The organism is Rhodococcus sp. DMF-1 (assembly GCF_021441945.1).
Lineage (GTDB): Bacteria > Actinomycetota > Actinomycetes > Mycobacteriales > Mycobacteriaceae > Rhodococcus > Rhodococcus ruber.
Genome location: NZ_CP090442.1, coordinates 5,142,787 through 5,258,129, shown reverse-complemented (window position 1 = coordinate 5,258,129; position 115,343 = coordinate 5,142,787). Strand labels below are relative to the sequence as shown.

Sequence of the window (115,343 nt, the reverse complement as noted above, 5' to 3'; positions counted from 1 at the left end):
CTCGGCGCGGCACGTGGAAGTACCGATCAGCCGCGCGGCAGACCCAGCAGGCGCTCCGCCGCGAGGGTGAGCAGGATCTGCTCGGTGCCGCCGGCGATCGTCAGGCAACGCGTGTTGAGGAACTCGCGCGTCAGCGGCCCCTCGACCCAGCCGGCCTCGCCGGCGAGATCCATCGCGAGCTCCGCGGTGTCCTGACGCTGCCGCACGCCGATCAGCTTGCGCACGCTCGATGCCGGACCGGGATCCTGACCGTCGAGCTGCGCCAGGGTGGTCCGCAGCTCGAGCAGCGAGCCGGCCGTGGCCTCGGCGACGAGCCCGCCGATCCGGTCCTCGGCCACCGGGTCGCCGGGCGCCACCAGGTCCAGCAGTTGCTCGACCGCCTTCCCGAGCGAGGACCCGCCGCTCATCGCGACCCGTTCGTTGGCGAGCGTGGTGCGGGCGAGCCGCCACCCGCCGCCGAGCGGACCGACGACGCACTCGTCGGGGACGAACACGCCGTCGAGGAACACCTCGTTGAAGAGCGCGTCGCCGGTGATCTCCCGGAGCGGCGAGACGGTGATGCCCGCGGACTTCATGTCGACGAGGAAGTAGGTGATGCCCTTGTGCTTCGGGGCGTCACGATCGGTGCGGGCCAGGCAGATCGCCCAGTCCGCCTCCTGCGCGAGCGACGTCCACACCTTCTGCCCCTGCAGGCGCCAGCCGCCGTCGACCCGTTCCGCGGTGGTGCGCAGCGACGCCAGATCGGATCCTGCGCCCGGTTCGGAGAACAGCTGGCACCAGACGATCTCCCCGCGCAGTGTCGGTGCGGCGAAACGTTCGATCTGCCCGGCGGTGCCGTGCTCGAGGATGGTCGGCACGGCCCACCACCCGATGACCAGATCGGGCCGCTCCACCCCGGCGGACGCGAGTTCCTCCTCGATGAGGATCTGCTGCGCGGCGTGTGCGCCCCGTCCGTACGGCGGCGGCCAGTGCGGGGCCAGGAACCCGGCCTCGGCGAGCGCGGCCCGCTGCTGCGGTCCGGGCCGGTCGAGGTGCTGTGCGATCTCGGCGCGGATACGCGCGCGTTCGTCGTCGAATGCGCTCAGATCGACGGTGAGGTGCCGACGCGCGCCGGAGCGGGCGAGGCCGGCGACCCGGGCCCGCCAGGCCGCGGAGCCGCCGAGCAGCTGGCGGGTGGCGACGGCGCGGCGCAGGTACAGGTGCGCGTCGTGCTCCCACGTGAAGCCGATGCCGCCGAGCACCTGGATGACATCCTTGGCGTTCTGCACGGCGGCGTCGAGAGCCACGGCAGCGGCGACGGCCGCGGCCAGTGGCAGTTCGTGCGGCGCCGCATCGGCCGCCACGGCGGCGTCCCAGGCCGTCGCCCGGATCTTCTCGGTGCGGCACAGCATCTCGGCACACAGGTGTTTGACCGCCTGGAAGGAGCCGATGGGCCTACCGAACTGTTCGCGGATCTTGGCGTACTCCACGGCCGTGGTCAGTGCCCAGCCGGCGACACCGGCCAGTTCGACCGCGGCGAGGGTGGCGGCGAGGTCGCGGACCAGACCTGCCGGAACGGAGACGACGCGGTCGGTCGGGACTGCGACGCGGGTGAGCCGCACTCGCGTGAGGGCCCGGGACTTGTCGAGGGTGTCGAGCGGTTCGAGGCTCAGCCCGGGGGTGTCCGCCTCGAGCAGCGCCCAGCATTCGGCTCCGTCGCCGGCGCCGATACGGGCGAGGACCGCGACCCCGGGCTCGCCGCCGATCGCCGTTCCCGCATCGCCGTCGAGGTCGTACCCGCCCTCCCGCGCGGTCGCGGTGAGTGCGCCGTCCAGCGCGACCGCGGTGGGCAGGGCGCCCTCGGCGAGCAGCTCCGCCCACTTGGCGCCGTCCGAACCGGCGGCACGCCCGAAGACGAGGGCGGCCAGCGCGGTGGGCAGCACCGGCCCGGTCGCGAGGTGGTACGCAGCCTGTTCGAGCATCGTCGCCAGGTCGACGACGGTGGCGTCGGCGCCGCCCGCGGCCTCGGGCACGGCGACGGCGAAGATCCCGAGTTCGGCGAGGGACGCCCACCCCGGCTGCCACATTCCGGCCGGGTGGTCACGTAGGTTCTGGATCGGCGGCGTGGCGCGCGCCCAGGCCTGCACAGAGGCCTGGGCGGCCACCTGTTCGTCGGTGGTGGCGATGCTCACAGCGGGTTTCCGCCTTTCGGGAATGACACAATGCCTAGAACGTGTTCTAATATGACAGCCGGTTCAGAGTCAAGGCAGAGGAAGACATCTCGATGACGACATCGTCCCGCTCGCGTTCCACCGGCAGCGGAACTCTCACCGCCCTCACCGAGGACGACCTCAGTTCCAACGCCCAGAAGGAACGCCGCAAGCGGATACTCGACGCCACCCTGGCGCTCGCGTCCAAGGGCGGGTACGAGGCCGTGCAGATGCGCTCCGTCGCCGAGAAGGCCGACGTGGCAGTCGGCACCCTGTACCGGTACTTCCCGTCGAAGGTGCATCTGCTCGTCTCCGCCCTCGGTCGCGAGTTCGCACGCATCGAAGGCAAGGGCAAGATCCCGCCCGGTCACACCCCGCTCGAGCGGATGCAGCTGATCCTGAGCCTGATCACCAAGGCCATGCAGCGCGACCCGCTGCTCACCGAAGCCATGACCCGGGCGTTCATGTTCGCCGACGCCTCCGCCGCCGCCGAGGTCGATCAGGTCGGCCTGCTCATGGACCGGCTGTTCGCCCGCGCGATGAACGAGGGCGAGCCCACCGAAGAGGAGCTCGCGATCGCCCGGGTGATCAGCGACGTGTGGTTGTCGAACCTCGTGGCGTGGCTGACGCGGCGTTCGTCCGCGACGGACGTCGCGCGGCGGCTGGAGCTGACCGTCGAGCTGCTGCTCGGCGACGGCTCGCACCGGCCGGCCTCGATTCCGGTCCAGGAAGGCTGACCTGCGCCGCGAGTCGCGCAACTGTAACGGGAAACACGTCCCGAACCGGACATGGGAGACGACGCCGGCGGCCCGATCACCTACCTTTGAGTGAGTGAGCGCCCAAGACCTCCCGATCGACCTGCGCCGCGCCCTCGTCGCGCTGGCGCGGACCCCGCGACTCCTCGTGGCCTCCGACTACGACGGAACCGTCGCGCCGATCGTCTCGGATCCGGACAAGGCGTTCCCGAACGCCGAGTCGGTCCGCGCTCTGCGCGCGCTCGCCGGTCTGCCGTCCACGGCCGCCGCCGTGATCTCCGGCCGGGCCCTGAAGGATCTCGCCGCCCTGTCCCGCCTGCCCGCCGAGGTGCAGCTCGTCGGTAGCCACGGCTCCGAGTTCGACATCGGCTTCGTGCACGCCATCGACAGCGATGCCCGGCAGCTGCTGCGCGACATCGTCGCCGAGCTCGAAGTGATCGCCGCCCGCTACGAGGGTGTGCACGTCGAGTCGAAGCCGGCGAGTGCTGCGCTGCACGTGCGCAACGCCGACCCGGGGGATGCCGAGCAGGCACTGTCGCTGGTCCGCGGCGATCTCGCCCGGCACCCGGGGGTGCAGGTCACCGAGGGCAAGGCCGTGATCGAGCTGGCGGTCGTGCCCACCGACAAGGGCCACGCGCTGGACATCATCCGCCATCAGGAGTCGGCGAGCGCCGCGGTCTTCTTCGGCGACGACGTGACGGACGAGAAGGCCTTCGCGTCCCTCCACGGCCCGGACGTGGGGGTCAAGGTCGGCGACGGCGAGACCGCCGCGCAATACCGGATCGGCACGGTCGAGGATGTCGCGGCCGCGCTGGCGTTCCTGCTCGAGCAGCGCCGCACATGGCTCTCGGGGGCGGCGGCCTGCCCGATCGAGCGGCTGACGATGCTCGCGAGCCCGCGTGCGAAGGCCCTGCTGACCCCGGACGGCACGGTGACGTGGCTGTGCCATCCCGAGCCGGACTCCGCCGCCGTGTTCGCGCACCTGCTCGGCGGCGAACCCGCCGGGCACTTCACCATCGGGCCGAGCCGTGAGGCCCTGCCCCTGAGCCAGCGCTACATCGACGGCACCATGACCGTGGTGACCCGCTGGGCGAGCCTCGCGGTGATCGACTACCTTCCGCACGACGTCGAGCCGGGCCGCACCGACCTGACCCGCGTCATCACCGGCAAGGCCCGGGCGGTGGTGACGTTCGCCCCGCGCCCCGAGTTCGGCCAGGGCCAGGTCGGGCTCGAGCCCGTGGCGGACGGCCTGCGGGTACTGGGCTTCAACGAGCCGTACGTGCTGCGCTCCCCCGGCGTCGAGTGGAACATCACCACCGACGGCGCCCATCAGACCGCGCACGCCGTCGTCGACCCGTCGGACGGCGACATCATCCTCGAATTCCGTTGCGGCACAGACGACATCGGCCCACACCCCGTCGCGGAGGTGCAGCGGCGCGCATCCGCGGAGGAGTACTGGTGGAAGTGGGCGGCGGGCCTGGACCTGCCGCCGCTCAAGCGGGACCTGATGAAGCGGTCGGCACTGACCCTGCGCGGCCTCGTGCACGCGCCGACGGGCTCCATCATGGCGGCCGCGACCACGTCGCTGCCCGAGGAGATCGGCGGCGTCCGCAACTGGGACTACCGCTACTGCTGGCTGCGCGATGCCGCGCTGACCGCGCATGCCCTGGTGAGCGTGGGGTCGCTCGCCGAGGCGGACGCCTACCTGGACTGGGTGCACCGTGTGCTCGACACCGTTCCGGGCCCCGAGCGCCTGCACCCGCTGTACACGCTGGCGGGTGGTGCCCTGCCGCCCGAGGCAGTCATCGACACGCTGCCCGGCTACGCGGGCTCCCGGCCCGTGCGGGTCGGCAACGCCGCGAGCCAGCAGGTCCAGCTCGACGTGTTCGGTCCGATCGTGGACCTGATCTCGGCGCTGGCACACCGCCGGGAGGAACGCGGCGTCCCGCACGACCGGGCCCTCACCGACCGGGACTGGGAACTGGTGTGCGCCATGGTCACCGCCGTGGAGTGCCGCTGGTTCGAGCCCGACCACGGCATCTGGGAGATCCGCGACAACCCGCGCCACCACGTCTACTCGAAGGTCATGGGCTGGCTGACCGTGGACCGCGCGCTGACACTGGCCGAGAATTTCGGGCGCACCGCCGGCGACGGCTGGGCCGGCCTGCGCGCGGAGATCGCGGAGGAGGTGCTGGAGAAGGGCTGGAACGAGGACGTCTGCTCCTACACCGCGGCCTACGACGGCACCGACCTCGACGCGGCGACGCTGTTCATCGGCCTGTCCGGGCTCATCGACCCCGAGGACCCGCGATTCCACGCGACGGTCGTCGCCACGGAGGCGGAACTGCGCAGCGGGTCGACGGTGTACCGCTACCTGCACGACGACGGCCTTCCCGGCACCGAGGGCGGCTTCCACCTGTGCGCGGCGTGGCTGGTGGAGGCATACCTCCTCGTGGGTGCCCGTCCGCAGGCGGAGGCGCTGTTCGCGCAGCTCGTCGACGCGGCAGGCCCCACGGGCCTGCTCAGCGAGGAGTACGACCCCGTGGCCGAGCGGTCACTCGGCAACCACCCCCAGGCGTACAGCCACCTCGGGCTGCTGCGGTGCGCGCAGCTGCTGGCGGCACCGGCGGAGGCGGACCGGACGCTGTCGGCCGTCGATCACTCGGCGTAGATCGACGTCTCGTCGTGCACGCCGGTGGTCTGGCCGATGAGCAGTTCCGTCGGGAGCGTCTCCACCGTCGCGACCCCGGAGTGTGACGGTGCGGCCATGAGCAGGGCGCCGGTGCGCCTGCCCTTCTCCTCCTGAGGCTGGCGCACGGTGGTCACGCCCTCGCGCAGGGCTTCGCCGATCCCGTCGAAGCCGGTGATCGACAACTGTCCGGGCACCTCGAGACCGGCGCTGCGCGCCCACGCCAGCGCGCCGAGCGCGAGAACGTCGGTGGTGCACATCAGGGCGGTGATCGTCGGGTCCGCCGCCAGCGCCTGCGCGGCACCGGAGGCGCCGTCCTCCGCGGTGTGCGCATAGCGTTCGACGACGGTGAGGCTCGCGGGGTCGAGCCCGGCCGCCCGCAGGGCTTCCTGCACGCCGATGATCCGCTCGTGCTGGACGTGGAAGCGGTCGGACTCGAAGCGGGCGGGATCGACGACGCCGTCGCGGCGGTCACGGCCGAGACGCATGCACAGCACCCCGATCCGGTGGTGGCCGAGACCGATGAGGTGCTCGGCGAGCCCACGCATCGCGCCGCGGTCGTCGATGCCGACCAGCGGCGCGCTCGCGATGCCGCGGGGTTGGTCACACACCACCAGGGGCAGGTTCCGCTCGAGGACGGCCGCGAGATACGGGTCGTCGGACGGCACCGAGTAGACGACGAAGCCGTCGACCGCGGCGCCGTGCACGACCTGGGCCGCCTCCTCCTCGTCGCGGCCCGGCCCGGCGGGGATGAGCAGCAGTCCCTCGCCGGCAGCCTCGCAGGACTCGGACAGGCCGGACAGGAAACTCATCGCGGCCGGATCCCGGAACGAGTAGCTCAGCGCTTCGGTGAGCAGCACGCCCACCGCCCCGGCCCGGCGGGTACGCAGCGAACGGGCCATCGGGTCCGGGCCGGCGTAGCCCCGGCGCTTGGCGACCTCGAGGATCTGCTCGCGAAGCTCGGCGGACAGCTGGTCCGGCCGGTTGTAGGCGTTGGAGACGGTGGTGCGGGAGATCTTCAGCTCGGCAGCGATCGACGCCAGGGTGGCCTGGGGACGCGGCTGACGAGACCTGGGCATGAACGGACGGTATCGGGTCGGCGCCGCGGCGACGAATCGGGCCGGATGGGCGCGGACCCGGACATCCGCTAAAGTGGAACGGTAACGGTTTCCAATAAGGTGGAACCGCGCCCCTCCCGGCCGTCCGGCCGAACGTGATCACAGGAGATGGAACAGTGCGACTGCCCCGCCGAATGCGCGCCGCCACCGCGACCGTGGGCTTGACCTGCGCCGCCGCGCTCACCCTCGCCGCGTGCGGCAGCGACTCGGGCGGCAGCGGCTCGGGCGGCAGCGACTCCGGCGAGATCCGCATCGTCGCCTCCACCAACGTGTGGGGCTCGGTCGCGCAGGCCGTCGCCGGGGACCGCGCCCAGGTGCAGTCGCTGATCACCGAGCCGTCCGCCGACCCGCACTCGTACGAGGCCAGCCCCGCCGACGCGGCCGCGATCAGCGACGCGTCCCTCGTCGTCTACAACGGCGGCGGCTACGACCAGTTCGTCGACGACATCCTCGACTCGACCGGAGCCGGCGCCGCCACGGTCGACGCCATGGCCCTGTTCGAGTCCGGCACCGGCAGCGACCTCGACGACGGTCACGACCACTCGGCGGGCAGCCACTCGGCGGGCAGCGCACCGGAAGACGGGACCCACGAGGGCGAGACCCATGCGACCGAGGAACGCGAGGCCGAGTCCCATGCCGCCGAGGAAGGCGACGCCCACGCCGGTCACGACCACAGCGGCATCAACGAGCACGTCTGGTACGACCTGGCCGCCGCCGACGCCGTCGCCCATGCCGTCGCCGACCGCCTCGCCGAGCTCGATCCGGCCGGGGCCGACACCTACCGCGCCAACGCCGACGCGTTCCACTCGCAGCTGCACGAGGTCACCGACGTGACCGCCGCGATCGCCGCCGCACACGCGAACACCCCCGTCGCGCAGACCGAATCCATCGGCTACTACCTCGTCACGTCCGCGAAGCTCGAGGACCGCACCCCCGCCGACTTCACGAACGCGATCGAGAACGGCACCGACCCGTCGCCCGCCGCGATCGCCGCGACCCGCCAGCTGCTCCTCGACAAGCAGGTCGACGTCCTGGTCCACAACCCCCAGACCGAGGACAAGGTCAGCCGCGACATGCGGGCGACCGCGGAGTCCGCGGGCATCCCCGTCGTCGAAGTCACGGAGACCCTGCCCGAGGGTGTGGACTACATTCAGTGGCAGAAGCAGACGGCCGAGGCGCTCGCCGCCGCCCTCGACGCCGCCCGCTGACCCTTCGAGCAGGGCAAGGACATCACTTCCGTGACCACACCGGCCGACGTCACCCCGGGCGGCACCGCCGCGGCACCAGGCGCGCCTGCGACGACCCCCGGACACAGCGCCGCCGTCGAACTCCGCGGCGCGCGCATGGCCTTCGGCGACCGCGTCCTGTGGCGGGATCTCGACCTCACCGTCGAGCCCGGCGAGTTCGTCGCAGTGCTCGGCCCCAACGGCGCGGGCAAGTCCACGCTGCTGAAGGTCCTGCTCGGTCAGCTCCCCCTCAGCGGCGGCACCGCCACGATCGCCGGCGTGCCCGCGCGCACGGGCAACTCGCACGTCGGCTACGTGCCGCAACAGAAGTCGCTCGACGAAGGTGTGCCGCTGCGCGGACGCGACCTCGTCGGACTCGGCGTCGACGGCCACCGTTGGGGCACCGGCCTGCGCTACTGGAAGACCCGCCGGGGCGCCGTCGACGCCGCGATCCGGCAGGTCGGCGCCGAGGCCTACGCGAACGCCCCGATCGGCTCCCTCTCCGGTGGCGAACAGCAGCGGCTGCGCATCGCGCAGGCACTCGTCGGCGACCCCCGGGTCATGCTCTGCGACGAACCGCTGCTCAGCCTGGACCTGGCCAACCAGCACCTCGTGTCGTCCCTCATCGACCGTCGCCGCCGCGAACACGGCACCGCCGTACTGTTCGTCACCCACGAGATCAACCCGATTCTGCCGCTGGTCGACCGCGTGCTGTATCTCGTCGACGGGCAGTTCCGCATCGGCACCCCGGCCGAGGTCATGACCTCCGAGGTGCTCTCCGAGCTGTACCGGACCGACGTCGAAGTCCTCGAGATCCGCGGCCGTCTCGTCGTCGTCGGCACCGGCGACGCCATCGACGCGCTCGGCAGCGCCGGCGGACTGCGCCCCGGGGAGGGCGTCCACCACGACCATCACGAGGATCAGCATTGAGCAGCAAGTTCACCGACGCGATGGGCCGGATGTTCGACGTGCAGGCCACCGTCGACCTGCTCCAGTACGACTTCGTGCAGCAGGCGCTGCTCGCCGGCGCGATCCTCGGCCTGCTCGCCGGCGTGATCGGACCCCTGGTGATCAGCCGGCAGATGGCGTTCTCCGTGCACGGCACCTCCGAACTCTCCCTCACCGGTGCCGCCGCGGCCCTGATCGTCGGCGTCTCCGTCGGGCTCGGTGCCGTGGCCGGTGCTGTGGTGGCGGCCGTCCTCTTCGGCGTCCTCGGCACCCGAGCCCGCGAACGCGACTCGGTCATCGGTGTCGTCATGGCGTTCGGGCTCGGGCTGGCCGTGCTGCTGCTGTGGGCCTACGACGGCCGCACCGGCGCCGCGTTCTCCCTCCTCACCGGCCAGATCGTCGCGCCGGGCGGCACCGGCATCGCGTTGCTCGCCGCGTGCGCCGTCGGCGTCATCGGCACCATGCTGGTCATCTACCGGCCGCTGCTGTTCGCCAGCACCGACCCCGAGGTCGCCGCGGCACGTGGAGTGCCGGTGCGGGCGCTGTCCATCGTCTTCGCCGTCCTGGTCGGAATCACCGCCGCCCTGGGCGTGCAGATCGTCGGGGCGCTGCTGGTGATGGCGCTGCTCATCACCCCGGCCGCCGCAGCCGCCCGCGTGGCGAGCGGCCCGCTGGCCGCGACGGTGCTGTCCGTGCTCTTCGCGGAGGTCTCCGCGGTCGGTGGCATCCTGCTCGCCCTCGCCCCCGGGGTTCCGGTCTCGGCGTTCATCACCGCCATCGCATTCGTCATCTACCTGGCGTGCCGCGGGATCGGCGCGGCCCGCACCCGACGCGGCATCGGACGCGGGGAGGTCGCGCCGGCCCCGGAGACGGCCGGCGCCGTCACCGCCTGAGTCCCGCGGTCCCGTCCGTCCCGTCCGCGGTGACTAACCTGCTGGCATGGCGACAGCGGAGCAGACGAGCGGACGAGACCGGGCACCCGGGCGCTGGGAGTTCTGGGTGGACCGCGGCGGCACCTTCACCGATGTGGTCGCCCGCCGGCCCGACGGCACCCTGGTGACCCACAAGCTGCTGTCGGAGAACCCGTCCCGATACCGGGACGCGGCCGTGGCCGGGATCCGGGAACTGCTCGGGGTACCGGCCGGCGACCCCGTCACCCCCGGCCTCGTCGAGCAGGTGCGCATGGGCACCACCGTCGCGACGAACGCGCTGCTCGAGCGCACGGGCGACCGGACCGTGCTGGTGATCACCTCAGGTTTCCGAGACGCGCTGCGCATCGGCTACCAGAACCGGCCGCGGATCTTCGACCGCAACATCGTGCTGCCCGAGCTGCTCTACGAGCGGGTGATCGAGGTCGACGAACGCATCCGAGCCGACGGCACGGTGCTGCGGGCCCCGGACCTGGACCGGCTCGAGCGCGATCTGAGGCAGGTGCGCGACGACGGGATCGACTCCGTCGCCGTGGTGTGCATGCACAGCCACCTGTACCCGCAGCACGAGCACGCCGTCGGCGACCTCGCCGAGCGCCTCGGCTTCGGCCAGATCTCCCTGTCCGCGGACGCGAGCCCGCTGATGAAGCTCGTGCCACGCGGCGACACCACCGTCGTCGACGCGTACCTGTCCCCCGTGCTCCGCCACTACGTCGATCGCGTGGCCGACCAGCTGCCGGGTGTCCGGCTGATGTTCATGCAGTCCAACGGCGGGCTCACCGAGGCGATGCACTTCCGCGGCAAGGACGCGATCCTCTCCGGGCCGGCGGGAGGCATCGTCGGCATGAGCCGGATGTCGGCCCTGGCCGGGTTCGACAAGGTGATCGGGTTCGACATGGGTGGCACGTCGACGGACGTGTCGCACTTCGCCGGCGAATACGAGCGCGTCTTCCACACCGTCGTCGCCGGGGTGCGGTTGCGGGCCCCCATGATGGACATCCACACCGTGGCCGCCGGCGGAGGATCGATTCTGCACTTCGACGGCAGCCGGTACCGGGTGGGGCCCGACTCCGCCGGCGCCGACCCCGGTCCGGCCTGCTACCGGGGCGGCGGCCCCCTCACCGTCACCGACGCCAACGTCATGCTCGGGCGCGTGCAGCCCGCCCACTTCCCGCACGTGTTCGGTCCCGGCGGCGACGAACCGCTGGACGAGCAGACGGTGCGGGCCCGGTTCACCGCGCTGGCGGCCGAGATCCGGGAGGCGACCGGCGACGACCGCAGCCCCGAGGAGGTCGCCGCGGGCTTCCTGCAGATCGCGGTCGCGAACATGGCCAACGCCGTCAAGCGCATCTCGGTGCAGAAGGGCCACGACGTCACCGAGTACGCCTTGACGACCTTCGGCGGGGCCGGCGGACAGCACGCCTGCGCAGTCGCCGACGCGCTCGGCATCCGGACCGTCCTCGTGCCGCCGCTGGCCGGTGTCCTGTCCGCGCTGGGTATGGGTCTCGCGGACACCACCGCGATGCGCGAGCAGTCCGTCGTCGTCGAACTGGACGACGAGGCGATGCCCCGGCTGCGCGACGTCGCCGCCGAACTCGAGGCCGCGGCGCGCACGGAACTGCTCGACGAGGACGTGCCCACCGAGCGCATCGACGTGACCGTCCGGGCACACCTGCGCTACGACGGCACCGACACCTCCGTGCCCGTCGCGCTCGCCGACCCGGCGACGATGACCGCGGAGTTCGAGGCCGTGCACCGGCGCACCTACTCGTTCCTCATGGACCGGCCGCTGATCGTCGATGCCGTCGCGGTCGAGGCCGTCGGGGCCACACGCCGGCCCGATCTGTCCGGGCTCGGTCGCGCCGACAGCGACGCGACCGGGTCCACCCGCCCGTCCCCCGACACCGTCCGGATGTTCGTCGACGGGTCGTGGCGCGAGGCACCGCTGTACCGTCGCGAGCACCTGGCCCCCGGCGACTCCGTGGCCGGCCCGGCCATCGTCGCGGAGGACAACTCGACCACCGTCGTCGAGGCCGGCTGGGAGGCGGCGATGTCGGAACAGGGCCATCTCGTGCTGGCCCGGGTGCGCGCCCACGACGACGCGGAGGTAGGCACCCATGCCGATCCGGTCATGCTCGAGATCTTCAACAACCTGTTCATGTCGATCGCCGAGCAGATGGGCACGACTCTCGAGTCCACCGCGCAGTCCGTGAACATCAAGGAGCGTCTGGACTTCTCGTGCGCGCTGTTCGATCCGGACGGAAACCTGATCGCGAACGCGCCGCACATCCCCGTCCATCTCGGCTCGATGGGCACGAGCGTGCAGGAAGTGGTGCGCCGCCGGCACGGGTCGATGAAACCCGGTGACGTGTACGCGGTCAACGACCCGTACCACGGCGGTACCCACCTGCCGGACGTCACGGTGATCACGCCCGTGTTCGACGGGTCCGGCGAGCACATCCTCTTCTTCGTCGCCTCCCGCGGTCACCACGCCGAAATAGGCGGAACCACACCGGGTTCCATGCCCGCCGCCAGCCGCGACATCCGCGAGGAGGGCATCCTGTTCGACAACTGGCTGCTCGTCGAGAACGGAGCCTTCCGGGAGGCCGAGACCCGTGCGCTGCTCAGCGGCGGCCCGTACCCGTCCCGGAACCCCGACACCAACCTCGCGGACCTGCGCGCCCAGGTCGCGGCCAACGCGCGCGGCGTGGTCGAGGTGGGCCGGATGATCGACCACTTCGGTCTCGACGTCGTCGAGGCCTACATGCGGCACGTGCAGGACAACGCCGAGGAGGAAGTGCGCCGTGTCGTCGACCGTCTCCACGACGGCGAGTACCGCTACGAGATGGACTCCGGTGCGGTGATCGCGGTCCGGATCACCGTCGACCGGCAGGCACGCTCGGCGACGATCGACTTCACCGGCACGTCACCGCAACTCGCATCGAACTTCAACGCGCCCTCCTCGGTCGCGCGGGCCGCGACGCTGTACGTCTTCCGCACGCTCGTCGCCGACGACATCCCCCTCAACGACGGTTGTCTGCGTCCGCTGCACATCGTCGTCCCCGACGGGTCGATGCTCGCCCCCGAATTCCCCGCCGCGGTCGTCGCCGGCAACGTCGAGACGTCGCAGGCCGTCACCGGCGCGCTCTACGCGGCGCTGCGGGTGCAGGCCGAGGGTGCCGGGACCATGAACAACGTCACCTTCGGCAACGAGCGGTACCAGTACTACGAGACGCTCGGCTCCGGGTCGGGTGCGGGCGAGGGCTTCGACGGGACGTCGGTGGTGCAGACACACATGACCAACTCGCGTCTGACCGATCCCGAGGTACTGGAGTGGCGCCTGCCGGTGTTGCTGGAGGCGTTCACGATTCGTCACGGCAGCGGTGGCGGCGGCCGGTGGCGCGGCGGCGACGGCGCCGTGCGACGGCTCCGGTTCCTCGAGCCGATGACCGTCAGCACGCTGTCCGGACACCGGCGCGTGCCGCCGTACGGGATGGCCGGTGGCGAGCCGGGCGCCCTGGGCGGCAACCGCATCGAACGCGCCGAAGGCACCGTCACCCGCATGGCCGGCTGCGACTCCGTCGAGGTCGGGGCCGGTGACGTGCTCGTGGTCGAGACCCCGGGCGGTGGCGGCTACGGACGATAGGACGAACGGGACTCCGGGACGGGATCGAGTTCCCGCAGGACGGGCAGCGCGAAGCACACCGCCGCGACACCGACCATCGGCAGGGCCAGCGCGAAGAACGTCGTGCGCACACCCGTCGCGTCGATCAGGGGCCCGGCGATCAGGATCCCGGCCGGGCCCGCCGCGTACGCGGTCGAGGTCATCACACCGACGACGCGGCCCCGCATGTGCTCCGGGCTGCGGGTCTGCATGGCCCAGTTCGCGATCGGCCCCACCGGACCGTACGCCAGGCCGATGAGGATGCCCAGCAGCACGAGGACCCCCAGCGGCGGCAGGAACGCCATGCCGATCGTCGCCGCACCCAGCACCGTGACCGCGACGAGCATCAGGGTGCGGCGCCGCAGACGCGACGCGAAGGCGCCGTAAGCCAGGGCACCCACCAGACCACCGACACTCAGCGACATCATCACCCAGCCGAGCCGGGCCGGCGCGTCCATCCCGGTGAAGTAGGTCGGAAGCAGCACCGACTCGATCGGCAGGAACAACGCCACGACGATCATGTCGACCAGTGCGAGCGTGCGCAGCAACCGGTCTCGCCACACGAACCGCAGCCCCTCGAGGGTGCCGGCCCACAGCGAAGCCGGGCGGGTGGACCGGTCGGGCCGGCCGGCGTGCTCGAGCCGGAGGAAGGCGACGGTGACGAGGGAGAGCACGAAGCACGCCGACGTCACCCACAGGGTGTTCTCGGGGCCGACGGCGGCGATGAGGACGCCGCCGACACCCGGGCCGATCAGGTAGGCGAGGTTGTAGTTCGCCTCGTAGAGGCTGTTGGCGCGGTCCAGTGACCACCCTGCGGCGCGGGTCGCCGCCGGCAGCATCGATTCGCGCGCCGAGATGCCCGCCGGGTCGAAGACGGCGCCGAGGGCCGCGAGCGCGGCCAGCAGGGGCACCGAGAGTCCGACGGTCGCGGCGAGGACCGGGATGGCCGCGACCGACAGCGCCGAGAGCGCATCGGAGACCAGGGCGGTGCGCCGGCGCCCGAACCGGTCGACGACGGTCCCGGTGAGCAGGCTCGCCAGCAGCAGCGGCACGGTGGCTGCACCCGCGACGATCGCCGCGTCGGTGGCCCGGCCGGTCTGTTCGAGCACCAGCCACGGCAGTGCGACGACCACGATGCCGTTGCCGGTGGCGGACAGCAGGGTGGCGACGCCGAGCAGGGTCAGGGGCGCGAAGCGGCGGGTGGTCAGGTCGAGGGCGGTCACGTCGATCGGCATTCACTCGGAGGCGGGGGTGCCGCGACGCTAGCAGGAGCCCGGGGATCGGCACGAGCGATTTTCGGGCGGGGGCGCCGTCCCGAACCGAGCCGCGACGGGAGCCGCGGCATCGAGGATCCGATGCCGCGGCGCACGACGCGACCGGCGGGTCCGCCGCCGGGCTGCCGCTACCGGAGCGCCTCGGCGGACGCTCGGCGCGACCTCATCCCCATCGCGGTGGCGGCACTCGCGAGCGCGACCACTGCGATCGCCCACCATGCGTACGTGAACACCGCCAGCGTCTCGGCGTCGGCGGAACCGAACTCGCCGAGAATGGCGACCAGCATGGACACGCCCAGCACGTACCCCATCTGACGGCTGGTGTTGACCACCGCACTGCCCGTGGACACTCGTGCGGGCGGCAGATCGACCGTGGCCTTGGCCAGGAGGTTGGGCAGCGAGAACCCGACGCCCACACCGACGAGGAGCCAGCCCGGCAGCACCTGCGTGGCGTAGTTCACCTCCTCGGTGGCGCTGACGGCCAGCATGATCACGCCCACGCCGACGAGCACGTTGCCGATCGCAACGAGGGTGGACGGCGCGAGACGATTCGACAGGCGCTGGCTCACCGCCGCGAAGATCGGCACCATCAGCGGGCTGGGTGCCACCGCCAGACCCGTGACCAGGGCGCTGTAGTGCGCACCCGTCTGCAGGCGGAGGATCACGCTCAGCAGTACCGCGCCGAAGGCCGTGCAGAACAGCAGGGCGGTGACGTTCGACCAGAAGAAGGACCGCACCCGCAGCAGCGCGGGATCCACGACCGGCGCCGGGTGCCGTCGCATCCGGACGGCCACTGCGGCGAGCCCGACGACGGCGACCGCGAAGGCAGTCAGGGTGCCGGTTCCCGACCAGCCCCACTCCTGCCCCTTCACCAGCGCGAGGGCGAGCGAGCCCAGGGCCACCGCGAGCACCGCCGCGCCGAGGACGTCGGGAATCCGCGTCACGGTGGCGTCCTTCGTCTCGGGCAGCAGCACGACGGCCCCCACCACCGCCGCGATGCCGACCGGCACGTTGATCAGGAACACCCACTGCCAGGACACCTTCACGAGCGCCCCGCCGATCACCGGCCCGACCGCCGCGGCCAGGGAGGTCGACGTGGCCCAGATCTTCACCGCAGTGGCGCGCCGCTCGGGCGGCAGTGCCGTCAGCAGCAGACCCAGGCTCGTGGGAGTCAGGGCCGCCGCCCCGACCGCCTGCAGGACCCGGAATCCGACGAGCCACCAGAGCGTCGGACCGAGCGCGCACGCCAGACTCGCGACCGTGAACACCACGAGCCCGACGACGAACCCCGCTCTGCGACCGTAGCGGTCGGCCAGCCGGCCGGCCGGAATGAGCAGGGCCGCATACACAATGGTGTACGCATTCAGGACCCAGCTCAGGTCCGCCAGGGACGATCCGGGATACCCCTCCCCGATCGCGGCGAAGGCGACGCTGACGACGAACACGTCGAGCATCGCCATGAACGCCGCCGAGCACAGTACGAGCAACATGAGATTGGACCGGTCCCGAACCGGGGCGTCACCCGTCTGCTCGCCGACCATCGTCCGACTTGATTCGACCATGGCCCGACTCTAAACGGCTGACTATGGTCTACACAAGTCTGGTCCGGCCGGACGACGAAACATTCTGTCCCAGACCGTCTTCGCGTCGACGAGATGCTCCCGTGGACCCGAACGGCACGAGTGACCCCCGCAGCGACGTGCGCCGAAGGGTGAGAGCGTCGCGCACATAGTTCCTGGCCCGCCAGGGATCTCGATCTCCGTGACGCGGAAACCGATCGACCGACCGGCAGATGTACCCCGACGACAGGTCCAGGAAGGGACGCGCCGCCAGCGTCTCCTCCCGGCGCGGCACCACCGGCACCTGCCCGTTGCGGTCGATATGGCTCAGCACCCTGCACATCACGCGTGCGTTGAGATCCGCGCGCAACGTCCACGACGCATTCGCATATCCGATCCCCGCCGCGAAATTCGGCACCCCGGTCACCATCGTGCCCTGCCAGAGGAACTCGTCGGACATCGTCACCGGCCGGCCGTCCACGACGAAGTCGATGCCGCCGAACACCTGCATCTGCAATCCGGTTGCGGTGACGACGATATCGGCTTCGAGGACACGCCCCGACCGCAGACGAATCCCCGCGGGGACGAACCGGTCGACGTGGTCGGTCACCATCGTGACCGTGCCGTGCCGGATCGCGGTGAACAAATCCTCGTCCACGACGGCACACAGCCGCTGATCCCACGGCGCATAGGTGGGGGTGAAGTGCTCGGCGACGGTGTCCCGATCCCGCAGGGAGCGGGTGACCAGACGGGTCAGCAGCGACCGTGCGGCCCGCGGATACCGTCGACAGAACCAGTACAGCGAGCCGGTGAAGGCGATGTTCTTCGCACGCACCAACCGATGGGCTGCGAGCGGCGGCAGCACCGCCCGCGCCCAGTCCGCAGCGATGTCCCGGCGCGGCAGCGGGAACACCCACGTCGGTGAGCGCTGCAGCATCGTCACGTGCTCGGCGCGCTCCGCCATCGACGGCGCCAAGGTGATGGCCGTGGCTCCGCTCCCGATGATCACGACGCGTCGGCCCGTGTAGTCCAGTTCCCCGGGCCAGAACTGCGGATGGACCACCGTTCCGGTGAACGACTCGATGCCCTCGAAATCGGGGGTGTACGCGCGTTCGTAGTCGTAGTACCCGGCACAGGCGTAGAGGAACGCACACGTCACGGTGCGGCGGGCCGTCTCGTCCGGGCCGACCCGCTGTTCGACGGTGAGACTCCACCGCGAGCGGGCCGAATCCCACGACGCCTCGACGACACGGCTGTTGTACCGGATCCTGCCGGCGATGCCGCCCTCCGCCGCGGCCTCCTCGAGATAGTCCAGAATCGCCTGCCGGCCGGCGATCGCGTCCGCGCCGCGCCACGGCTTGAACGGGTAACTCAGGGTGAACATGTCGGAGTCGGATCGGACCCCCGGATAGGTGAACAGACTCCAGGTGCCACCGAGGCACGCGCGTGCCTCGAAGATCGCGAACGTCTTGTCCGGAAGTTCCCGCCCGAGACGACAGGCGGCGCCGATACCGGACAGCCCGGCCCCCACGATGACGACATCGAAGTGCTCGGTCATTTCCGGTTCCGATCCGCTGCGACGGTGAACGGATTGGTCACGGCCAGTACCCGCTGATACCCCGCTCCGGTCACCCGCTGAAACATGTCGAGCCCCTTCGCCTCCCAGCCGATCACCACGCGCGCCCTGCGACGTCGCACCCCGGCGACGATGGCCCGGGCCGCCATCTCCGGTGAATGGAACGCCAGCCGCCGATCGAAGATCTCCGCGACCGACGCCGCGTCGATCCCCCGAGCCGTCGTCGCGTTGCGTGCCACCGCAGTCCTGATCCCACCCGGATGCACGCACGTGACCCGGACCGGAAGCCGTTCGGCGATCATCTCCTGGCGCAGCGCTTCGGTGAACCCTCGGACGGCGAACTTCGCCGAGTTGTACGCGCTCTGCCCGCCCAGCGAGAGCAAGCCGAAAAGGCTCGAGATGTTGACGACGTGACCGTCGCCCGACGCGACGAGGTGCGGCAGGAACGCCTTCGTCCCGTGTACGACGCCCCAGTAGTCCACCGCCAGGACGCGTTCCATGTCGGCGAAGTCCGACTCCAGGACACTGCCGAAGTAGGCGATGCCCGCGTTGTTGTACACCTGGTGCACGATGCCGAACTCCGCCACCACCTCCTCGGCGTACCGCGAGACGGCGTCTCGATCGGACACGTCGAGAAGTGCCGTCGACACGTAGGCACCGTGGGATTCGCATCGGCGCGCAGTCTCGGCCAGAGTGCTGCCGTCGATGTCGGAGAGAGCGAGTCGCGCACCCCGACCGGCCAGGTTCTCCGCGAGTGCGCGGCCGATTCCGGACCCGGCACCGGTGACCACACAGGTCTTTCCCGTGAACACGGTCGGGCTCACGGCGTCACCGCCTTCGTGGTGCGTCGCCGGGCCACTACGCGAGCTCCCCGCGACGGAACGGTCGTGATGTTGCGTGCCTTCTGCTTCTCCGGACGCCGGCCGGGCGGGCTGAGATCGTAGGCGCGCAACACCTCCCGCAGGACGACCGTCATCTCCATGGCCGCGAACGCGGCACCCGGACACCGGCGTGCACCGCCGCCGAACGGAATCCAGGTGTTCGCCGCGGGCTGGACGCCCAGGAACCGCTCCGGCCGGAACTCGCCCGGTGATTCGTGATGCTCGGGGTCGGCGTGAACGATGCCGATCGCGGGGAGCACGGTGATGCCCGCGGGCAACCGGTATCCGCCCAGTTCCACGGGTGCGGTGAGCTGGCGGGCCACATCCTGGATCACCGGCTTGAGGCGCAGCGCCTCCTTGGCCACCGCGCCGAGATACTCGTCGTCCCCCGCGTCCGCCGCCTTCTGCGCGTCTGCCAGTACGCCGGGGTTGCGGACCAGTTCGTGGAAGGCCCATGCCAGCCCCGTGGCCGTGGTGTCGTGACCGGCCAGGAGAATGGAGATGAGCTGATCCCGCAGTTCTGCATCGCCGAGCCCACCGTCTGCGTCGTCCACCGCGGCCTGCACCAGCCGGGAGAGCACGTCGGTTCGGTCGTGCAGGTCGCCCGCGAACCGACGTTCGGAGATCTCGGCGTAGACGATCTCGTCGAATCTGCGCTGATGCTTCCAGTGCGTGCTCCAGGGCCGGATCCGCGCAAGCTTCGGGCTGTGCAGTCCCATCAACGTGATCGGGTCGATCTCCGTGATGTGCCGGATCGCGGGTCGCAACTCGGCGAGGCGGTCGGGCGCGGTGACACCCAGCACGACGGTGAGGATGACCTCCAGCATGAGGTCCTGCAGCCGCTCCAATGTGGCGAAGGGGCGGCCCACGGGCCAGTGCGCGACCTCGTGCCGGACCAGCGTGGTCACGTCGTCGCGGTAGCCCTGCAGCGCCCGAGCACTGAACGCGGGCGTGAGCAGCCGCCGGACCCGCTTGTGCCGGTCCTCGTCGGTGACCAGCACGGCGTGCTCGCCCATGACCGGGCGCATGATGGCGTTGCCCTCGCCGGCATGGTAGATCTCGGGGCTGCCGGCGAAGACCGTCCGGATGTCCTCCTGCCGTCCGAGCACCACCATGGGCCGGTACGGCGCGGTGGGCTTGATCAGGAAGGTGTCGCCGTAGCGCCGCGTGAGCACGGGATAGATGCGATGCCGCGCCAGCGTGAACAGCAGGGTCTGGACCACGGCGGGCAACCTCGGGCCGGGCGGCAGCGATGTCGGGGGATGCGAGGTTTCGGATCGGGACAGGGTCATCGTGGTTCCTCGAGTGAGACGGTGCCGGCCCCGGACCGGGACTCGGCGGGTCGCGCGCCGGGTTCCTCCGCGGCAGCGCGGTCGGAGCGGCCGACGGCGCGGCGCAGGATGGGCGGGGCCATGACGGACGTGACGACGGCGACCAGGACCAGGGCCGTGTATGCCTCGGTGCCGAGCACCCCCAGGCTCAGGCCGACGGTGGCGATGATCACCTCCACCACACCGCGTGCGTTCATCCCGGCCCCCAGGGCGATACATTCCGCGCGGTCGAGACCGCTGAGTCTGCCGCCGACGAACGCACCGGCAAACTTCCCGGCGACGGCCACGACGAGGAGCCCGGTCGTCGCCAGCAGGACACCGGGCCGGAGCAGACCGGACAGGTCCATCCGGAGCCCCGCGGTGGCGAAGAACAGCGGGGCGAGGACCGACATGACAACCGCATGCAGGGGTGCGAGGACCGGCGCGCGCACGCCGCCGGAGCCGATGAGGACGCCGGCGACGAACGCGCCCAGGATCGGCTCCAGTCCCATGGCGTGCGTGGCCGCCGCACCGCCGAGGACGAGGATCACCGTCGTACTCACCATCGCAGTCGAATCGCGTGACGCCTCGGCGTGGCGCACCGCGCGGCGCACGAGCATCCTGCCGATCGTCGCGGCGAAGAGCACGACACCGGCGAGACATCCGACCGGCTCCAGCACGTCCGATACCCCCAGTGCCCCGGCCGTCACCAACGCGGACACCAGCGAGAGCAGGAACCAGGCGATGACGTCGTCGATCACCGCTGCGGACAGGACGAGCTGCCCGATCCTGCGGTCGGTCAGCCCGAGTTCCATGAGCACCTTGGCGATGACCGGGACTGCGGTCACGCAGATTGCCACCCCGACGAACATCGCGAAGATGGCCGGGCTCGTGCCCTCCGGGCGCATGGGGGGCGGCGCGATCGCACCGATGCCGACACCGAGTGCGAGGGGGATCAGCAGGCCGGCAAGGCTGATCTTGGCTGCCGGGCCGGCCAGTCGTCGCAGACGCCCGACGTCCACGTGCATTCCCGCCAGACCGACGAGCAGCAGTACGCCGAACTGGCCGACGGCGTCGAGAAGGTGGACCTGCCCGCCCTCCGCAGGGAACAGCCACCCCCACACGCCGGGAGCAACGTGCGCCAGGACGGACGGACCGAGCAGCACTCCGGCCAGCAATTCCCCGGCAAGCGCGGGCAGGCCGAGCCTGACCGCCAGGCCGCCGAGGACCCGCGCACCCAGCAACAGCACGGTGACCTGCACCAGGAACACCAGCAACCAGTGCGCCGGCAGCGGCGCGGTGAGGTCGAGTGCCAATGTCATCGGAGTCGCCTAGTCGAGTCCGCCGACCCGACGCCAGTCCCGGTTGCGATACGACACCATGTCGCGGGCCACCTGCATGCTCAGCCCGCTGCCGTGGCGCAGCTCCGACAGATACAACTTGCCCGCTTCCTTCGCCACTCCGGCGAATCCGTTGGTGAAGTAGGTTCCGCGGATGTGGGGCGGACTGGCGTACTTGCCCCACAACAGAAGCCGGGTCATGTCCCACAGCGTGAACTCACCCGTGGGCAGACGATTGTCCGGGTCGAGCGCTCGCCAACCGGTCCAGCGCGCGGACGGAACCAGCTCGCTCTCCTTCAGCGCGACGTGGATGCGATGGCCGGCCTCGGTCGCGTCGATCTCCTTGTCGCGGTATGCCTGCATCGCCGCGCACGCCGCATCGAACATCGCAGCGAACCGCGGATTGTCGACGGCCTGCAGCCCGCGGTAGGGCGGTTGCTCCAACCGGTCGAACACCGCCTTGTCCCTGGTCTTCTCGTACTCCATGACGGTCTGCATCTGCGCGTTGGCGCCGTACATGGTGGCCAGGCACCACACCCGGTGCCATGCATTCCACAGGTCGAAGTGGTCCCAGGAGGTGTACGAGAAGCTGACGAGATCGTCGTAGTACCGGAACGACCGCTTCGTCCAGGTCTGGACGTACTCGAACCGCTCCACCGAGAAGTCGTCCTCCCGGACGGCGGAGATCAGACGGTGACCGAGTGCGTTCAGGATCATCATGGTGACCGCGAGACCGCTGGAGAACAGCGGATCGATGAAGTCGGAGGCATGCGGGAGCAGGACCCAGCGATCGCCGACGATCTGCTTCGATGCGAACTGGCTCCGGTTCGAGGACGTGTACGGCCGCACCGCCCTGGCCGCCCGCATCTGCCGCTGGATCGTGGGAAAGCGATCGACGTGCGCCCAGAACTCCTCCTCCGGCGTCTCGCCGTCTCGTTTCGGGTACACGTCGATATCGAGATTGATTCCGACACTGCACAGTTGACTGGTGGTGCCCACGTGGTTGTCGAAGGGGATCACCCACGCCCAGCCGCCCTCGAACAGGTGGTGCAGCGTTCCCTGGGAGAACGGGCTCGGCATCAGGTGCTGCTTGCGCGGCGGGGCCACGCGGTCGAACGGTTCGACACCCACGAAGTGGTTGAAGATCGTGCGGGACCGGGTCCGGTACGGCGGGTCGATGCGCAGATCGAGCTGCTCGCCCAGCAGACTGCGCATGCCTCCCGCGTCCACCACGAAGCCGGCCCGGAAGTCACCGCTCGACGCGGTCCGGATGGTCGCCCCGTCGGAGTCGAAGTCGACCGCGGTGACCGGTGTGTAGGTCAGACCCGTCGCACCGTACGACAGCGCGACCTGGAACATGTAGGCGTCGACGTCCTGCCGGAAGAAGTGCGAATCCGGGCCGATGGGCGGGCTCCACGTCGGATGCTGTGTGCATTCCTCGGCCGCGAACGGCTCTCCTTCGCGGTGGTACGCGAATCCGAAATTGCGTTTCACACCGGATGCGGCACTGACCTTCCGGCGAAGTGTGTTGTGCCCGGCCAGGTATCCCAGCTCCGGGACGTCGTAGCGACGCGCCAGCACCCGCAGCCCGACGATCGTCTCCGGCACGGTCGATTCCCCGATCGCGAAGCGTGGGTGTCCGCCGGCTTCGATCATCACGACCCGGACGCCGTTGCGGGCGAGGATCGCCGCGAGCGCGGTTCCGCCGATGCCGCCACCGATGATGGCGACGTCGAAGGTGCGGGTGTCGTCGGCCACCTCGGGTCTACTGATTTCCAGCATCGTCTCAGCTCTCCTGGTTCGTCGAGATTGCGGCAGCCGGCACCGAGCTGGTGCGCTGCACGAAGTCCGCGAGCAGCTGTGCCACTTCGAACGGTTTGTCCTCGGGAAGCAGCGAACACGAGTCGGCGATCCACTCGAGTCCGGCATCCGCGAAATCCCCGGCGAGACGCTCGGCGTGTTCGGGTGGGAACACGCGATCCTCCCGGGACCACACGACCAGCACCGGCCCCGGGAAGTCGCCGAACGACTCTGCGGCCGCGAGGACAGCGCTCGGTTCCAGGCTGCGGAGCATACGGCGGAGGTCTGCGTAGACGGCGTCGCTCTCGAGGGCCGGGAGGACCCACGAGTCGGAGGTGGCCGGTTCGACCGGTCGACGCGCGAGCCAGCCGTAGGACATCGGGAGCCGCCGCAGGGCCCGGATGCGCAACGGGCCGAGGATCAGTTCACGCGCCGCCGGCGCGTAGGCGATGGCCTTCATGATCGCCCGGTACCGCCGCGGTGGGCAGTTGTCGTACGCACCGCCGGCCGTCAGGACCAGCCGTCGGACGAGGTCCGGCCGCGTCGTGGCAACCAGTTGAGCGACGGGGGTGCCGCCGTCGTTGCCGACCAGCGTCACCTCACGCAGATCGAGTGCTTCGAGCGCCTCCGTCACGATCGCCGCCAATCCGGCGAAGGACAGATCCGCGTCGGGCATCGGGACGGAATGGGCGCCGAAGGGAAGGTCCAGCGCGATGCAGCGGAAGCGCCCGGACAGAGCGGCAACCACCTTGCGCCAGACGTTCGCATTCGTGAGTGGACCGTGGAGGAGAACGATCGGTTCACCGGCACCGGCCTCGAAGTAGGCGAGCCGGCCGGTGGACAGTGTGAGCTCGCGCCGTGTGCCGAGACTGCGATGGCGCCACCATGCGCGACGATCATCGGTCATGTGGGACTCTCGTTTCGGTCGTGGTGATGAAGTGGGAGACGAGTGCGGCCACCCGCTCGGGTCGGTCCTCGGGTGCGAGGGTGTAGGCGTCCTGGATCCACTCCAGCCGTGCATCCGGAAAGTCCCTCGTGAGCCGGTGCGCATTGGCAGGCGGACAGAATCGGTCCTCCCGGGACCACGCGACGAGGACGGGACCGTCGAACCTGTCGAAGTGCCGCGCTGCTTCCAGTGTGTGCCGCGACTGCAGACCGGTCACCACTCGCGCCAGGTCCCGACGCACTCCGCGATTCCGGATCGCCGGCAGCACATACGAATCCGAGATGTGGGGCGGAAGTGCTCGTCGGGTGAGCCAGCCCTGGGCGATCGGCAGACGCCGCAAGGACCGCACCGTCATCGGCGCCAGAATCGGGAGCAGGCCTCCCGGCACCGACGCCGCGAGCTTGAAGAAGCCGAATGCCGCGGGCGGACAGTCACCGTACGCATCACTGGAGGTGAGGACCAGGCGTCCGACGAGATCGGGACGTTGTGCGACGACGAGCTGCGCGACCGCGCCGCCCGTGTCGTTCGCCAGCACGGTTGCGCCACTGAGCCCGAGCGTCTCGATCGAGTCGACGACCAGTCGCGCCAGCCCGGGGAGTGACAGGTCGACGTGGGGCACGCCGACGTCGTGCGATCCGAACGGCAGGTCGAGCGTCACGCACCGGAACTGCGTCGACAGCGGGGGCACGACCCGGCGCCACAGGTTCGCGTTGACCATCGCGCCGTGGACGAGGACGATCGGTTCGCCGTCTCCGCGTTCGAAGTAGCGTACCGCCCCCGACCCGATACGCACGTCGCCGCGTTCGCCGAGATCGGGATGCCGCCAGCCGGGCTGGAATCGATTGTGCACCGTCACGTCACCTCGCCTGCTTCCGGCCGAACTGCCGGTACAGCGATGCCCGCGCATCGTCGACGACGGAGACCACCGAGTTGTGCGGCCGACTCGCGGCACGGACCATGGACACCGCCGCGGGCAGACCCATCAGCCTGCGTGGGTTGTACTCGTGCCTCAGCATGAGCGTGAGATTGTCCCTGCGCCGCCGGGACGCACTGATGTATCGGAACAGTTCGATGTCCACCGAATTGGTCGGAAGACCCAGTCCGATCGACCGGGAGAAGTAGTACATCGGACGCGCTTCGGCGTCGCGTTCCTTCCACCACCGTCGGGTAGCGCGGTCGATGGTGCGCGGGCTCCCCCATTCCGGCAGCACCGTGCGGGTGAACATCCGCACCTGCCGCAGGGCATCGGAGATCCCCTGGCCGGTGATGACGTCCTTGAAGTGCCCGGAGTCGCCGATCAGCACCCAGCCCGGTCCCGCCGCCTCCCGGAAGTAGCCGTCCATCCGACGTACCTGGCGGACGTCACCGACCTGTTCCGCGGCGGCCATGAGACCGCGCAACGTGGGGATGATGCGCTGCGCGTTCTCCTCGAACACCTCCCTGTTCCGGTAGTCGCGGGGGTCGTCGCGGGGCGGCTGGGCGACCACCAGGGTCAGGCCGTCGTCGCACGGGACCATGAAGTAGATGTCGCGGCCGTCACGAACCAGCTGGAACTCGGGCGGCACCGGCAGATTCCGGTAGTACCGCCAGACGGCATCACGATCGTTGGTGGTGACCGCGTACTTGGCGGAACCCACGAGCTTGGCAACCGTCGAGTTCCTGCCGTCCGCACCCACGACCAGCGGTGCCAGGATCCGGATCTCGCTGCCGTCGGCTCTCGTCGCCAGCACCCCCCGCACCCGTCCGTTGTTCTCCTTCAGCAGCCGTCGCACCGTCACGCCGGTGCGCACCGGCACCCCGACGGCTTCGACCCTGCGGCGCAGGAGCTCGTCGAGGCCCGACCGTCGCACACACATCCGCGGCCACTGCGGGTGATGCACGGACATGTCCACTCCGTCCATGACCGTTCGAGTGGAATGCAGTGGTGGAGCACCGAACTCGTGCAACTCACGCAGCACACCCAGCTCGTCCCACAGCCGCAGGTCCTGCAGGTAGTGGGTGGAGAGCACATCCGTTTCCCGCTCACCACGATCGAGCAGCGCCACGCGCTTTCCCGCCTCCGCGAAGCGGACGGCGAGTGCACACCCCGCGATCCGGGCGCCGACGATCACGATGTCGGCGGTCTCGATGCACGGTTCACCGGTCGAGCTCGAGCTGCTCGCCCCCTCGCAGGATCCCGCACCGCTCGGCGGCACGGGATCCTGCGTCCCGGCACCGGGCGGGATGTCGTCCGTCGGCGGCGCCAGGACGGCCGAATCGATCTTCGCGCTCATGAGAAGACTCCTTCCTCGGCCGGAGCGACGCGTCCCGGCACGTCCTCCCGGGACTTCGGCGATCCGGTCCGCAGGTCGTGCCGATCGGCGAGGTCGAGCATCCGCAGGTATGCCCTCGTGCCGGCCTCGAGCGCGGGCTTCGGCAGTGTCAGGCCCCGCAGGCGGGTCCACGGCAGGGTGCTGTCGGCCGCGCTGCCGCCCACCGTCCGCCCGAAGCGCCAGGCGGAATCCACGGCGAGCGACAGACCGTGACCACACCAGGCGCCCGCGTAGAGGACACCGGGCCGTCCGGGCACCGGAGCGACGACCGGCAGCCGGTCCTCGGTGCTCCCGGCCAGCGCAGTCCATCTCGCCACCACCGGCACATCCTTCAGAATCGGGAATCTCTCACCGATCTCGCGACGAAGTCTCTGCTGTACCGCATCCGCGGTGCGGGCGTCGGGGACGGGATCGCCGGTCGGTACGACGACCGGTCCCCCGCCGAACACCAGCCGGTGGTCGGCGGTCATTCGGTAGTAGTTGAAATAGTTTCGCTGGTCGATGATTCCGCCACGACCGTTCCAGCCGAGGGCGGCGCGCTGTTCGAAGCTCAGCGGGTCGGTGGCCAGTACGTGAGCTCGGATCGTCACCACCGAGTTCGGGAAGGGATTGAGCTTCTGCGCGTACCCGTCCACGGCCAACAGGACACGGTCCGCGGTGATGTCGGCCGACGCGGTGTAGAGCTTGGTCGCACCCCCTCGTGCCGGCTGCATGTCGACGACACGACTGTGCTCGTGGATCTCGACACCGCGGCGGCGTAGTGCGTCGGCCAGACCGAGCAGCAGGCGGTACGGATCCACGAGCAGCACGTTCTCGTACGAGAATCCGGCCACGTATCCCGGTCCCGCCCGTTCGACGAGGTCCTGCGGCCCGAGCCACTCGACGCCGTAGCCGAGTTGTTCGAGGTGCATCAGGTGGGCCGCCATCCGCTCGCGCTGACGAGGCGTGAGCGCCGCGAGCGTGTGCGGTTCCTCTCGCGCATCACAGTCGATCTGCTCGGTCCGGATGAGCTCGCGCAGCAGGTTCACCCCGTGCTGGGAGGCGCCGAAGGCGGCGCGCGCCGTGGTGTCGCCGTACTTCCTCCTCAGCGACGCGAGCGGAATCTTCAGACCGGGACCGACGATGCCGGTGCTGGCGCCCGTCGCCCCCGATCCGATCCGGCCGGCCTCCAGGACGGTGATGTTCAGTTCGGGCCGTTCCCTGGCCGCGTAGTAGGCCGCGGTGAGTCCGGCGAGTCCGGCGCCGACGACCACGAGGTCGGCCCCGGCCGACCCGCGAAGTCGTGGTGCATCGGGGACGTAATCCGCCAGTTGCTTCCAGATCGGTGCCGTGTCCAGGCACCGGGTCGCATCGACCATTGTTCCTCCTTTCAGAGCGAATTCGTCGCCCGGGCGAGACTCCAGAGGTCTCGCAGGCGAACACGACCGGGAAATGCGATGTACTCCGGCGTCACCAGGGTGGGACGCCATTTGAGCTTGAAGGCCAGCTGACTCGCGGCCGGATAGACGGCCGAACCGTGCTTCGCGATCAGTCCTGTTGCGGTGCTCAGCATGCGGGACGCACCCGGAAGAGCAGCGTCCGGGTCGATGCCGACGAACGGTGTGAGCCCCAGGTGCAGCCAGGGCGCATCGTCCTCGCGCAGCACCTGTGCCGCCTCGGCGAAGATGTGCTCGACAACGCCGGGTGGCGCGTCCGGGGATCGCCGCGTCAAGTCGTAGAGCCAGCCGGCCTTCTCGCCGAAGACGGGCGAGTAGGAGATGTACGCGACGATCCGGCCGGCGGCTTCGGCGACGAAGAGCCGGCGTTGCTCCTGGACCTCGCCGCCGCGCTCCCCGACCATCAGCTTGAGTCCCTTGACGTGACGCCCCTTGTTCCGCAACCACGCGGCATCGAGCCGGTCCAGTCGGGTGGCGAACGCGGGGTCGGTCAGCTGCTCCGGCGTCGCCTCGCGCACGGTCACCCCCTCACGACGCGAACGGGTGATCATGTTGCGGGTCTTGACGAACTTCCGGCCGCGCAGGCTGAATGCGGAGAGGTCGATGCTGTACGAGGATCCGAACTGATTGACCACCCATCCGTTCGCGGCTGCGCGCTCGGCATCGGACCGCTCCAGTTGCACGGCCACGACCCGTTTCCCGGCGCGCTTCGCCGCTTCGGTGAAGGCATGGTCGACGGCGGATCGATCGTGCTCGGGGGTGACGGCACCGGTGAACTGGATCCAGTAACGTCGGCCGACCGGCCGGTAGGCGACGAACCCGGTGCGACCCGGCACCGTGAAGTACCGGTTGCCCTCGTTGAGTGCGAGGAACGCGGACGAACTCCGGGCGTAGTCCCGCAGCACGGCGAGCGCATCTCGCCGCGCGAGGTGCTGCGCGGCGTCCTGGGTGGTGGTCACGCGTCGACCGCCAGCGCCGGCTGTCGTATCTCGCCGAACAACCCGGACAGGATGAGGGCGATGTTCTCGCGCAGCGCACCCTCGGCGACCGGGTCGAGAATGTCGGCCAGTGACGGAATGCCCAGGTCGAACCGGGCGTCGAAGACCACCGACGCGCCGTCTTCCGTCCGGCCGATGCGCCAGGTTCCGTCGAACACCTCGAAGTCCCCTTCGAGTTGCGTGAACGCGATCGTTCCGGCGTCGCGGTCGAGCACATCGTGCTCGGTCCAGCGCAGCAGCCCCTTGCGGAACTTGACGGTCCAGCTGGACCGGACTTCGCCGGCGTCCCCGGGGGCCACCTCGACCGCGACCACAGCCTCGGTCAATCGGGGGTAGCTCTCGAAGTCGCCGATCCGGTCGAAGGCGGCGCTCGGGTCGATTCCGGGGAGGACGAACGACATGGTGACACTGCGCATGGGGGTTCTCCTTGCTGTAGGGCTCAGGCGAAAAAGGCAGCGGACAGCGCGTCGGTGAACGCGGTCAGGAAGAAGTCCAGTTCACCGTCGGAAAGGACGGCCGGCGGGGTGAGACGTAGCACTGTCGGCGAATTCAGGGAGTGGTTGACCAGAACCCCGCGATCGACGAGGTTCAGGTACAGGTCTCCGACCGATCGAGGATCGTCGAACTCGATGCCGATCAGCAGTCCGCGGCCGCGGACCTCGATGCGGTGCGCCGAGGAGTGAGCCGCCACGGCGTTCCCGACGGCGTGGACGAGGCGCCGGCCCAGATCCGCCGCCTTGCCGACGATGTCGTCGTCGCGCATGACCCGGATCGTCGCCGCGGCTGCCGCACACGCGATCGGCGAGGCCGCGAAGGTCGAGGAATGCAGGTACGGGTCCTTGGCGAACGGTTGATACGTCTCTGCTGTGGCGACCATCGCGGAGATCGGGACGACACCGCCCGAGAGTCCCTTACCGACGAGCATGATGTCCGGAACGATCCGAGCGTCGTCGATACCCCACCACGTGCCCAAGCGCCCCAGACCGGTCTGGATCTCGTCGACGATCAACAGCGCGTCGTGCTGTCGGCACAGATCGGCCGCGGCGGCGAGATAGCCGGGAGGGGGCACGATCACCCCTCCCTCACCCTGTACCGGCTCGACGATGAGGACGCCCCGGCCCGCGACCCGGGCGAGCACGGCGTCGAGTTCGGCGGCGTCCCCGTACCGCACGGCGGTCACCCCCGGCAGCAGCGGCTCGAACGGCCTCTGGAAGACCGGGCGGGCGGTGACACTCAGTGCCCCCAGGGTCTTGCCGTGGAAGCCGTTGACGGTCGTGACGATCTCGGTCTTGCCATGTGCCCGCGCCAGCTTCAACGCCGCCTCGGTGGCCTCGGCGCCCGAGTTGACGAAGTGCACGAGGTCCAGGCCCGCAGGCGTGACGGCGGACAGTGCCGCCGCCGCGTGCACGCCCGCGGGTTCGAAGAAGACGCGCGTCGACATCGGGTGCGTGTCGATCTGCCGGTGCACCGCTGCCGTCACCTCCGGATGCCGGTGCCCGAGCAGATACACCCCGTGGCCGCCGAAGTTCAGGAAGCGCCGACCGTCCGCGACGACGACCCAGGCGCCCTCCGACGCGATCTCCTCCATGCCCCCGAGCAGACGGCCCAGAGCGGCCCGCCCGCTGCCCTGGTGAGCACGGCAGAGGTCCTCGATCCCGGTCCGGACGCCCGAGGCGGTCACGCCGCCCGCCCGTCGTCGTCGCCGGCCACGAGCCCCTTCACCTGCGCCCAGTAGCGCATCGACAGGTAGGCCGTCTTCCGGAGCTCCTCCGTGGTGACCTGCGCGGCGAAGCCCAGTTCCGGCAGCGAGTTCGGCAACGGGTCGGCGCTCTGGAAGAGCCAGGCGAACTCGAGCAGATCGCGGAACTTCGCCTGGAGCGGGGCCGGAAGCGAATCCTCCAGCAGCGGAAGGATCAGGCGGTCCACGGCTTCGGTCGGGATGAGACGCGGTTCCCGCGTCGACAGACCCAGGTCACCCGCCAGGCCCATGCACAGGTCCATGATCTGCCGTGCACACAATGCCTGGTCGCCGGCTGTGAGCCAGTACTCGCCGGAGGTGACCTCCTGACGTACGAGCCGGCCGATGACGGCCGCAACCAGGTCCTGCGGTACGAAGTCGATGAGAGCGTTCGCCGGCATCGGGATCATCGGTGCGGCGCCCCGCACGATCGCTCCCAGCACGGCGTGCAGACCCTGGAACGCCGCCATCCGCCCGTCCGCCGAATCACCGATGACGATCGACGGCCGCACGATCACACTCGGCACGGCATGCGACCGGACGAGCGCCTCGGCTTCGATCTTGGACTGCACATAGGCCGCGGCTCCCGGCGAATGTCCCTGTGCCGAAGGTGGATCCGCGACGAAGGCGGTACTGAAGAAGTACAGCGGCGCCGATGCCTGCGTCGCCAGCTCCAGCAATGCCGTCGGGCCACCGAGATTGACCTCACGAATCCGTCGCGGGTCCTCCCGCCAACTGGTTGCCGCCGCCGCGTGCACGATCACATCCACCCGGCGGGACAGCACGGCGTAGTCGCCGGCGGACAGGCCGAGCCGCGGTTCGGCGAAGGACCCGGCGAACTCGCTGACCCGGACGTCGTCGACCGGGTTGCGGTTGCGCATGCAGACCACGTCGAAGTCGTGCGACAGTTCGTCGATCAGTGCCCGTCCGACGACACCGGAGCCGCCGGTCAACAACAGTGTCTTTCTACGCCACGTCATTCTTCGCTCCTCATGCGATCTCGAGGGGGCTGCCCGCGAAATAGCGCGTCAGCGGTCCCGCCATTCGCGTGCGCGACGGCGGGTGGAAGCCGAGGCCGTTGACGGCCGCGGCGAGGTATCCGACGTCGTCCGACGTCATGAAATTCATGCCACCGAGCAGTTCGACCGCTCGGGGTACCACCGACGCGATCGTGTCCTGTACCGCGTACCGCACCAACAGGGTGTCGGCCAGGAGCCCCGCGTCCGTCTGCGCGTGCGGGACCTGCCGGGCGATGTTCTCGATCGCCGCGTGCGCGCTCTCGGTGCGCGAGACGAGCTGCATCCGCTCGACGTCGGCGGATCGTTCCACCGACAGCACACGCTCGACCAGTGCGCTGGCCGCACCCAGGTACGAGGCGGCCATGAGCAGCTCGAACCACACGAAACCCGCGGTCTGGACGGCGTCGAGCCGCCCGTCCTCGGTCACCTCCGTGAGTACCACCAGATCCGCAGGCACCAGGACGTCGTCGATCGTCACCTGATCGCTCTCGGCGCCGGCGAGAGCGAAGCTGGACCAGAACGGAGCGACCGTCACACCCGGGTCGTCGGCGGGAATGAGGGCGACGGCCAGCCGGTCCCCGCGACCGTCCGGGGAGGGCAGCCGGAGACTGGCCGTGAGCAGGTCCATGGACCGCGCCAGACTGCACGGTCGTTTCGTCCCGCTGACCCGGACCCCGTCGGCCGTCACGGTGGCGTCCATGGTCGGGGTGAGGATGTGGCCGTCGGGGCGGCCCTCCGCGAATCCGGACGCGACGAGCATGTTCTTCGCGGAGATCGCTTCGAGGACGAGCCACTCCTTCCCCCCGGTCTCGGCGAGCAGCACGAGGCTGGACACGGAGAAGTGGTGCATGGTGCTCGCCACGGCCAGGGACGGCGACCGCGAGCCCAGTGCCCGCTGGATCCTGACGGCATCGAGAGCATTCGCGCCCTTGCCCTTGTATTCGACCGGAATCACGAGTCCGGCTCCGCCGGCATCACGCAGCAGCGGGATACCGAGGGCCGCACTGCCCTCGAGGTCCGCGAGCGGGACATCGGCCAGCGCGTCGTCGAGTCCCGGCAGGAACTGCTCGAGTACGGCACGTTCACGCGCGAGGAAGCGCACGTCGAAACCCCCTGTGGTTCGTGGAATCGTCGGAGCGGACACCGACGCGGTGGTAGGCACGGTCGAAGGCATCGAACTCCGGATGCTTCACCGGTTCGAACGAGATTCCGAACGGCTTCATGGTGTTTCCGAACAGAGCTCGGTCTCCGCACAGATGGATCGGCAGTGCGAGAAGCGCCCATTCCGGACCGAAGATCAGCGACCATGCCGCCGCAATCGCGGCTGCCGTGAGGAAGCTGTGCATCACGTTGTAGGCGACATAGTAGCCCTTCGCAACCGCGTGATCCGCGCTGCGCCGGTACGCGATCGCGCCCGGAATGTAGCCGATGATGTCGATGATCAGAAAGAGCGCGACGAACGCCACCCAGTCGATCTCGTCGAGATGGGCGACGGCCAGCACCACGACGACCACCAGTGCGAGAAACCACTCGGCCCGCGCGACCGCATGCGTGGCCTCGGTTTCGAATCTGTTCAGGTTGTCCACAGCGACTGCTCTTTTCGTAGTTCTGGGATCGGGACCGCTTCCCCTTCGCGGAATCCGCGTCTGGCGTGCCATCGGGCCAGCGGCGCGGGCGCCCACCAGTTGTACCGGCCCGTCAGTGCCATGACGGCCGGGACGAGGAACGTGCGCACCACGAACGCGTCCACCAGCACGCAGATGGTCAGTCCGAGGCCGAGTCCGCGCATGAACGAAACCTCCCCGGCGGTGATCGCCAGGAAGACCACCGTCATGACGACCGCGGCGGCCGTGACGATGCGACCTGTCCGCGCCAGGCCGGCACACACCGACCTCTGGTTGTTCCCGGTCGCCAGCCATTCCTCGCGGATGCGCGACAACACGAAGACCTCGTAGTCCATCGAGAGCGCATAGGCAATGGCAGCGAGCAGGGGTGGAACGAACGCCGTGACGTGTCCGGTCGCGGTGGTACCCAGACCCCCGAGGTTGCCGTCCTGGAAGATCCACACCATGGCGCCGAATCCGGCTGTGAGCGAGAGGGCGTTGGTGACCAGCGCTTTGACCGGAAGCACCACGCTGCCGGTCATCAGGAACATGAGCACGAACGTCGCGAGAGCGATCAGCGCGACTGCGACGGGCACGCGGTCGGTGATGCCGTGCACGTTGTCGAGGTCACGCTGCGCGAGGCCGCCGAAGAGTGTGGGTGCCGGCGACCGGACCTCGCGCAACCGTTCGAGCTGCTCTTTGCCCTCCTGCGAGTACGGGTCCTTCGTGGTCGAGACCGTGACGTATGCGCTGTCACCGGAGATTGCCGAATCGACTCGGAGTGGGCTGATCTGCATGCCCTTCGCATACACCCCGCCGGGGCTGCTGACCGACAGGACACCGTCGATTGTCGAGAGTTCCCTCGCGTAGTCCGCGACCTGCGGCACGGTCGTCACTGCACCGGTCAGAACGATCGGGGTCGAGCCGGCGAAGTCCTGGGCGAAATCGGCTCGCAGAATGTCGCCCGTCTGCCGCGAAGTCGTCGACTCCGGCAGCGCCCGGTCGTCGGGATACGCCAACTGCACACCCTGGAACGGCCACGCGAGGGTCAGCAGCGCGATCGTGAGCGTCACCAGGACGACGACCGGTCGTCGCATCACCGCCGCCGACGTGCGGTACCAGAACGAATCCTCGACGGCGCGGATCGGCACGGCTTCGCGACGGAACCAGCGTCGCAGCGGCTTTCGCACATCGAGTGCGTCGATGCGATCTCCTGCGAGAACGATCAGCGCCGGCGCGACGCACAGCGCACCCGCCATCGCGAATCCGACACTCGCAAGTCCGGCATATGCCAGGGAGCGAAGCAGATACGGTTCGAAGATCAGCAACGTCGCCAGGGTCACCGCCATGGTCAGCGCCGAATAGAACACGGTCCGGCCGGCCGTCAGCATGGTGCGTACCAGCGCCGCGTGTGCGTCGGTCCCCGCATCCCGTTCCTCACGGAATCGGTTGACGATGAACAGCGTGTAGTCGACCGCGAGAGCCAAGCACAGGCCCGTCGCCAGGTTCACCGCGAACACCGAGACGTCGGTGACGGCGTACAGCGCCCAGAGGCAGGCACCGGTGCCGACGACAGCGATAGCCGCGACGAGCAGCGGGAGCAGCGCCGCGACGAGACTGCCGAACACCCAGACCAGCGCGATGAAGGTCAGCGGTACCGCAATGATCTCGAGCCGGATCAGATCACTTCGGGACTGTTGTGTGCCTTCGTAGTACGTGATGGCCTGACCACCGGCGGTGACGGTCACACCGTCGCGGGTTCCGACGAGGGACGCCGCGATCTCGTGCGCCCGGATCGGTGCCTCCCGATCGTCGCCGGCGATTCGTGCGACGACCAGCCCGGTGTTCCGGTCCGCACTCAGCAGGATCTGGTCGAGCGGGGAGGGTGCGGTCCAGTACGACGCAATCTGGACCGCGTGTGGCGAATCTTGCAGTGCCGCAACAATCCTGGAGGATTCGTCACGCGCTCGCACGCTGCCGGCTCCCGCAGGGTCGGTAACCGTGAACACCACCGGCAGTCCACCCGTTCGGAACCTTTCGTCCAGAATCTGTTCTGCCCGAGCTGATTCCGATGACGGAACATCGTATCCACCGGACGGCAGCCGGGTTGCGGCCGGCGCTGCATAGACACCTGCGACGACGAGGAACAGCATCGCCGCCCCGACCACGGTGCGAGGTAGACGCCATGCCACTTCGGCGAGTCTGCCAAGGATCATGCGCTGTGCCCATTCTGATCAATCACCGGCACGGCAACCTGGACGTCGGCGACCTCGTTGTACACCGACATCCAGATGTGTTGCCGTAACGGTGAATCCCCCCAATGACCTGCCACCGGGGTCCCCTACCCGGTGTGGCCGCTGTCTCGACAGCCATGCGCCGACGTCCCCATCGGCCGGTCGGACCGACGGCGGCGCCGTTGCCGATGATCATGCCCGAGGGCACCCCCGGCGTCAACCTGTCGGCGAACAACCTCGACGACGCTCGGACCGGTCACCCGGATTCCGACGAGTTGGACGTTCCTGTGCATATTGTTGCCCCACAACGAAGTCGGAGGTCCCCGACTCACGGGGCCCGTCATCGAATCGCGCCGGATCACACGCGTGAGACCGTGCCCTATCGGACGGTTCGCCCCGGCGGACGCAGCAGTCCTTCCACGATGCGTCGGACCTTGTCCCCCGCCGCTCCGTCTCCGAGGCGCATGGCGGTGTTCGCGGACCGCAGCACCGCGTCGATCTGGAATGCCGCGAGATCCGCATCGAGATCGGCGATTTCACCGTTCTCGACGGCGACGGCGAGCTCGCCGGAGAGCGCGTCGACCCACTCCTGCTGGTTGCGCGCGAGCGCGTCCCGAACCGGGCCGGGCCGGCTGTCGAACTCCGTCAGATTGGCGGCCTGGAAACAGCCGCCGGCGAACAGTGGCCGTTCCGCGTAGACGATCCAGCGTCCGATGAGCTCCCGGATCCGCGCCACCCCTCGGGGTTCGGACAGAGCAGGACGAACGACGAAATCGACGAACATCGACCGGGCATGATCGACGGTGGCGAGTTGCAGCGCCTCCTTGGTACGGAACAGACTCTGGATACCGGCCTTGCTGAGACCGGTGTCGGTGGCGAGGCGTCCGAAGCTCAGCCCCTCGAGACCGTCCAGCGACGCGAGGTCGACGGCCCGGTCCAGGACCGCGCGACGAGTGCGGGCACCCCGAAGAAGCCGCTTGTCGGTGATGTCACCGACAAGCGGACTTGCCGTTCCCGACGACGGGGGTGTCGCGCTCGACATGCGGTGAATTTTACGTCACCCGATTCTCCAGCGATTTCGTGGCGGATCCAGTCCTGCCCCTAGGCCCGGTCGGCGCCCACCCGGGCCGCGAGCTGTTCGAGGACCAACGTCGCGAGGACGGCCTGCCCGGTGGTGGCGAAGTGAATCTTGTCCTCACTCAGCAGGTTCTCGCGGTCGTTGAGCGGGTGGTCCCACGAATCGGCGAGGACGGCGTCGAACTCGCGGGCGAGTTTCCGGGTGATGTCGTTGAGGCGGGCGACACGCTCGGTCCAGTCCGGGAAGGCCGGGATGACGAATGCGCGACCCAACGTCAGGACGCTGAGCTGGGCGCCGGTCCCCGCCGCCCAGGTGTACATCGTGCGCAGTCCGTCTTCGATCCGATCCCAGTCGGGATTGCGGCGCAGGAGATCGTTCGCCCCGCTGTTGACGTGCAGCAGGTCGGGTTCGAAGGCGGCGATCCGCTCGGCCTGCTCCTCCAGCGCCTGCGCCGTGGTGGCACCGATGCGCGCCGTGTTGAGGTATCGGAGGTCCGGTTCGACCATTCGAAGAACCCGTTCGACCCGAGCGGGCCATCCGAGGTTGTCGTAGCCGGGCGTGGGATCGCCTGCGCCCACCGACAGGCTGTCGCCGAACACGGCGTACCGCTTCCACGGTGCACCCTCGAGCATCGCGGCGGCCGTGGCCGGAGGCAGGACGTGCGGATCGGTGTCCTCGGTGAGCGGCTTCGATACTGTCGTCATGCGGATGAGCATACGATCGACCGTATTACTTCGGCAAGATGTGGCGCGCCTCGCCGTCGCTCGGAGGGGCTGCGTGTCGCTCGCCGGCCGATCGCCGACCGCCGGTCCGGGACGGATATGTTCGGGGGCAGCGAGATCCCCCGGACGCGCCCGCCGCAGGCGGCGGGGCGAGGACAATTTCCCCCATGCAAGGGCTCGAAGTCGTCCACAGCGGAATGTTCACCACCGTCCAGGACCGCGGCCGGCCGGGACGCGAGGACCAGGGGCTGGGCGTGTCGGGTGCCGCCGACCGAACGGCGCACGACGCTGCGAACCGCCTGGTCGGCAACGACCCGTCTGCGGCGACGCTCGAGATCACCGCCGGCGGTCTGACGGTGCGCAGCATCGGCGCGAACGTCGTTGCGGTGACGGGCGCCCGCGTGCCGGTCACCGTCGACGGCCACCCCGAGGCCGACTACTCGGTGCTCAGGCTGGACGACGGCGCCGTGCTGGCCCTCGGTAATCCGACGAGCGGAGTGCGCTCGTATCTGGCGGTACGCGGCGGAATCGACGTGCCCGAGACCCACGGCAGCCGATCCACCGACACCCTGACCGGGACCGGGCCCGACCGGCTCAGGGACGGCGACCGGATACCGGTCGGCACCCTGACGGGCGAGCTACCCGGCGAGGAACAGATCCCGCCACCGGCCCCGCCCGAGGACCCGGCACTGCTCCGCGTGCATCTGGGCCCGCACCCCGGAGAGTTCAGCGCCGGTTCGGTGCATGCGCTGCTGCACGAGACATGGGCCGTGACCCCGCAGCTGGACCGCATCGGCATCCGCTTGCAGGGACCCGGCAAGCTGCATCTCGCGCGTGGCGGAACCGATCGTCCGGAGCCGACCGCCCCGGGCTCGGTGCAGGTCCCCCCGGACGGCAACCCCATCCTGTTCCTGGCCGACCATCCTGTCGTCGGCGACCACCCGGTGATCGCCGTCGTCCTGCTCGCCGATCTTCCCGTCGCCGCGCAGCTCGGGCCGGGACATCGGGTGCGGTTCGTCGCCACCCTCACGCGATGACTGCGAAACAGCTCAGGACACCGCCACATCTCCCGGAGGCCGGACCACGGGACTCGGCCCGGCGACGACGCACTCCTGGACATGGTTGTCCCGCACGGTGATTCGTCGCAGCGTGCCGGCCGGTGTGCGGACGTCGACCGTGCCGGTGAGAACGTGATCGAACGTGAAGTTCCCGGACGGGACCGCCGCACGCGAGGCACGCCGCAGCCGCGCCCGGCGCGAGAGGAAGGTGTCGATCAGGTAGGCCAGCCACTCCGTGTAGAAGTAGAAGCACTCGCCGCCGTTCCACACCAGCGCGGCGCCGTCGGCGGTGGGTACCCACTGGCACCACGACAGCGGTCGCCCCCGGGTGGGCAGCCCGTCGGCCGGGGACCGGTGGGGGCCACTGGCCGATCCGGCGAACGCGACGAGAAAGTCGATCTCGTGTCGGTTCAGCGGCGGATCGATTCCGATCCGTCCCGTGAATTCGGTTCGTTGTGCCATGTGTCCCCCGTCCGCTGTCGATCAGCTCTACCCGATTCGACGCGGCCGGAAGCGGAACGGTTCCCCGACCCCCGCCGCACGGCCGACGGAACGACACCGGCCGCACGGCCGACGGAACGACACCGGCCGCACGGCCGACGGAACTACAGCATGCGGCGTTGACGCGCGATGTCCGCGAGCACGACACCGGCAGCGACGGACGCATTGAGCGACTCCACGTCACCGGCCATCGGGATCGACAGGATCGAGTCGCACGTCTCGCGGACCAGTCGGGACAGCCCCTTGCCTTCGGAGCCGACGACGATCACCACCGGGTCCGTGCCGTCGAAATCGTCGAGGGTGGTATCGCCCCCCGCATCCAGACCGACGACCCGGACCCCACGGGACTGCCAGTCCTTGAGGGTGCGCGTCAGATTGGTCGCCCGGGCGACGGGGAGGCGGGCCGCAGCACCCGCGCTGGTTCGCCATGCCACCGCCGAGACGGCAGCGCTGCGACGCTGCGGGATCAGCACGCCGTGGCCGCCGAACGCTGCGACCGACCGGATCACCGCACCGAGGTTCCGCGGGTCGGTGATGTTGTCGAGAGCCACCAACAGCGGCCGCTCGTGGTTGTCGTGGGCGACGGCCAGCAGGTCGTCCGGATGGGCGTAGCGATACGGCGGAACCTGCAATCCGATGCCCTGGTGCATGCCGTTGGCGGTGAGCCGGTCGAGCTCGCCGCGCGGGACCTCCAGGATCGAGATGCCGGCGTCCCCGGCCCGCTGCACGGCCTCCTTGAGTCGCTCGTCCGCCTCGGCGCCCACGGCGACGTACAGCGCCGTCGCGGGAACGTCCGCGCGGAGGCACTCCACCACCGGGTTGCGGCCCAGCACCATCTCCGGGCCGTCCTCGCCCTTGCGGCCGGCCGTGCTGCGGCCGCGCTTGTCGGCGGTCTTCGCCGCAGCACGGGCGCGCCGCGCGGCGGGATGGTAGGGACGGTCCTCGGCCTTGGGGGTGGCACCGCGGCCCTCGAGGCCGCGGCGGCGCTGCCCACCGGACCCGACGACCTGTCCCTTCTTGGTGCCGCCCTTGCGGACCGCACCTCGTCGCTGAGAATTACCAGCCATCACTGCCCTGCTTTCAGGGACCACTCGGGTCCGTTGGGCGTATCGGTCACCTCGATGCCCGCCGCCGTCAATCGATCGCGCACCTCGTCGGCGAGCGCCCAGTTCTTCGCAGCCCGCGCCGCCTGCCGGCGTTCGAGCTCTGCGGACACCAGCACCTCGAGGGCCTCGAGGGCCGCCGAATCGCTGCCAGCCACCTCGGCCCAGTGCGGGTCGAGCGGGTCCACCCCGAGGATCCCGAGCATGGCGCGTACCTGTCCGGCGATGTGCACCGCGGTGTCCAGGTCGCCGGCGTCGAGCGCCTTGTTGCCCTCGCTGCGCCGACCGTGGATCTCGGCGAGCGCCTTCGGCACGCCGAGATCGTCGTCGAGGGCGGCGGCGAACTCCTCGGTCCACGTTCCCACCGGGATCTCGCCGGCCCGGTCCCGGGTCTTGAGGACGAACGACTCCAGTCCGCGGTACCCCGCCGCCGCCTCGTGCAGAGCCGCGTCGGAGTATTCGAGCATGGACCGGTAATGGGCACTGCCCAGGTAGTAGCGCAGCTCCTGCGGGCGCACCCGGGCGAGGACGTTCGGGATGGACAGCACGTTGCCGAGCGACTTGGACATCTTCTCGCCGCCCATCGTCACCCAGCCGTTGTGCAGCCAGTACCGCGCGAACCCGTCGCCGGCAGCCTTGGCCTGGGCGATCTCGTTCTCGTGGTGCGGGAAGACCAGGTCCATGCCGCCGCAGTGGATGTCGAAGGACTCCCCGAGGTAGTACTCGGCCATCGCGGAGCACTCGAGGTGCCAGCCCGGGCGGCCGCGACCCCAGGGTGTCGGCCACGACGGCTCGTCCGGCTTGGCCGCCTTCCACAGGGTGAAGTCACGTGGGTCCCGCTTGCCGCTCCCCGCGCTCTCCCCCTGGTGGACATCGTCGATCCGGTGCCCCGACAACCGGCCGTACTCGGGGTAGCTGAGCACGTCGAAATACACGTTGCCGTCGGCCGCGTAGGCGTGGCCGGCGTCGATCAGGCGCTGCATCAGCTCGACCATCTGGGTGACGTGGCCCGTCGCGCGCGGCTCCACGGACGGCGGCAGCACTCCGAGCCGATCGTAGGCGTGCGCGAAGGCCCGCTCGTACGTCGTCTTCCACTCCCACCAGGGGCGGCCTGCCTCGGCGGCCTTGCGCAGAATCTTGTCGTCGATGTCTGTGACGTTTCTCACAAAGGCGACATCCAGGCCCTTCGCCATCAGCCAGCGCCGCAGCACGTCGAACGCGACGCCGCTGCGCACGTGGCCGATGTGGGGCTCGCCCTGGACCGTCGCGCCACAGAGGTACACCGAAGCCCGGCCGGGGATCAGCGGAACGAAATCCCGCACGGCCCGCGATTCGGTGTCGAACAAGCGCAAGGTCACGACCGGCAATCCTACCGGTCGTCGTCGCGCGGAAGGACGAGTGCCGTCGCGACGGCGGCGACGCCCTCGCCGCGCCCGGTCAGCCCGAGCCCGTCCGTCGTCGTCGCGGACACCGACACCGGCGCCCCGAGGACCTCGGACAGCACCTGCTGCGCCTCGTCGCGGCGGGGACCGATCTTCGGCCTGTTCCCGATCACCTGGACGGCCGCGTTCCCGATCGTGAAGCCCTGCAGGTCGAGCAGGCGCCGCACCTCGGCGAGCATCGACACCCCGCTCGCGCCGTGCATCTCCGGGCGGCCGGTACCGAAGACCGAACCGAGGTCGCCGAGACCGGCCGCGGAGAGCAGTGCGTCGCACAGCGCGTGCGCCGCGACGTCACCGTCCGAATGGCCTGCGCACCCGTCGGCATCCTCGAACAGCAACCCGGCCAGCCGGCACGGCCGTCCGGGCTCGATCGGATGGACATCGGTACCGATCCCGACGCGCACTCAGCTCTCCTGTCCGACGGGGGCCCCGGCCGCGAGCACGGCGCGGGCCAGGACCAGATCGAGCGGTGTGGTGATCTTGAAGGCGAGCGGTTCGCCCGGAACGGTGTACACGCTCTCGCCGAGACGCTCGACGAGGCCCGCGTCGTCCGTGGCGTCGCCGGCGCCGGCGTTGGCTCGGCGCAACAGGTCGGCGGCGAATCCCTGCGGCGTCTGCACCGCGCGGAGAGCGGACCGGTCGGGGGTGCCGGTGACCCGGCCCGCGCCGTCGACGCTCTTGACGGTGTCTGCGACCGGCAGCACCGGGATCACCGCGCGACGACCGCCGCGCAGTTCCGCCACGATCCGGGCGAACAGCTCCGGTGGGGTCAGGGCGCGTGCGGCGTCGTGCACCAGGACGTGGGCGGCGTCCTCCGCGGCCGCCAGTCCGGCGCGCACCGAATCGGTGCGTTCCGCGCCGCCCACCACCACTTGCACCTGCGGCGGCGCCGTGGCTGCGACGGACGTCACCAGGTCCGGCGGCACCACCACGACGACCCGGTCGACCACCGCCGAGGTCAGCATGGCCTCGACGGCCCGGTCCAGCATCGTGCGCCCGTCGAGTTCGACGAACGCCTTGGGCAGGGATTCGCCCAGGCGGACACCACGGCCGGCCGCCGGAATGATTCCGACGACCGGCCCGTTGCGATCGTTCATCTGCAGTTCTGCGGTGCGCGTGGCCGCTCAGGAGGCGGCGGCGAGCACCTCGTCGAGCAGGCTGTCGGCCTTGACGTCGTCCGTGCCTTCCGCGAGCGCGAGCTCGCCGACGAGGATCTGCCGGGCCTTGGCCAGCATTCGCTTCTCACCTGCGGACAAGCCGCGGTCCTGCTCCCGCCGCCACAGGTCGCGCACGACCTCGGCGACCTTGTTCACGTCTCCGGAGGCCAACTTCTCGAGGTTGGCCTTGTACCGCCGCGACCAGTTGGTCGGCTCTTCGGTGTGCGGTGCGCGCAGCACCTGGAAAACCTTGTCGAGGCCTTCTTGCCCGACCACGTCGCGAACACCGACGTATTCCGCATTATCCGCAGGTACCCGAACCGTCAGGTCGCCCTGGGCGACTTTCAGAACGAGATATTCCTTCTGCTCACCCTTGATGGTGCGAGTTTCGATAGCTTCGATCAGCGCCGCACCGTGATGGGGGTATACGACGGTATCTCCGACCTTGAAAATCATGTGTCCCGTGCCCCTTTCGATTCTTCGAGTTTAACACGTGCTCACATCCGGCTCCCATCAACGGCGCAGGTCAGGGGCACAGAGGCGCGCGCGTAGGACTTGACAGCCAACCGGTTCCGTGTATCCCGTGATATTCGACACGTCGCCCGGGGCGGCCCCCGGCGGCCCCGCCGAGTCGGTCCGGGCAGGACGAAAGCCACGACTTCCGCCCCCGGCGCAGACTCGGCGCTCTTCGACTACTACTCTGCCTAGTGGATTGCGAGCCTTACTCGAGTGGAGGACAACCCGTGACTGCTCTCAAAGCGCCGACTCGCCGAGTCGCGACCGCTCTCGCCCTGGCCGCGGGTGCGGCGCTCACGCTGTCCGCCTGCGGCGCCGGCCAGATCAGCCAGACCGCCACCCAGGTGGCAGCGGTCAACGGCAACAGCGCCGAACTCGGGGACATCGCGCTGCGCAACGTGCACGTGATCTACCCGGACTCCGAGGAGTACAGCCTCGAACCCGGAGGCAAGGCCGCACTCGGCTTCACCGTGGTGAACCTGAGCGAGACCACTCCCGACGAGCTGACGCGTATCACCACCGACTTCGCGTCGTCGACCACCGGCGTGTCCGGTCTGCGCATCGAGCCGCAGGCGTCGATCTCGGCCGGCCTGACCGGCGAGACCCTCGCCGAGGACGCGACCGCCGAGGCCGCAACCGACGAGTCCCCGCGTCCCGCCGAGGCCGCGGAGTCCTCCGATACCCCGTCCGTCGCCCAGGTCGAGCTCACCGGCCTGAAGGAGGGCGTGCGCCCGGGCCTGACCATTCCGGTCACGTTCACCTTCGCCGAGGCCGGCGACGTCACCATGCAGGTCCCGGTCGACGCAGGCACGGACGTCGAGCGCAACGTTTCCGAGAAGTCGCCGGTCGAGGGCGACGGCCACTGACCGGCACCCCGACGCATCCCGGGGCCCGGCCCGAGCACTCCGCTCGGTCCGGGCCCCGTTCTCGTGTCGGCCCCCGGTCCTAGGCTGACGCGGTGGCAAAGACGAAGTCGATCTACCGGTGCACCGACTGCGGGCACACCGTCGCGAAGTGGGTGGGCCGCTGCCCCGACTGCGGGACGTGGGGTTCGATGGACGAGGCACCGGCGTTGCCCGCCGCGGTGGCGGCGCGGCCCGGCACCTCGCTCGCCCGCGCCGGGGCCGCCGCACTGCTCCCGACCACCCCCGCCACACCGCTGACCCTCGTCGACAGCAGGACCACCCACGCGAAGCCCACCGGCATCGAGGAACTCGACCGAGTGCTCGGCGGGGGCGTCGTTCCCGGCTCGGTGGTACTGCTCGCCGGGGAACCCGGCGTCGGTAAGTCCACACTTCTGCTCGAGGTGGTCCATCGCTGGGCGCAGCGCGGCAGCGACGACCGGGCCCTCTACGTCACCGGGGAGGAATCCGCGGGCCAGGTGCGCCTGCGCGCCGACCGCACCGGTTCGGTGCACGAACGCGTCTTCCTCGCCGCCGAGTCGGACCTGGCGACCGTCTTCGGTCACATCGAGCAGGTGAAACCGACCCTCCTCGTCGTCGACTCCGTGCAGACGATGCTCGCCGCCGACGTCGACGGCGTGTCCGGCGGCGTCACCCAGGTCCGGGCGGTGACCAGCGCGCTGACCTCGCTCGCGAAAGCCAGCGGTGTCCCGGTGCTGCTCATCGGGCACGTCACCAAGGACGGTGCGGTGGCGGGGCCGCGCTCGCTCGAGCACCTGGTCGACGTGGTTCTGCACTTCGAGGGCGACAAGCACTCCACCCTGCGCATGGTGCGGGGTGTGAAGAACCGCTTCGGCGCCGCCGACGAGGTGGGCTGTTTCGAACTGACCGAGGGCGGCATCGTGGGCGTCAGCGATCCGTCGGGACTGTTCCTGCACCACCGGACCGAGGAGGTGGCGGGGACCGCCGTGACCGTCACCATGGACGGTAAACGGCCCCTGCTCGGCGAACTGCAGGCCCTGGTCGTGCCGACGCAGAACCCTGCACCCCGGCGTGCCGTCAGCGGTCTGGATGCGGCACGGGTCGCGATGGTGCTGGCCGTCCTCGAGCGGCGATGCCGGCTGCCGCTGGGCAAGTGCGACGTCTACGCCTCGACCGTCGGCGGCATGCGCATCACCGATCCGGCGGCGGACCTGGCGCTGGCCTTGGCGGTCGCGTCGGCTGCGCGCGAGCGCCCCCTGCCGCCGGGCACGGTGCTGCTCGGCGAGGTCGGCCTCGCCGGCGAGGTCCGCCGGGTCACCGGAGCCGGCCGCCGCATCGCAGAGGCGAGCCGGCTCGGTTTCGGCCGCGCGATCGTGCCGCACGAACTCGCGCAGCCGGGGCGGCGGACGTCGCGGCCCCCGGGCTCCGACGGCGGTCCGATCGAGGTCGGCAACGTCGGTCAGGCCCTGGCCGCGCTGGGACTGTAGTCCTGTCGGAGCCGGATGCGAACATGTGTTCGTGTCCGGTCTCGCGACCATCCTGCATGCCGACCTCGACTCGTTCTACGCCTCGGTCGAACAACGCGACGACCCGCGCCTGCGCGGCCGTCCCGTGATCGTGGGCGGGGGCGGCGTCGTTCTCGCCGCCAGCTACGAGGCGAAAGCCTTCGGCGTCGCGACGGCGATGTCCGGGCGCGGCGCCCGCGCCCTGTGCCCGGCGGCGATCGTCGTTCCTCCCCGCATGCACGCGTACACGCGGGCCAGCCGCGCCGTGTTCGCGGTGTTCGAGCAGACCACGCCACTCGTCGAGGCGCTCTCCATCGACGAAGCCTTCCTCGACGTCGCCGGCCTGTGGCGGATCGACGGCACCCCGGGGGACATCGCCGCCCGGCTGCGGCGCGACGTCGCCGAACAGGTCGGGTTGCCGATCACGGTGGGGGTGGCCCGGACCAAGTTCCTCGCCAAGGTCGCGAGCGGCGTCGCGAAGCCGGACGGGCTGCTGGTGGTGCCACCCGACCGGGAACTCGAGTTCCTGCGTCCGTTACCGGTCGAACGGCTGTGGGGCGTCGGCAGGGTGACCGCCGCGACGCTGCACGCGCACGGCCTCCACCGCGTGGCCGACCTCGCGCGGGAGAGCGAGGTCGAACTCGTCGCGCTGCTCGGCAGGTCGGTGGGACGCCATCTGCATGCGCTGGCGCACGGACACGATCCGCGGCCCGTCCGGCCCCACCGTCGGCGCCGGTCCGTGGGGGCGCAGCACGCCCTCGGCCGGCCCCGCAGCGCCGCCGGACACGATCCCGGGTTGGTCGACGCGACCCTGCGGATGCTGGTGGAACGGGTCACCGGCCGCATGCGTGCGGCCGGGCGTGCCGGCCGCACCGTGGTGCTGCGCCTGCGCTTCGCCGACTACTCCCGGGCGACGCGATCGCACACGCTGCGCGCACCCACGGCCCGCACGGACGTCGTCCTCGGCGCCGCGCGGGAACTGCTCGGCCTCGCGCAGCCACTGGTCTCGGACCGGGGGCTGACCCTGATCGGGGTGGCCGTGTCGAATCTCGACTCCGCGGGCACCGAACAGCTCGAGCTGCCGTTCGACGAACCGGCCCGCGACGGCGCGGCAGCCGGTCACCCGGCCCTCGACCGTCACGCACTGGACGCCGTGCTCGACGATGTGCACGGCCGGTTCGGCACGCGCGCGCTCACCTCGGCCTCGGTGCTCGGCCGGCGGCCGCACCCGGCCGTGCCCCTCCTCCCGGAGTGACCCGGTGTCAGACGGACCGGTGTCAGACGGACTCGGTGTCGGACGGACCCGGTGTCAGACGGACGAGGTGCCGTGCGGCGACACGGGGACCCCGTCGACGAAGTCCTTCGCCCTGTCGAAGTGCTGCGCACCGACGGTGAGGAACAACCCGCGCGACGTCGCGACGACGACATCCGGATCGGCGAACGGTCCCTCGACGATGCGGGCCTCCGCGCTGGTGTAGACCTTGCGGCGCACGGTGCCGTCGATCCGCGCGCGCAGTTCCAGCACCGACCCGAGCGGGATGGGCGCGGCGAAGTCGATCTGCAGGTGGCCGGTGACGACGGGCCGGCGCAGCACCATGCACGCCATGCCCTGCGCCTCGTCGAACGCCGTCGTCAGGATCCCGCCGTGGATGAAACCGGGACCGCCCTGGTAGCGGTTCGCGACGTCGAGCATGCCGGTGACCTCGAGGCCCTCCCCGAAGGTGAACTGCATCGCCATTCCCGCGGGCTGGTCGTCCCCGCAGCCGAAGCACTTGCTCCAATGAGACGGAATCGGTGCGCCCGCCCCGGGATGGTCGTCGGGAAGCTCGGGAAGGGCGAGGTCGTCGGGCAGGGTCCAGGTACCGCTCATGGGGAAGTAATCTAGTCGGCGGTTCGGTCGGCTCCACCGGGCGGACCGACACGAAGTGACGTTCGCCGCACCGGCCGGACACGGGAAGGAACCATCGATGACCGATGTGGCACCGTCCGTGACGCTGCGCGAGACCATCGCCCGGCTGGCACCCGGCACCGCCCTGCGCGACGGTCTCGAGCGCATCCTGCGCGGCCGCACCGGAGGCCTCATCGTTCTCGGTTTCGACGACGAGGTGGCGGCGCTGTGCGACGGCGGCTTCGAGCTGGACGTGGAGTTCGCTCCCACCCGGCTGCGTGAGCTGTCGAAGATGGACGGCGCGGTCGTGGTGTCCACCGACGGCAGCCGGATCGTGCGGGCCAACGTGCAGCTGGTACCCGATCACCGGATCCCGACCGTCGAATCGGGAACGCGGCACCGCGCCGCGGAGCGCACCGCGATCCAGACCGGCTACCCGGTGGTGTCGGTGAGCCAGTCGATGAGCATCGTGACCGTCTACGTCGACAGTCAGCGGCACGTGATCAACGATTCGGCGACCATTCTCTCGCGCGCCAACCAGGCCGTCGCGACGCTCGAGCGCTACAAGTCGCGGCTGGACGAGGTCACCCGGCAGCTGTCGGTGGTGGAGATCGAGGACTTCGTGACGCTGCGCGATGCGCTCACCGTCGCGCAGCGGCTCGAGATGGTGCGGCGCGTCTCGGTGGAGATCGAACAGGAGGTGCTCCAACTGGGCACCGACGGCCGCCAGCTGGCGCTGCAGCTCGAGGAGCTGGTGGGCGACAACGACCTGGCCCGCCAGCTGATCGTGCGGGACTATCTGGCCGGTTCGGAGGCCCCGCAACTCGTCGCGGTCGAGCAGACCCTGGCCGCGCTGGATCGGCTCACCGACGTCGACCTGCTGGATCTGACGACGTTGGCGCGCGTGTTCGGGTATCCGGGCACGATCGAGGCCCTGGACACCGCGACGAGTCCGCGTGGCTATCGCGTGCTGCATCGCGTGCCGCGGCTGCAGTCCTCGCAGATCCATCGGCTGGTGAGCTCGTTCGGGAGCTTGCAGGGCCTGCTCGCGGCAACGGCGGCGGACCTGCAGTCCGTGGAGGGGATCGGCGGGCTGTGGGCGCGCTCCATCCGCGAAGGCCTGTCGCGTCTGGCGGAGTCGTCGATCAACGGCCCGTACGACTGATCCGCGGCTCGCAGCGGCGCCGGTCGGGCGACGGATCAGGCGATGTTGAACGGCTCGGGGGTGCTGCGCAGGCCGCCGAGCTGGCCGACCACCGTGTACGCGCCGGCCGGAACCCGCTCCCGTGGCGCCTGGCATCCGGGCTCGGAGGTCGTTCCGGACCACTTCACCGCGAAGGCGGCCTGGTCGCCCGGAGCCAGCTTGCGCACATCGGCGGTCGACTCGGGGAAGCAGTCGGTATTCGACCACAAGCGCCGGCTGCCGTCGAGCGAGTACACCAGCACCTGCTGCAGACCCGCGCCGAGATCACGCTCGCACGCGGTCGTGCCGATGTTCGTGATGACGATCGTGAACTCGGGTTCCTCACCCACCTGGTAGTTGGGCCGGTCCGCGGTCACCCGCACGGCGAGCGCCTGGTCCGGGCACTGCCCGGCGGCGACGGCGGATGCGCTCGCCGCCGCGGAACTCGAGGACGCGGCGGATCCCGACGGCGTGCTCGACTGGGACGACCCCGACTGGGACGACCCCGACTGGGTGCCGCCGGAGGACCCGCCGGGCCCGGCCGCGGCGACACCGTCGGCCGTATCCTCGTCCGTCTCCTCCCCCGTGCTGCTGGTCGGGGTGCGGGTGGTGCTGGTCTCGGACGTCAGGACGCCGGCGGCCGCCGGATCCGGCTCCGGGTCGTCGCCCCCGCCGGTCAGGGACAGGACGAGCCACACGACGAGCGCGAGCACGACCACGCCGACACCCACGGCGAGCGCGCGTCGACGCCAGTAGATCTCGGGGGGCAGCGGCCCGTTCGGTTCAAGCACGTCTCCCACGGTATGTGCCACCGGCGAGGGGCCGCCGCACCGAAGTCGGCGTGTCGCGTCAGTCGACCGTCACACCGATGTCGCCGACGTGTCCCTGCAGCTGGACGTGTCCGTCGGAGAGCTTGTAGGTCACGCCCGCGATGGCGCACTGCCCGTTGGCGATGCGCTCGGCGATGATCTGGGACCGCTGACCGATCAGCTTCGCGGTCTCCACCACATGCCGGCCCTCGAGCTCGTCGACGGTGGACAGCCCGTCGTTGCGACCCATGAGGATCGACGGTGCGACCCGCTCGACGATGTCCCGGATGAACCCCGGAGGAATCCGACCCTCGTCGAGGGCGTCCAGGGTCGCCTTGACCGCGCCGCAGCTGTCGTGTCCGAGCACGATGATCAGCGGCACGTTCAGCACACCCACGGCGTACTCGATCGAACCGAGGACGGCGCTGTCGATCACGTGCCCCGCGGTGCGCACGACGAACATGTCACCGAGGCCCTGGTCGAAGATGATCTCGGCGGCCACCCGGGAGTCACCGCATCCGAAGAGCACGGCGATGGGGTGCTGCCCGTTGACCAGTTCGGCGCGACGGTCGATGCCCTGGCTGGGATGCAGCGGGGTACCACTGACGAAGCGCTGGTTACCCTCGGTCAGGGCCTTCCAGGCGGAGATGGGGTTGGAGTTCGGCATACGGACATTATCCACCCTGGCCTGTGACGCGCCCCGCACGGCCGGGTTACCGCGAGGTCACATCGGTCCGAGATTCCGACAGGAGGACGTGAGAGATGCCGGTCGACGCGACCGCCCTGCTGCGGTGGTACGCCGCCGAGGCGAGGGATCTGCCGTGGCGCGAGGACGGGGTGACCGGCTGGCAGATCCTGATGAGTGAGGTGATGCTGCAGCAGACCCCGGTGGTCCGGGTGGCCCCGATCTGGCTGGAGTGGGTGCAGCGCTGGCCGGTGCCGTCGGCGATGGCCGCGTCGAGCCGGGCCGACGTGCTGCGCGCGTGGGGCAAGCTCGGATATCCGCGACGGGCCCTGCGGCTGCACGAGTGCGCCGCCGTCCTGGCCGCCGAGCACGGCGACGAGGTGCCGGCGGACGTGGACGTGCTGCTGACCCTGCCCGGCATCGGCGCCTACACGGCGCGTGCCGTCGCCTGTTTCGCGTACGGCCGGCGGGTCCCGGTGGTGGACACGAACGTCCGCCGGGTCGTCGCACGCGCGGTGCACGGCGCGGCCGAGCCCGGCAATCCCTCGACGACGCGGGACCTGGCCGACGTCGAGGCGCTGCTGCCGCGCACCCGCGAGCGGGCGGCGACGTTCTCCGCAGCCCTGATGGAACTCGGCGCGACGATCTGCACGGCCCGCTCACCCGACTGCGCCCGGTGTCCGCTCCCGCGGTGCGAGTGGGTGGAGGCCGGCCGGCCCGCCCACGACGGCCCGCAGCGACGGGTGCAGAAGTTCACGGGCACCGACCGTCAGGTGCGGGGCAAGCTCATGGCGGTGTTGCGCGAGAGCGACGTCCCCGTCGAGCGGCCGGTGCTGGACCGGGTGTGGCTCGCGGATCCGGGGCAGCGCGACCGGGCGCTGCACTCGCTGCTAGTGGACGGCCTGGTCGAGCAGACCGACGACGGGCGTTTCGCGCTCGCCGGCGAAGGCTGAGCCGCGCTCACTCGTCGAGCGTGTCGAGGAATCGCTCGACCTCGGCGCGGTACTCGCCGGGGCGCTCGTCGTGCACCAGGTGCCCCGCGCCCGGGACCCGGACGTACCGGGACCGGGGGTGCTCGGCGGCCATCCGCCGCATCTGCCCTTCGGGCGTGATGGTGAACTCGCCCTCGACGAGCAGGGCCGGCACCGAGATCGACCGCCACTGGTCCCAGAAGTGCCGGGAGCCCCACTCCTCGGAGATGTCCCTGAAGGTGCCCACCTCCCCGTGCAGGTACCAGCCGTCGGCGCGATGCTCGAAGGAATCGAGGAAGTACCGCCCGGCGACGTCGCCGAAGTAGCCGACGACCGCGTCCTCGTCCGGAAACGGCTGCGGCCACTGCGCGATCATCGCGGCCCAGTCCGCGGCGGTGCGGCCACGGAAGTCGGGGGCCATGTCCTCGACGACGAGGCCGGCCACCCGGTCGGGGTGCGCGGCGGCGAAGCACCACCCGTGCAGCGCGCCCATCGAGTGCCCGATCACCACCAGGGGTTCACCGATGTCGTCCACGTGCGCGGCGAGGTCGGCGACGAACGCCTCGGTGGTGAGCCGGTCCGGGGCGGGACGCCCGTGGCCGGCGGCATCGAAGGTGTGGACGCGACCGTGGCTGCGCAGCCACGGCACGTGCCGTCGCCAGGTGCGGGAGCTGCCCATCAGGCCGTGCAGCAGCAGGATCGGCCGCCCGGAACCACCTTCGTCGTGCAACACAACCGCCAAGGTAGCGGAGTACGCTCGCCGCCATGGCAGTGGTGAAGATCAACGCAATCGAGGTCCCCGAGGGCGCCGGCCCGGAACTGGAGACGCGCTTCGCGCATCGGGCGCACACCGTGGAGAACTCCCCCGGATTCCTCGGATTCCAGCTCCTGCGTCCGGTGCAGGGCGAGTCGCGCTACTTCGTGGTGACCCAGTGGGAGTCGGAGGAGGCGTTCGCGGCCTGGCGGGACGGCCCGGCCCGGCAGGCGCACGCCGGTGAGGCGAAGCGACCGGTCGCATCGGGTGCGTCGTTGCTCGAGTTCGAGGTCGTACTCGACGTCAAAGCCACCGGCGAGGACGCCGCCCGGGACTGAGCGTGCCGACGTGAACGCACAGCGCTCGTTCAACTACCCGCACGTCGGCGCGACCCGCGGCGAGACGCCGGCGGGGTTCCGGCACGCGCACCTGACCTCCCGCCTCGGCTCGGGCGACGTCGCGTTCCGCACCGCCATCCGGGCGCTCGAAAGCTGGAACATGCAGCGGCATGCGGGTTTTCGCGTCGATTCACACACCCCCGCCCCGCGGACGGGACTGGAGGTACGGCTGGATCCCCCTTTCGGTCCGGTGCGCTGGGGGGCGTGGTGCCGGGTGGTCTACGTCGTCGACGAGCCGAACCGTCGCGGCTTCGCCTACGGCACGCTCGAGGGACACCCCATCAGCGGGGAAGAGGCGTTCGTGGTCGAGCGACGACCCGACGGCGTGGTGTTCGGGCACATCACTGCCGTCTCCCGGCCCGGTCGCTGGTTCACCCGCCTCGGTGCACCGGTCCTGCCGCTCGCTCAGCGGTGGATGATGGGCCGTTACCTCGACGCGCTCACCGGCGGCTGAAACAGCGCGAGTGCGCACCTCCCGGCGGTCGTCGCCGCGGGACGTGCGCACTCGCCGGGTCGTTCAGGATTCGAGCGCTGCGTCGAGCGTGATGTCCACCCCGGTCAGGGCCTTGCTGACCGGGCACCCCTCCTTGGCTCCCTGCGCCGCCTTCGCGAACCCGTCGGCGTCGAGACCGTCGACCTCGCCGCGGACCGTCAGCTTGATGCCGGTGAGCCGGAATCCGCCGTTCGGGTCCGGGCCGAGCGAGACGTCGGCCGTGACGTCGAGGCTCTGCGGTGTGCCGCCGGCCTCGGCGATGAGCGCCGAGAGCTGCATCGCGTAGCACGACGAGTGCGCCGCGGCGATGAGTTCCTCCGGGCTGGTGGTGCCGTCGGCGTCGTCCGCCGCCCGCTTGGGGAACGAGACATCGAACGTGGCGCGGCCGGAGCTGGTGAGTTCGACCTGGCCTGCGCCGTCCTGCAGGCCACCGTTCCAGGCTGTGCGAGAGGTACGTGTGGGCATCGATCGGTCCCTTTCGTCGTAGCGTGTCCTCTCCGCCGAACCTACGCCACGTGGCGCGGCGCGGCGCTGCTTCCGCACGGCGGCGAGCCGCCCGGGCAACGGCGGCGAGCCGCCCCTGCAACGGCGGCGAGCGCCCCGACAACAGCGGCGAGGCGCCCCGGCACGCGCCGCACGAACCACAATCTGCACGACGCCGGGCCGCGCCCACTAGGTTCGCGGGTGTGTTCACCCGGCCGACGCTGCGCCGCGAATCGCGACTGTTCGTCGTCGGTTCCGCCCTGTTCGGGGCCGGTGCCGGCGGCGTGCTCGTCCTCCCCGCCGCCACCTCCAATCTGCTCTACTTCGTGGGTTCGTGGTTCTTCACCGCGGCGGCGACGGTGCAACTGCTGCTGACGCACCGCCCGCCGACGGTGACCCGCGTGGACCGGTACGACTGGTGGTCGGCCGCGGTGCAGTGGGTCGGCACCCTCGCATTCAACGTGAGCACGGGATTCGCGCTCGTCGCCGGTCTGACGGCGACCGAGGAGCGGAATCTCGTGTGGCGCCCCGACGCTGTCGGCTCGGTGTGCTTCCTCGTCAGCAGTGCCCTGGGGTGGTGGCCACCACCGACACCGATGCGCTGTGGGATCCGCACGCCCGCAACTGGCGCAGCACCTGGCTGAACATGCTCGGTTCGCTCGCCTTCGGTGCCGCGGCCGTCGGCGCCCACGTCGACCCGGCGGGCGCAACGTTCGCGCCGAGGCTCGCCGACGTCGGCACGTTCGTCGGGGCGCTGTGCTTCCTCGTCGCGGCGCTGTCGATGCGTCCGGCCGACCCGCCGGGCCCGCATCGAACCTGACGTCCCGGGTCTCGGCAGGAGACCGGCGCGGGTGGTCCAATGGAAACGTGGCCACGGGTGGCGACCGGGTGCGGGTCGAGGTGCTCGGCCCGATCCGCGTGCTGGACGGGGATCGTCGGGACATCACTCCCGACGGGCTGCTGCAGCGGCGCCTGCTGGCCCTGCTGGTGCTTCGGCGGGGCCGGGTGGTGCCCGCGCACTCCGCCGTCGACGCCCTGTGGCCGTCCAGGCTGCCGGCGGATCCGGCCGCCGCCCTGCAGAACCACATGTTCCGGCTGCGTCGTGGCCTGCCCCACGGCCTGATCGAGTCCGTCGGTGAGGGCTATCGGCTCGATCCGGCCCGCGTGGAGGTCGACGCCGACCGCCTCGTCGCGGTCTCGACGGGGGGAACGACCGATGCAGCCGAGATCGAGGCCGTGCTCGCGCGCTGGCAGGGTCCCGCCTACCCGGAGCTCGACGACGTGGACGAGGCCCGCGTGGAGGCGACGCGGCTGGAGGAACTGCGGTTCCGGGCCCGCGAGGTGCGGGCCGAGGCGCGGCTCGCGCGGGGCGACACCGACGGCCTCGTTGCCGAACTGGCCGCACTGGCCGACGCGCAGCCGTCGAGGGAACGACCGCGTGGGCTTCTGATGACGGCGCTCGCGGCAACGGGACGCCGGGCCGAGGCGCTGCGCGTCTACGACGATTTCCGGCGGCTGATCGGCGACGAGCTGGGCATCGAGCCGTCGCCGGCACTGGCGGCCCACCACACGGAACTGCTCGCCGGTGCCACCGATCGGGTGTGGGCTCCGGTGGGCAGGCTGCCGGTTCCGGCGACGTCACTCGTCGGCCGGGACGCCCTCGCTGCGGAGGTGACCGGGCTGACGGAGTCGGGGCGACTGGTGACCCTGGTCGGCCCGGGTGGGGTGGGCAAGACCCGGCTGCTCCTCGAGACCGGGCACCGGCTCCGCGCCGCCCGCCCGGACCGTCCGGTGGTGCTGTGCGAGCTGGCCACCGCCGAGCCGGACTCCGCGGTCGATGTGGTCGCCGCCGCCCTGCGGATCGACGCCCGGCCCGGCACCGCACTCGCCGAGCGGGTGGCCGACGTGCTGGGCGAGACCGAGATCGTGCTGTTGCTCGACAACTGCGAGCACGTGCTCGAGCCGATCGCCGCCTTCGTCGAACGCCTGCTCGGCACATGTGCGCACGTGCGGGTCGTGGCGACGAGCCGGGAACGGCTCCGCGTCGTGGGCGAGCACGTCCGCAGGGTGCCGCCGCTGCCGTACGACGGCGAGGACGCCCCGGCCGTGCGGCTGTTCGAGGAGCGGGCGCGAGCCGTCGTCCCCGGCTTCGAGCCGGACGGGAGGGAACGTGCCTGCATCGCCGAGATCGTGCGACGCCTGGACGGGTTGCCGCTGGCGATCGAGCTGGCGGCGGCGTGCCTACACACCCACGAGGTCGCGGAGGTCGCGGCGGGCCTGGACCACCGCTTCGAGCTGCTGGCGTCGGGGTACCGCACGACCCCACGGCACGCGTCGCTGGCCGCGGCCGTGTCGTGGTCGTTCGGGCTGCTCCCGGAGGATCTGCGGCGGACCTTCGCGGACCTGTCGGTGTTCGCGGGCTCGTTCGACGCGGCCGACGCCGCGGCGGTCTGCGGCACGGATCCCGGGACGACCGTCGCGGCGTTGACGCACCTCGTGGAGCGTTCGCTGGTGATGCGGATGCCCGGTCGCCGGTACATGCTGCTCGAGACGTTGCGGGCGTTCGGCGCCGAACAGCTCGTCCGTGCGGGCCGAGCCGACACGGTCGCGGAGCGGCACGCCCGGCACCTCGTCGACTGGGTCGACCGTGCGGATTCCCGACTGCTGCAGCCGGGTGAGCCGGTCCTGTCGCAGATCGACGCCGCCGTACCGGAGTTGCGCAGTGCGCTCGGCTGGATGCTCGACCACGACGAGATCGCCCCGGCGGGCCGACTCGTCAACGCCCTGCTGGACTACGGAATCTTCCGGTTGCGACCGGACGTACTGAACTGGGCACGGATGGTGATCGCCGCCGACGCGGAGGGACGGAGCCCGTTCGCCGCGCGCGTGCAGGTGGTGGCCGCCTACGCGGCGTGGATGTCCGGCGACGTGACCGAGACCGGCCGGCTCAGTGCCGCTGCGCTGCGTGCGGTGGAGCGGGTGAAGACCGAGCCGGCGGCCGAAGCACTGACCGTCCGCGGGAGCTACGAGTTGTTCGAAGGTCACCTGGACGCGGCCGCCGCCTGGTACCGGCGGGCCGCCGCGGCAGCCGTGCACGACCCGGCGCAGCGCCTCATGGCACGTGCCAGCGAGCTGCTGCCGCTGGGCTATGCGGGCGCACCGGCCGCCGTCGGGCTGGCCGCGGCACTCCTCACCGAGATCGGCGATGCACGCACACCGCACGCGGCGTACGTCTGGCACTGCGCCGGGGAGGCGGACCTGGCGGTCGACGTCGAACGGGCCCGCGCCCGCTTCGCACGGGCACTGGAGATCGCGGAGCAGACGAACGCCTCGTTCGTCACCGGCCTCGCCGGTGCGTCGAAGGCGTCCATCGACGCCCGGATCGGTGACCCCGTGGCGGCCGCCGCCGAGTACCGGCGGCTGATCCCGCACTGGCGGCGGGCCGGGATGTGGTCGACGCAGTGGACGATGCTGCGCTCGATCGCCGGACTTCTCGAACGCCTGGGCCGCTACCGGGACGCCGCGGTGCTCGAGGGGGCCGTGCGTACGACAGCGGCCGGTCACCGCATCTTCGGTGCCGACGAGGTGGCTCTGGACGATCTCGGCGTGCGGTTGCGCACCGAGCTCGGCGACGACGAGTACGAGGCGGCGCGGCGGCGCGGGGCGCTGCTCGACGGCGAGGCCGCCGCCGAGCATGCGCTCCGCGCCCTGTGACCGCGGGGGACCCGGGACCTCACCATCGGGGCTGTTCGCCGAGGATGCCGAGCAACGACTTGCCGACGAGTTCGTGGGTGAGCGCGTCGTTCCCGGGGTGGAATCCCCCGCACCGCACGTCGCGGTAGAGGCGTTCGAGCTCGTTCCCGGTGAACATGCCGGCGCCGCCGGCCACGTCGAGGGCGATGTCGACGACCCGTTTGGCCGCCTCCACCGCTCGCCACTTCATCGCGTACACCTTGGGAACCCATTCGTCGCCGTGGTCCGCGCCGGCCACCCGGTCCGCGACGAACCGGTCGAGCGTCGCCGAGGCGGCGTCCAGCTCGAGATACATCTGTGCAACCTGATGCTGCACGAACGGGTTGTAGGCGTATGCGCCCCGCTCGATCGCCACCGAGGTCTTGCGGCGGGCGCTGCGGACAGCGAGTTCGAGGGCGCGGTCGGCGATCCCCAGATACACCGCCGCCATGAGCGCGAGCGGCCACATCGTCATCGCCACGAGAAACGGATCGCTGCCGTCGCCCGCGGGAACCACCCGCCCGATGCGGTCGTCGGGCACGAAGACGTCGTCGAGGACCGTGTCGTGGCTCTGCGTCGGCCGCATGCCGAGGGTGTCCCACGTCGGCACGACGTTCACCCCCGCGCTGCCTCGCTCGACGAACGCGTGCACGATGTGCGGCCCGCCGGCCGCGTCCGCGTCGACGGCATGCGCGCCGAGCCACCGCCACGCCGGACCGTTGGAGCCGAACTGTTTGCGGCCGGTCAGGCGGTAGCCGCCCGCCACGCGCTGCGCCCTGCACGTCGACAGGAGCACCGGGATGTCGTTGCCCGTCTCGGCGTGTCCGGCAGCGAACACGTCGCCGGCCGCCGCGGCCTCCGAGATCCAGCGGAGCGACGTGTCGCCCGTGCGTTCCAGTTCGGTCGCGATCCCGATCCAGTACGAGTGCATCGTCATCGCGAGCGCAGTGGCCGGTGCATAGCGCGCGAGGCGCCGCTGACTCGCGGCCAGCCGGGCCAGATCGAGACCCCATCCCCCGTAGCGGACGGGTACGGCGGCGGCGAGGTAGCCGGCCGCTCGCAGTTCCGCGAGGTCCTCGTCGAAGTAGGAGTTGGACCGGTCGAGTTCGCCGGCACGGGAGCGGAACCGCTCCAGCATCTCTGTCGGCAGCTCGGCCGCCCCGTTGCGGGTCGAGTTCATGGTGAGTGTGGTGTCCATGGCCACGACGATGCGCCGGTCTGCTCCCACCGCGCTCCCACCGGATCACACCGCCGTGAGAGCACGTGGGGGCGCCGTGGGAGTCCTCTCCCGCACCGTGACAGGCATGAACGCGACGACCTCCCGGCTCGGGACGATCCTGTCGATCTGGGCCCACCCCGACGACGAGACCTATCTCGCGGCGGGGATCATGGCCGCCGCCCGCGACGCCGGCCGGCGCGTCGTGTGCGCGTCGGCCAGCGCCGGCGAGCACGGAACCGCAGATCCTCGCTCGTGGCCGCCGGAACGCCTGGGCCGGGTCCGCCGCTGGGAGGCGGCCGCCGCCATGGCCGTGCTCGGCGTCGAGGAGCACCACGTCCTCGGCCTGCCGGACGGCGCCCTCACCGATCACGACGACGCCGGTCTCTCGTGGGCCGGCCGGCTCCTCGACGACCTCCGCCCCGACACGATCCTGACCTTCGGTGCCGACGGAATGACCTACCACCCGGATCACAACGCCGTGCACCGCTGGGTCACCCGCGCCTGGCGTGACCGCGGCGGCCGGTCCCGGTTGCTGTACGCCACGCCGACCGTGGAGCATCTCGACCGGTTCCGGGACCTCTACGAGGAATGGGGCATGTACATGAGCGACGAGCGCCCCACCGGCATCCCCGAAGAGCAGCTCGCGGTCCACGTCCGGCTGCAGGGACCCGAGCTCGACCGCAAACTCACCGCACTGCGGGCCATGGCCACCCAGACCGGCGACCTCGTCGCGCGGATCGATCCCGCGATCTACGCGGCCCAGATCGCGGAGGAGGCGTTCGTCGACGCTCTCCGCGTCCCCGACCACGACGAGGCAACAACAGGCACGGCGAGGACAGGCACGGCGGCGGCGGTGTGAGAGGCAGGGCTACCGGTGCCGCTCGGCGAGGTGCTCCGCCGCCGACCGGACCTGTTCCCGGAGCTCGGGCGGTCCGAGCAGCTCGGCGTCGTCCCCCAGCTGCCACATCGCGGCCCCGGCGTGGCCGGCCCCACCGAACTCCACCTCGGTCTCCCACCACCCGTCGCCCGTGGGCCGCTGCGTGACGATGCGGATCGCGATCACCGCGAGGTCGTCCCGGCGCCGGTCCCGGATCTTCACCGCGGCGGTGACCGTGCCCAGGCCGGCCCGGAACTCGGCGCGGTGCCGGCGCCAGATCCGGGCGAGATCGACGTCGGGCGGGCGGTGCGCCGCGGTGTCGAGCAGTTGCACCCGTTCCATCCGGGAGAGGCGGTAGGTGCGTTCGGCGCCGCGATGCAGGGCTACGAGGTACCAGCGGCCCGCCGCGCTGACCAACCCGAGCGGATCGACGGTCCGCCACCGCGTCTCGGCGCCACGGGAACGGTAGTGGATGCGCAGACGACGATCGGTGAAGACGGCCTGCTGGACGACGCCGAGGTGCTCGTCCCGCCGGTGGTCGACCACCCACCCGGACGAGCTGACGACGATCCGCTCCCCGACGCGCGCCGCGGCGGTGCGCTGCGCCTCGGGCAGCGCGACGGTCACCTTCCGCATCGCCGAGGCGAACGCGGGCGCCATGCCGAGCGAGTCGGGCGTGGCCGAGGCGCTCGCCGCGAGCAGGGCGGTCGCCTCGTCGACGGTCAGACCGGTCAGGTCGGTGGTGAAGCCGGGCAGCAACGAGAACCCGCCGGCGCGTCCGCGTTCGGCGTAGACGGGGATGCCTGCCGTGGACAACGCCTCGACGTCGCGCAGCACGGTGCGCACCGAAACCTCGAGTTCCCGGGCGATTGCGGGCGCGGTCATCCGGCCGCGGTGCCGCAGCAGCAGGACGAGGGACAGCAACCGATCCGCGCGCATGCCGGCACTCTCGCAGAGATACCTGACAGGAGATGTCGTGTTTGGAAGGAAGCATCGTGTCCGCCGACATCGACACACCACCGGGAGGCCCGACATGAGCACCGTCACCGATCCCCGTCCCCTCTACCGTGACGCCCTGGCATGGGTGGACACGCTGTTCGCGCAAGTGCGCCCCGAGCAGATGACCGACCCGACTCCCTGCCCGCAGTTCGACGTGCGTGCCCTGCTCGGCCACCTCGTCGCGACCGTGGACAGGGGGCGGGTGATCGGCAGCGGCGGCGACCCGTTGAGCATCCCGGAATTCCTCACCGGTGTCCCCGACGACGCGTGGCGGGCCGAGCTCGAACGGGCGCAGGCCCACTACCGGAAGGTGTGGAGCGACGACGACGTGCTCGACCGGTCCGTCGTCGCGCCGTGGGGAACGGTACCCGGACGCGCCGCGGTGCTGAGCAACCTCAACGAGGCCCTCGTGCACGGATGGGACCTCTCCGCCGCCACCGGTCTGCAGACCGAGCCCGACGCGGCGCTCGTGGAGGCCGCGTTCGCCGTCGCGCGCCGCAGCATTCCCGCAGCCCGGCGCGGCGGACGGGTGCCCTTCGGCACGGTCGTCGAGTCCGCACCGGATGCGAGCCCCCTCGAACGGCTCGCGAACTGGTCCGGGCGGGAGACCGCCGCGTGGCGGCGCTGATCCGGACACACCGACGCCGACGGGCGGCACCCGCAGAGGGTGCCGCCCGTCGGCGTTCGTTACAGCAGGACTACTCGGCGTCCTTGGCCAGGGCCACCGCCGGGGTGTCGGGCACCGCAGCCGGCTTCTCGCTCGGGGTGAAGGTGAACTTCGCGTTCTCGCCGGCACCCTCGCCGTCCCAGCCTTCGACGTCGACCAGGACGATCTGGCCGGGGCCGATCTCGTTGAAGAGAATCTTCTCCGAGAGCTGGTCCTCGATCTCGCGCTGGATCGTGCGACGCAGCGGCCGGGCGCCGAGGACCGGGTCGAAGCCGCGCTTGGCGAGCAGCGACTTCGCCTTCTCGGTGAGCTCGATGCCCATGTCCTTGTTCTTCAGCTGCACCTCGACACGACCGATCATCAGGTCCACCATCTCGATGATCTGCTCCTGGGTGAGCTGGTGGAAGACGATGATGTCGTCGATGCGGTTGAGGAACTCGGGCCGGAAGTGCTTCTTGAGCTCGTCGTTCACCTTGAGCTTCATCCGCTCGTAGTTCGACTCGGCGCCGGTGCCCTTGGTGAAGCCCAGGCCCACCGCCTTCGAGATGTCGGCGGTACCGAGGTTCGAGGTGAAGATCAGCACGGTGTTCTTGAAGTCGACCGTGCGTCCCTGGCCGTCGGTGAGGCGGCCGTCCTCGAGGACCTGCAGGAGGGTGTTGTAGATCTCCTGGTGGGCCTTCTCGATCTCGTCGAACAGAACCACGGAGAACGGCTTGCGGCGCACCTTCTCGGTGAGCTGGCCGCCCTCTTCGTAGCCGACGTAGCCCGGAGGGGCACCGAACAGGCGCGACGCGGTGAACCGGTCGTGGAACTCGCCCATGTCGATCTGGATGAGCGCGTCGTCCTCGCCGAACAGGAAGTTCGCGAGCGCCTTCGACAGCTCGGTCTTACCGACGCCGGACGGGCCGGCGAAGATGAACGAACCGGCGGGACGCTTCGGGTCCTTCAGGCCGGCGCGGGTACGCCGGATCGCTTTGGCGACGGCCTTGACGGCGTCCTCCTGGCCGATGATCCGCTTGTGCAGCTCGTCCTCCATGCGGAGCAGACGGGTGGTCTCCTCCTCGGTGAGCTTGAACACCGGGATGCCGGTCCAGTTGGCGAGAACCTCGGCGATCTGCTCCTCGTCGACCTCGGCGATGACGTCGAGATCACCGGCGCGCCACTGCTTCTCGCGCTCGGCACGCTGCGCGACGAGCTGCTTCTCCTTGTCGCGCAGGTTCGCGGCCTTCTCGAAGTCCTGCGCGTCGATCGCGGACTCCTTCTCCCGGCGCGCGTCGGCGATCTTGTCGTCGAACTCGCGCAGGTCCGGCGGCGCGGTCATCCGGCGGATGCGCATGCGCGCACCGGCCTCGTCGATGAGGTCGATCGCCTTGTCCGGCAGGAAGCGGTCGTTGATGTAGCGGTCCGCGAGGCTCGCCGCGGCGACCAGCGCCTTGTCGGTGATGGACACGCGGTGGTGCGCCTCGTACCGGTCGCGCAGACCCTTGAGGATCTCGATGGTGTGCTCGACCGTGGGCTCGCCGACCTGCACCGGCTGGAACCGGCGCTCGAGCGCGGCGTCCTTCTCGATGTACTTGCGGTACTCGTCGAGGGTGGTGGCACCGATGGTCTGCAGCTCGCCGCGCGCCAGCTTCGGCTTCAGGATCGACGCCGCGTCGATGGCGCCCTCGGCGGCACCCGCACCGACCAGCGTGTGCAGCTCGTCGATGAACAGGATGATGTCGCCGCGGCTGTTGATCTCCTTGAGGACCTTCTTCAGGCGTTCCTCGAAGTCACCGCGGTAACGGCTGCCCGCGACGAGCGAGCCGAGGTCGAGGGTGTAGAGCTGCTTGTCCTTGAGGGTCTCGGGGACCTCACCGTTGACGATGGCCTGCGCCAGGCCCTCGACGACGGCGGTCTTGCCGACGCCCGGCTCGCCGATGAGCACCGGGTTGTTCTTGGTGCGACGGCTCAGGACCTGCATCACGCGCTCGATTTCCTTCGCGCGTCCGATGACGGGGTCGAGCTTGCCTTCGAGCGCAGCCTGCGTGAGGTTGCGGCCGAACTGATCGAGCACCAGCGACGTCGACGGGGTGCCGGCCTCGCCACGGCTGGTGCCGGATTCCTGGGGCTCCTTGCCCTGGTATCCGGAGAGCAGCTGGATGACCTGCTGACGGACCCGGTTCAGGTCGGCGCCGAGCTTGACGAGCACCTGCGCCGCGACGCCCTCACCCTCGCGGATGAGGCCGAGCAGGATGTGCTCGGTACCGATGTAGTTGTGTCCGAGCTGCAGCGCCTCACGCAGGCTGAGCTCGAGCACCTTCTTGGCACGGGGCGTGAACGGGATGTGACCCGAGGGGGCCTGCTGTCCCTGGCCGATGATCTCCTCGACCTGGCTGCGGACGCCTTCGAGGGAGATCCCCAAAGATTCGAGCGACTTGGCCGCTACGCCCTCGCCTTCGTGAATGAGGCCCAGGAGAATGTGCTCCGTGCCGATGTAGTTGTGGTTGAGCATCCTGGCCTCTTCCTGAGCCAGGACGACGACGCGCCGCGCGCGATCGGTGAACCTTTCGAACATCGCACTCCCTCACACTCTCCGGCCGACAGGTCCGGTACGCGGATCGTTCCGGACCCGGCTGCCGCGTTTCGCTCCGGCACTCGAGTCGTCGAGTGGAACCAGGTTCCACGACCCCACTCGACACTCTAGTTGCCGCCGTTTCGAGGCGCTGCCCCTCCACCCGATCGGCACCGGCGGCAACTCCGGCTACGAGGGGTAACGCCGCACGTCGACCCGGCGTTCCCACCTCCGTGTACGCCAGCAGCGAACACGCTGCTCAGCGGGGCATCAACCGGCGAATGCGCTGTCCGACGCGCTGCGGGGCGCGTTCGGGGTCGACGAGTTCGTTCTCCGCGAGGGGGCTGTCCTCGTCGGCGACGGTGCCGGGCTCGAACCGCTCGAGCGTCCGGCCCGGTCCGCGCAGCCGTTCCACCGCGGCGACGAGCGAGCCTTCGGACCGGACGGCGGAGGCGACGTCCTGCGGGGACACCCCCAGGTGCTCGGACAGCAGACGCTCCCGCATCTCGACGACCGCACGGCTGATGTGGTCGCCCTCGTGATCCGCCTCGACGAAGAGATCGCACTCGGTGTCGAAGCCCAGGGACCGGTTGTTCAGGTTCGACGAGCCGATGCGCAGCAGCACGTCGTCCATGACGACGACCTTCGCGTGCACGTAGATCGGCGCTCCGCCCGCGGTGACCGGGTAGTAGGCGGCGAACCGCCCGTGGACGTCGGCGTTCCACAGCATGTGCAGCAGCTTGCGACGGGCACCGTCCATCGCCTTCTGCTCGAGCCATCCCTCGGCGTTGCGCGGCAGGACCAGCACGATCTGCGGGCCGTCCGGTTCGTGCAGCCGCTTCGCGAGGGCTTCGGCGAGGGTCCGGGACGCCAGGTACTGGCTCTCCATGTAGAGCGTGCGACGGGCGCCGGCGATCACCGCTAGGTAGAGGGCTTCGATCTCCCGGACCTCGGCGCGGTCGCGGAGTTCGGGCAGGGTGCGGGCGACGGCGACGTCGACATCGCGCAGCGCCGGGCGCAACCCCTCGGGCCAGATGGTGTGATCGGCCTCGACCGGCTCGAGGTCCTCCCCGGTCGCAGCCTTCCACCGGGCACGGGCCTGCTCGCCGATCGCGCGGGCGGCCGCGCCGTCCACCGCGGTGGTGACGTCGTGCCACGGTCCGTACCGGCGACCGTTCGGCTCCCGCCGGTAACGGCTGCGGTCGGGATGTTCGCTGGTGTCCCACCGGTCCACGGTCATGTCGATGCCACCGCAGAACGCGACGACGTCGTCGATCACGATGATCTTCTGATGATGCGCCGCTCCCACGGGGTGAGCACCGTCGATCTCGAGCCGGAGCCGGGGGTCGCTCAGCCAGTTCAGCACGAAGACAGGTGTCATCCCGCGTCCGATGGCGGCGAATGCGCCGATGTTCCACTTCAGCAGCATCACCTCGAGATCCGGCTGCCGACGTGGCAACCACTTGAGGAAGGCACCCAGCCGGTTCGGTCCCTCGAGGGTCTTGCGATCGGGTTCGAATTTGATCCTCGTGTCGAAGTCCCACCCGATCAGGAGGATCCGTCTGCGAGCCTGCAGCATCGCCGACTTGGCGTACCGGAAATAGTCTGCGGCGTCGACGATGCAGGCGAGACGATCGGCCCGATCGACCCGCCAGCACGTCTCGCCCGGGGCGGCAATCCGCTCTGCCATGGCCGACACGCTACCCGGGAATCTCGCCCGCGCGCCGCGAGAGACGAAAGGCCGGGCAGTTGTGACGATTGTCTCCGCTTCGCCACAGCGCACCGTTCCGAGCGACCGATCCGCTTTCCGTGCGAATAGGGAACGAAATCTGCGCGCCACGACGACGAGGCGATATCCGGGACTGTTGTCGCGGATATCGCCTCGTCGGCCGGAAGACGGCACCTGTGCTCGGTGTGCCTTTGCGGCTTTGCCGCCGGTGTGCCTTTGCGGCTTTGCCGCCGGTGTGCCTTTGCGGCTTACCGCCGGTGCGCCTTGTCGAGCCGTGCTGTCAGTGTGCCTTGTTGTAGGCCTCGATGATTTCGGCGGAGATGCGTCCCCGGGCGGAGACGGGCATGTCGTTGTTACGGGCCCATTCCCGGATTTCCGCGGTTCGTTCCGAACCACCACGCGCGGACTTGCGCGCTGCGGGCGCGGTGGGCACGACCTTCGCGCGCTTGCGGCCACCGACCTTGCGGGCATGGGTGACCCAGAACTCCAATTCTTCCCGGAGCTTGGCCGCGTTTTCCTCGGACAGATCGATCTCGTAGGTGACTCCGTCGAGCCCGAATTCCACGGATTCGTCCGCCGCCGTCTCCCCGTCCACATCGTCGATCAGGGTAACGGTGACTTTCTTTGCCATGTGCTGCAAATCCTCTCGAATGAAGAAGCGCGGCCCCCCGCGGTACGAGACAACAATACCCGGGAATCAATTCATGGCAATACGGAAATCGAATGCGACCAATTACCTCGCCGGACGAACAATTGGGAACAGGATTGTTTCCCGGATTCCGAGGCCCGTCAGCGCCATCAGCAATCGATCGATTCCCATGCCGGTCCCGGTCGTCGGAGGCATTCCCTGTTCCATCGCCGCGAGGAAATCCTCGTCGAGGACCATCGCCTCGTCGTCACCGGCGGAGGCCAGCCGCGCCTGGTCGACGAACCGCTCGCGCTGGATCACGGGGTCGACGAGTTCCGAGTAGCCGGTGGCCAGTTCGAAGCCGCGTACGTACAGGTCCCATTTCTCGGTCACACCGTTCTTGCTGCGGTGCTGCCGGGTGAGCGGCGAGGTCTCGACGGGGTAGTCCCGCACGAACGTCGGCTCGTGCAACTGGTCGCCGCACTGGTGCTCCCACAATTCCTCGACGAGTTTCCCGTGGCCCCAGCCCTTGCCCTCCGGAACCTCGAGACCCACCCGATCGGCGAGCGCATGCAGCTCCTCGAGGGACGTCTCGGGCGTGACCTCGGTGCCGATGGCCGCGGACAGTGACGGGTACATCTCCATCACTTTCCATTCGCCGCCGAGGTCGTACTCGGTGCCGTCGGCGAGGGTGACGACGTGGGTGCCGAACACCGCCATCGCCACCTCCTGGATGAGCTCGCGAATCATCGTCGCCGAATCGTCGTACGTGCCGTACGCCTCGTAGGTCTCGAGCATGGCGAATTCGGGCGAGTGCGTGGAGTCCGCACCCTCGTTGCGAAAGTTGCGGTTGATCTCGAAGACCTTCTCGATGCCACCCACCACGCAGCGCTTGAGGAACAGTTCCGGCGCGATGCGCAGGTACAGATCCATGTCGAGCGCGTTCGAATGGGTGACGAACGGACGCGCCGTCGCACCACCGTGCAGGGTCTGCAGCATCGGGGTCTCGACCTCGAGGAAGCCGCGCCGCTCGAGGGCATTGCGCAGCTCGCGCACCACCGCGACACGCATGCGGGCGTTGGCGCGGGCCTCGGGACGCACGATCAGGTCGGCGTAGCGCTGCCGGACCCGGGTCTCCTCGTTCATCTCCTTGTGCGCGACCGGCAGCGGGCGCAGCGCCTTGGCGGCCATCTGCCACGAGTCCGCCATGACGCTGAGCTCGCCGCGACGAGAACTGATCACCTCGCCGTGCACGAACACGAAGTCACCGAGGTCCACCTCGTGCTTCCACGCCGCGAGGGATTCCTCGCCGACACCGTTCAGGCTGATCATCGCCTGCAACTGGGTGCCGTCGCCCTCCTGCAGCGTGGCGAAGCAGAGCTTGCCGGTGTTGCGGAAGAAGATGACCCGGCCGGCGACGCCGACCTCCTCACCGGTGACGGTGTCGGGCTCGAGGTCGGGGTACTTCTCGCGGATCTCCGCGAGGGTGTGAGTGCGCGGAACGACGACGGGATACGCGTCCTTGCCCTGCGCCAGGATCCGTTCGCGCTTCTCGCGGCGGATACGGATCTGCTCGGGGGTGTCGTCGGACTGCTGAACCGGTGCATCACTCACGGGTGACCAGACTATCGGACCGCGTCGGACGCCCGCGCAGGACCGACGCGCCCGGGGAGACCGGCGCCCCGACGGATCAGTGTGCGGTGACGCGCGCCACGTCGTCCTCGACGTGCGGGGCGGCGGCGATCGCACCGGTCACCCCGGCCGCCGCCAGGGCCGCGTACCCGCCGACGAGACCGGTGACGCGGCGCAGGCCGAGGGCCTGCAGCCCCGCGACGACGGCATCGGTCTCCGCGCCGGAGGCCGAGACCACGACCCACTCGACGTCACGGTCGACGGCCACCGCCAGGCGCTCGTCGTCGGCGGGATGCAGACGCCGGGGCAACAGTTCCGCGGAGATGGCCAGGGCACCGGGCAGGGTGCCCTGAGCGGCGCGCTCGGCGTGGGAACGGATGTCGACGACCACCGCGCCGCGCGCGACGGTCGCGGCCAGTCCGGCCGGATAGATGCGCTCGGTGGTGAGCGGGAGGGGATGGGCGGGTGCGGCGACGAAGGATGCAGCAAGCGCAGTGCGCATGAGAGAGACTCCAGGAAGGTGTGAACGGTCGAGGCGGACGTCAGCCTCGACAACACTCCTGGGCGCTCATGCAGCGGATCACGGCGACTATTCTTGCACAGGATCGCGGTGGGCGGAACCCACTGCGGCGGATCGGGCGCCGCGCCGTGCGAGATTGCGCTCGTACACCAGGCGCAGCCCCTCCAGCGTCAGGTCCGGTTCGTGGTGCTCGAGCATCTCGGATTCCGGCATGATCAGCGGCGCACGGTCGCCGGTCCCGATGACCGCGACGTCGTCACCGTCGAAGCCGCGCTGCTCGGAACGCACCAGCCGCACCAGCCCGTCGACCATCCCGGCGAATCCGAAAACCGCACCGGACTGCATGCATTCGACGGTGTTCTTGCCGACCACGGCGCGCGGGCGCAGCAGCTCCACCTTGCGCAGCGCCGCGGACTGGGAGGCGAGCGCGTCCATCGACACCTCGATGCCGGGGGCGATGATGCCGCCGAGGAACTCCCCCTTTGCCGAGACCACGTCCACGCACGTGGACGTCCCGAAGTCCACCACGATGCACGGACCGCCGTAGAAGTGGTGTGCCGCAAGACTGTTGACGATGCGGTCGGCGCCGACCTCCTTGGGGTTGTCGACGAGCAGCGGCACCCCGGTGCGCACGCCCGGTTCGACGACCACGTGCGGCACGTGTTCCCAGTAGCGGGCCAACATCACCCGGATCTCGCGCAGCACCGACGGCACCGTGGACAGCGCGGTCACCCCGGTGATCTGATCGACGTAGCCGCCGAGCAGGCCACGGAAGATGAGCGCGAGCTCGTCGGCGGTCATCCGCGGATCGGTACGCATCCGCCAGTCCCGCAACAACTTCGCATGCGAGCCGCTGCCGGTGAACAGACCGAGGACGACGTTGGTGTTCCGGACGTCGACGGCGAGGAGCACTGTTACACCAACGAACCGGAGTCGAGCGTGGCGAGCATGCGCGGGGTGATCAGACCGGAACCCTCCGGCGCGTGCGCCGGATCGTTGCCGAGTTCGACCTGCCGGTTGTCCGCGTCGACGAACACCACGCGCGGGTTGTAGTCGCGGCATTCCTGCTCGTTCATCACGCCGTAGGCGATGAGGATGACGAGATCGCCGGGGCTCACGAGACGTGCTGCGGCACCGTTGATCCCGATGACGCCGGAGCCTCGCTCGCCCGCGATGACGTAGGTTTCGAGACGGTTGCCGTTGTCGATGTCGACGATCGCGACCTGCTCGCCCTCGAGCAGGTCGGCGGCGTCCATCAGGTCCTGGTCGACGGTCACCGAGCCCACGTAGTGCAGATCGGCGTGGGTCACCGTGGCGCGGTGGATCTTCGACTTCATCATCGTGCGGAACATGGTGTCTCCTCAGCTTTTCGTGCCGGTCGCGCTATCGGCGGGTGAGCAGGTCGTCGGGGGTGGACGCGTCGACCGGGCCGGTCTCGCGTTCGAGGAATCCGGTGCCGATTGCGACACCGACGTTGTCGATGAGCCGGGTGGTGCCGATCCGAGCGGCGATCAGCAGCCGGCCGTCGCCACGTTCCGGAGCGGGACCGAGATCCGCACCCCGCAGTTCGAGATAGTCCAGCTCCACCGCGGGCTCGGCGGCGAGCACCGCGCGTGCGGCGGTGAGCACGGCCTCCGGCCCGCCGGCGGCGGCGTGCGCCCCGGCGACCAGCGCCGCGGACAGCACGGTGGCGATCCGGCGCTGCTCCGGATCCAGGTAGCGGTTGCGCGACGACAGCGCGAGCCCGTCCTGCTCGCGCACCGTCGGCACACCTACGATGCGGACGTCGAAGTTCAGGTCCTGCACCATCTGCCGGACCAGGGCGAGCTGCTGGTAGTCCTTCTCGCCGAAGAACACGACGTTGGGCGCCGCGATCTGCAGCAGCTTCGCGACGACGGTGAGCATGCCCGCGAAGTGCGTCGGGCGGCTGCCACCCTCGAGCTCCGCTCCCAGGGGGCCCGGATGGATCATGGTCCGCCTGCCCTCGGGGTACATCGCGGCCGCCGTCGGTGCGAACGCCAGCTCGACACCGGCCTCGCGCAGCAGCGCGAGGTCCGCGTCGAGGGTGCGGGGGTAGGCGTCGAGGTCCTCACCGGCGCCGAACTGCAGCGGATTGACGAAGATCGACACCACCACCACGGCACCGGTGAGCTTCGCCTGCCGTACGAGTTCGAGGTGACCGGCGTGCAGGGCACCCATCGTCGGCACGAGCGCCACGGTGCGGCCGACGCCGCGCAGCGCCTTGGTGACCTTGGTCAGGCCGGCGGGATCGTGGTGCACGGTCAACTCGCCGCGCACGTAGCCGCCCTGTTGCGTTTCACTCACCGTGATCAGCCCCTTCGAGGATCTCCATCAGTTCCGGTTTCGCACCGGCGCGCTGCGCCGAACGCAGCGACATCGCCCGGTAGCCGGCGGCGATCCGAGGTTCGACCTCGTCGAGCACCCGCAGGTGCGTGGCCACGGCCTGCGCGTCGCCGCGAGCGACCGGACCGGTCAGCGCGGACGGTCCGCGGCGCAGCGCGTTGTCGAGCGCCGCCGCCAGCAGCGGCTGCAGCACCCGCTCCGCGACACCACCGGGCGCGTCGTCGACGAGTTGCTGGCCGAGCAGTTCGTCACCCTCGAGCGCCACCCGCAGCGCCTCCACCGCATCGACCACGAGGGTGACGAGGTGGTTGCTGCCGTGGGCGAGCGCGGCGTGGTACAGCGCGCGCCGCTCCTCGCGGACGCGCACGGGTTCGCCGCCGATCTCGAGCACGAGGGACTGGGCGATCGCGTAGCCGATGTCGTCGGCGGCCGTGATGCCGAAGCACGCCGACGCGAGCCGGACGGTGTCCTCGTCGTGGCCGGTGAACGTCATCGCCGGATGGATGGCGAGCGGCACGACGCCCTGGTCTGCCAGCGGAGCGAGAACACCGACGCCGTTCGCGCCGGACGTGTGGGCGACGATCGTGCCGCGCGATACGGAACCGGTGGCGGCGAGGCCGCGGACGAGGGCGTGGAGTTCCGAGTCCGGGACGGCGAGGAGCAGCAGGTCGCAGCGAGCGGCGACCTCGTCGACGGGGAGAATTTCGGTGTCCGGGAGCCGGGTGCGGGCGCGGTGCTTGGACTGTTCGGAAACGGCGGAACAGGCCACGACCAGGTGGCCGACGCGTTCGAGTGCCGCGCCGATCGCCGTGCCCACCCGCCCGGCGGAAACGATTCCGACCGTCAGTCGTGCAGGCGCAGGCTCGTTGGTGATCCCGAAGGAGGTCACGGGAGTCCTCTCGTTCGTTCCAGTCCCGCTCGGCGGGTACCAGACGTTCCGATCGACGATAGCGCGGTGCGAGCGACCACGGCCACGGCAGAGAACGTGATCTGCGCCTCACCCGCCGTGGCGGGTGCTCAGCGCTCGGCGGACAGGGCAGCGAGGATCTCCGCGACCGTGCGCCCCTGGCTGTGCGCGCCCTCGCCCGCGTCGTCCGCCCGCCGTCGCCGGGCGCGCCGGCCCGTGGGCTCGGCGTCGCCGTCCGCGTCCGAGGCCCCGTCCTCGGGTGGCTCCGGCTGTGTCCCGGCGTCCTCGGGCTGTTCCGGTCGTGTCCCGGCGTCCTCGGGTTCCTCCGGCTGTGTCCCGGCGGCCTCGGGTTCCTCCGGCTGTGTCCCGGCCTCGGTCCGGTCCTCGGGGCCGGTCCCGTCCTGTCGTCGCGGGTCCGGAGACGCGCCGGGAGCAGCCGTCGCTCCCGCCGGGCGGCGGGGCACAGCGGTCGTCGTGTCGCCGTCGGTGACCACCGTGGTCTCGGCGGTCACCGGCTCGTCGTCGGGCGACGCGAAGAACGGTCCCGCCGGGCGGGGCGCGGCGGTGACCCGGAAGTTCCCGCCGCCGAGCTCCTGCAGTTGTCCCCGGCCCGCCCACAACGCGGCGCGGTCCTCGGGCAGCCGGCCGTCGAAGAGCACCTCGAGGTTGCGTCGCAGCGCAGCGAGCTCGGCCCGCAGGGCCGCCATCTGGTCGGCGTCGATGCGCAGCTCCGAGCGGACCTTCTCCTCGACGGTCAGCTCGTACTCGCGGCGTGCCGCGATCTCCCGTTCGAGCTGCAGTTCGTACACGGTCTGCAGATCCCGGACCTTGGCGCGGTCCAGTGCCGACTCGCGTCGGTACTTCGTCATGGCGATCGCGCCGACGGTGGCAGCCCACAGCGCGACCACCAGCCCGACACGCAACAGCTGGACGCTGTCGCTGAAGACCAGGAACAGCGACGCGATCAGCGCCAGGGCGAGCAGTGCCGCCACGATCACAGAACTCGCGCTGCGCCGTGGCCGACGACCCTTCCTCGTTCGCACCGGAGTCCCCATGGGCTCCAGACTACTGGGCGTGGCCGCCGTGACCCGAAAGTCGAGCGCACCCGGACCGCCGCCGCCGTCAGGTCGCCGGCTCGTCGGGATCTTCCGGTGTCCGGCAACAATGTTCGAGCCACAGGGCGGCACCCGCGAGTGCCACACCGGCGAGCAGCCCGACGATCACACCGGCGCTGTCCTCGACCGCGGCCTGGAGCACCGGTCGCTGCGGCACCAGGTACAGCAGGAACCCCGCCCAGATGCCCGCGCTGGCCGCACCGACCAATGCCGATGCCTTCGCGAGCGCCACCGCACGAGCCGCCGTGATGGGATGCAACTGGTGCGGCCCGTCGCCGATCTCGTGCTTGCCGACGCGGGAACGGATCATGAAGGCCAGCACCACCTCGACGATCGCGACCGGATACAGCGACGCTCCCGCATAGACGGGGATCGGCGGCAGCGTGCCGTACAGGCCGCGCGCCAGCAGCCATGCCGCGACGGCGGCGAGCACCGCCAGCGCCAGCAGATCCCGGATACGCGTCGGCTTCATCACCGCGGCGGCTCCAGCCGGTACTCGGTGCGGCGCACACCTTCGCGTTCGTCGACGGCGAGAGCCGCGAGCCACTCCGTCAACGGCCGTCGCGTGCCGTCGACCACCAGCGTCGCCTGCGGTTCGACGTCCCACCACGGGACGAGCACGAAGGCGCGCAGGTGGGCGCGCGGATGCGGCAGGGTCAGCTCGGGATCGTCGCTGAGAACCTCGCGGCCGTCCGAGTCGTGGCAGGTGACCACGTCCACGTCGAGGCTGCGCGGACCCCACCGCTGTTCCCGGACCCGGTCGGCGGCAGCCTCGAGCTGCCGGCCCAGGTCGAGCCAGCCGCGGCAGTCCAGCGACGGGTCCTCGGCGACGACGACGGCGTTGAGGAAGTCCTGCTGCTCGACCCCGCCCCACGGCGCGGTCGAATACACCGGCGACACGGCCACGATCCGGTCGGCGAGGGCTTCGGTGACCGAGCGCAGGTGCGCGGTCCGGTCCCCGATGTTCGAGCCGATGGACAGCACCGCCCGGCTCACGAGCCGCTCCGGGTGCGCTCGACCACCACCGCCACGTCCGCGAAGGTCAGCGGGATCGGCGCCGACGGCTTGTGCAGGGTGACCTCGACCCGGGTGACCCGCGGGTCGGTGAGGACGTCGGCGGCGATCTCACCGGCAACGGTCTCGATGAGGTCGCGTGACGGGCCCGCGACGATCGCGGCGGCCCGCTCGGCGAGGATGCCGTAGTGCAGGGTGTCGTCGAGGGCGTCGCTCGCCGCAGCCGGTGCGAGATCGAGCCACGCGACGATGTCCACCAGGAAGTCCTGGCCGTCGCGCTTCTCGTGGTCGAACACCCCGTGGTGGCCGCGGACCCGCAGTCCGCGCAGTTCGATCCGGTCGCTCACGCCGATCCTCCCGCCGCACTGCCGCGCTGCCACGCCCCGACGACGGCGACAGCGTCCAGCGACGCCCGCACGTCGTGCACGCGCACTCCCCACGCCCCGTGCTCCGCCGCGAGCGCCGACACGACGGCCGTGGCCACCTCGCGGCCACCGGGGGGCCGGATCGTGCCGTCGGGGGCGGCGAGCAGGGAACCGAGGAAGCGTTTGCGCGACGCACCGATCAGCACCGGGTAGCCGAGTTCGGTGAGCTCGGGCAGGCGGCGCAGCAGTTCCCAGTTGTGGTCGGCGTCCTTCACGAAGCCGAGGCCGGGATCGAGGATGATGTTCGCCGGATCCACGCCGGCCGCGATCGCGGCGTCCACCTGCACCATCAGCTCCCCGCGCACTTCGCGGACCACGTCGTCGTAGTGGGTGGATCCGCCGGCGTGCACGAAGCCGCCGGCGGGTCGCCAGTGCATGAGGATCCACGGCACGCCGGCCGCGGCCACGACCGCGGCCATGCGAGAGTCGGCGCGTCCACCCGAGACGTCGTTGACGATGGTGACCCCGGCCTCGATCGCCGCCTCGGCCACGGAGGCACGCATGGTGTCGACACTGGTGGGAATGCCGGCGGCGCTCAACGCGGCGACGACCGGCGCGACCCGCGCGGCCTCGACCTCCGGGTCGACGCGAGCCGCTCCGGGACGGGTGGATTCCCCACCGACGTCGACGATGTCCACACCCAGGTCACGCAGTTCCAGGCCGTGCGCGATCGCCGCGTCGCGGTCGAGGTACCGGCCGCCGTCCGAGAACGAATCCCGCGTCACGTTCAGCACACCCATCACCACCGGGCGACCGGGGTTCGGCAGCATGCTCACCGGCGCAGGATCAGATCCAGGGCCTCGGCACGCGACGCCGAGTTGGTCTGCAGCAACCCCCGCACCGCCGAGGTCGTGGTGCTCGCCCCCGGCTTGCGGATGCCCCGCATGGCCATGCACAGATGCTCGGCCTCGACGACCACGATCACCCCGACCGGATCCAGCTTGCGCATCAGCGCATCCGCCACCTGACTGGTCAGCCGCTCCTGCACCTGCGGCCGCTTGGCGTACAGATCCACCACCCGCGCCAGCTTCGACAGGCCCGTCACCCGGCCGGTGGGACCGGGGATGTAGCCGACGTGCGCGACCCCGTGGAACGAGACCAGGTGGTGCTCGCACGTCGAGTACATCGGAATGTCGCGGACCAGGACGAGTTCCTGATGGCCCTCGTCGAAGGTCTTGTCCAGGACCGAGTCCGGATCGGTGTACAGACCGGCGAACATCTCCCGGTACGCCCGCGCGACCCGGGCCGGAGTGTCGAGCAGCCCTTCGCGCTCGGGGTCCTCCCCCACCGCGATCAGCAGTTCCCGCACGGCCGCCTCCGCGCGAGCCTGATCGAAGGCCCGGCCCGATTCCCGGCTGCGCAGGAGCTCGCCGTCACCGCCGATCGACACGGAATCCGCCTCGGAATCCAGGTGATTCACCGACACCAGACCGTACCTCCACTCTTCTCGACTCGGGTTCAGCGCGGACCGGTCGGCCCCTCCCACGGCTGTGTCGGCGGTGGCTCGGGAGCCACGTTCCGCTCGGCCTGTCGCTCGTCCTCGTCGGCCGGGCGCGCGGGCTGGGTCCATTGCGGATACCCAGGATAGGTGCTCTGCGGCCGCTCGGACTCGGCAGGCGGCCAACCGGGTGCCGACCAGCCCGCCGGGGCGCCGTAGTCGGGCCGGGTGGCGTGGCGGGGTCCGCCCGGGTACGGCGGCTGCCCGAAGCCCGGCAGCGGCTCCGACGCGGGCGCCGGCACCGGCGCCGGATGCCCGTTGGTCGGCGCCGCGGGCTGCGACTGCGGCAGCGGCTGCGGCTGCGGCTGCGGCTGCGGCTGGGCAGGCTTGGTGAAGGACGGGCGCACCGCTTCCGGCGGCCACGGCTCACCGCGTTCCTTCGCCCGCTCGGCCGGCGTCTTGATGGGGGGCTTGTCCGACGGCGTGCGTCCACCGAAGTCGTTGAACTCGGTGATCCGCGGCCGCTTCTCGACGGAGGCGAGGATCCGCTCGAGATCCTTGCGGGTGAGGGTCTCGTGTTCGAGCAGTTCCCCGGCGAGCACGTCCAGCACGTCGCGGTAGTCGTTGAGGATCGCCCAGGCTTCGGTGTGCGCGGCCTCGATGAGGTTGCGCACCTCCTCGTCGATCTCGCGGGCCACCTCGTGCGAGTAGTCGGACTGCACGCCCATCGAGCGGCCGAGGAACGGGTCGCCGTGTTCCTGCCCGTAGCGGACGGCGCCGAGGCGGGCACTCATGCCGTACTCGGTGACCATCGCACGGGCGATCTTGGTGGCCTGGTCGATGTCCGAGGAGGCACCCGTCGTCGGCTCGTGGAACACGAGTTCCTCGGCCGCGCGGCCACCCATGGCCATCACCAGGCGGGCGATCATCTCCGAGCGGGTCATCAGGCCCTTGTCGTCCTCGGGGACGGTCATCGCGTGACCGCCGGTGCGGCCGCGGGCGAGGATCGTCACCTTGTAGACCGGCTCGATGTCCGGCATCGCCCACGCGGCGAGCGTGTGCCCACCCTCGTGGTAGGCGGTGATCTTCTTCTCGTGCTCGCTGATGATGCGGCTCTTGCGGCGCGGGCCGCCGATCACCCGGTCCACCGACTCCTCGAGTGCGGCCTCGGTGATCACGGTGCCGTTCTCGCGCGCGGTGAGCAGCGCAGCCTCGTTCACGACGTTGGCCAGGTCCGCGCCGGACATGCCGACGGTGCGCTTGGCCAGTCCCTCGAGGTCGGCGTGCTGGTCGAGCGGCTTGCCCTTGGAATGCACCTGCAGGATCGCCCGGCGCCCGGCGAGGTCGGGGTTGGTGACCGGGATCTGCCGGTCGAACCGGCCCGGCCGCAGCAGGGCCGGATCCAGGATGTCGGGACGGTTGGTGGCGGCGATGAGGATGATGCCCTGCCGGTCCCCGAAGCCGTCCATTTCGACGAGCAGCTGGTTGAGCGTCTGCTCCCGTTCGTCGTGGCCGCCGCCGAGGCCGGCACCACGCTGACGGCCGACCGCGTCGATCTCGTCGACGAAGATGATGCAGGGGCTGTTCTGCTTGGCCTGCTCGAACAGGTCGCGCACGCGGGACGCACCGACGCCGACGAACATCTCCACGAAGTCCGAACCGGAGATGGTGAAGAACGGGACGCCGGCCTCACCGGCAACCGCGCGGGCGAGCAGGGTCTTGCCCGTGCCGGGAGGGCCGTACAGCAGGACGCCCTTCGGGATCTTCGCGCCGAGGGCCTGGTAGCGCGCCGGGTTCTGGAGGAAGTCCTTGATCTCGTACAGCTCTTCGACGGCCTCGTCCGCACCGGCGACGTCGGCGAACGTGGTCTTGGGCATGTCCTTGGTCAGCTGCTTGGCCTTGGACTTGCCGAAGCCCATCATCCCGCCGCGGCCACCGCCCTGCATGCGGCTCATCACGAAGAAGAACACCCCGAGCAGGATGATCATCGGGAGCACGAACAGCAGGATCGACGTCAGCCAGCTCTCCTGGGTGACGGTGGTGTCGAACTTCTCGAGGCCCGCGCCGGCGACTTTGTCGAAGATCTGCTCGGACGCCGACTCCGGGTACTTGGCGAGGATTTCGGTGTCGTCCCCGGTCGCCTCGTTGCCGCTCTTCAGCCACAGGCGTACCTGCTGCTCGCGGTCGTCGATCTGCGCCCGGCTGACGTTGTCCGCATCGAGCTGAGCAAGCGCGACAGACGTGTCCACCTTGGTGAAACCGCGGGTGTCGTCGCCGAAGTAGCTGAAGGCGTAGATGACCAACAGGATGCCGGCGACGATCGCCAGATTACGGAACACTGTCTTGCGGTTCATACAGGTTCGGCCCGGCCGGCCGGTCCTTTCGATAGTGCGGTCATCATCGTGGTCGTCCCGAGGAGTCCGGCGACGAACCGGACACCGCAAGGTTACCGCGTGTACGCGCAGCGTTGCCCTCGCGCGCCCGCACGGTTCGAGGGGTCAACGTCCGGGGCCACCCGGAGGTTCCCGCCGGTCGCGTCAGCCGCCTGCGGGCACGGGCCCCACCGTGGTTATCATTTCGCATGGCCATGCAGGAGCCGGAATCTGCAACCGAGGCCGACCCGACCCATTCCGCTGCGGCCGAGCCGACCCGCACGGTTGCGGCCGATCCCACCCGTACAGCCGAGGCGGAGCCGACCCGCACCGCCGAGGCCGACCCGACCCGCACCGCCGAGGCCGACCCGACCCGCACCGCCGAGGCCGACCCGACCCGCACCGCCGAGGCCGACCCGACCCGCACCGCCGAGGCCGACCCGACCCGCACGGCCGCCGTGGAGCTCACCCGTACGGCCGATGCGCCCACCGAACCAGCCCGTACCAGCGCGGTCGTCCCTCGCGGCGAAGCGACGACCGAGCCGTTCCCGGTCCGCGTCCCGACCGGTATCGACGACGTCGAAGCCGGGAACCGGATCGACGACTTCGACCTGCTCACCAACCTCGGCCGCGGCGCCTTCGGGCGGGTGTTCCTGGCCCGGCAGCACTCGATGCAGCGGCTCGTCGCCGTGAAGATCTCCCCCGACCGCGGTACCGAGGCCCAGACCCTCGCCCAGCTCGACCACGACTACATCGTCCGTGTCTTCGACCAGCGGATCCTGCCGGACCACGGCCTGCGGCTGCTGTACATGCAGTATCTGCCGGGTGGGACGCTGCTGCGGGTGCTGCACCGGGTGCGCACCACCCCACCCGAGCAGCGCAGCGGCCGGCTCCTGCTCGACGTCGTCGACGAGACCCTCGCCGAGAAGGGGGAGATCCGGCCCGCCGAGTCGACCGTGCGCAGCCGGCTCGAGAACCTGAGCTGGCCCGAGACCGTCGCGTGGCTCGGGCGCCGGCTCGCGTCCGCACTGGACTACGCCGATCGGCGCGGAGTGCTGCACCGCGACGTGAAGCCCGCCAACGTTCTGCTCACGGCGGAGGGCGTGCCCAAGCTCGCCGACTTCAACATCAGTTTCGCCGAGTCCGTCGGTGGCACGTCGGCCGTGGCGTACCTCGGCGGGTCCCTGGCGTACATGTCGCCCGAGCAGCTCGAGGCGTGCCATCCCGGTCTGCCCGGCACCGCCGCGGACATGGACACCCGCAGCGACATCTACGCGCTCGGGGTCATGTTGTGGGAACTGCTCACGGGTGGCCGGCCCAACAGCGAGGACGACCTAGGCGCCGAAACCCTGCCCGCACTCGAGACGATGCTCGCGCGGCGACGCTCCGGACTGACCGCGGCCGCGCGCGAGCGGATCCCGGCCGACTGCCCCCAGACTCTGCTGCGGGTGCTCGCGAAGTGCCTCGAACCGGATCCGGCGGATCGGTGGGCGTCGGGTGCGGAGCTGGCACAGCAGTTCGACCTGTGCCTCGATCCGCGGGCCCGGGACCTCGTCGACCCGCCGCCGCACAGCTGGCGCGCCCGGCTCCGGCGCCCCGTGGTGCCGATCCTCACCGCCGCAATCGCGATCCCGAACGTGCTGGCCGCGCTCTACAACTACCAGCACAATGCGAACCTGATCGTCGACCGGCTCCCACCGGACACCCAGCGCGAATTCGAGCAGCTCGCGCTGATCATCAACGGGATCACCTTCCCGCTCGGCACGGTGATCATCGTGTATCTGTGCCGACGGTTGATCACCGTCCCGCGCGGTCTGCACCGCGGCCGCAGCTACGACGCAGTGGAACTCGCCCGGGCGCGGCACGACGCACTGCTGATCAGCGATCGCGTCGCCGCCGTGGTGATGACCCTGTGGACGGTCGCCGGCATCGCGTTCCCGGTGGCACTGCACTTCGTCGGCGGCAACATCGACGGCCCCTCCGCCGCGCACTTCCTCACGTCGATCCTGGTGTGCGGGGCGATCGCCGTCGCCTATCCGTTCTTCCTGGTCGCCTTCTACATGGTGCGATCGTTGTATCCGGCCTTCCTGCCGCACGGGGCGACCGACGCCACGGATGCCCGCGAACTCGAGGGCCTGCACCGCCGCAGTGTGCGCTACCTGGCGCTGGCGGCGGCCGTTCCGCTCGTCGGGGTGGCCGGCGTGACGTACCTCTCACCCGAGGAGATCCAGCAGGTCCTCGTCGCGGTGCGGGTACTGGCGGTGGGCAGCATCGCCGCGTTCGTGCTCGTGTACTGGTTGTTCCGCATCATGGAGGACGACCTGCGCGCCCTGCAGCGCGGCGTGGCCCCGACCCGGGCGACGCGCGAGCCGGTGAAGCCGGGCCCGGATCAGTCGGTGTAGACCTTCGGGTCGAGGGTGCCGATGTACGGCAGATCACGGTAGCGCTCGTCGTAGTCGAGGCCGTAGCCGACGACGAACTCGTCCGGGATGTCGAATCCCACGTCGGCGACGTGGACGTCGACCTTCACGGCCTCCGGTTTGCGCAGCAGCGTCACCACCTCGAGGGACGCCGGGTTCCGGGAGGAGAGGTTGCGCATGAGCCAGGACAGCGTGAGGCCGGAGTCGATGATGTCCTCGACGATCAGCACGTTCCGGCCGGCGATGTCCTTGTCGAGGTCCTTGAGGATGCGCACCACGCCGGACGACGAGGTGGACGACCCGTACGAGCTGACCGCCATGAATTCCATCTGGGTGGGGATCGGCAGCGCCCGCGCGAAGTCGGTCATGAAGAAGATCGCGCCCTTGAGCACGCCGATGAGCAGCAGATCACCCTCGGGTGCGCCCACCGGATAGCGCGCGGCGATGGTCTCGGCCAGCTCCTTCGTGCGCTGTTCGATCTGTTCCTCGGAGATCAGTACCGACGCGATGTCGTTCTCGTACACCGGGTTCATCCTGCCTTCCCTCAGTCGTCCGCACCCTGTCGCCGGCCGACGAACTCGACGATCAGCCTGCCACGCCGACGCGTGACGACCAACCTGACGCCGGGCTGCGGCCCGCCGCCCACGGCGACGCCGCCCTGGCCGCGCCACTGCCCGATCAGGTCGTCGACGGCTCGCAGCTTGCGGTCCGTCGGGGCGGAGGCCCCCGAGTCGAGCAGCCATCGTCGCAGGACCCGTCGTCGTACCGCGACGGGCGTGCCGGCGAGGACGTCCACCGCCAGCCCGGTCCCGACCCGGGCCTCCCCCAGCCGGCGCCCGGCCAGTTCCTCCAGCGCGTCCTCGTCCTCGCGCAGCTGCGCGGCCGTGCGCGCGAGGGCCGGTGCGACCCCACCGCCGAGCACGTCCTCGAGCAGCGGCAGCACCTCCTCACGCAGCCGCACCCTGGTGAAACGACGGTCGCTGTTGTGCGCGTCGTCGTAGGGCGTGTACCCCAGTTCCGCACAGGCCCGGCGGGTGACGTCGCGACGCACGCCGAGCAGGGGGCGCCCCCACGGCTCGTCGAACTCGCACATGCCGCGCAGGGAGCGGGCCCCGGAACCGCGGCCCAGCCCCAGCAGCACCGTCTCGGCCTGATCGTCGAGCGTGTGCCCGAGCAGCACCGGCAATCCCGCCCGGGCCTCGTCGAGCGCCCGGTAGCGGGCCGCACGCGCGGCCGCCTCGGGACCGCCGGGGCCGGTCACCGCGACGCGGACGACCTGTACCGACACGCATCCGGCCGACCGGGCGAATGCCGCGGCGCGGGCGGCGACGTCGCCGGAGCCGGGCTGCAGGCCGTGGTCGACGACGACGGCGTGCACCGAATCCGCCTCGGCGACGGCGGCGACGGTCAGAGCCGACGAGTCGGCGCCGCCGGACAGGCCGACCGCGACGGACCGGCCGTGGGTCGCGACCCAGCGACGGACGGCCAGACGCACCTCGTGGACGGCAGGGGTCTCGGGCAGGAGCGGTCGATCGGACGACACCGTCAGGCCAGTACCCGTGCGATCCACGCGTCGGGGTCGTCGATCTCGGCGAGGGTCGGCATCGCGTCGGGTCCGCTCCAGACGGTGTTGAACCGGGCCATGCCCACCCGTTCGACGACGGTGTCGACGAACTTCTTGCCCTGCACGTACTGGGCCATCTTGGCGTCCATCCCGAGCAGTGCACGGACGATGCGGTGGACGGGGTTCACGGCGCGCCGGCGACGGTTGTCGAACGCGCGCCGGATCTGCGCGACGGCGGGCACCACGGAGGGTCCGACCGCGTCCATCACGTGGTCGGCGTGGCCCTCGAGCACGGTACCCAGGGCCAGCATGCGGTCGAGGGCGGTGCGCTGGGGTTCGGACTGCACCGCTCGGACGAGACCGAGCACACCGCGCTCGGCCATGGGCTTCTCCTCCCCCGGCCGGCGATCGCGCAGGACCCCGGTGATCCGGCCGGCGAGATCGGTGAACGACTCGTCCACGGTCCGGCCCAGCTCCGCCGCCGCCTCGCGCATCAGGTCCGCCATCCACGGGGCCTCGGCGAACTGCACGCGGTGGGTGACCTCGTGCAGGCACACCCACATCCGGAAGTCGGCGGTGGGCACCCGCAGCGCCCGCTCGACGGCGACGACGTTCGGGGCCACGAGCAGCAGCGACCGCGAGAACGGGTCGTACTGACCGAGCACGGCGGTGGACAGGTACGCGAGCATCGCGCCGGCCTGCATGCCGGCGGGCTTGCCGACCCACCGGCCCTCGGTGGGCCCGGAACCGGTGAGGTCCGCCATCGACCTGGCGGCGGCGTGCACCCATTCGGACCGGTCGACCACCGCGGCCGGCGGCACGTCTCGCCCGTCGCCGAGGCCGGTCAGCTCCCGCACCGGTGGCTCGGCGCGGTCGGCGGCCGAGGCCAGCTCGGCGACGACGGTCTCGGCGGTGTACCGCGACATCGCCGGGCCCGGCCGGGTCAGGCGCGCTCCGACCCCGGCCGCGAACTTCCAGTCGATCGCGTCACCCAGCGTCCGGTCCCGGTCGGTCATCGGCATCCGCATCCTCGGAGGGTCGCCGCCACCGCGTCGAGGGCAGGTCGGCTCTCGCCCGGCGAACGGTCGTTGGACAACAGGGCGAACGTCAGCACCCGGCCGTCGGTGTCGACGACGAATCCGGTCAGACCGCTCGCCTGCGACAGGGTGCCCGTCTTCGCGCGAACCCAACCCGCCCCGTCGCGGTTGGTCGAGGCGTAGCGCTCCGAGAGGGTGCCGGTGGCGCCCGCGACCGGCAGGTAGTCCAGCATCGGGCGCAGCGACGCCTGTTCGGTTCCGGCGGCGGCGGCCATCACCGCGTCGAGGAGCCGAGCGGGAATCCGGTTGTCGACGGACAGGCCGCTCACGTCGTGGAGGGTGAGCCCGGTCAGGTCGAATCCGGCCTCGCGCAGGGCCGCGGCGACGCTGTCGACCGCGCCGCGGAAGGACGGCTCGACACCCTCGGCCGCGGCGATCTCGCGGCCGACGGCCTCGGCCAGGACATTGTCGGAGTAACCCATCATCTGCCCCAGCCGATCGCGCAGCGGCGCCGACTGCACAGCGGCCAGCGGAGCCGCTCCGGGCCGGACTGTCCCGGTGGCGACCCGGGCGGGGTCCGCGCCGAGCGCGGCGGCGAGGGCCCGGCCGGCATCGAGGGCGGGGGTGGGGGTGCGCGGCGACTCGTCCTCGAGGGGGTTCAGCCGGCCGCCGTCGAGCATCACCGGTTCGATCGGCGCCACGGAGCCGCCGGCGATGTCGGCGGGGAACCATCCGGTGGCCAGGGCGTCACCGGCGTAGGCACCGGTGTCGACGAGCACCGTGTCGACGACGACGCCGCTGCGCTGGATCTGCTGCACGAGGTCGGCGATGCGCGGGGCGCCGGCGTAGAAGCCGGGCTCGCCGGGGGGCTGGGCGGTGAGGGTGGGATCGCCACCGGCGACGAGCACGATCTCCCCCGGCCGGCTGCCCTCGACGACCTTGGTGGTGACCCGGTGTTCGGCGGGCAGGGCGAGCAGCGCTGCGGCGGCGGTGAGAACCTTCGTCGTCGACGCCGGGATCATCGGCCGGGCCGGGTCCTTCGACCACAGCACGGTGCCCGTGGCGGCGTCGGTGATCGAACCGGTGAAGTTGCCCAGCCCCGCGTTCCCCAGCGCCGGCGCGAGCGTGGCGGCCAGGGCGGGGCCGGTGGGGGCGAGGGCGTCGGCCGGTACCGGGGCCACCTGCGGGGTCGCGGTGACGGGCGCCGGTGCCGGCGCTATCGCGGCGGCGGCCTCGCCGCTGCGGAAGTCGGAGAGCGCGAAGGCCCCTCCCACGAGCAGCGCGACGGTCCCCGCTGCCCAGATGGTGAACAGGATCCGGAGGTTCCGGCGGCGCCGTCCCGCCAGTGTGCCCAGCTTCTTCTTGCCCTGCCCCGCCAACACGCCTCCGCTGTGTCGAATCCCGCGGCGTTCGCCCCGGCGAATCCCGCGCCCTGGTGACCGCCCCGGTGGTCCGGCACCTGCGCCACCAGCGTAGCGCCGACCCGTTATCCTCTGTGCGGACCATCACCGCAGATACGGCAGTCGTATCGATCTACAAGTGAGGACACGGCGTGGAGTTCGAGGTCACCATCGAGATCCCCAAGGGGCAGCGCAACAAGTACGAGGTCGATCACGAAACCGGCCGCGTGAAGCTGGACCGCTACCTCTACACCTCGTTCGGCTACCCCGCCGACTACGGCTACATCGAGAACACCCTCGGCGAGGACGGGGACCCGCTGGACTGCATGGTGCTGCTGCCCGAGTCCGTGTTCCCCGGCGTCATCGTCGAGGCCCGTCCGGTGGGCATGTTCAAGATGGTCGACGAGGCCGGCGGCGACGACAAGGTCCTCGCCGTGCCCGCGGGCGATCCGCGCTGGGACCACGTCAAGGACATCAGCGACGTCTCGCAGTTCGAACTGGACGCGATCAAGCACTTCTTCGTCCACTACAAGGACCTGGAGCCGGGCAAGCACGTCGAGGCCGCGGACTGGGTCGGCCGCGCCGAGGCCGAGGCCGAGGTCTCCGCGTCGATCGAGCGCCTGAAGGCGAACGGCGGGCACTGACCCCACGCGCCGTTCGGGCTCCGCGGCCGCCGGCTGCGGAGCCCGAACGCGTTCTCAGCCGCTGCGCTCGATCGCGTCCCGGATGTCGGCGAGCCGATCGAGCAGGCGCGGCCGGAGCCGGGCGTCCACCCGCGCCGACCACGGCCGCAGCAGGCGCCGCGACCGCAGGACGACGTGCTGTCGCAGGAGACATCCCTGCGGGGTGGACTCGATCCGGTAGTCGACGTGGCCGGTGAACCAGGCGCTGCGGAAGTCCATCGCGAGCAGGTCCGGGTCCTCGATCGCGGTCACGACGCTGTCGACGGGCATCCACCAGCCGGGCGCGAGCCGCACCCGCTCGTGCCACCGGGTGCCCTCGGTGGTCGGACCGGACGGGGACTTGCCCGTCCGGACGCCGCTGCGCGCCGGTGCGCCCACGTGGTCCTGCACGTCGGCGAGCAGCGCGAACACCATCCCGGCGGGTCGGCGCACCGGAATCCGAAGCCGGAAATCCATTGGGGTTCCTGGACTTTCGTCGACCGGCGGCGGACCGCCCCGTCGGCGCCGCGCGTGTTGCTCCGCTCGGTCCCGGATCCCCAGCAGCATTCGCCGGGACATCACGAAGTCGCCCACGTCCATGAGGACGGCCCAACCGACCGCGAACGGCGACGGGGGGATCCGGAATCGCACGCGATGCACCAGTCGGCTGCGTCCGGGCCCGTCCGGACGCAACGTCAGCGCGACGGTGACCGAACCCCCGTCGTGCGAGTGGGCATACACGAGGGAACGTCCGGGATCGATCGACTCCACCCGGAAGGCGGCCGGGGAACCCGCGACCAGCCGGACCCGGTCACCGACCTCGAGCCGCTGCAGTTCGGGCCGGATCTCGCGGGCGCTCGGCTTCCCGCCGTTGTCGACGAGGTCGTAGCTGTACCAACCGGCACGGTCCCCGGCGCCCATCTGGACCAGCCACGGCCACACGTCCTCCGCCTCGGCCACGATCGACACCGCTCGGGTCGCCGACCAGTGAGGCCGGGGCACGATCTCGTCCCCCGGCATCCGTCCGGCCACCTCGGTCCTCGTCGCACCCCAGTGCAACTGCCAGGGCCGGTAGACCGTCAGATACACCAGCGGGACGGCCGGCAGCAGCCGGCCGCCCCACGTCAGGACCGGGCGCACCCGTCCATCCTCTACCGGCCCCGGAACTCCGGGGGCCGCTTCTCGAAGACCGCCGCGACGGCCTCGGTCAGATCCTCCGACGGCAGGAACGCGGAGTTCCAGGCCGCGACGTAGCGCAGGCTGTCGTCGACGCGCGGCGAGCGGCTGTGGTCGAGAACGGCCTTGATGCCGTGCACGACCAGCGGCGGATTCGCCGCGATCTCGGCGGCGGTGGCCTGTGCGGCGGTCAGGACGGCATCCGCGTCCTCGAAGACGTCGTTGACCAGACCGATCTTCTCCGCGCGTGCCGCGTCGATGTCCTTGCCGGTGAGGGCCAGCTCGCGCAGGTGCCCGTCGCCGATGATCAGCGGCAGGCGCGCGAGACTGCCCACGTCGGCGACCATCCCGACCTTGACCTCACGGACGCTGAACTTCGCGTCGGCGCTGGCGTACCGGATGTCGGCCGCGGAGATCAGATCGACGCCGCCGCCGATGCACCAGCCCTGCACGGCCGCGACGACGGGCTTGCGGCAGTCCGCGACCGCGGTGATCGCCGCCTGCATCCGCTTGACCATCTCGTGGAACTCGGTGCGCGGGGCGGCCAGCGCCTTGTCCGCGAGGACCTTGCCCAGGTCGCCGCTCATGGCGGGCAGGTCGAGACCGAAGGAGAAGTGCTTGCCGGCGCCGGCGAGCACGACGGCACGCACGTCCGGATCCGCGTCGAGCTCGCCGAACAACAGCGGCAGCTCGGTCCAGAAGTCGGGGCCCATGGCGTTGCCTTTGCCCGGACCGACGAGGGTGACGAGCGCGACGTGGTCCGCGACGTCGACCGTGAACGCTTTCCAGCGAGATTCCTGAGTCATTACTCGAGAGTAATATGCGGGCGCCGATCCGCTGGCACGGACCACTCGTTACAGCCTGGAAAATTCCGCGCTCCGCCTCTGGTGGCCGACACGCCGCGGACGGATCCTGAGGGCACGAACGGTCCGGCTCGTAGAGGAGGGACTGTCATGTTGATGCACCAGGGCATCGGTCTGGGCGCCTTCAACGCCCTGTCCCGGCGGGGCGCCACCCACGCGCTGTACGAGTGCTGCGCGTCGCTCACCTGGGCCCAGGAGGTAGCGGCGGGACGTCCCTATGCGAGCTATCCGGAACTGTTCGCCCGCGCCGACGCCGCCCTGTTCTCCGCGAGCGACGCGGAGATCGCGGCGGCCCTCGACTGTCACCCGGTGGTGGGCCGTCGGCGCGGCAGCACCGCCTCGCGGCTCGAACAGTGCTCGCTGTGGGACGAGGACGAGGCCTTGACGACCGCGATCACCGCTGCCGCCGCCACGTACGAGGAGCGCTTCGGCTACCGCTACCTGTGGTGCCCGCAGGGCCGCGGACTGCGGGATCTGCTGACCGACCTCCGCCACCGGCTCGCACACGACCCCGAGGCGGAACGCAAGGTGTGCACGGAGGAACTCGCCAAGATCACCCGCACCCGGCTCGAGCGCATGCTCGGACCCGAGGACGGCTTTCCGCTGTACTGACCCCGGCCGCGGCCGGACCTGCCGATCGGAGCCACGGACGGCGGCAGCCTCCTAGGCTGGAACCATGTCCGGGACACTGCATCCGAATGCCGCTCGAGTGGCCGACACGCTCATCGCGCGCGGGCACCACGGGTTGATCACGACCCAACCGGAGTCGGTGCACACCGCCGAGCAGGCTGCGGCCGCGCTCGGGGTCGACGTGGGCGCGATCGTCAAGTCGCTGGTGTTCCTGCTCGACGACGAACCGGTACTGCTGCTGGTCTCGGGTGCCCATCGGGTGAATCCGGAACGAACCGGCAAGCGTCTCGGCGGTGTGCTCGTCGCGGCGCCCCCGGACGTCGTCACCGAGGTCACGGGTCAGCCCGTCGGCGGGGTGGCGCCGCTCGGGCATCCGACGAACCTGACCACGTACGTCGACACCGCCCTGGCCGCCTTCCCCCAGCTCTGGGCCTCCGGCGGGCATCCACGCACGCTGTTCCGCACGACGTTCCGCGAACTGATGCGCATCACGGCAGCCGTCGACGTCGAGGTCGACTAGCCCTGCCGGCCCGGACGACGGGCCCGGCCGGTGCGACGGCCCGCCGGGGAACCGGTCAGCTGCACTGCGCCGCGCCGGCGGTGGACTCCGCCAGGCCCGGACGGGTCTCGGGCGACGGCCCCCACAGTCCGTCGGTCTTCGCGTAGGTCCAGCCGGGACCGGCATCGACGAGCGTGCGCAGCGCGTCGAGCAGACGATCCACGTCGGCGGAGGAACTGCCGAGACCGAGAGAGGCACGAACCGCGCCGCCGGGCAGCCCGACCCGGGCGAGCAGCGGGTGCGCGCAGAACCGGCCGTCGCGCACCCCGATTCCGTGCTCGGCGGACAGATACGACGCCACCTCGCCGGGCTCGAAGCCGGCGACCGTGAAGGTGACGATGCCCACGGAGTCCGGGGAGTCGCTCCACAGCCGCAGGATCTCGACACCGTCGACACCGCGCAACCCGTCGAGCAGGCGCCGGCACAACGCCTCCTCGTGCGCGGTGACGGCATCGGCGTCGAAACCGGCGAGCGCGTCGCACGCCGCGGCGAGGGCCGCGACGCCGAGCACGTTGGGCGTGCCCGCCTCGTGTCGCGCCGGGGCGCAAGCCCATTCGGTGTGGCCGAGACTCACGTCGCGGACCGCACCACCCCCTGCGAGGTGCGGTTCCGCGACGTCGAGCCAGTCCCGGCGCCCCACCAGAGCACCGGCACCGAACGGAGCGTAGAGCTTGTGCCCCGAGAACGCGAGGTAGTCGACACCGAGCGCGGCGAGGTCGATCCGCCGGTGCGGAACCAATTGTGCTCCGTCGACGAGGATCCGGGCACCGCAGGCATGCGCGACGTCGGCGAGTTCGGCGATCGGGAGGACCTCGCCGGTGACGTTGGAGGCGCCGGTGACGGCGAGCAGCGCGGCGGGCCGGCTGCACAGTTCCGCGACGAGCCGGCGGACCGTCTCGGCGACGGTGTCCGCAGCCTCGACAACGCGAGCGTTCTTCCAGGGCAACAGGTTTGCGTGGTGCTCGACGTCGAGCACCACCACGTCGCCGGGCACGGCTCCGGCCAGGAGATTGAGCGAGTCGGTGGTGTTGCGGGTGAACACGACCACCTGATCGTCTGCGGCACAGACGAATCGAGCCACCGACTCCCGGGCCTGCTCGTAGCTGGTGGTGGAGATCCTCGAGGCGTAACCGGCACCGCGATGCACGCTGGCGTAGTACGGCAGGAGTTCGGCGATCCGCTCGGTCACCGCTTCGAGGGCCGGCGCGCTCGCCGCGTAGTCGAAGTTGGCGTAGGTGCAGGTACCGCCCTGCACTAGGGGCACCTGGAGATCACATCCGGTGACCCGGGCGAACGGGGCGATACAGGTGTCGGCGGTCAGTACAGCGGCAGTCATGACGTTCCCTCGTCGTTCAGGGATTCGCCGGTGGTCGCCTCGTCGCCCGAGTACGATCACGGTCCGAATCCGCGCTTGCCGTGTCCGGTGTGGAAACACGGCCAGGTCGTCACCCGGAGCACCCCACCGCGGAGGAGGGTTGCCGACCAGCTAGCCGGGGCTTGTCGCTGGTTCTCGTGACCTGCGGAAGAGGATGGCAAAAGCGCGCGCGGATGTCAAACCGGGACCGCACCGTCGGTCGTCCGGAACGCGAATCCCCAGGGAGAGGCGGTTTCTCACGCCGAGCCGGACATCGGGCCGGGATTCCGGCGTTGCGGGACGCGGAAGAATCCACCGCGCGAGTGGGCACCGACACACCCGATGTTCACCCTCCGTCCACCTGACCGTGAGATAACCGGACGAACGCACCACCAGGCCGAGAGAAGGACATGCGATTGCCTGCCCAGCCCACGACGGATTCGGATCGGTCGTATCGCATCCCCGAGGAGTTCCTCCGCTCCTCCCATGCCCCGGCCCCGCGCACTCTCGTCGACATCCTGCGTGCCACCGCCGACACCCACCCTGACGCTCCGGCCGTCGACGACGGATCCGTCACCCTCAGCTACGCCGAACTCGTCGAGGAGGTCGTCGCCTGCTCCTACCGGCTCGCCGACGCGGGAGTCGGTGGCGGGGACCGCGTCGGCGTGCGCATGCCGTCCGGCTCCGCGGACCTGTACGTGACGATCCTGGGCATTCTCGCGGCCGGCGCGGCCTACGTGCCGGTGGACGCGGACGACCCCGACGAACGCGCCGAGCTCGTGTTCGGGGAAGCGCAGGTCACCGCCGTCGTCACCGCCGACGGCATCGGTCCGGGCACCGCGCCGCCGTCGCCGAAGCCGCAGCTGCGCGGTCCGCGCCTCGACGACGCCGCCTGGATCATCTTCACCTCCGGCTCCACCGGCACCCCCAAGGGTGTCGCCGTCAGCCATCTCAGCGCCGCCGCCTTCGTCGACGCCGAGGCCCGGCTGTTCCTGCGCGAGAACCCGATCGGCCCCGGCGACCGCGTGCTGGCCGGTCTGTCGGTCGCATTCGACGCGTCCTGCGAGGAGATGTGGCTCGCCTGGCGGCACGGCGCGTGCCTCGTCCCCGCGCCCCGCTCCCTCGTGCGGTCCGGGATGGACCTCGGACCGTGGCTGGTCTCCCGCGACATCAGCGTCGTCTCCACCGTTCCGACCCTCGCGGCGATGTGGCCGGCCGAGGCGCTCGAAGCGGTGCGGCTGTTGATCTTCGGCGGGGAGGCCTGCCCACCGGATCTCGCCGAGCGGCTGGCTGTGCCCGGACGCGAGGTGTGGAACACGTACGGACCCACCGAGGCCACCGTGGTCGCGTGTGCGGCGACGATGGACGGCACCGGCCCGGTCCGCATCGGCCTGCCGCTCGACGGCTGGGATCTCGCCGTGGTGGACGGCGAGGGCCGCCCCGTCCCGGAGGGCGGCACCGGCGAACTCGTCATCGGCGGTGTCGGCCTGGCCCGCTATCTGGACCCGGCCAAGGACGCCGAGAAGTACGCCCCCATGCCCACCCTCGGCTGGGACCGCGCCTACCGCAGCGGCGACCTGGTCACCCTCGACCGCGCGGGGCTGCTGTTCCAGGGACGCGCCGACGATCAGGTCAAGATCGGCGGCCGCCGCATCGAACTCGGCGAAGTCGACAACGCTCTGCAGAACCTGCCCGGCGTCGCCGGCGGCGCGGCCGCCGTGCGCAAGACGGCGGCCGGGCACTCGATCCTCGTCGGCTACATCGCCAGCACCGATCCCGAGTTCGACCTCGCCTCCGCGCGCGACCTCCTCGGCGAGCAGCTGCCCGCAGCCCTGGTCCCGAGACTGGCGCTGGTCGACGAACTGCCCACCCGAACCTCCGGCAAGGTGGACCGCAACGCGCTTCCGTGGCCGCTGCCCGGCGCCGAGGCCGCCGCCGCCGAGGCTCTCGGCCTCGACCCGACCGCCGAATGGGTCGCCGGGCTGTGGGTGTCGATTCTCGGCACCCCGATCGAGAGCGTCGACGACGACTTCTTCGAACTCGGCGGCGGCTCCCTCGCCGCGGCCCAGCTGGTGACGGCCCTGCGCGAACGCTATCCCGCGATGACCGTCGCCGAACTGTACGACCATCCGCGACTCGGTTCGCTCGCCGAGTACCTCGACGACCTTGCGCCGTCCGCGGTGATCGCCCCGCGGCAGGTGGCCCCCGTTCCGCGCCGCGCGCAGCTGCTGCAACTGGCCGTCACGGTGCCACTCACCACTCTCACGGGGCTGCAGTGGGTGACCTGGCTCGCGATCGCGAACAACGTCTTCTCGCTGTTCGTCGACGTGCCGTGGCTCGCTCCGGTGTCGTGGTGGTGGGTGACGGTCGGCATCCTGCTGTTCCTGACCCCGCTCGGCCGCATGTCCGTCGCCGTCGCCGGGACGCGGCTGCTGCTGCGCAACCTGCAAGCCGGCACCTATCGGAGAGGCGGCAGCGAACACCTCCGGCTGTGGACGGCGCTGCGGCTGTCGGAGGCCAGCGGTGCGGTGAACCTGTCCGGGGCGCCGTGGATGCTGTACTACGCCCGCGCCCTGGGCGCGAAGGTCGGAAAGGGCGTCGACCTGCACAGTCTGCCGCCGGTCACCGGCATGCTCGAGCTCGGTGACGGCTGTTCCATCGAACCCGAGGTCGACCTGTCCGGACACTGGGTCGACGGCGACGAGGTCCACATCGGCAGCATCCGGGTCGGAGCCGGCGCGACCGTCGGCGCCCGCTCGACTCTGGCCCCGGGCGCCCGAATCGGTAAGAACGCCGAGGTCGCGGCCGGCTCTGCCGTGTTCGGCCGCGTCAAGGCCGGCCAGCACTGGGCCGGCTCCCCCGCCCGGAAGGTCGGCAAGGCCCTGCATCCGTGGCCGGCCGAACCGCCGCGGCGTGCCTCGTGGTGGGTGCCGATCTTCGGCCTCACCTCGATGGTGCTGGCCTCGCTGCCGATCGTCTCGATCGGCGCCGGGCTCACACTCGTCGGATGGTGGATCCGCGACGCCGCCGACCTGACCGACGCGTTGCTCCGCAGCGCGGCGATCCTGCCGGTGGCGGCACTGTGGACCCTGTTCGTGTTCGCCGCGCTCACGGTGCTGTCGGTGCGTGCCCTGGCCGTCGGTATGACGGAGGGACATCATCCCGTCCGCAGCCGCGTCGGCTGGCAGGTATGGGCGACCGAGCGACTGATGGACAGCTCACGCACGTTCCTGTTCCCGCTCTACGCCTCGATGCTCACGCCGGGCTGGCTGCGACTGCTCGGCGCCGACATCGGCAAGGACGTCGAGGCCTCCACGGTGCTGATGGTGCCCAAGTTCACCCGGGTCGCCGACGGCGCCTTCCTTGCGGACGACACCATGGTCGCCAGCTACGAGCTCGGTGGCGGCTGGCTGTACATCTCCCGGGCCAAGGTGGGCAAGCGCGCATTCCTGGGCAATTCCGGTATGGCCGCCCCCGGGCGACGAGTCCCCAAGTACGGACTCGTCGCGGTGCTCTCGGCCGCGCCGTCGAAGGCCAAGTCGGGTTCCTCGTGGCTCGGCAGCCCACCGGTGCGGCTGCGTCGCGCCGCGAACGAAAGCGATTCGAGCCGCACGTTCGCGCCCCCGCGGCGGCTGCGCGTGGCACGCGGCTTCGTCGAGACCTTCCGCCTGCTGCCGATGATCGTCACGTTCGGTATCGGCCTCGGCGTGCTGTTCGCCCTGCAGTCGCTGGCGATCTCGGTGGGGTATGCGCCGGCCGCAGCGCTGAGCGGACTGGTGCTCATCCTCGCCGGCGCCGTGGCCGGCGTCGTGTCCGTCGCCGCCAAATGGGTGGCCGTCGGACGCATCGGCCGGGAGGAGCACCCGCTGTGGAGCTGGTTCGTGTGGCGCAACGAGGTGGCCGACACCTTCGTCGAAACGGTCGCGGCACCGTGGTTCGCCCGGCCCGCCGCCGGAACGGCCGTGATGAACCTGTGGCTGCGTGGCCTGGGCGCGAAGATCGGCCGCGGGGTGTGGTGCGAGAGCTACTGGCTGCCCGAGGCCGACCTGGTGACTCTCGGTGACGGCGCGACGGTGGAACGCGGGTGTGTTGTGCAAACGCATCTGTTCCATGATCGGATCATGTCCATGGACACCGTCACGCTCGGCGCCGGCGCCACCCTCGGCCCCCAGTGCGTCGCACTGCCCGCCGCCGGAATCGGGGCCGGCGCCACCGTCGGCCCGGCCTCGCTGGTGATGCGCGGCGACGTCGTTCCGGATTCGACCAGATGGCAGGGCAATCCGATCGCGCCGTGGTCGCACCCGAGCGATTGGTCCCCGCTGTGAAGCCGGGGAACGACCCGAAGAAGACCCGCGAGAACGGCAGGACCTCGAAACCGGACGCGCCGATCGATCCGTACCTGCCGCGCAGCGGCAACCGTGGGTACCGCGTGTCGAGGTACGAACTCGATCTGAACTACCGGGTCGTGGCCAACCGGCTCACCGGCACGGCCACCGTCGTCGCCACCACCACCGACGAGCGTGGCAAGTTCGCGCTCGACCTCGCGCCGACGATGCGGGTGACGAAGCTGTCGGTCAACGGGTCCCGGCCCGCCAAGTACGCCCAGCGTGACGGCAAACTCGTCGTCACCCCCGCCCGGAAGATCCCCGTGGGCGGCGTGCTGACGATCGTCGTCCACTATCACGGCACACCGAAACCGATCCGCAGTCCCTGGGGCGAAGTCGGCTGGGAGGAACTCGAGGAGGGGGCGCTGGTCGCGAGCCAGCCCAACGGCGCCTCGTCGTGGTTCCCCTGCGACGACCATCCCGGCGCGAAGGCGAGCTACCGGATCACGGTCACTGCCGACTCCCCCTTCCAGGTGATCGCGAACGGCACCCTGGTACGCAAGACGACGAGGGCCAGCCAGACCACCTGGGTGTACGAGCAGCCCGAACCGATGGCGACCTACCTGGCCACGGTGCAGATCGGGAACTACGAGACCCGCAGGTTGTCCGAGACACCGGTGCCGCTCGTCGCGGTGCATCCGCCGCGCCTGCGGGCGAACTTCGACCGGGACTTCGGCCGGCAACCACAGATGATGGAGATCTTCTGCCGGCTCTTCGGGCCGTACCCGTTCCCGCACTACAGCGTCGTCGTCACCGAGGACGAACTCGAGATCCCGATCGAGGCGCAGACCCTGTCGATCTTCGGCGCGAACCACTGCGACGGCACCCGGAGCGAAGAGCGGCTCGTCGCACACGAACTCGCGCACCAGTGGTTCGGCAACAGCCTCACCCTGTCACGGTGGCGCGACATCTGGCTGAACGAGGGCTTCGCCTGCTACGCGGAGTGGCTGTGGTCGGAGAACTCCGACGGGCCGTCGGCGCAGACGATCGCCGAGGACGCGCACCGCGGGCTCGGTCGCAAACCTCAGGACCTACTCCTCGGTGACCCCGGGCCGGACCTGATGTTCGACGACCGCGTCTACAAGCGGGGTGCCCTGACGCTGCACGCACTGCGCCTGCGCCTCGGCGACGAGAAGTTCTTCGCGCTGATTCGGCAGTGGACCGCGGAATACCGGCACGCGACCGTCACCACAGATCAGTTCACCGACTTGGCGGCCCGATTCGCGGACGCGCCGCTGCGTCCACTGTGGGACGCGTGGCTCGCCGAGAAGGCACTGCCGCCGATGCCCGAGGCGTGAGAGGTCAGGCCGGTACTCGTTCCGGCAGGTGTGCCTGCCATTTCACCAGGACGAGCACCAGGCACGCGGCCGCCGCGACCGCGCCCACGACGAACATGGCCGGGTAGGTCAGGACCGGGTATGTCTGGGACAGGTACACCATGACGGCCGGCACCGCGAACCCCAGATAGCTCAGCGAATAGAACACCGCGGTGAGCCCGGCGAGGTCGTCGGGGCGGGCGATACGCTGCACTTCCTGCAGGCCCGACACCAGCGCCATGCCGTAGCCGCAGCCCAGGACGACCGCCGCCAGCAGAGCGAGCGGCACGGTCAGGGCGGCGGCCGCGACCGCCGCCGTGACCATCCCCACCACGAGCAACGTCAGTGCCACCGCCACCGCACGGGCATTGCGGGGGGTGTCGATCCGGCGGCCCAGCGACTGGATCGCGAAACCGGCACCGAGGGCGACGACGCACAGCAGCGCCGAGAACGCGATCGGGGCGTCGCCGCTGTGGCCGGTCATCAGCGCCGGGAGGATCGCGTACGCCGAACTGGCGGCGCCGAACACCCAGGGAGCAACGGGGGCGATCACGAACAGGAAGCGGGCGTGCCCGGCCGCCGGGATCTTCAGGTCTTCGCGCAGCGCGGTCCGTTCCGCTTCCGGCTGCGCCGGCCGGGTCTCCGGCGTCCGCAGCAGTGCCACACCTGCGCCGATACTCAGCCCGATATGCACGAGGTAGGACAGGGCACTGGGCATCGGCGCCCACTGCGCGAGGGCACCCGCGATGCCGGCCCCGACGCCGAAGCCGGCGGTCAGGCTCATCGCGGCCCGTCGTGCCCCGGCGCCGGGCGTCGCGCGCGGATCCCAGCGCGGGTCGGACAGTTCCTTCAGCCAACTGCCACCGACCGCCATGCCGAGTCCGAGCGCGATCCCGCAGAGGATGCGACCGAGGATGAGCAGCGCCGCGGAGTCCGATCCGAGGGCGAGCACCGCGGAACCGACGAGGGCGACGAACGGTGCGGGCACCATGACAGGCCGACGACCGAGCCGGTCGGAGAGCGGACCGCCGACGAGCAGGGCCGGCACGATGCCCAGGACATACGCGAAGAGGAACAGGTCGACGACGACCGGCGCGAAACCGTGTTCGAGCCGGTACATCACCAGCAGCGGGGTGAACTCGTTGCCGCCCCAGGCGACAGCGAACATCGCGGCGGCCACGAGCAGCCACGTCCTGCGAGGAACGGCATCCGTACCGGTGGGCAGACGGCCCGGTTCGGTGGCAGTTGCGGTCACAGTCGTCCCCCTCCGAGTCCGTGCACCTCACGCATGTGCACGTCGAGCACCGCGTCGAATGCGTCGGCGTCCCCGGCGGCGACGAGATCCACCAGATGCGTGTGGTCGGCGATGATCTTCTGCAGCTGCGCCGGATCCCGGGCGACCGAACGGGCCGTCATCCGTCGCTGGCGCTCCCGCAGGCCGGCATAGAAGGTGTCGAGAAGCGGATTGCCGCCCGCGGCCACGATGCTGCGGTGGAAGTCGGCGTCGGCACCGCTGAAGGCACCGACGTCACCACGCTCGGCAAGCTCGCGCTGCGTGTCCAGACTTGCGCGCAGGGTGCGTTCGAGTCGCTCTCGCGCCGGCGGAACAGAGGCGACGGCGCGCACCGCGTGGGTCTCGAGCAGCCGTCGCGCATCGACGACGTGCTCGGCCTCCCCGTCCGCCACAGGAACGACCAATGCGCCGCGCTTGGGGTACAGACGCATCCAGCCCTCGGCCTCGAGACGAAGGAAGGCCTCGCGCACCGGGGTACGGCTGCACGACATCCGGGCCGCGATCTCTCCTTCGCTGATCAGATCGCCGCCGCGTAACTCGCCCGACAGGATCAATTCCTTGACCTCGCGATAGACCGACTCGGCCGCTGAATACGACATAGACACAAGATGTATTTATACCGGATGCCGTCGGAGTGGCGCCACGCGGCCCTGTCCCGTGCGAAAGGCCGCCCAGGTGAACGACTCCCTGCGGCGCTGGGAGCAGCCATACTCGAAGACGCCGGGGAGAAGAGAGGCGGGAGGAGGATGACGAGGCAAGGACAGGCCCGGAGTGACCGTCTGCACGCGGCTGCGATGGGCAGTGTCGCCACCGGCGTCGCAGCGTACTGGCTCGACTACTTCACCGCCGGACACGTCCGGTCGTCCGACGACCCCGCCTACATCGCGTTCGAGAACGCCTTCCCGGCCGCCGACGGGCTGATGGCCGCGAGTTTCGCAGTGAGCGCCTGGCACCTGACGAGGGGGCGGGCAGTCGCCGTCCCGCTGGGGATCGCGGCCGGCGGCGCGATGACATTCCTCGGTGCGATGGACACGCTGTGGAATCTCGAGCACGGCAACTACCGGCGAATGACTACCGAAATGGCCGTCGAGACGGGCATCAACGTCGTCTCGCTCGTGTTCGGACCGTGGACTGTCGCCCGGCTGTGGCGGCGGCGCGAGGCGCTCGCCGGCTGAGCGGACGGTCGCACGGTGACCGCGGGCTCCGTCGGGACCATCGGCCGGACCCGGAAATGCCGGAAGCCCCCCGACGAGGTCGGGGGGCTTCCGGTAACGGGTGTTCGGCGGTGTCCTACTCTCCCACACCCTGTCGGGTGCAGTACCATCGGCGCAGACAGGCTTAGCTTCCGGGTTCGGAATGGGACCGGGCGTTTCCCTGTCGCTATGGCCGCCGTAACTCTGCGAAACGTCACGCATCAGAGTTCTCGAATACCCTTGTCGGGCTTCGGCATCTGATGTGTGTGCTGTTTCAGATACCGCACAGTGGACGCGTAGCTTCTTCGTGGTAAGTCCTCGGCCTATTAGTACCGGTCACCTGCATGCGTTGCCGCACTTCCAGTTCCGGCCTATCAACCCGGTGGTCTGCCGGGGGCCTTACCCCCTCGAGGGGGTGAGAAACCTCATCTTGGAACAGGCTTCCCGCTTAGATGCTTTCAGCGGTTATCCCTTCCGAACGTAGCCAACCAGCCGTGCCCCTGGCGGGACAACTGGCACACCAGAGGTTCGTCCGTCCCGGTCCTCTCGTACTAGGGACAGCCTTCCTCAAGTTTCTAACGCGCGCGGCGGATAGAGACCGAACTGTCTCACGACGTTCTAAACCCAGCTCGCGTGCCGCTTTAATGGGCGAACAGCCCAACCCTTGGGACCTACTCCAGCCCCAGGATGCGACGAGCCGACATCGAGGTGCCAAACCATCCCGTCGATATGGACTCTTGGGGAAGATCAGCCTGTTATCCCCGGGGTACCTTTTATCCGTTGAGCGACACCGCTTCCACATGCCGGTGCCGGATCACTAGTCCCGACTTTCGTCCCTGCTCGACCTGTCGGTCTCACAGTCAAGCTCCCTTGTGCACTTGCACTCGACACCTGATTGCCAACCAGGCTGAGGGAACCTTTGGGCGCCTCCGTTACATTTTGGGAGGCAACCGCCCCAGTTAAACTACCCACCAGGCACTGTCCCTGAACCCGATCAGGGTCCGAGGTTAGAGGTCCAATACGATCAGAGTGGTATTTCAACAACGACTCCACGGTAACTGGCGTCACCGCTTCACAGTCTCCCACCTATCCTACACAAACCGAACCGAACACCAATACCAAGCTGTAGTGAAGGTCCCGGGGTCTTTTCGTCCTGCCGCGCGTAACGAGCATCTTTACTCGTAATGCAATTTCGCCGAGTCTGTGGTTGAGACAGCAGAGAAGTCGTTACGCCATTCGTGCAGGTCGGAACTTACCCGACAAGGAATTTCGCTACCTTAGGATGGTTATAGTTACCACCGCCGTTTACTGGGGCTTAAATTCTCAGCTTCGCGGATCGCTCCGCTGACCGGTCCTCTTAACCTTCCAGCACCGGGCAGGCGTCAGTCCGTATACCTCGTCTTACGACTTCGCACGGACCTGTGTTTTTAGTAAACAGTCGCTTCTCTCTGGTCTCTGCGACCACCCCCAGCTCCGACCGCGAAGGTCTTCACCAGGGCCGGTCCCCCTTCTCCCGAAGTTACGGGGGCATTTTGCCGAGTTCCTTAACCACAGTTCTCTCGATCGCCTCGGTATTCTCTACCTGACCACCTGTGTCGGTTTGGGGTACGGGCCGTGTGAAAGCTCGCTAGAGGCTTTTCTCGGCAGCATAGGATCATGGAATTCGCCTCATTCGGCTACGCATCACCTCTCAGGCTCGTGCGACACGGATTTGCCTATGTCACGCCCTACAGGCTTACACCGGTACAACCACTGACCGGCCCCACTACCTTCCTGCGTCACCCCATCGCTTGGCTACTACCAGATCGGGTCCCGTGCATCCACACGACCGATTCCCGAAGGAACCGGCCGGCTTCAGGACGGTTAGCATCACTGATTCACCAGGGGCGCGTTCACACGGGTACGGGAATATCAACCCGTTGTCCATCGACTACGCCTGTCGGCCTCGCCTTAGGTCCCGACTCACCCTGGGCGGATTAACCTGGCCCAGGAACCCTTGGTCATTCGGCGGACGAGTTTCTCACTCGTCTTTCGCTACTCATGCCTGCATTCTCACTCGCGCCGCCTCCACACCTGGATCACTCCGGCGCTTCCCCGGCGGCACGACGCTCCCCTACCCACCCACACCACTGCACCCGTCTCCGCAGAAACGAGTGGGTGTTGTGTGAGTGCCGCGGCTTCGGCGGTGTACTTGAGCCCCGCTACATTGTCGGCGCAGAACCACTTGACCAGTGAGCTATTACGCACTCTTTCAAGGGTGGCTGCTTCTAAGCCAACCTCCTGGTTGTCTCAGCGATCCCACATCCTTTTCCACTTAGTACACGCTTAGGGGCCTTAGCCGGCGATCTGGGCTGTTTCCCTCTCGACTACGAAGCTTATCCCCCGCAGTCTCACTGCCGCGCTCTCACTCACCGGCATTCGGAGTTTGGCTGATTTCGGTAAGCTTGTGGGCCCCCTAGACCATCCAGTAGCTCTACCTCCGGTGAGAAACACGCGACGCTGCACCTAAATGCATTTCGGGGAGAACCAGCTATCACGGAGTTTGATTGGCCTTTCACCCCTACCCACAGCTCATCCCCTCAGTTTTCAACCTAAGTGGGTTCGGGCCTCCACGACGTCTTACCGTCGTTTCACCCTGGCCATGGGTAGATCACTCCGCTTCGGGTCTAGAACATGCCACTGATACGCCCTGTTCGGACTCGCTTTCGCTACGACTACCCCACACGGGTTAACCTCGCGACATGCCACTAACTCGCAGGCTCATTCTTCAAAAGGCACGCCGTCACCCCCAGCAGACCAAACTGCTCGAAGGCTCCGACGGATTGTAAGCGCACGGTTTCAGGTACTATTTCACTCCCCTCCCGGGGTACTTTTCACCTTTCCCTCACGGTACTAGTCCGCTATCGGTCACCAGGGAGTATTCAGGCTTATCGGGTGGTCCCGACAGATTCACAGCAGATTTCACGGGCCCGCTGCTACTCGGGCACCCTCCACGAGAGCCGGCATGTTTTCGTCTACGGGATTCTCACCCTCTACGACGGGCCGTTCCAGACCACTTCGACTAACACACCGGTTTCTTACTCTCGCCCACCATGACAGTGATGGGAAGAAGGGCCCCACGACCCCACGAGTGCAACGCCTGCCAGCTCTCACACACCCGCGGTTTAGCCTCTTCCGCTTTCGCTCGCCACTACTCACGGAATCACATGTTGTTTTCTCTTCCTGTGGGTACTGAGATGTTTCACTTCCCCACGTTCCCTCCACACGCCCTATATATTCAGGCGCGGGTAACACGACATCACTCGTGCTGGGTTTCCCCATTCGGAAATCCTCGGATCACAGCTCGGTTGACAGCTCCCCGAGGCATATCGCAGCCTCCCACGTCCTTCATCGGCTCCTGGTGCCAAGGCATCCACCGTACGCTCATAAACACTTACAACAAAGATGCTCGCGTCCACTGTGCAGTTCTCAAACAACACACAACAACCGATACTGGGGAAAGAAGAACCCTTCCCGTTCCCGGTCATCGTCGCTGACAAAACACTCGCGTGTTCTCTCAGGACCCAACAGTGCACCGATATAACTCTCTTCCCGCCGGCACTCGGACCGGCGGTGACGAAGAAAATACCTGTCAGCGTTCCACCCATGAGCTCCTGCCGTTCCACGTGTGGGAACGAAACAGTCTCTGCCCGAGAGGCATTCACCTGTGTGAACCCTCGCCGGGAGAAGTGCTCCTTAGAAAGGAGGTGATCCAGCCGCACCTTCCGGTACGGCTACCTTGTTACGACTTCGTCCCAATCGCCGATCCCACCTTCGACGGCTCCCTCCCACGAGGGGTTAGGCCACCGGCTTCGGGTGTTACCGACTTTCATGACGTGACGGGCGGTGTGTACAAGGCCCGGGAACGTATTCACCGCAGCGTTGCTGATCTGCGATTACTAGCGACTCCGACTTCACGGGGTCGAGTTGCAGACCCCGATCCGAACTGAGACCGGCTTTAAGGGATTCGCTCCACCTCGCGGTATCGCAGCCCTCTGTACCGGCCATTGTAGCATGTGTGAAGCCCTGGACATAAGGGGCATGATGACTTGACGTCGTCCCCACCTTCCTCCGAGTTGACCCCGGCAGTCTCCTGCGAGTCCCCACCATTACGTGCTGGCAACACAGGACAAGGGTTGCGCTCGTTGCGGGACTTAACCCAACATCTCACGACACGAGCTGACGACAGCCATGCACCACCTGTACACCGACCACAAGGGAAACCCCATCTCTGGGGCGGTCCGGTGTATGTCAAACCCAGGTAAGGTTCTTCGCGTTGCATCGAATTAATCCACATGCTCCGCCGCTTGTGCGGGCCCCCGTCAATTCCTTTGAGTTTTAGCCTTGCGGCCGTACTCCCCAGGCGGGGCGCTTAATGCGTTAGCTACGGCACGGATCCCGTGGAAGGAAACCCACACCTAGCGCCCACCGTTTACGGCGTGGACTACCAGGGTATCTAATCCTGTTCGCTACCCACGCTTTCGCTCCTCAGCGTCAGTTACTGCCCAGAGACCCGCCTTCGCCACCGGTGTTCCTCCTGATATCTGCGCATTTCACCGCTACACCAGGAATTCCAGTCTCCCCTGCAGTACTCAAGTCTGCCCGTATCGCCTGCAAGCCCGCAGTTGAGCTGCGGGTTTTCACAGACGACGCGACAAACCGCCTACGAGCTCTTTACGCCCAGTAATTCCGGACAACGCTCGCACCCTACGTATTACCGCGGCTGCTGGCACGTAGTTGGCCGGTGCTTCTTCTGTACCTACCGTCACTTGCGCTTCGTCGGTACTGAAAGAGGTTTACAACCCGAAGGCCGTCATCCCTCACGCGGCGTCGCTGCATCAGGCTTGCGCCCATTGTGCAATATTCCCCACTGCTGCCTCCCGTAGGAGTCTGGGCCGTGTCTCAGTCCCAGTGTGGCCGGTCGCCCTCTCAGGCCGGCTACCCGTCGTCGCCTTGGTGGGCCGTTACCCCACCAACAAGCTGATAGGCCGCGGGCCCATCCTGCACCGGAAAACCTTTCCACCCCGGAACATGCATCCCGAGGTCCTATCCGGTATTAGACCCAGTTTCCCAGGCTTATCCCGAAGTGCAGGGCAGATCACCCACGTGTTACTCACCCGTTCGCCACTAATCCACCCAGCAAGCTGGGCTTCATCGTTCGACTTGCATGTGTTAAGCACGCCGCCAGCGTTCGTCCTGAGCCAGGATCAAACTCTCCGTTGAAGACTCTCAATCAAACCCCGAAGGGCCGATCAGCCATAAGCGTAGAGCCGAATCACTAGCAAAAAACTCAAACTAGCAAAAACACTGACCACCACAGACGGAAGAATGCGGCAGCCAGCAACAACCACCCCACAAAAGTGAAGTGGCCGCACCAAAATAATTTGGCACTGACATTCATCGGCACACTGTTGAGTTCTCAAAGAACACGCACACACCATCACCCCGCGAACCAACGTCCGCGGCGCTCCGGGGCAACCGTTCCAGCCTACCCACACCACCCGCCGGGAACAAACCCGACGCACTCGGTGGGATCGGCAACGGCCCAGAACCCTACCAGAAGATTCCGAACCGAACAATCAGGCGCCTGCGTCCAACCTCGTTGTCCCGAGCCCCTGCGGGCCGGGTCGGTGTCCGTGTCGCTCTGACCTGGAATAAGTTACGTGAACATTGCGCGAGTTACCAAATCGCCTGGTCAAGCCGCTTTTCTGGACGACATCAGGGCACCCAGTACTTCGCGGCCAGCTCTTCCACAACGGGGTCCCCCTCGGCGGCCTGGTCCAGCAGTGCCAGGTCGAGGCCGATGTCGATGAGCCGGGGGTTGTCCCCTTCTGCGTCCCCGAGGGGGCGCCCGCCGTCTTCTCCGCGCTGGCGCAGAATCTTCGCTCGCACCCGCTCCTTCAACGACTCACTCATAAGTCGAGTGTACTGAGCCGACGACGCCCGAGCGGGGTGCCGAGCAGCGGCGATCGGACTAGTGGTCGTCGTCGCGCCGGCGGAACACGCGCACCGCAGTGGGGATGAGAACGACCAGGGCGCCGATGATCAGAACGATCGAGAAGATCTCCAGGAGCACACCCGCCATCATGCGGCACGGAACGCGGCGGCGGGCGCCTTTGCCCGGGGCGAGCGGACCGGAGAGTGCACGTGCGTACGACGAAGGCCCTCCGTCCGCGTTCGGGATGGAGGGCCTTCGTCGTGCGGAGCTGCCTGCGAGAATCGAACTCGCGACCTTTTCATTACGAGTGAAATGCTCTACCGACTGAGCTAAGGCAGCGTGCCTGACGGCGCGCACGAGTCTAGCGCCTACCCCCCTGCCCAATGCAAACCGCCCGTCGGTGCCTACCGGAAGGCCGAGCTCAACCGGGCCGCCATCGCGGCCACCGCGAAGCGGGGCTTGACGTTCTGCGCGAGGACCTCGCGGCATTCGAGAATCGCCTCGATGCAGGTCAGCAACGCCTCCGGCCGGGCACGCGAAGCCAGGTCGGCGGCACGCTCGGCCATGTCGGGATGGTTGGCGGTGCTGGAAGCGCCCAGGGAACGTGCCAGCGCGTCGCGGTAGAGACCGGCCAGATCGATGAGGGCGCGATCCATGATGTCGCGCTCGGTCCGGGTGCGTCGGGACTTCTGGGTGCGTTCGAGGTCCTTGAGGACGCCCGCCGAGCCCCGGAGCGCCCCGGCAGCGCCCTTGCCGGTGCCTCCGGCGCCGAGAGCGGTCCGAAGTTCCTCGGTCTCCCGTTCGTCGCGCGTGGCGCTGATCTCCTTGGCTTCCGCCTCCGCACGCTGCACCAGCTCGTCCGCAGCGGTGTACGTGGTGGCAGGGCGGAGGACGGCCGCGGCCAGATCCAGCGCACGTCGACGGCTGGTGCGAGCGGACTCGTCGGTGGCCAGACGCCGGGCCCGCCCGACGTGGCCGCCGCTGATCGATGCCGCCCAGTTCGCGGTCTCGGGGTCGAGTCCGTCGCGTTCGCGCAGCACCCGGGCGATGGCGTCCGGGTTGGGCGTGACGAGCGCGACGTGCCGGCATCGCGAGCGCAGGGTCACGGAGATGTCCTGCGGATCCACGGACGGTGCGCACAGGAGGAACACCGTGCGTTCCGGCGGTTCCTCGACGACCTTGAGCAGTGCGTTCGCGGCGCCCTCGGTGAGACGGTCCGCATCCTCGATCACCACTACCTGCCACTGCCCGGTGCTCGGACGACGCGACGCGGTCCGGACGATGTCGCGCATCGCCTTGACACTGATCGTGAGCCCCTCGGGAACGACCCGACGGACGTCGCCGTGAGTGCCGGCCATGGTGGTGCTGCACGCGTGGCAGCGACCGCAACCCGGGACGTCCGGGTCGGTGCACTGCAGGGCGGCGGCGAAGCAGAGCGCCGCAATCGACCGACCGGAACCGGGAGGGCCGGTGAACAGCCACGAGTGCGTCATCCGGGAACCGGCTCCGCCGCCGCGCGCCGCGGTGGCTGCGGCGATCAGTTCGGTCTCCACGTCGCGCTGGCCGACGAGACGTTCGAAGACACCGGGCATGGCCTCAGCGTAGCGACCGGTTCCGACGCCGCCGAGGCGTCGGCCGTCCGAAACCTTCAAGACGGCGACGGCGCAGCGACCTAGCGTCACCGGTATGACCGCACAACTCGCCCTGGTCGGGCTCGTCGTCGCCGACATGACCCGTTCCTTCGACTGCTATCGACGCCTCGGACTGGACCTGCCCGCCGGTACCGACGAACCGCACTTCGAAACGACACTTCCAGGTGGGCTCCGCCTGGCATGGGACACAGTCGAATCGGTCCGGTCCTTCCATCCGGACTTCCGGCCGGGAACGGGTGGCCCCGCGCTCGCCTTCGACTGCGGTTCACCGGCAGGCGTGGATTCGACGTACCGCGACTTGCTGGAGGCGGGATGCACGAGTGCGCTCGAACCGTGGGACGCGTTCTGGAAGCAGCGGTACGCGAGCGTCCACGATCCCGACGGGCACAGCATCGAGCTGTTCGCGGCCCTGCCCGGGTGACCGCTCAGCCGAGGAGCGCACCGAGCGTGGTGCCGGAGAGGGCGCGGACCTCCCGCGCGAGATGGGCCTGGTCGCTGAAGCCGCACTCGGCCGCGACGTCGGCGAACGGTCGGCCGGCGCGGGCGAGACCGACCGCGCGGCGGAACCGCAGCACGCGTGCCAGCGTCTTCGGTCCGTAGCCGTACGCGCGCAGTGCGTGCCGGTGCAACCGGCGCGCGCTCCAGCCCGTCGACGCCGCCAGCTCGGCGACGGACGCTCCGGCCCCGAGCTGCGCCGCGATGCTCGTCTCGACACTGCGGTCGACGCCGTCCAGACGGCGCCGGGTCTCGCGCAGGAGCGCACCGACCGGGTCGGACTCCGCGTCCGAGACCAGGCGACGAACGTGTGCGCCGGGCCGGATGTGGTCCAGCGGTACGCGTGCGTCACGGAGGTCGGCTGCATCCACGCCGAGCACCGCCGGCCCTACGCCGGGACCGAAACGCACGGCGGTCAGGTCACGCCGGGCACCCAGGTCGGAGAACTGGGCTCGGGTGTCCGGTCCGGCGACGAGGAGGCCGTCCTCGTGCCAGATCAGGTCCGTGCAGCCGTCGGGCAGCACGGACGTTCCCGCCGAATCCGCGGTCCTCGTCGCGGTCCACACGAGCACACCGGGTATGCCGGACGCCGCTTCGCGGTACACACGGCGAGGATAGGACGCCGTACCCGGAAGGTCACTCCTTCTGCGCGGCGGTCTTCTTCGCAGTCGTCTTCTTCGCAGTCGTCTTCTTGGCGACGGTCTTCTTGGCCGCCGTCTTCTTCGCGGGAGCCTTCTTCGCAGCGGTCTTCTTGGCGGTCTTCTTCGCCGGACCACGGGCACGTCGATCCGCGAGCAGCTCGGAGGCACGCTCGTCGGTGATGGTGTCGACCTCGTCGCCCTTGCGGAGGCTGGCGTTGGTCTCGCCGTCCGTGACGTACGGGCCGAAGCGGCCGTCCTTGATCACCATCGGCTTGTCGCTGACCGGGTCGGTGCCCAGTTCCCGCAGCGGCGGCGTGGCGGCGGCCTGCCGACCGCGTCGTTTCGGCTCGGAGTAGATCTTCAGCGCCTCCTCGAGGGTGACCGTGAACATCTGCTCCTCGTTCGCCAGCGACCGCGAGTCGGTGCCCTTCTTCAGGTACGGCCCGTAGCGACCGTTCTGGGCGGTGATCTCCTCACCCGTCGCAGGATCGACCCCGACGACCCGCGGCAACGACAGCAGTCGCAGTGCGTCCTCGAGCGTCACCGTCGACAGTTCCATCGATTTGAGCAGCGACGCCGTCCGCGGCTTGGGACCGGCCGCCTTCTTGGTGGCCTTCTTCGCCGGTGCCTTCTTCGCAGCCTTCTTCGCCACGGTGGTGGTGCCGCCCGCCGAGGGCGCCGCCTCGACCGGGATCGGCGTGATGTCGGGTTCGGGCTCCGGCTCCGGCTCACGCAGCAACTCGGTCACATACGGACCGAAGCGGCCCTCCCGCGCGACGATCTCGTTGCCGGTGGCCGGGTCGACGCCGAGGACCCGGCCCTCCTGCGGGGTCGAGAACAGCTTCTCCGCGTACTCGAGCGTCAGCTCGTCCGGCGGCAGGTCGTCGGGCAGGTTCGCACGCTGGGAGATCGGTTCCCCGTCGGGAGCGTCGGGATCGGCAACCATCCGCTCGAGGTACGGGCCGAACCGGCCCACGCGCACGTGGATCTCCCGGCCCTCGGCGTCGTCGAACAGCCGGATGGAGTTGATCTCGCGGGCGTCGATGTCTTCGAGGTTCTCGCCCACCATCTTCTTCAGGCCACCCTCGCGCGCCACCGAGTTCTCGGCTCCGTGGGCGCCACCGAAGTAGAAGCTCGACAGCCAGTCCGTGCGCTGCTCGTGACCACCCGCGATCTCGTCGAGGTCGTCCTCCATGGCGGCGGTGAAGCCGTAGTCGACGAGGCGTCCGAAATGCGCCTCGAGCAGCCCGATGACCGCGAACGCCACCCACGACGGGACCAGGGCGCTGCCCCGCTTGTAGACGTAGCCGCGGTCGAGGATGGTCTTGATGATCGACGCGTACGTCGACGGCCGGCCGATGCCGAGGTCCTCGAGAGCCTTGATCAGGCTGGCCTCGGTGTAGCGAGCCGGCGGGTTGGTCGAGTGACCGTCCGGGTCGAGCTTCGTCGCGGTGACGCGCTGTCCCTCGGACAGGTTCGGCAGCCGGGATTCGGCGTCGTCGGACTGGCCGCCGGCCTCTTCGTCGACGCTCTCGACGTACGCCCTCAGGAAGCCGGGGAAGGTGATGGTGCGACCGGACGACGAGAACGTGCATTCCTCGCCGCTCGCGGCGGTGCCGGTGATGCGCAGTGTCAGGGTCGTGCCCCGCGCGTCGGCCATCTGGGAGGCGACGGTGCGCTGCCAGATGAGTTCGTAGAGGCGGTACTCGTCGGTGTCGAGACGCGAGTGCAGTTCGCCGGGCGTGGCGAACACGTCACCGGCCGGACGGATCGCCTCGTGGGCCTCCTGCGCGTTCTTGACCTTGCGGGTGAACTGCCGCGGGGTGGCGTGCACGTACTCCGCGCCGTACAACTCGGTGGCCTGGGCCCGGGCGGCGGCGATCGCGCTCTCGGACAGGGTCGTCGAGTCGGTACGCATGTACGTGATGTAGCCGTTCTCGTACAGGCGCTGGGCGATGCGCATCGTGCGCTCGGACGAGAACCGCAGCTTGCGGCCCGCCTCCTGCTGCAGCGTCGACGTCATGAACGGTGCGTACGGCTTGCGGGTGTACGGCTTGCTCTCGACCGACGTCACCGTCAGGTCCACGCCGTGCAGAGCGTCGGCGAGTCGTCGCGCGTACGCCTCGTCGAGCACGACGACGCCGGTGGACTTGAGCCGGCCGTCGGCGCCGAAATCGCGGCCGGCGGCGACGCGGGCGCCGTCGACACCGACGAGCCGTGCCCCGAACGATCGGGGGCTCGCGTCGGCGCCGGCGTCGAGGGTGGCGGCGATGTCCCAGTACGTCGCGGACCGGAAGGCCATGCGCTCACGTTCGCGCTGGACGATGACCCGGGTGGCGACGGACTGCACGCGGCCCGCCGACAGCCGCGGCATGACCTTCTTCCACAGCACCGGGCTGACCTCGTAGCCGTAGAGGCGGTCGAGGATCCGGCGGGTCTCCTGCGCGTCGACCAGGTTGTTGTCGAGGTCGCGGGTGTGTTCTGCGGCGGCCCGGATGGCCGGCTCGGTGATCTCGTGGAAGACCATCCGGCGGACCGGGACCTTCGGCTTGAGCGTCTCGAGCAGGTGCCAGGCGATGGCCTCGCCCTCCCGGTCGGGGTCGGTCGCGAGGTACAGCTCGTCCGCGTCCTTCAGCAGCCCCTTCAGCTCGGTGACCTTGGACTTCTTCTCGGGACTGACGACGTACAGCGGCTCGAAACCGTGGTCGACGTTCACACCGAGGCGGGCCCACGACTCGCCCTTGTACTTGGCCGGCACATCGGCGGCCCCGCGTGGCAGGTCGCGGATGTGTCCGACGGACGCCTCGACGACGTAGTCACGGCCCAGGTAGGGCGCGATCTTCTTCGCCTTGGTCGGGGACTCGACGATGACGAGCCGACGCGTGCCCGACGAGCCGTTCGACGTGCTGTTGTCCCGTGCTGCCACAGCGCTGCCGCACCTTCCCTGTTCGCTGACATGTCCCGCTTCTCTGAAGACATGTATACCGACCCGTTCCCCGGACGCGGCCATACACAGGGTCGCACACCTGCAACGGAAGGCCCGTCACGCGTGATGCGGCCCCTACTGCACGCGCGGCCAGATCTGCCGCGCGCGGGCGTCGTCCGGGGGTGCCCCGATGTTCTCGACGAGACGCGTCAATCGCCGACGCCCGGACACCCGCAGGCCCGGTCCGGCGCCGCGGGCGCCGATCAGCGTCGGCGCGATCCCGGCACGCATCAGCGACTGGGCCAGCACCGCGTGGGTGTCCGGGGCGTGCGGATCCAGCCCCAGGACGTAGCGTTCGCCCTCGACCTCGACGCGACCGGCCGCGAGCACCCACGCCCGCAGGGCTCGCGAGCCCGGCACCCATCCCGCCGGCACCGCCTTCACCGCGCCCCGCGTCCATTCGGCCGCGACCGGGACGAGTTCCGGCAGGGCTGCGGTGCGCACCAGCGGATGTCCCTCGTCCGTGCGGGTGACCTCCGGGGACAGCGCGGCCTGCGTCATGAGCTCCGCGATCGCGTCCGCCCGCCACGGCTCGTCCACGACCACGGAGATCCGCGCGCCGTCACCGGAGACCACCGCGTGTCCGTGCGCGGCCAGCAGACCACCGAGGTCGGCCGGGTCCGGCGGCATCACCTCGGCCCCGAAGAACGACAGTTGACTCACTCCCCCGTCCTTCCTTCGCTGCCTCCCGCAGAAACAGATCGTCCCCCATCACCGAGGGTGACGGGGGACGATCGAGGCTTCGGTCCTTGCGGACCGAGTCACGTCAGGCTCCGGCAGGAGCGTCGACGATCAGAGCGCGCGAACGCCGGTGGCCTGCGGGCCCTTGGTGCCCTGGCCGACCTCGAACTCCACGCGCTGGTTCTCCTCCAGGGTGCGGAAGCCGCTGCCCTGGATCTCCGAGTAGTGGACGAAAACGTCGGCGGAGCCGTCCTCGGGAGCGATGAAGCCGAAGCCCTTCTCCGCGTTGAACCACTTCACAGTGCCCTGTGCCATGCTTTTCCTTCTCTTTCTAACACCGGATGCGGCGGTTCGCGGGCGAGCGAGCCGCCGGGCCGGTTCCGACCGCTGTACTTCTTGATCCCCCCACAGGAAGAGCAAAGCACCGCGCTCGCAACCATCGATCCTGCGAGCCGTGCACTTTCTCAAGTCACCGAACACAGAAGCTGCGACCGATGTCAGTGAACCACGTTCGGGGCGCCGACAACAGTAGGAGGGCGCACAATTCGCCCGAAAATTTGATCTTGTACATACCGACGGTACGATTACTCGTCGGTACGGTTACGTCGATGTTAACCCGCGCGCGGGTCGCACACCGACCGAACGCCGGGAACGACGGCCGACTACGCTGGTTTCCCATCCCGACCGCATCCTCCGGAGTACCCAGTGTGACCAGCTCGCCGCACCGCCGTCCCGTCGGCGACGGGCCGACGAGCTTCGGCCACGAACTGCTCGAACGAGTTCTCGAGGGCACCCCGGCCTCGGAGCACCCCCTCACCCACAGCGCGGAGCTGCCCGCCCGCGAGGTCCGGCACACCGACTGGCCGGACTGGGCGTCCGACGCCGTCGTCCGGGCCCTGCGCGCGACGGGTGTGCCCCTGCCGTGGAGCCACCAGAGGGCGGCCGCCGACGTCGCCGCCGGCGGGGAGCACGTCGTCGTCTCCACCGGCACCGCGTCGGGCAAGTCCCTCGCCTACCAGTTGCCCGTGCTCACCGCACTCGTCGAGGACCCGCACGCCACCGCGCTGTACCTCTCCCCCACGAAAGCGCTCTGTGCAGACCAGTTGCGCGCCGTCACCGACGTGACCGCCGCCGAGCCCGAACTCGGTCGGGTGCACGCGTGTGCCTACGACGGTGACACCTCCACCGAACTGCGGCAGTGGGCGCGCAGCCACTCGCGGTGGATCTTCACCAACCCCGACATGCTGCACATGTCGATGCTGCCCGGGCACGCCCGCTGGTCCCGGTTCTTCCGCCGACTGCGCTACGTCGTGGTCGACGAGTGCCACTCCTACCGCGGCGTCTTCGGCTCCAACGTGGCCCTGGTGCTGCGCCGGCTGCGACGGATCGCCGCACGCTACGGTGCCCGACCGGTCTTCGTCCTCGCCTCCGCGACGACCGCCGACCCCGGCGCCGCGGCGTCCCGGCTCGTCGGCGCGCCCTGCCGGGAGGTGACCGAGGACGGCTCCCCGCACGGCCCGCGCACCGTCGCGCTGTGGGAACCGCCACTGCTCGAGCAGGTGACCGGCGAGAACGGCGCCCCGGTGCGCCGCGCCGCCGGAACCGAGGCCGCGCGCATCCTCGCCGACCTCGTCGTCGAAGGTGCCCGCACCCTCGCCTTCGTACGGTCCCGGCGCGGCGCCGAGTTCACTGCGCTCGGCGCACAGCGGCTGCTCGCCGAGGCCGCCCCCGAACTCGTCGATCGTGTCGCCGCGTACCGCGCCGGCTACCTCGCCGAGGAGCGGCGCGAGCTCGAGGCTGCTCTGGCGGACGGCCGTCTGCTCGGTGCCGCCAGCACCAACGCCCTGGAACTCGGTATGGACATCGCCGGCCTCGACGCCGTCGTCGTCGCCGGATTCCCGGGCACCGTCGCGTCGTTCTGGCAGCAGGCCGGCCGGGCCGGCCGCCGCGGCGCGGGATCGCTGGTCGTGCTCGTCGCCCGCGACGATCCACTCGACACCTACCTCGTGCACCATCCGGCGGCGCTGCTCGACAAGCCCGTCGAGGCGACGGTCACCGACCCCACCAACCCGTACGTGCTCGGCCCGCAACTGCTGTGCGCTGCGCTCGAGCTGCCCCTCAGCGACGCCGAGGTCGAGGAGTTCGGCGCGGCCGACGTCCTCGCTGCCCTGGCCGCCCAGGGCGCGATCCGGCGGCGCCCGCACGGCTGGTTCGTCACCCCCGACACCCGTCCGCACTCCGACATCGACATCCGCGGCGGCATCGGCACCCAGATCGCCATCGTCGAATCCGACACCGGACGGATGCTCGGCACCGTCGACGGCGGCCGGGCACCGGCGACCGTGCATCCGGGCGCGGTGTACCTGCACCGCGGCGAGTCGTTCGTCGTCGACGAGTTGCACCTCGACGACGGGATCGCGCTCGTGCACGCCGAGGAGCCCGAATGGTCCACCTCCGCGCGGGAGATCACCGACATCGTCGTGACCGCCGTGACGGAGCAGCGCTCGCTCGGTCCGGTGACTGTGGGCCTCGTCGAGGTGGAAGTGACCCATCAGGTGGTCTCCTACCTGCGGCGACTGCCGTCCGGCGAGGTTCTCGACAGCACCGAACTCGATATGCCGTCCCAGTGCCTGCCGACGCGCGCAGTGATGTACACCGTCACCCCCGAACTGCTCGACCGGTGCGGAATCGGACCGGAACGGGTACCCGGCGCGCTGCACGCCGCCGAGCATGCCGCGATCGGGCTGCTGCCGTTGGTGGCGACGTGCGACCGCTGGGACATCGGCGGGGTGTCCACGGCGGTGCACCCGGACACCGGGCTGCCCACCGTCTTCGTCTACGACGGGCATCCCGGCGGCGCGGGCTTCGCCGACCGCGGTTACGCGCGCATCGCCGAATGGCTCGGGGCGACCCGCGCGGCCGTGACGGCCTGCGAGTGCGCCGCCGGCTGCCCGTCGTGCGTGTACTCCCCCAAATGCGGCAACGGCAACGACCCGCTCGACAAGGCCGGGGCGGTCGCTCTGCTCGGCGCGGTGCTCGACGCCCTCTCCTGACCGGCGCTCACTCGACAGGCCCCGCCCGCGCGATCGCGCGGGCCTGCCGCCCACCCGGCAGCGCCACCGCGGCCTCGACCTCGACGACCGCGTCCCAGCCGTCGACGGTGCACGAACGCACCTGCACCCGCATCCGCGCCGCGATCCGGTTCGCTTCCGAGCAGGCGGTGCCCGATCCGCGGTCGAGTGCACCGGCCACCGCGAGGGCCGCCAGGTCGGCCGCCCCCTGCGCCCGATGCCGCGTCGCGACCCCCGCGCCGATCTGCACGAGCAGTCCGGTGACCGCGATCAGCGCGGCCGCAACGAAACACGCCACCACGCTCGCGCTACCCCGATCGTCCCGGAACGTCACTGCGCCACTTCCGGTTCGAACGCAGCCACGGCCTCCGCGGTGAGCGTCACCGCCGGCAGCAGCGGACCGTCCGCTGTCACCGTCGCCACGACGAGGTCGCCGTCGGGGCGCACGGAGATCCGTGCGCCCTCCGGGGCGATCCGCGCCGCCACCTCCACCGCCCGCGTCCCGTCGCCACGGGCCGCGAGCCGGGCGGCTTCCCGTGCGGCGTCCTGGCATCGGAGCTGACTCGAAATACACAGCACCGCACCGAGACACAGCACGAGGACGCTCACCAGCGCGGTGAGGGCGATCGCCGCCTCGACGGTCACCCCACCGTCGTCCCCGCTCACACCGCCGTGTTCAGTGCGCGCTCGACAATGCCGGTGAGCGCAGTGACGATGTTGTCGCCGGTGACGACCGTGTAGAGCACGGCCCCGAACGCCGCCGCCGCGATCGTACCGATCGCGTACTCCGCGGTGGACATCCCGTCCTCCGCCGCGACGGCACCGCTCAGCCGTTGCACGACCGTACGAATTGCGTTGCCTACCATGGTTCCTCCCCTCCTCCGGCGCGGACCGTCCGCGCCGACGTCTCACAACAGCCCCTCACCGAGCACGCGTCCCGCGAGCCCGATCACGACGGGCACGATGCCCAGGCACACGAACGCCGGCAGGAAGCACAGTCCGAGTGGGCCGCTGACCAGAACCCCGGCACGCTCGACGGCTGCAGCCGCCCGGTCCTCCGCTCGTTCGCGCTGCCGCTCCGCCACCTCGGCGACGATGCCCGACAGCGGGGCACCGGATCGTGCCGATCGCCGCGCGGCGCGGGCGAAGGCCTCCAGCGCCTCCGTCTCGTCGTCGGATCCGTCGGCCGTCGCCTCCCCGAGACCGCTCCACGCCTCCGACGGCGCGGCCCCGAGCTCGAGACGGTCGGCGCCCCGCCGCAGGGCCAGGGCGAGCGCGGGCGGTGCCGAGTCGGCCACCGCCCGTGCCGCGGTCGCCGTCGGAAGGCCGGCGCGCAGGCAGGCGGCCATCAGGTCGAATGCGGCCGGCACGGCGTGCGGGTCGTCCGGGGCGCCGCCGGTTCCGGTGGCTTCCCCGGAGGCCGCGGCCCCGGCAGTCCGGCACCGTCGCGTCCGCAGGTCCGGCAGGATCACGAGCGCCGCGGCCAGGCAGACCAGCGCTACGGTCACGATGCCACCCCCCTCGCGATCCGGTCGGTCCACAGCAGTCCGGCGCACCCCAGTGCGGTGCCCACCACCAGCAACACCCCGCCGAGACCGTCGCCGAGCAGCACCGACACCGGCGACGCCCCCATCATCTGCCCGAGCGCCACACCGAGCGCCGGCAGAGCCGCGAGCACCGCCGCCGTCGCGCGGGCCCCCGCCAGTCCCGCTTCGGTACGGGAGCGCAGGCGCATACGACCGGACAGATCCGCCCGTGCGGCCGCGAGGAGTTGCGCCAGCGCCAGCCCGTACCGGTCGGACACCTCCCAGGCCCCGGCGACCCGATCGAGCGACGCGGCGATCCCCGACGGGTCCGTCGCGCGGGCTACCGCGCGCAGGCCGTCGGCTGCGCTTCCGCCGAGCCGGGCCCGCGCCGCCGCGACACGGAAGGCATCGGCGGTGGGCCCGGTCGTCTCCCGTGCCGCCGTCGCACACGCCTCGGCCGGATGGGTGCCCACCTCCAGCTCGGCGACGACGGTTTCGAGACCGGCGAGCAGGGCCCGCTGTTCGGCGTCACGGGCGCGGTCCCGTCGGCGTCGCCGCACCCGGCGCACGGTGGTGCCGGCGACGACCGCCGCCGCGACGGCGGGTGCGACGCCGAGCAGCAACACCGGGAGGACGCACAGCACTGCCGTCACCTCCTGCGGCGGTCGCCACGGCCGTCCGGCGACGACTGTCGTGCGCAGCGACCGCAGTCGCGGCGCGGCGACCGTCGCCGGTGCGACCAGCAGGGCCGCGGCCAGGCACAGGGCGGTCGCGGTCACGGCGCCTCCCGTCGCCGGAAGAGCTGTTCGAGCCGGTCCATGCCGGCCTGCGTGCCGCGCTCGTGGGTCCACGCGGGTGCGACGACGACACCCGAGACCTCGTCGCGCTGCACGACACCGATCTCCGTCAGCCGACGGGTTCCGTCGGGGGTGCGGTGCACGTGCAGGACTACCTGCACCGCTGCGACGAGCTGACTGTGCAGGGCGGCGCGGTCCAGACCGCCGAGCGCGGCGAGGGCTTCGAGCCGCGCCGGCACCTCGTCCGGAGAATTGGCGTGCACGGTGCCTGCACCCCCGTCGTGACCGGTGTTCAGC

At 70.0% G+C, this 115,343-nt stretch carries 98 protein-coding genes, 1 tRNA gene, 3 rRNA genes, 1 pseudogene and 1 riboswitch (1 of these 104 running past the window's edge); of the genes and pseudogenes, 27 read left to right on the top strand and 76 right to left on the bottom strand.

What is annotated here, in order from left to right:
• Positions 1-26: 26 nt before the first annotated feature.
• Positions 27-2,171: an acyl-CoA dehydrogenase gene (locus tag LZP97_RS24105; RefSeq protein ID WP_048773388.1), complete on the bottom strand. Its 2,145-nt coding sequence runs from the start codon at positions 2,169-2,171 to the stop codon at positions 27-29.
• Between the two features lie 92 nt (positions 2,172-2,263).
• Between LZP97_RS24105 and kstR the strand changes: the two genes are divergently transcribed.
• Positions 2,264-2,926: a cholesterol catabolism transcriptional regulator KstR gene (kstR, locus tag LZP97_RS24100; RefSeq protein WP_003935941.1), complete on the top strand. Its 663-nt coding sequence runs from the start codon at positions 2,264-2,266 to the stop codon at positions 2,924-2,926.
• 94 nt (positions 2,927-3,020) lie between these two features.
• Positions 3,021-5,615, top strand: a complete 2,595-nt coding sequence (gene otsB / locus LZP97_RS24095) for a trehalose-phosphatase (RefSeq protein WP_010594550.1) — start codon at positions 3,021-3,023, stop codon at positions 5,613-5,615.
• On the opposite strand, the gene LZP97_RS24090 is transcribed toward otsB, so the two are convergent.
• A complete protein-coding gene (locus LZP97_RS24090; RefSeq protein WP_010594551.1) occupies positions 5,603-6,712 on the bottom strand; it encodes a LacI family DNA-binding transcriptional regulator in 1,110 nt (369 codons plus the stop codon). The two genes, otsB and LZP97_RS24090, sit on opposite strands and share 13 nt — an antisense overlap.
• Before the next feature lie 155 nt (positions 6,713-6,867).
• On the opposite strand from LZP97_RS24090, the gene LZP97_RS24085 reads away from it, so the two are divergent.
• From LZP97_RS24085 to LZP97_RS24070, 4 genes are all read left to right on the top strand, one after another.
• Positions 6,868-7,959, top strand: coding sequence for a metal ABC transporter solute-binding protein, Zn/Mn family (locus LZP97_RS24085; protein ID WP_372471583.1), 1,092 nt, complete (start codon positions 6,868-6,870; stop codon positions 7,957-7,959).
• Between the two features lie 135 nt (positions 7,960-8,094).
• A complete protein-coding gene (locus tag LZP97_RS24080) occupies positions 8,095-8,907 on the top strand; it encodes a metal ABC transporter ATP-binding protein (protein WP_051009383.1) in 813 nt (270 codons plus the stop codon).
• Positions 8,904-9,818, top strand: coding sequence for a metal ABC transporter permease (locus tag LZP97_RS24075; RefSeq protein WP_010594554.1), 915 nt, complete (start codon positions 8,904-8,906; stop codon positions 9,816-9,818). Before LZP97_RS24080 ends, LZP97_RS24075 begins: the two co-directional genes overlap by 4 nt.
• A 46-nt stretch (positions 9,819-9,864) precedes the next feature.
• Positions 9,865-13,500 carry a hydantoinase B/oxoprolinase family protein gene (locus LZP97_RS24070; RefSeq protein ID WP_152693029.1) on the top strand — a complete coding sequence of 1,212 codons (3,636 nt, stop codon included), beginning with the start codon at positions 9,865-9,867 and terminating at the stop codon, positions 13,498-13,500.
• On the opposite strand, the gene LZP97_RS24065 is transcribed toward LZP97_RS24070, so the two are convergent.
• The 20 genes from LZP97_RS24065 to LZP97_RS23970 form a co-directional block, all read right to left on the bottom strand.
• On the bottom strand, positions 13,488-14,753 hold the full coding sequence (locus tag LZP97_RS24065; protein ID WP_017680943.1) for an MFS transporter: 1,266 nt from the start codon (positions 14,751-14,753) through the stop codon (positions 13,488-13,490). The genes LZP97_RS24070 and LZP97_RS24065 overlap by 13 nt on opposite strands.
• 167 nt (positions 14,754-14,920) lie before the next feature.
• On the bottom strand, positions 14,921-16,333 hold the full coding sequence (locus tag LZP97_RS24060; RefSeq protein WP_082061330.1) for a DHA2 family efflux MFS transporter permease subunit: 1,413 nt from the start codon (positions 16,331-16,333) through the stop codon (positions 14,921-14,923).
• Between the two features lie 49 nt (positions 16,334-16,382).
• Positions 16,383-17,909: a flavin-containing monooxygenase gene (locus LZP97_RS24055; RefSeq protein WP_048773395.1), complete on the bottom strand. Its 1,527-nt coding sequence runs from the start codon at positions 17,907-17,909 to the stop codon at positions 16,383-16,385.
• Positions 17,906-18,751 carry an SDR family NAD(P)-dependent oxidoreductase gene (locus tag LZP97_RS24050; RefSeq protein WP_017680946.1) on the bottom strand — a complete coding sequence of 282 codons (846 nt, stop codon included), beginning with the start codon at positions 18,749-18,751 and terminating at the stop codon, positions 17,906-17,908. The genes LZP97_RS24055 and LZP97_RS24050 overlap by 4 nt, the downstream gene beginning before the upstream one ends.
• The gene (locus LZP97_RS24045) at positions 18,748-20,100 is read right to left on the bottom strand and encodes a cytochrome P450 (protein ID WP_048773397.1); all 1,353 of its coding nucleotides are present in this window, start codon (positions 20,098-20,100) and stop codon (positions 18,748-18,750) included. Before LZP97_RS24045 ends, LZP97_RS24050 begins: the two co-directional genes overlap by 4 nt.
• Positions 20,097-21,440: a cation:proton antiporter gene (locus LZP97_RS24040; RefSeq protein WP_010594561.1), complete on the bottom strand. Its 1,344-nt coding sequence runs from the start codon at positions 21,438-21,440 to the stop codon at positions 20,097-20,099. Before LZP97_RS24040 ends, LZP97_RS24045 begins: the two co-directional genes overlap by 4 nt.
• 9 nt (positions 21,441-21,449) lie before the next feature.
• Positions 21,450-23,240 carry an NAD(P)/FAD-dependent oxidoreductase gene (locus LZP97_RS24035; protein ID WP_174557580.1) on the bottom strand — a complete coding sequence of 597 codons (1,791 nt, stop codon included), beginning with the start codon at positions 23,238-23,240 and terminating at the stop codon, positions 21,450-21,452.
• Between the two features lie 4 nt (positions 23,241-23,244).
• Entirely contained in the window at positions 23,245-24,165 is a 921-nt protein-coding gene (locus LZP97_RS24030) for an alpha/beta hydrolase (RefSeq protein ID WP_010594563.1), read from the bottom strand.
• Entirely contained in the window at positions 24,155-25,060 is a 906-nt protein-coding gene (locus tag LZP97_RS24025; protein WP_048773401.1) for an alpha/beta fold hydrolase, read from the bottom strand. The genes LZP97_RS24030 and LZP97_RS24025 overlap by 11 nt, the downstream gene beginning before the upstream one ends.
• A 1-nt stretch (position 25,061) precedes the next feature.
• Entirely contained in the window at positions 25,062-26,477 is a 1,416-nt protein-coding gene (locus LZP97_RS24020) for an NAD(P)/FAD-dependent oxidoreductase (protein WP_010594565.1), read from the bottom strand.
• Positions 26,474-27,874, bottom strand: coding sequence for an NAD(P)/FAD-dependent oxidoreductase (locus tag LZP97_RS24015; RefSeq protein ID WP_010594566.1), 1,401 nt, complete (start codon positions 27,872-27,874; stop codon positions 26,474-26,476). The genes LZP97_RS24020 and LZP97_RS24015 overlap by 4 nt, the downstream gene beginning before the upstream one ends.
• A gap of 11 nt (positions 27,875-27,885) precedes the next feature.
• The gene (locus LZP97_RS24010) at positions 27,886-28,911 is read right to left on the bottom strand and encodes a bifunctional lysylphosphatidylglycerol flippase/synthetase MprF (protein WP_082170401.1); all 1,026 of its coding nucleotides are present in this window, start codon (positions 28,909-28,911) and stop codon (positions 27,886-27,888) included.
• Positions 28,908-29,366, bottom strand: coding sequence for a type II toxin-antitoxin system RatA family toxin (locus LZP97_RS24005; protein WP_010594568.1), 459 nt, complete (start codon positions 29,364-29,366; stop codon positions 28,908-28,910). Before LZP97_RS24005 ends, LZP97_RS24010 begins: the two co-directional genes overlap by 4 nt.
• Positions 29,367-29,389: 23 nt before the next feature.
• Positions 29,390-30,631 carry an aspartate aminotransferase family protein gene (locus tag LZP97_RS24000; protein WP_040273763.1) on the bottom strand — a complete coding sequence of 414 codons (1,242 nt, stop codon included), beginning with the start codon at positions 30,629-30,631 and terminating at the stop codon, positions 29,390-29,392.
• Positions 30,628-31,668 carry an SDR family oxidoreductase gene (locus tag LZP97_RS23995; RefSeq protein WP_225222885.1) on the bottom strand — a complete coding sequence of 347 codons (1,041 nt, stop codon included), beginning with the start codon at positions 31,666-31,668 and terminating at the stop codon, positions 30,628-30,630. The genes LZP97_RS24000 and LZP97_RS23995 overlap by 4 nt, the downstream gene beginning before the upstream one ends.
• Before the next feature lie 10 nt (positions 31,669-31,678).
• Positions 31,679-32,809: an acyl-CoA dehydrogenase family protein gene (locus LZP97_RS23990; RefSeq protein WP_040273761.1), complete on the bottom strand. Its 1,131-nt coding sequence runs from the start codon at positions 32,807-32,809 to the stop codon at positions 31,679-31,681.
• Positions 32,790-33,293 carry a hypothetical protein gene (locus LZP97_RS23985; protein ID WP_010594572.1) on the bottom strand — a complete coding sequence of 168 codons (504 nt, stop codon included), beginning with the start codon at positions 33,291-33,293 and terminating at the stop codon, positions 32,790-32,792. The genes LZP97_RS23990 and LZP97_RS23985 overlap by 20 nt, the downstream gene beginning before the upstream one ends.
• Positions 33,281-35,527, bottom strand: a complete 2,247-nt coding sequence (locus LZP97_RS23980) for an MMPL family transporter (RefSeq protein ID WP_048773403.1) — start codon at positions 35,525-35,527, stop codon at positions 33,281-33,283. Before LZP97_RS23980 ends, LZP97_RS23985 begins: the two co-directional genes overlap by 13 nt.
• Before the next feature lie 397 nt (positions 35,528-35,924).
• A complete protein-coding gene (locus tag LZP97_RS23975) occupies positions 35,925-36,587 on the bottom strand; it encodes a TetR/AcrR family transcriptional regulator (RefSeq protein ID WP_010594574.1) in 663 nt (220 codons plus the stop codon).
• A 59-nt stretch (positions 36,588-36,646) separates the two neighbouring features.
• Positions 36,647-37,327, bottom strand: coding sequence for an SGNH/GDSL hydrolase family protein (locus LZP97_RS23970; protein ID WP_234420158.1), 681 nt, complete (start codon positions 37,325-37,327; stop codon positions 36,647-36,649).
• Positions 37,328-37,512: 185 nt separating this feature from the next.
• Here LZP97_RS23970 and LZP97_RS23965 point away from each other — a divergent pair, with 185 nt between their 5' ends.
• Positions 37,513-38,382, top strand: a complete 870-nt coding sequence (locus LZP97_RS23965; RefSeq protein ID WP_048773405.1) for a biotin-dependent carboxyltransferase family protein — start codon at positions 37,513-37,515, stop codon at positions 38,380-38,382.
• A 12-nt stretch (positions 38,383-38,394) separates the two neighbouring features.
• Here LZP97_RS23965 and LZP97_RS23960 read toward each other — a convergent pair whose 3' ends face one another.
• The 6 genes from LZP97_RS23960 to carD form a co-directional block, all read right to left on the bottom strand.
• Positions 38,395-38,865, bottom strand: a complete 471-nt coding sequence (locus LZP97_RS23960; protein ID WP_048773407.1) for a hypothetical protein — start codon at positions 38,863-38,865, stop codon at positions 38,395-38,397.
• A 143-nt stretch (positions 38,866-39,008) separates the two neighbouring features.
• Positions 39,009-39,971, bottom strand: a complete 963-nt coding sequence (gene rlmB, locus LZP97_RS23955) for a 23S rRNA (guanosine(2251)-2'-O)-methyltransferase RlmB (RefSeq protein ID WP_010594578.1) — start codon at positions 39,969-39,971, stop codon at positions 39,009-39,011.
• The gene (gene cysS, locus LZP97_RS23950) at positions 39,971-41,365 is read right to left on the bottom strand and encodes a cysteine--tRNA ligase (protein ID WP_040273817.1); all 1,395 of its coding nucleotides are present in this window, start codon (positions 41,363-41,365) and stop codon (positions 39,971-39,973) included. Before cysS ends, rlmB begins: the two co-directional genes overlap by 1 nt.
• An 11-nt stretch (positions 41,366-41,376) precedes the next feature.
• The gene (gene ispF / locus LZP97_RS23945) at positions 41,377-41,853 is read right to left on the bottom strand and encodes a 2-C-methyl-D-erythritol 2,4-cyclodiphosphate synthase (protein WP_010594581.1); all 477 of its coding nucleotides are present in this window, start codon (positions 41,851-41,853) and stop codon (positions 41,377-41,379) included.
• Positions 41,854-42,546 carry a 2-C-methyl-D-erythritol 4-phosphate cytidylyltransferase gene (ispD, locus tag LZP97_RS23940; RefSeq protein ID WP_048773409.1) on the bottom strand — a complete coding sequence of 231 codons (693 nt, stop codon included), beginning with the start codon at positions 42,544-42,546 and terminating at the stop codon, positions 41,854-41,856.
• Positions 42,547-42,573: 27 nt separating this feature from the next.
• The gene (gene carD, locus LZP97_RS23935; RefSeq protein WP_003935974.1) at positions 42,574-43,062 is read right to left on the bottom strand and encodes an RNA polymerase-binding transcription factor CarD; all 489 of its coding nucleotides are present in this window, start codon (positions 43,060-43,062) and stop codon (positions 42,574-42,576) included.
• A 287-nt stretch (positions 43,063-43,349) separates the two neighbouring features.
• Here carD and LZP97_RS23930 point away from each other — a divergent pair, with 287 nt between their 5' ends.
• From LZP97_RS23930 to dinB, 3 genes are all read left to right on the top strand, one after another.
• On the top strand, positions 43,350-43,988 hold the full coding sequence (locus LZP97_RS23930) for a hypothetical protein (protein WP_010594583.1): 639 nt from the start codon (positions 43,350-43,352) through the stop codon (positions 43,986-43,988).
• A gap of 92 nt (positions 43,989-44,080) precedes the next feature.
• Positions 44,081-45,493 (top strand): DNA repair protein RadA, encoded by a 1,413-nt coding sequence (gene radA, locus LZP97_RS23925; RefSeq protein ID WP_010594584.1) that lies wholly within the window; start codon positions 44,081-44,083, stop codon positions 45,491-45,493.
• 25 nt (positions 45,494-45,518) lie between these two features.
• Positions 45,519-46,766, top strand: a complete 1,248-nt coding sequence (dinB, locus tag LZP97_RS23920) for a DNA polymerase IV (protein ID WP_010594585.1) — start codon at positions 45,519-45,521, stop codon at positions 46,764-46,766.
• Between the two features lie 54 nt (positions 46,767-46,820).
• Here the strand turns inward: dinB and LZP97_RS23915 are convergent, their stop codons facing one another.
• Positions 46,821-47,381, bottom strand: a complete 561-nt coding sequence (locus LZP97_RS23915; protein WP_010594586.1) for a PaaI family thioesterase — start codon at positions 47,379-47,381, stop codon at positions 46,821-46,823.
• A 97-nt stretch (positions 47,382-47,478) separates the two neighbouring features.
• Here LZP97_RS23915 and disA point away from each other — a divergent pair, with 97 nt between their 5' ends.
• On the top strand, positions 47,479-48,564 hold the full coding sequence (gene disA / locus LZP97_RS23910; RefSeq protein WP_010594587.1) for a DNA integrity scanning diadenylate cyclase DisA: 1,086 nt from the start codon (positions 47,479-47,481) through the stop codon (positions 48,562-48,564).
• A 35-nt stretch (positions 48,565-48,599) separates the two neighbouring features.
• Here the strand turns inward: disA and LZP97_RS23905 are convergent, their stop codons facing one another.
• Both LZP97_RS23905 and LZP97_RS23900 read right to left on the bottom strand, forming a co-directional pair.
• Positions 48,600-49,373: a hypothetical protein gene (locus LZP97_RS23905; RefSeq protein WP_010594588.1), complete on the bottom strand. Its 774-nt coding sequence runs from the start codon at positions 49,371-49,373 to the stop codon at positions 48,600-48,602.
• Positions 49,374-49,431: 58 nt separating this feature from the next.
• Positions 49,432-50,058 carry a carbonic anhydrase gene (locus tag LZP97_RS23900; RefSeq protein WP_010594589.1) on the bottom strand — a complete coding sequence of 209 codons (627 nt, stop codon included), beginning with the start codon at positions 50,056-50,058 and terminating at the stop codon, positions 49,432-49,434.
• A gap of 95 nt (positions 50,059-50,153) precedes the next feature.
• Between LZP97_RS23900 and LZP97_RS23895 the strand changes: the two genes are divergently transcribed.
• Positions 50,154-51,029, top strand: a complete 876-nt coding sequence (locus LZP97_RS23895) for an A/G-specific adenine glycosylase (RefSeq protein ID WP_010594590.1) — start codon at positions 50,154-50,156, stop codon at positions 51,027-51,029.
• A 7-nt stretch (positions 51,030-51,036) separates the two neighbouring features.
• Here LZP97_RS23895 and LZP97_RS23890 read toward each other — a convergent pair whose 3' ends face one another.
• Positions 51,037-51,780 carry an alpha/beta fold hydrolase gene (locus tag LZP97_RS23890; RefSeq protein ID WP_010594591.1) on the bottom strand — a complete coding sequence of 248 codons (744 nt, stop codon included), beginning with the start codon at positions 51,778-51,780 and terminating at the stop codon, positions 51,037-51,039.
• A 32-nt stretch (positions 51,781-51,812) separates the two neighbouring features.
• On the opposite strand from LZP97_RS23890, the gene LZP97_RS23885 reads away from it, so the two are divergent.
• Together LZP97_RS23885 and LZP97_RS23880 are read left to right on the top strand one after the other, a co-directional pair.
• A complete protein-coding gene (locus LZP97_RS23885; RefSeq protein WP_010594592.1) occupies positions 51,813-52,139 on the top strand; it encodes an antibiotic biosynthesis monooxygenase family protein in 327 nt (108 codons plus the stop codon).
• A gap of 10 nt (positions 52,140-52,149) precedes the next feature.
• Positions 52,150-52,653 carry a DUF1990 family protein gene (locus LZP97_RS23880; RefSeq protein WP_048773411.1) on the top strand — a complete coding sequence of 168 codons (504 nt, stop codon included), beginning with the start codon at positions 52,150-52,152 and terminating at the stop codon, positions 52,651-52,653.
• Between the two features lie 63 nt (positions 52,654-52,716).
• Here the strand turns inward: LZP97_RS23880 and LZP97_RS23875 are convergent, their stop codons facing one another.
• The gene (locus LZP97_RS23875) at positions 52,717-53,157 is read right to left on the bottom strand and encodes an OsmC family protein (RefSeq protein ID WP_010594594.1); all 441 of its coding nucleotides are present in this window, start codon (positions 53,155-53,157) and stop codon (positions 52,717-52,719) included.
• A 221-nt stretch (positions 53,158-53,378) separates the two neighbouring features.
• Here LZP97_RS23875 and LZP97_RS23870 point away from each other — a divergent pair.
• Together LZP97_RS23870 and LZP97_RS23865 are read left to right on the top strand one after the other, a co-directional pair.
• Positions 53,379-53,995: pseudogene (locus LZP97_RS23870) on the top strand (hypothetical protein).
• 47 nt (positions 53,996-54,042) lie between these two features.
• On the top strand, positions 54,043-56,889 hold the full coding sequence (locus LZP97_RS23865) for an ATP-binding protein (RefSeq protein ID WP_017681649.1): 2,847 nt from the start codon (positions 54,043-54,045) through the stop codon (positions 56,887-56,889).
• 19 nt (positions 56,890-56,908) lie between these two features.
• Here the strand turns inward: LZP97_RS23865 and LZP97_RS23860 are convergent, their stop codons facing one another.
• On the bottom strand, positions 56,909-58,105 hold the full coding sequence (locus LZP97_RS23860; RefSeq protein ID WP_040273744.1) for an acyl-CoA dehydrogenase family protein: 1,197 nt from the start codon (positions 58,103-58,105) through the stop codon (positions 56,909-56,911).
• Between the two features lie 106 nt (positions 58,106-58,211).
• On the opposite strand from LZP97_RS23860, the gene LZP97_RS23855 reads away from it, so the two are divergent.
• A complete protein-coding gene (locus tag LZP97_RS23855; RefSeq protein ID WP_017681651.1) occupies positions 58,212-58,985 on the top strand; it encodes a PIG-L deacetylase family protein in 774 nt (257 codons plus the stop codon).
• Positions 58,986-58,994: 9 nt separating this feature from the next.
• Here the strand turns inward: LZP97_RS23855 and LZP97_RS23850 are convergent, their stop codons facing one another.
• Complete coding sequence (locus LZP97_RS23850) at positions 58,995-59,942, bottom strand: helix-turn-helix transcriptional regulator (RefSeq protein WP_010594600.1); 948 nt, start codon at positions 59,940-59,942, stop codon at positions 58,995-58,997.
• 94 nt (positions 59,943-60,036) lie between these two features.
• On the opposite strand from LZP97_RS23850, the gene LZP97_RS23845 reads away from it, so the two are divergent.
• A complete protein-coding gene (locus LZP97_RS23845) occupies positions 60,037-60,630 on the top strand; it encodes a TIGR03086 family metal-binding protein (RefSeq protein ID WP_010594601.1) in 594 nt (197 codons plus the stop codon).
• Between the two features lie 70 nt (positions 60,631-60,700).
• On the opposite strand, the gene LZP97_RS23840 is transcribed toward LZP97_RS23845, so the two are convergent.
• The 16 genes from LZP97_RS23840 to ftsH all read right to left on the bottom strand — a co-directional run bounded on the left by LZP97_RS23840 (position 60,701) and on the right by ftsH (position 77,349).
• Complete coding sequence (locus tag LZP97_RS23840) at positions 60,701-63,226, bottom strand: ATP-dependent Clp protease ATP-binding subunit (protein WP_010594602.1); 2,526 nt, start codon at positions 63,224-63,226, stop codon at positions 60,701-60,703.
• 256 nt (positions 63,227-63,482) lie between these two features.
• Positions 63,483-64,913 (bottom strand): phospholipase D-like domain-containing protein, encoded by a 1,431-nt coding sequence (locus LZP97_RS23835; protein ID WP_026137980.1) that lies wholly within the window; start codon positions 64,911-64,913, stop codon positions 63,483-63,485.
• A 319-nt stretch (positions 64,914-65,232) separates the two neighbouring features.
• Positions 65,233-65,583, bottom strand: coding sequence for a histone-like nucleoid-structuring protein Lsr2 (locus LZP97_RS23830; protein ID WP_010594605.1), 351 nt, complete (start codon positions 65,581-65,583; stop codon positions 65,233-65,235).
• A gap of 102 nt (positions 65,584-65,685) precedes the next feature.
• Positions 65,686-67,194: a lysine--tRNA ligase gene (gene lysS / locus LZP97_RS23825; RefSeq protein WP_010594606.1), complete on the bottom strand. Its 1,509-nt coding sequence runs from the start codon at positions 67,192-67,194 to the stop codon at positions 65,686-65,688.
• Between the two features lie 76 nt (positions 67,195-67,270).
• Positions 67,271-67,714: a rhodanese-like domain-containing protein gene (locus LZP97_RS23820; protein ID WP_048773415.1), complete on the bottom strand. Its 444-nt coding sequence runs from the start codon at positions 67,712-67,714 to the stop codon at positions 67,271-67,273.
• Between the two features lie 87 nt (positions 67,715-67,801).
• Positions 67,802-68,644: a type III pantothenate kinase gene (locus LZP97_RS23815; protein ID WP_048773416.1), complete on the bottom strand. Its 843-nt coding sequence runs from the start codon at positions 68,642-68,644 to the stop codon at positions 67,802-67,804.
• A gap of 2 nt (positions 68,645-68,646) precedes the next feature.
• Positions 68,647-69,084 (bottom strand): aspartate 1-decarboxylase, encoded by a 438-nt coding sequence (gene panD / locus LZP97_RS23810; protein WP_003935999.1) that lies wholly within the window; start codon positions 69,082-69,084, stop codon positions 68,647-68,649.
• Between the two features lie 31 nt (positions 69,085-69,115).
• The gene (gene panC, locus LZP97_RS23805) at positions 69,116-70,057 is read right to left on the bottom strand and encodes a pantoate--beta-alanine ligase (protein ID WP_048773418.1); all 942 of its coding nucleotides are present in this window, start codon (positions 70,055-70,057) and stop codon (positions 69,116-69,118) included.
• Positions 70,050-70,985 (bottom strand): Rossmann-like and DUF2520 domain-containing protein, encoded by a 936-nt coding sequence (locus LZP97_RS23800; RefSeq protein WP_017681653.1) that lies wholly within the window; start codon positions 70,983-70,985, stop codon positions 70,050-70,052. The genes panC and LZP97_RS23800 overlap by 8 nt, the downstream gene beginning before the upstream one ends.
• A gap of 128 nt (positions 70,986-71,113) precedes the next feature.
• The gene (locus LZP97_RS23795; RefSeq protein WP_010594612.1) at positions 71,114-72,001 is read right to left on the bottom strand and encodes a DUF6779 domain-containing protein; all 888 of its coding nucleotides are present in this window, start codon (positions 71,999-72,001) and stop codon (positions 71,114-71,116) included.
• 124 nt (positions 72,002-72,125) lie between these two features.
• A complete protein-coding gene (locus tag LZP97_RS23790; protein WP_017681654.1) occupies positions 72,126-72,590 on the bottom strand; it encodes a DUF3180 domain-containing protein in 465 nt (154 codons plus the stop codon).
• Positions 72,590-73,114 (bottom strand): 2-amino-4-hydroxy-6-hydroxymethyldihydropteridine diphosphokinase, encoded by a 525-nt coding sequence (gene folK, locus LZP97_RS23785; RefSeq protein ID WP_010594614.1) that lies wholly within the window; start codon positions 73,112-73,114, stop codon positions 72,590-72,592. Before folK ends, LZP97_RS23790 begins: the two co-directional genes overlap by 1 nt.
• Complete coding sequence (folB, locus tag LZP97_RS23780; protein WP_010594615.1) at positions 73,111-73,479, bottom strand: dihydroneopterin aldolase; 369 nt, start codon at positions 73,477-73,479, stop codon at positions 73,111-73,113. The genes folK and folB overlap by 4 nt, the downstream gene beginning before the upstream one ends.
• Entirely contained in the window at positions 73,476-74,327 is an 852-nt protein-coding gene (gene folP / locus LZP97_RS23775; protein ID WP_085997952.1) for a dihydropteroate synthase, read from the bottom strand. Before folP ends, folB begins: the two co-directional genes overlap by 4 nt.
• Positions 74,328-74,329: 2 nt before the next feature.
• Positions 74,330-74,947: a GTP cyclohydrolase I FolE gene (gene folE, locus LZP97_RS23770; protein ID WP_371851040.1), complete on the bottom strand. Its 618-nt coding sequence runs from the start codon at positions 74,945-74,947 to the stop codon at positions 74,330-74,332.
• Positions 74,948-75,015: 68 nt separating this feature from the next.
• Positions 75,016-77,349, bottom strand: a complete 2,334-nt coding sequence (ftsH, locus tag LZP97_RS23765; RefSeq protein WP_048773420.1) for an ATP-dependent zinc metalloprotease FtsH — start codon at positions 77,347-77,349, stop codon at positions 75,016-75,018.
• Positions 77,350-77,576: 227 nt separating this feature from the next.
• On the opposite strand from ftsH, the gene LZP97_RS23760 reads away from it, so the two are divergent.
• On the top strand, positions 77,577-79,769 hold the full coding sequence (locus LZP97_RS23760; protein ID WP_048773421.1) for a protein kinase domain-containing protein: 2,193 nt from the start codon (positions 77,577-77,579) through the stop codon (positions 79,767-79,769).
• On the opposite strand, the gene hpt is transcribed toward LZP97_RS23760, so the two are convergent.
• Genes hpt through dacB form a run of 4 tightly spaced genes read right to left on the bottom strand, consistent with a single transcriptional unit; the run spans position 79,757 to position 83,770 of the window.
• The gene (hpt, locus tag LZP97_RS23755; RefSeq protein WP_003938265.1) at positions 79,757-80,311 is read right to left on the bottom strand and encodes a hypoxanthine phosphoribosyltransferase; all 555 of its coding nucleotides are present in this window, start codon (positions 80,309-80,311) and stop codon (positions 79,757-79,759) included. The two genes, LZP97_RS23760 and hpt, sit on opposite strands and share 13 nt — an antisense overlap.
• 20 nt (positions 80,312-80,331) lie before the next feature.
• Entirely contained in the window at positions 80,332-81,330 is a 999-nt protein-coding gene (tilS, locus tag LZP97_RS23750) for a tRNA lysidine(34) synthetase TilS (protein ID WP_040273712.1), read from the bottom strand.
• Between the two features lie 2 nt (positions 81,331-81,332).
• A complete protein-coding gene (locus LZP97_RS23745; protein ID WP_010594621.1) occupies positions 81,333-82,373 on the bottom strand; it encodes a zinc-dependent metalloprotease in 1,041 nt (346 codons plus the stop codon).
• Positions 82,364-83,770, bottom strand: a complete 1,407-nt coding sequence (dacB, locus tag LZP97_RS23740) for a D-alanyl-D-alanine carboxypeptidase/D-alanyl-D-alanine endopeptidase (RefSeq protein ID WP_010594622.1) — start codon at positions 83,768-83,770, stop codon at positions 82,364-82,366. The genes LZP97_RS23745 and dacB overlap by 10 nt, the downstream gene beginning before the upstream one ends.
• 170 nt (positions 83,771-83,940) lie before the next feature.
• Between dacB and LZP97_RS23735 the strand changes: the two genes are divergently transcribed.
• On the top strand, positions 83,941-84,432 hold the full coding sequence (locus LZP97_RS23735) for an inorganic diphosphatase (RefSeq protein WP_003938269.1): 492 nt from the start codon (positions 83,941-83,943) through the stop codon (positions 84,430-84,432).
• 54 nt (positions 84,433-84,486) lie between these two features.
• Here the strand turns inward: LZP97_RS23735 and LZP97_RS23730 are convergent, their stop codons facing one another.
• Positions 84,487-85,590 carry an SRPBCC family protein gene (locus LZP97_RS23730; RefSeq protein ID WP_048773423.1) on the bottom strand — a complete coding sequence of 368 codons (1,104 nt, stop codon included), beginning with the start codon at positions 85,588-85,590 and terminating at the stop codon, positions 84,487-84,489.
• A gap of 11 nt (positions 85,591-85,601) precedes the next feature.
• Positions 85,602-86,432, bottom strand: coding sequence for a crotonase/enoyl-CoA hydratase family protein (locus LZP97_RS23725; protein ID WP_010594624.1), 831 nt, complete (start codon positions 86,430-86,432; stop codon positions 85,602-85,604).
• Positions 86,433-86,579: 147 nt separating this feature from the next.
• Between LZP97_RS23725 and LZP97_RS23720 the strand changes: the two genes are divergently transcribed.
• Both LZP97_RS23720 and LZP97_RS23715 read left to right on the top strand, forming a co-directional pair.
• Positions 86,580-87,101 carry a 2-oxo-4-hydroxy-4-carboxy-5-ureidoimidazoline decarboxylase gene (locus LZP97_RS23720; RefSeq protein ID WP_048773424.1) on the top strand — a complete coding sequence of 174 codons (522 nt, stop codon included), beginning with the start codon at positions 86,580-86,582 and terminating at the stop codon, positions 87,099-87,101.
• Positions 87,102-87,165: 64 nt separating this feature from the next.
• Entirely contained in the window at positions 87,166-87,639 is a 474-nt protein-coding gene (locus LZP97_RS23715) for a YbaK/EbsC family protein (RefSeq protein WP_026137982.1), read from the top strand.
• Between the two features lie 55 nt (positions 87,640-87,694).
• Here LZP97_RS23715 and LZP97_RS23710 read toward each other — a convergent pair whose 3' ends face one another.
• A complete protein-coding gene (locus LZP97_RS23710) occupies positions 87,695-89,014 on the bottom strand; it encodes an aminotransferase class V-fold PLP-dependent enzyme (protein ID WP_017681665.1) in 1,320 nt (439 codons plus the stop codon).
• A gap of 66 nt (positions 89,015-89,080) precedes the next feature.
• Positions 89,081-89,196: riboswitch (SAM riboswitch) on the bottom strand.
• Between the two features lie 246 nt (positions 89,197-89,442).
• Here LZP97_RS23710 and LZP97_RS23705 point away from each other — a divergent pair.
• Positions 89,443-93,357 carry a Pls/PosA family non-ribosomal peptide synthetase gene (locus tag LZP97_RS23705; RefSeq protein ID WP_200903463.1) on the top strand — a complete coding sequence of 1,305 codons (3,915 nt, stop codon included), beginning with the start codon at positions 89,443-89,445 and terminating at the stop codon, positions 93,355-93,357.
• A complete protein-coding gene (locus tag LZP97_RS23700; protein ID WP_010594629.1) occupies positions 93,300-94,715 on the top strand; it encodes a M1 family metallopeptidase in 1,416 nt (471 codons plus the stop codon). Before LZP97_RS23705 ends, LZP97_RS23700 begins: the two co-directional genes overlap by 58 nt.
• Before the next feature lie 4 nt (positions 94,716-94,719).
• On the opposite strand, the gene LZP97_RS23695 is transcribed toward LZP97_RS23700, so the two are convergent.
• Positions 94,720-95,901: an MFS transporter gene (locus LZP97_RS23695; protein ID WP_228287212.1), complete on the bottom strand. Its 1,182-nt coding sequence runs from the start codon at positions 95,899-95,901 to the stop codon at positions 94,720-94,722.
• 83 nt (positions 95,902-95,984) lie between these two features.
• On the bottom strand, positions 95,985-96,626 hold the full coding sequence (locus LZP97_RS23690; RefSeq protein ID WP_048773427.1) for a GntR family transcriptional regulator: 642 nt from the start codon (positions 96,624-96,626) through the stop codon (positions 95,985-95,987).
• Between the two features lie 147 nt (positions 96,627-96,773).
• On the opposite strand from LZP97_RS23690, the gene LZP97_RS23685 reads away from it, so the two are divergent.
• Positions 96,774-97,202 (top strand): hypothetical protein, encoded by a 429-nt coding sequence (locus tag LZP97_RS23685; RefSeq protein WP_225223343.1) that lies wholly within the window; start codon positions 96,774-96,776, stop codon positions 97,200-97,202.
• Positions 97,203-97,304: 102 nt separating this feature from the next.
• Here LZP97_RS23685 and rrf read toward each other — a convergent pair.
• The 6 genes from rrf to LZP97_RS23655 all read right to left on the bottom strand — a co-directional run bounded on the left by rrf (position 97,305) and on the right by LZP97_RS23655 (position 104,789).
• A 5S ribosomal RNA gene (gene rrf, locus LZP97_RS23680) occupies positions 97,305-97,421 on the bottom strand.
• Positions 97,422-97,526: 105 nt separating this feature from the next.
• Positions 97,527-100,659 (bottom strand): 23S ribosomal RNA (locus LZP97_RS23675).
• A 300-nt stretch (positions 100,660-100,959) separates the two neighbouring features.
• Positions 100,960-102,482 (bottom strand): 16S ribosomal RNA (locus LZP97_RS23670).
• Together the 16S, 23S and 5S rRNA genes form the textbook arrangement of a ribosomal RNA operon.
• Positions 102,483-102,977: 495 nt before the next feature.
• Positions 102,978-103,175, bottom strand: a complete 198-nt coding sequence (locus LZP97_RS23665; RefSeq protein WP_017681228.1) for a hypothetical protein — start codon at positions 103,173-103,175, stop codon at positions 102,978-102,980.
• 288 nt (positions 103,176-103,463) lie between these two features.
• Positions 103,464-103,536 (bottom strand) — tRNA-Thr (locus tag LZP97_RS23660).
• A gap of 65 nt (positions 103,537-103,601) precedes the next feature.
• Positions 103,602-104,789: a DNA polymerase III subunit delta' gene (locus LZP97_RS23655; RefSeq protein WP_010595037.1), complete on the bottom strand. Its 1,188-nt coding sequence runs from the start codon at positions 104,787-104,789 to the stop codon at positions 103,602-103,604.
• Between the two features lie 94 nt (positions 104,790-104,883).
• On the opposite strand from LZP97_RS23655, the gene LZP97_RS23650 reads away from it, so the two are divergent.
• Positions 104,884-105,270, top strand: a complete 387-nt coding sequence (locus LZP97_RS23650; protein ID WP_010595036.1) for a VOC family protein — start codon at positions 104,884-104,886, stop codon at positions 105,268-105,270.
• Between the two features lie 4 nt (positions 105,271-105,274).
• Here LZP97_RS23650 and LZP97_RS23645 read toward each other — a convergent pair whose 3' ends face one another.
• The 4 genes from LZP97_RS23645 to LZP97_RS23630 all read right to left on the bottom strand — a co-directional run bounded on the left by LZP97_RS23645 (position 105,275) and on the right by LZP97_RS23630 (position 109,967).
• Positions 105,275-105,949, bottom strand: coding sequence for a helix-turn-helix domain-containing protein (locus LZP97_RS23645; RefSeq protein ID WP_010595035.1), 675 nt, complete (start codon positions 105,947-105,949; stop codon positions 105,275-105,277).
• Positions 105,950-105,980: 31 nt separating this feature from the next.
• Entirely contained in the window at positions 105,981-108,911 is a 2,931-nt protein-coding gene (gene topA, locus LZP97_RS23640) for a type I DNA topoisomerase (RefSeq protein ID WP_010595034.1), read from the bottom strand.
• A gap of 135 nt (positions 108,912-109,046) precedes the next feature.
• The gene (locus LZP97_RS23635) at positions 109,047-109,634 is read right to left on the bottom strand and encodes a hypothetical protein (protein WP_040273695.1); all 588 of its coding nucleotides are present in this window, start codon (positions 109,632-109,634) and stop codon (positions 109,047-109,049) included.
• Positions 109,635-109,763: 129 nt separating this feature from the next.
• On the bottom strand, positions 109,764-109,967 hold the full coding sequence (locus LZP97_RS23630) for a cold-shock protein (protein WP_003935252.1): 204 nt from the start codon (positions 109,965-109,967) through the stop codon (positions 109,764-109,766).
• Positions 109,968-110,359: 392 nt separating this feature from the next.
• On the opposite strand from LZP97_RS23630, the gene LZP97_RS23625 reads away from it, so the two are divergent.
• Entirely contained in the window at positions 110,360-112,705 is a 2,346-nt protein-coding gene (locus tag LZP97_RS23625) for a DEAD/DEAH box helicase (RefSeq protein ID WP_048774214.1), read from the top strand.
• Between the two features lie 7 nt (positions 112,706-112,712).
• On the opposite strand, the gene LZP97_RS23620 is transcribed toward LZP97_RS23625, so the two are convergent.
• The 6 genes in view from LZP97_RS23620 to LZP97_RS23595 are tightly spaced (at most 42 nt apart) and all read right to left on the bottom strand, a layout consistent with a single transcriptional unit that may run on beyond the window.
• A complete protein-coding gene (locus tag LZP97_RS23620) occupies positions 112,713-113,057 on the bottom strand; it encodes an Rv3654c family TadE-like protein (protein ID WP_010595030.1) in 345 nt (114 codons plus the stop codon).
• Positions 113,054-113,368, bottom strand: coding sequence for a TadE family type IV pilus minor pilin (locus LZP97_RS23615; protein ID WP_017681224.1), 315 nt, complete (start codon positions 113,366-113,368; stop codon positions 113,054-113,056). Before LZP97_RS23615 ends, LZP97_RS23620 begins: the two co-directional genes overlap by 4 nt.
• A 17-nt stretch (positions 113,369-113,385) precedes the next feature.
• Entirely contained in the window at positions 113,386-113,589 is a 204-nt protein-coding gene (locus LZP97_RS23610; RefSeq protein ID WP_048774216.1) for a DUF4244 domain-containing protein, read from the bottom strand.
• 42 nt (positions 113,590-113,631) lie between these two features.
• Complete coding sequence (locus tag LZP97_RS23605) at positions 113,632-114,264, bottom strand: type II secretion system F family protein (RefSeq protein ID WP_010595027.1); 633 nt, start codon at positions 114,262-114,264, stop codon at positions 113,632-113,634.
• Positions 114,228-115,028, bottom strand: a complete 801-nt coding sequence (locus tag LZP97_RS23600) for a type II secretion system F family protein (RefSeq protein ID WP_010595026.1) — start codon at positions 115,026-115,028, stop codon at positions 114,228-114,230. The genes LZP97_RS23605 and LZP97_RS23600 overlap by 37 nt, the downstream gene beginning before the upstream one ends.
• A protein-coding gene (locus tag LZP97_RS23595; protein ID WP_010595025.1) for a TadA family conjugal transfer-associated ATPase crosses the window boundary here: on the bottom strand, positions 115,025-115,343 show its end. Its footprint extends 854 nt past the window's final position; only the last 319 of its 1,173 coding nucleotides appear in the window; its start codon lies off the right edge, out of view; the stop codon is at positions 115,025-115,027. The genes LZP97_RS23600 and LZP97_RS23595 overlap by 4 nt, the downstream gene beginning before the upstream one ends.

Excerpts from the sequence above, each read along its gene's own strand:
- LZP97_RS24015 (WP_010594566.1), bottom strand. The coding sequence starts at position 27,874 with ATGGTCGATGCGACCCGGTGCCTGGACACGGCACCGATCTGGAAGCAA.
- folP (WP_085997952.1), bottom strand. The coding sequence starts at position 74,327 with ATGCTGCCGAACCCCGGTCGCCCGGTGGTGATGGGTGTGCTGAACGTG.
- carD (WP_003935974.1), bottom strand. The coding sequence starts at position 43,062 with ATGATTTTCAAGGTCGGAGATACCGTCGTATACCCCCATCACGGTGCG.
- kstR (WP_003935941.1), top strand. The coding sequence starts at position 2,264 with ATGACGACATCGTCCCGCTCGCGTTCCACCGGCAGCGGAACTCTCACC.
- LZP97_RS23790 (WP_017681654.1), bottom strand. The coding sequence starts at position 72,590 with ATGAAGCCGACGCGTATCCGGGATCTGCTGGCGCTGGCGGTGCTCGCC.
- LZP97_RS24090 (WP_010594551.1), bottom strand. The coding sequence starts at position 6,712 with ATGCCCAGGTCTCGTCAGCCGCGTCCCCAGGCCACCCTGGCGTCGATC.
- panD (WP_003935999.1), bottom strand. The coding sequence starts at position 69,084 with ATGTTCCGCACGATGATGAAGTCGAAGATCCACCGCGCCACGGTGACC.
- LZP97_RS23980 (WP_048773403.1), bottom strand. The coding sequence starts at position 35,527 with ATGATCCTTGGCAGACTCGCCGAAGTGGCATGGCGTCTACCTCGCACC.
- LZP97_RS23840 (WP_010594602.1), bottom strand. The coding sequence starts at position 63,226 with ATGTTCGAAAGGTTCACCGATCGCGCGCGGCGCGTCGTCGTCCTGGCT.
- LZP97_RS24055 (WP_048773395.1), bottom strand. The coding sequence starts at position 17,909 with ATGACCGAGCACTTCGATGTCGTCATCGTGGGGGCCGGGCTGTCCGGT.
- LZP97_RS23975 (WP_010594574.1), bottom strand. The coding sequence starts at position 36,587 with ATGTCGAGCGCGACACCCCCGTCGTCGGGAACGGCAAGTCCGCTTGTC.
- LZP97_RS24045 (WP_048773397.1), bottom strand. The coding sequence starts at position 20,100 with ATGACCCTGTCCCGATCCGAAACCTCGCATCCCCCGACATCGCTGCCG.
- ftsH (WP_048773420.1), bottom strand. The coding sequence starts at position 77,349 with ATGAACCGCAAGACAGTGTTCCGTAATCTGGCGATCGTCGCCGGCATC.
- LZP97_RS23860 (WP_040273744.1), bottom strand. The coding sequence starts at position 58,105 with ATGGACACCACACTCACCATGAACTCGACCCGCAACGGGGCGGCCGAG.
- LZP97_RS23685 (WP_225223343.1), top strand. The coding sequence starts at position 96,774 with ATGACGAGGCAAGGACAGGCCCGGAGTGACCGTCTGCACGCGGCTGCG.
- ispD (WP_048773409.1), bottom strand. The coding sequence starts at position 42,546 with ATGAACGATCGCAACGGGCCGGTCGTCGGAATCATTCCGGCGGCCGGC.
- LZP97_RS24035 (WP_174557580.1), bottom strand. The coding sequence starts at position 23,240 with ATGCTGGAAATCAGTAGACCCGAGGTGGCCGACGACACCCGCACCTTC.
- LZP97_RS23700 (WP_010594629.1), top strand. The coding sequence starts at position 93,300 with ATGGCAGGGCAATCCGATCGCGCCGTGGTCGCACCCGAGCGATTGGTC.
- LZP97_RS23965 (WP_048773405.1), top strand. The coding sequence starts at position 37,513 with ATGCAAGGGCTCGAAGTCGTCCACAGCGGAATGTTCACCACCGTCCAG.
- LZP97_RS23690 (WP_048773427.1), bottom strand. The coding sequence starts at position 96,626 with ATGTCGTATTCAGCGGCCGAGTCGGTCTATCGCGAGGTCAAGGAATTG.
- LZP97_RS23885 (WP_010594592.1), top strand. The coding sequence starts at position 51,813 with ATGGCAGTGGTGAAGATCAACGCAATCGAGGTCCCCGAGGGCGCCGGC.
- LZP97_RS24060 (WP_082061330.1), bottom strand. The coding sequence starts at position 16,333 with ATGGTCGGCGAGCAGACGGGTGACGCCCCGGTTCGGGACCGGTCCAAT.
- LZP97_RS24080 (WP_051009383.1), top strand. The coding sequence starts at position 8,095 with ATGGCCTTCGGCGACCGCGTCCTGTGGCGGGATCTCGACCTCACCGTC.
- LZP97_RS24020 (WP_010594565.1), bottom strand. The coding sequence starts at position 26,477 with ATGAGCGCGAAGATCGATTCGGCCGTCCTGGCGCCGCCGACGGACGAC.
- LZP97_RS23830 (WP_010594605.1), bottom strand. The coding sequence starts at position 65,583 with ATGGCAAAGAAAGTCACCGTTACCCTGATCGACGATGTGGACGGGGAG.
- LZP97_RS24040 (WP_010594561.1), bottom strand. The coding sequence starts at position 21,440 with ATGACATTGGCACTCGACCTCACCGCGCCGCTGCCGGCGCACTGGTTG.
- LZP97_RS23970 (WP_234420158.1), bottom strand. The coding sequence starts at position 37,327 with ATGACGACAGTATCGAAGCCGCTCACCGAGGACACCGATCCGCACGTC.
- LZP97_RS24065 (WP_017680943.1), bottom strand. The coding sequence starts at position 14,753 with ATGCCGATCGACGTGACCGCCCTCGACCTGACCACCCGCCGCTTCGCG.
- LZP97_RS23850 (WP_010594600.1), bottom strand. The coding sequence starts at position 59,942 with ATGCGCGCGGATCGGTTGCTGTCCCTCGTCCTGCTGCTGCGGCACCGC.
- LZP97_RS23900 (WP_010594589.1), bottom strand. The coding sequence starts at position 50,058 with ATGCCGAACTCCAACCCCATCTCCGCCTGGAAGGCCCTGACCGAGGGT.
- LZP97_RS24030 (WP_010594563.1), bottom strand. The coding sequence starts at position 24,165 with ATGACCGATGATCGTCGCGCATGGTGGCGCCATCGCAGTCTCGGCACA.
- LZP97_RS23655 (WP_010595037.1), bottom strand. The coding sequence starts at position 104,789 with ATGCCCGGTGTCTTCGAACGTCTCGTCGGCCAGCGCGACGTGGAGACC.
- disA (WP_010594587.1), top strand. The coding sequence starts at position 47,479 with ATGACCGATGTGGCACCGTCCGTGACGCTGCGCGAGACCATCGCCCGG.
- LZP97_RS23875 (WP_010594594.1), bottom strand. The coding sequence starts at position 53,157 with ATGCCCACACGTACCTCTCGCACAGCCTGGAACGGTGGCCTGCAGGAC.
- LZP97_RS23725 (WP_010594624.1), bottom strand. The coding sequence starts at position 86,432 with ATGACTCAGGAATCTCGCTGGAAAGCGTTCACGGTCGACGTCGCGGAC.
- LZP97_RS23960 (WP_048773407.1), bottom strand. The coding sequence starts at position 38,865 with ATGGCACAACGAACCGAATTCACGGGACGGATCGGAATCGATCCGCCG.
- LZP97_RS23915 (WP_010594586.1), bottom strand. The coding sequence starts at position 47,381 with ATGAGCGGTACCTGGACCCTGCCCGACGACCTCGCCCTTCCCGAGCTT.
- LZP97_RS23695 (WP_228287212.1), bottom strand. The coding sequence starts at position 95,901 with ATGTTCGCTGTCGCCTGGGGCGGCAACGAGTTCACCCCGCTGCTGGTG.
- LZP97_RS23715 (WP_026137982.1), top strand. The coding sequence starts at position 87,166 with ATGTCCGGGACACTGCATCCGAATGCCGCTCGAGTGGCCGACACGCTC.
- LZP97_RS23665 (WP_017681228.1), bottom strand. The coding sequence starts at position 103,175 with ATGAGTGAGTCGTTGAAGGAGCGGGTGCGAGCGAAGATTCTGCGCCAG.
- LZP97_RS23995 (WP_225222885.1), bottom strand. The coding sequence starts at position 31,668 with ATGACGTGGCGTAGAAAGACACTGTTGTTGACCGGCGGCTCCGGTGTC.
- LZP97_RS23760 (WP_048773421.1), top strand. The coding sequence starts at position 77,577 with ATGGCCATGCAGGAGCCGGAATCTGCAACCGAGGCCGACCCGACCCAT.
- LZP97_RS24005 (WP_010594568.1), bottom strand. The coding sequence starts at position 29,366 with ATGCGCAGTGTCACCATGTCGTTCGTCCTCCCCGGAATCGACCCGAGC.
- LZP97_RS23630 (WP_003935252.1), bottom strand. The coding sequence starts at position 109,967 with ATGGCACAGGGCACTGTGAAGTGGTTCAACGCGGAGAAGGGCTTCGGC.
- rlmB (WP_010594578.1), bottom strand. The coding sequence starts at position 39,971 with ATGGCTGGTAATTCTCAGCGACGAGGTGCGGTCCGCAAGGGCGGCACC.
- LZP97_RS23895 (WP_010594590.1), top strand. The coding sequence starts at position 50,154 with ATGCCGGTCGACGCGACCGCCCTGCTGCGGTGGTACGCCGCCGAGGCG.
- LZP97_RS23705 (WP_200903463.1), top strand. The coding sequence starts at position 89,443 with ATGCGATTGCCTGCCCAGCCCACGACGGATTCGGATCGGTCGTATCGC.
- LZP97_RS23745 (WP_010594621.1), bottom strand. The coding sequence starts at position 82,373 with ATGCCGATGACCGACCGGGACCGGACGCTGGGTGACGCGATCGACTGG.
- LZP97_RS23610 (WP_048774216.1), bottom strand. The coding sequence starts at position 113,589 with ATGGTAGGCAACGCAATTCGTACGGTCGTGCAACGGCTGAGCGGTGCC.
- LZP97_RS24070 (WP_152693029.1), top strand. The coding sequence starts at position 9,865 with ATGGCGACAGCGGAGCAGACGAGCGGACGAGACCGGGCACCCGGGCGC.
- LZP97_RS23710 (WP_017681665.1), bottom strand. The coding sequence starts at position 89,014 with ATGACTGCCGCTGTACTGACCGCCGACACCTGTATCGCCCCGTTCGCC.
- LZP97_RS23650 (WP_010595036.1), top strand. The coding sequence starts at position 104,884 with ATGACCGCACAACTCGCCCTGGTCGGGCTCGTCGTCGCCGACATGACC.
- LZP97_RS23820 (WP_048773415.1), bottom strand. The coding sequence starts at position 67,714 with ATGCGCACTGCGCTTGCTGCATCCTTCGTCGCCGCACCCGCCCATCCC.
- LZP97_RS23845 (WP_010594601.1), top strand. The coding sequence starts at position 60,037 with ATGAGCACCGTCACCGATCCCCGTCCCCTCTACCGTGACGCCCTGGCA.
- LZP97_RS23855 (WP_017681651.1), top strand. The coding sequence starts at position 58,212 with ATGAACGCGACGACCTCCCGGCTCGGGACGATCCTGTCGATCTGGGCC.
- LZP97_RS23720 (WP_048773424.1), top strand. The coding sequence starts at position 86,580 with ATGTTGATGCACCAGGGCATCGGTCTGGGCGCCTTCAACGCCCTGTCC.
- LZP97_RS23835 (WP_026137980.1), bottom strand. The coding sequence starts at position 64,913 with ATGGCAGAGCGGATTGCCGCCCCGGGCGAGACGTGCTGGCGGGTCGAT.